The organism is Sphingopyxis sp. GW821-FHT12C06, from assembly GCF_058807415.1.
On record NZ_JBXAQR010000001.1, the window covers coordinates 1 to 115,343 of the forward strand.

At 63.2% G+C, this 115,343-nt stretch carries 88 protein-coding genes (1 of these 88 running past the window's edge); 54 read left to right on the top strand and 34 right to left on the bottom strand.

What is annotated here, in order from left to right:
• Positions 1-122 precede the first annotated feature (122 nt).
• The 4 genes from AC1RRJ_RS00005 to AC1RRJ_RS00020 all read right to left on the bottom strand — a co-directional run bounded on the left by AC1RRJ_RS00005 (position 123) and on the right by AC1RRJ_RS00020 (position 6,448).
• On the bottom strand, positions 123-1,079 hold the full coding sequence (locus AC1RRJ_RS00005; RefSeq protein ID WP_493119631.1) for a threonine ammonia-lyase: 957 nt from the start codon (positions 1,077-1,079) through the stop codon (positions 123-125).
• On the bottom strand, positions 1,073-2,056 hold the full coding sequence (locus AC1RRJ_RS00010; RefSeq protein ID WP_493119632.1) for an ornithine cyclodeaminase family protein: 984 nt from the start codon (positions 2,054-2,056) through the stop codon (positions 1,073-1,075). The genes AC1RRJ_RS00005 and AC1RRJ_RS00010 overlap by 7 nt, the downstream gene beginning before the upstream one ends.
• 8 nt (positions 2,057-2,064) lie before the next feature.
• Positions 2,065-4,341, bottom strand: a complete 2,277-nt coding sequence (locus tag AC1RRJ_RS00015) for a penicillin acylase family protein (protein ID WP_493119633.1) — start codon at positions 4,339-4,341, stop codon at positions 2,065-2,067.
• 82 nt (positions 4,342-4,423) lie between these two features.
• Positions 4,424-6,448: a TonB-dependent siderophore receptor gene (locus AC1RRJ_RS00020; RefSeq protein ID WP_493119634.1), complete on the bottom strand. Its 2,025-nt coding sequence runs from the start codon at positions 6,446-6,448 to the stop codon at positions 4,424-4,426.
• A 631-nt stretch (positions 6,449-7,079) separates the two neighbouring features.
• Between AC1RRJ_RS00020 and AC1RRJ_RS00025 the strand changes: the two genes are divergently transcribed.
• The 6 genes from AC1RRJ_RS00025 to AC1RRJ_RS00050 all read left to right on the top strand — a co-directional run bounded on the left by AC1RRJ_RS00025 (position 7,080) and on the right by AC1RRJ_RS00050 (position 15,254).
• Complete coding sequence (locus AC1RRJ_RS00025) at positions 7,080-8,567, top strand: peptide MFS transporter (protein ID WP_493119635.1); 1,488 nt, start codon at positions 7,080-7,082, stop codon at positions 8,565-8,567.
• 148 nt (positions 8,568-8,715) lie between these two features.
• Positions 8,716-9,480, top strand: a complete 765-nt coding sequence (locus tag AC1RRJ_RS00030) for a helix-turn-helix domain-containing protein (RefSeq protein WP_493119636.1) — start codon at positions 8,716-8,718, stop codon at positions 9,478-9,480.
• A 132-nt stretch (positions 9,481-9,612) separates the two neighbouring features.
• Positions 9,613-10,779 carry a M24 family metallopeptidase gene (locus AC1RRJ_RS00035; protein ID WP_493119637.1) on the top strand — a complete coding sequence of 389 codons (1,167 nt, stop codon included), beginning with the start codon at positions 9,613-9,615 and terminating at the stop codon, positions 10,777-10,779.
• Positions 10,780-10,874: 95 nt separating this feature from the next.
• On the top strand, positions 10,875-13,250 hold the full coding sequence (locus AC1RRJ_RS00040; protein ID WP_493119638.1) for a M14 family zinc carboxypeptidase: 2,376 nt from the start codon (positions 10,875-10,877) through the stop codon (positions 13,248-13,250).
• Complete coding sequence (locus AC1RRJ_RS00045) at positions 13,250-13,885, top strand: Lrp/AsnC family transcriptional regulator (protein ID WP_493119639.1); 636 nt, start codon at positions 13,250-13,252, stop codon at positions 13,883-13,885. The genes AC1RRJ_RS00040 and AC1RRJ_RS00045 overlap by 1 nt, the downstream gene beginning before the upstream one ends.
• A gap of 187 nt (positions 13,886-14,072) precedes the next feature.
• Entirely contained in the window at positions 14,073-15,254 is a 1,182-nt protein-coding gene (locus AC1RRJ_RS00050) for a cystathionine gamma-synthase family protein (protein ID WP_493119640.1), read from the top strand.
• A gap of 116 nt (positions 15,255-15,370) precedes the next feature.
• Here AC1RRJ_RS00050 and AC1RRJ_RS00055 read toward each other — a convergent pair whose 3' ends face one another.
• Genes AC1RRJ_RS00055 through AC1RRJ_RS00065 form a run of 3 tightly spaced genes read right to left on the bottom strand, consistent with a single transcriptional unit; the run spans position 15,371 to position 17,531 of the window.
• The gene (locus AC1RRJ_RS00055; protein ID WP_493119641.1) at positions 15,371-15,679 is read right to left on the bottom strand and encodes a hypothetical protein; all 309 of its coding nucleotides are present in this window, start codon (positions 15,677-15,679) and stop codon (positions 15,371-15,373) included.
• On the bottom strand, positions 15,676-15,966 hold the full coding sequence (locus AC1RRJ_RS00060) for a DUF3325 domain-containing protein (protein WP_493119642.1): 291 nt from the start codon (positions 15,964-15,966) through the stop codon (positions 15,676-15,678). Before AC1RRJ_RS00060 ends, AC1RRJ_RS00055 begins: the two co-directional genes overlap by 4 nt.
• Entirely contained in the window at positions 15,963-17,531 is a 1,569-nt protein-coding gene (locus AC1RRJ_RS00065) for a PepSY-associated TM helix domain-containing protein (protein WP_493119644.1), read from the bottom strand. The genes AC1RRJ_RS00060 and AC1RRJ_RS00065 overlap by 4 nt, the downstream gene beginning before the upstream one ends.
• Before the next feature lie 490 nt (positions 17,532-18,021).
• On the opposite strand from AC1RRJ_RS00065, the gene AC1RRJ_RS00070 reads away from it, so the two are divergent.
• A complete protein-coding gene (locus tag AC1RRJ_RS00070) occupies positions 18,022-18,567 on the top strand; it encodes a helix-turn-helix domain-containing protein (RefSeq protein ID WP_493119645.1) in 546 nt (181 codons plus the stop codon).
• A gap of 56 nt (positions 18,568-18,623) precedes the next feature.
• The gene (locus AC1RRJ_RS00075) at positions 18,624-19,817 is read left to right on the top strand and encodes an MFS transporter (RefSeq protein WP_493119646.1); all 1,194 of its coding nucleotides are present in this window, start codon (positions 18,624-18,626) and stop codon (positions 19,815-19,817) included.
• 290 nt (positions 19,818-20,107) lie between these two features.
• Here AC1RRJ_RS00075 and AC1RRJ_RS00080 read toward each other — a convergent pair whose 3' ends face one another.
• The 6 genes from AC1RRJ_RS00080 to AC1RRJ_RS00105 form a co-directional block, all read right to left on the bottom strand.
• Positions 20,108-21,490 (bottom strand): efflux transporter outer membrane subunit, encoded by a 1,383-nt coding sequence (locus AC1RRJ_RS00080; RefSeq protein WP_493119647.1) that lies wholly within the window; start codon positions 21,488-21,490, stop codon positions 20,108-20,110.
• Positions 21,483-24,560: an efflux RND transporter permease subunit gene (locus AC1RRJ_RS00085; RefSeq protein WP_493119648.1), complete on the bottom strand. Its 3,078-nt coding sequence runs from the start codon at positions 24,558-24,560 to the stop codon at positions 21,483-21,485. The genes AC1RRJ_RS00080 and AC1RRJ_RS00085 overlap by 8 nt, the downstream gene beginning before the upstream one ends.
• 1 nt (position 24,561) lies before the next feature.
• Positions 24,562-25,632 carry an efflux RND transporter periplasmic adaptor subunit gene (locus AC1RRJ_RS00090; protein ID WP_493119650.1) on the bottom strand — a complete coding sequence of 357 codons (1,071 nt, stop codon included), beginning with the start codon at positions 25,630-25,632 and terminating at the stop codon, positions 24,562-24,564.
• A gap of 979 nt (positions 25,633-26,611) precedes the next feature.
• Complete coding sequence (locus AC1RRJ_RS00095) at positions 26,612-27,442, bottom strand: hypothetical protein (RefSeq protein ID WP_493119651.1); 831 nt, start codon at positions 27,440-27,442, stop codon at positions 26,612-26,614.
• A gap of 94 nt (positions 27,443-27,536) precedes the next feature.
• Positions 27,537-28,754, bottom strand: a complete 1,218-nt coding sequence (locus AC1RRJ_RS00100; protein WP_493119652.1) for a S8 family serine peptidase — start codon at positions 28,752-28,754, stop codon at positions 27,537-27,539.
• Complete coding sequence (locus AC1RRJ_RS00105; protein ID WP_493119653.1) at positions 28,747-28,914, bottom strand: hypothetical protein; 168 nt, start codon at positions 28,912-28,914, stop codon at positions 28,747-28,749. The genes AC1RRJ_RS00100 and AC1RRJ_RS00105 overlap by 8 nt, the downstream gene beginning before the upstream one ends.
• A 15-nt stretch (positions 28,915-28,929) precedes the next feature.
• Here AC1RRJ_RS00105 and AC1RRJ_RS00110 point away from each other — a divergent pair, with 15 nt between their 5' ends.
• Together AC1RRJ_RS00110 and AC1RRJ_RS00115 are read left to right on the top strand one after the other, a co-directional pair.
• Entirely contained in the window at positions 28,930-29,418 is a 489-nt protein-coding gene (locus tag AC1RRJ_RS00110) for an RNA polymerase sigma factor (protein WP_493119654.1), read from the top strand.
• A complete protein-coding gene (locus AC1RRJ_RS00115; protein ID WP_493119655.1) occupies positions 29,415-30,119 on the top strand; it encodes an anti-sigma factor family protein in 705 nt (234 codons plus the stop codon). The genes AC1RRJ_RS00110 and AC1RRJ_RS00115 overlap by 4 nt, the downstream gene beginning before the upstream one ends.
• A 687-nt stretch (positions 30,120-30,806) precedes the next feature.
• Here the strand turns inward: AC1RRJ_RS00115 and AC1RRJ_RS00120 are convergent.
• Complete coding sequence (locus AC1RRJ_RS00120) at positions 30,807-33,050, bottom strand: TonB-dependent receptor (protein ID WP_493119656.1); 2,244 nt, start codon at positions 33,048-33,050, stop codon at positions 30,807-30,809.
• A gap of 401 nt (positions 33,051-33,451) precedes the next feature.
• Here AC1RRJ_RS00120 and AC1RRJ_RS00125 point away from each other — a divergent pair, with 401 nt between their 5' ends.
• Positions 33,452-34,867: a M20/M25/M40 family metallo-hydrolase gene (locus AC1RRJ_RS00125; protein WP_493119657.1), complete on the top strand. Its 1,416-nt coding sequence runs from the start codon at positions 33,452-33,454 to the stop codon at positions 34,865-34,867.
• A 283-nt stretch (positions 34,868-35,150) separates the two neighbouring features.
• On the opposite strand, the gene AC1RRJ_RS00130 is transcribed toward AC1RRJ_RS00125, so the two are convergent.
• Positions 35,151-36,470, bottom strand: a complete 1,320-nt coding sequence (locus tag AC1RRJ_RS00130) for a sensor histidine kinase (protein ID WP_493119658.1) — start codon at positions 36,468-36,470, stop codon at positions 35,151-35,153.
• Positions 36,460-36,999, bottom strand: coding sequence for a response regulator transcription factor (locus AC1RRJ_RS00135; protein WP_493119659.1), 540 nt, complete (start codon positions 36,997-36,999; stop codon positions 36,460-36,462). The genes AC1RRJ_RS00130 and AC1RRJ_RS00135 overlap by 11 nt, the downstream gene beginning before the upstream one ends.
• 214 nt (positions 37,000-37,213) lie before the next feature.
• Here AC1RRJ_RS00135 and AC1RRJ_RS00140 point away from each other — a divergent pair, with 214 nt between their 5' ends.
• From AC1RRJ_RS00140 to AC1RRJ_RS00160, 5 genes are all read left to right on the top strand, one after another.
• Complete coding sequence (locus AC1RRJ_RS00140) at positions 37,214-38,461, top strand: efflux RND transporter periplasmic adaptor subunit (RefSeq protein WP_493119660.1); 1,248 nt, start codon at positions 37,214-37,216, stop codon at positions 38,459-38,461.
• A 9-nt stretch (positions 38,462-38,470) separates the two neighbouring features.
• A complete protein-coding gene (locus AC1RRJ_RS00145; protein WP_493119661.1) occupies positions 38,471-39,151 on the top strand; it encodes an ABC transporter ATP-binding protein in 681 nt (226 codons plus the stop codon).
• 2 nt (positions 39,152-39,153) lie between these two features.
• The gene (locus AC1RRJ_RS00150; protein WP_493119662.1) at positions 39,154-41,574 is read left to right on the top strand and encodes an ABC transporter permease; all 2,421 of its coding nucleotides are present in this window, start codon (positions 39,154-39,156) and stop codon (positions 41,572-41,574) included.
• A 102-nt stretch (positions 41,575-41,676) separates the two neighbouring features.
• On the top strand, positions 41,677-42,363 hold the full coding sequence (locus AC1RRJ_RS00155) for a hypothetical protein (protein WP_493119664.1): 687 nt from the start codon (positions 41,677-41,679) through the stop codon (positions 42,361-42,363).
• 60 nt (positions 42,364-42,423) lie between these two features.
• Entirely contained in the window at positions 42,424-43,320 is an 897-nt protein-coding gene (locus tag AC1RRJ_RS00160; protein ID WP_493119665.1) for a DUF4189 domain-containing protein, read from the top strand.
• Between the two features lie 293 nt (positions 43,321-43,613).
• Here the strand turns inward: AC1RRJ_RS00160 and AC1RRJ_RS00165 are convergent, their stop codons facing one another.
• Together AC1RRJ_RS00165 and pdxR are read right to left on the bottom strand one after the other, a co-directional pair.
• A complete protein-coding gene (locus AC1RRJ_RS00165) occupies positions 43,614-44,510 on the bottom strand; it encodes a beta-1,6-N-acetylglucosaminyltransferase (protein WP_493119666.1) in 897 nt (298 codons plus the stop codon).
• Positions 44,511-44,864: 354 nt separating this feature from the next.
• Positions 44,865-46,292: a MocR-like pyridoxine biosynthesis transcription factor PdxR gene (pdxR, locus tag AC1RRJ_RS00170; RefSeq protein WP_493119667.1), complete on the bottom strand. Its 1,428-nt coding sequence runs from the start codon at positions 46,290-46,292 to the stop codon at positions 44,865-44,867.
• A gap of 174 nt (positions 46,293-46,466) precedes the next feature.
• Here pdxR and AC1RRJ_RS00175 point away from each other — a divergent pair, with 174 nt between their 5' ends.
• Positions 46,467-47,693: a benzoate/H(+) symporter BenE family transporter gene (locus tag AC1RRJ_RS00175; protein WP_493119670.1), complete on the top strand. Its 1,227-nt coding sequence runs from the start codon at positions 46,467-46,469 to the stop codon at positions 47,691-47,693.
• A gap of 17 nt (positions 47,694-47,710) precedes the next feature.
• On the top strand, positions 47,711-48,556 hold the full coding sequence (gene pdxY, locus AC1RRJ_RS00180; protein ID WP_493119672.1) for a pyridoxal kinase: 846 nt from the start codon (positions 47,711-47,713) through the stop codon (positions 48,554-48,556).
• Between the two features lie 248 nt (positions 48,557-48,804).
• Here pdxY and AC1RRJ_RS00185 read toward each other — a convergent pair whose 3' ends face one another.
• Positions 48,805-50,070 carry an MFS transporter gene (locus tag AC1RRJ_RS00185; RefSeq protein ID WP_493119674.1) on the bottom strand — a complete coding sequence of 422 codons (1,266 nt, stop codon included), beginning with the start codon at positions 50,068-50,070 and terminating at the stop codon, positions 48,805-48,807.
• A 186-nt stretch (positions 50,071-50,256) separates the two neighbouring features.
• Positions 50,257-51,864 carry a peptide ABC transporter substrate-binding protein gene (locus tag AC1RRJ_RS00190; protein WP_493119676.1) on the bottom strand — a complete coding sequence of 536 codons (1,608 nt, stop codon included), beginning with the start codon at positions 51,862-51,864 and terminating at the stop codon, positions 50,257-50,259.
• Positions 51,865-52,297: 433 nt separating this feature from the next.
• Between AC1RRJ_RS00190 and AC1RRJ_RS00195 the strand changes: the two genes are divergently transcribed.
• The 7 genes from AC1RRJ_RS00195 to AC1RRJ_RS00225 all read left to right on the top strand — a co-directional run bounded on the left by AC1RRJ_RS00195 (position 52,298) and on the right by AC1RRJ_RS00225 (position 60,875).
• Positions 52,298-53,452 carry an aromatic ring-hydroxylating dioxygenase subunit alpha gene (locus tag AC1RRJ_RS00195; protein WP_493119678.1) on the top strand — a complete coding sequence of 385 codons (1,155 nt, stop codon included), beginning with the start codon at positions 52,298-52,300 and terminating at the stop codon, positions 53,450-53,452.
• A gap of 132 nt (positions 53,453-53,584) precedes the next feature.
• The gene (locus AC1RRJ_RS00200; RefSeq protein WP_493119680.1) at positions 53,585-54,733 is read left to right on the top strand and encodes a Rieske 2Fe-2S domain-containing protein; all 1,149 of its coding nucleotides are present in this window, start codon (positions 53,585-53,587) and stop codon (positions 54,731-54,733) included.
• Between the two features lie 46 nt (positions 54,734-54,779).
• Positions 54,780-56,075, top strand: coding sequence for a hypothetical protein (locus AC1RRJ_RS00205; RefSeq protein ID WP_493119682.1), 1,296 nt, complete (start codon positions 54,780-54,782; stop codon positions 56,073-56,075).
• The gene (locus AC1RRJ_RS00210; protein WP_493119684.1) at positions 56,072-57,025 is read left to right on the top strand and encodes an SDR family oxidoreductase; all 954 of its coding nucleotides are present in this window, start codon (positions 56,072-56,074) and stop codon (positions 57,023-57,025) included. Before AC1RRJ_RS00205 ends, AC1RRJ_RS00210 begins: the two co-directional genes overlap by 4 nt.
• 118 nt (positions 57,026-57,143) lie before the next feature.
• Positions 57,144-58,037: an SMP-30/gluconolactonase/LRE family protein gene (locus AC1RRJ_RS00215; RefSeq protein ID WP_493119685.1), complete on the top strand. Its 894-nt coding sequence runs from the start codon at positions 57,144-57,146 to the stop codon at positions 58,035-58,037.
• Positions 58,038-58,047: 10 nt separating this feature from the next.
• Positions 58,048-59,478, top strand: coding sequence for an aldehyde dehydrogenase family protein (locus AC1RRJ_RS00220; RefSeq protein WP_493119686.1), 1,431 nt, complete (start codon positions 58,048-58,050; stop codon positions 59,476-59,478).
• Positions 59,479-59,489: 11 nt separating this feature from the next.
• Positions 59,490-60,875 (top strand): FAD-dependent oxidoreductase, encoded by a 1,386-nt coding sequence (locus AC1RRJ_RS00225; RefSeq protein ID WP_493119687.1) that lies wholly within the window; start codon positions 59,490-59,492, stop codon positions 60,873-60,875.
• Between the two features lie 90 nt (positions 60,876-60,965).
• On the opposite strand, the gene AC1RRJ_RS00230 is transcribed toward AC1RRJ_RS00225, so the two are convergent.
• Together AC1RRJ_RS00230 and AC1RRJ_RS00235 are read right to left on the bottom strand one after the other, a co-directional pair.
• On the bottom strand, positions 60,966-62,024 hold the full coding sequence (locus AC1RRJ_RS00230; protein WP_493119688.1) for an acyl-CoA dehydrogenase family protein: 1,059 nt from the start codon (positions 62,022-62,024) through the stop codon (positions 60,966-60,968).
• A gap of 16 nt (positions 62,025-62,040) precedes the next feature.
• A complete protein-coding gene (locus tag AC1RRJ_RS00235; RefSeq protein ID WP_493119689.1) occupies positions 62,041-63,231 on the bottom strand; it encodes an acyl-CoA dehydrogenase family protein in 1,191 nt (396 codons plus the stop codon).
• Between the two features lie 197 nt (positions 63,232-63,428).
• On the opposite strand from AC1RRJ_RS00235, the gene AC1RRJ_RS00240 reads away from it, so the two are divergent.
• The 3 genes from AC1RRJ_RS00240 to AC1RRJ_RS00250 are packed head-to-tail and all read left to right on the top strand — an operon-like array spanning position 63,429 to position 67,660.
• Entirely contained in the window at positions 63,429-64,505 is a 1,077-nt protein-coding gene (locus AC1RRJ_RS00240) for a nitrilase-related carbon-nitrogen hydrolase (RefSeq protein WP_493119690.1), read from the top strand.
• A 42-nt stretch (positions 64,506-64,547) separates the two neighbouring features.
• Positions 64,548-66,191 carry an FAD-dependent oxidoreductase gene (locus AC1RRJ_RS00245; protein ID WP_493119691.1) on the top strand — a complete coding sequence of 548 codons (1,644 nt, stop codon included), beginning with the start codon at positions 64,548-64,550 and terminating at the stop codon, positions 66,189-66,191.
• Positions 66,188-67,660, top strand: coding sequence for an aldehyde dehydrogenase family protein (locus AC1RRJ_RS00250; RefSeq protein WP_493119692.1), 1,473 nt, complete (start codon positions 66,188-66,190; stop codon positions 67,658-67,660). Before AC1RRJ_RS00245 ends, AC1RRJ_RS00250 begins: the two co-directional genes overlap by 4 nt.
• 126 nt (positions 67,661-67,786) lie before the next feature.
• On the opposite strand, the gene AC1RRJ_RS00255 is transcribed toward AC1RRJ_RS00250, so the two are convergent.
• From AC1RRJ_RS00255 to AC1RRJ_RS00275, 5 genes are read right to left on the bottom strand one after another with little or no spacing between them, the layout of a single operon-like run.
• The gene (locus AC1RRJ_RS00255; RefSeq protein ID WP_493119693.1) at positions 67,787-69,220 is read right to left on the bottom strand and encodes a tetratricopeptide repeat protein; all 1,434 of its coding nucleotides are present in this window, start codon (positions 69,218-69,220) and stop codon (positions 67,787-67,789) included.
• A gap of 3 nt (positions 69,221-69,223) precedes the next feature.
• The gene (locus AC1RRJ_RS00260) at positions 69,224-70,138 is read right to left on the bottom strand and encodes a polysaccharide deacetylase family protein (protein ID WP_493119694.1); all 915 of its coding nucleotides are present in this window, start codon (positions 70,136-70,138) and stop codon (positions 69,224-69,226) included.
• Complete coding sequence (locus AC1RRJ_RS00265; protein WP_493119695.1) at positions 70,138-71,064, bottom strand: polysaccharide deacetylase family protein; 927 nt, start codon at positions 71,062-71,064, stop codon at positions 70,138-70,140. Before AC1RRJ_RS00265 ends, AC1RRJ_RS00260 begins: the two co-directional genes overlap by 1 nt.
• The gene (locus AC1RRJ_RS00270) at positions 71,061-71,744 is read right to left on the bottom strand and encodes an isochorismatase family protein (RefSeq protein WP_493119696.1); all 684 of its coding nucleotides are present in this window, start codon (positions 71,742-71,744) and stop codon (positions 71,061-71,063) included. The genes AC1RRJ_RS00265 and AC1RRJ_RS00270 overlap by 4 nt, the downstream gene beginning before the upstream one ends.
• Positions 71,741-72,682: a hydroxymethylglutaryl-CoA lyase gene (locus AC1RRJ_RS00275; RefSeq protein ID WP_493120670.1), complete on the bottom strand. Its 942-nt coding sequence runs from the start codon at positions 72,680-72,682 to the stop codon at positions 71,741-71,743. The genes AC1RRJ_RS00270 and AC1RRJ_RS00275 overlap by 4 nt, the downstream gene beginning before the upstream one ends.
• A gap of 94 nt (positions 72,683-72,776) precedes the next feature.
• Between AC1RRJ_RS00275 and AC1RRJ_RS00280 the strand changes: the two genes are divergently transcribed.
• The 13 genes from AC1RRJ_RS00280 to AC1RRJ_RS00340 all read left to right on the top strand — a co-directional run bounded on the left by AC1RRJ_RS00280 (position 72,777) and on the right by AC1RRJ_RS00340 (position 84,978).
• Positions 72,777-73,970 carry a CaiB/BaiF CoA transferase family protein gene (locus tag AC1RRJ_RS00280; RefSeq protein WP_493119697.1) on the top strand — a complete coding sequence of 398 codons (1,194 nt, stop codon included), beginning with the start codon at positions 72,777-72,779 and terminating at the stop codon, positions 73,968-73,970.
• A gap of 22 nt (positions 73,971-73,992) precedes the next feature.
• Complete coding sequence (gene leuC / locus AC1RRJ_RS00285) at positions 73,993-75,402, top strand: 3-isopropylmalate dehydratase large subunit (RefSeq protein WP_493119698.1); 1,410 nt, start codon at positions 73,993-73,995, stop codon at positions 75,400-75,402.
• The gene (gene leuD, locus AC1RRJ_RS00290; RefSeq protein ID WP_493119699.1) at positions 75,402-76,025 is read left to right on the top strand and encodes a 3-isopropylmalate dehydratase small subunit; all 624 of its coding nucleotides are present in this window, start codon (positions 75,402-75,404) and stop codon (positions 76,023-76,025) included. Before leuC ends, leuD begins: the two co-directional genes overlap by 1 nt.
• Before the next feature lie 149 nt (positions 76,026-76,174).
• On the top strand, positions 76,175-77,278 hold the full coding sequence (locus AC1RRJ_RS00295; RefSeq protein WP_493119700.1) for a class I SAM-dependent methyltransferase: 1,104 nt from the start codon (positions 76,175-76,177) through the stop codon (positions 77,276-77,278).
• Positions 77,275-77,619 carry a hypothetical protein gene (locus AC1RRJ_RS00300; protein WP_493119701.1) on the top strand — a complete coding sequence of 115 codons (345 nt, stop codon included), beginning with the start codon at positions 77,275-77,277 and terminating at the stop codon, positions 77,617-77,619. Before AC1RRJ_RS00295 ends, AC1RRJ_RS00300 begins: the two co-directional genes overlap by 4 nt.
• A gap of 94 nt (positions 77,620-77,713) precedes the next feature.
• Positions 77,714-78,406: an SDR family oxidoreductase gene (locus tag AC1RRJ_RS00305; RefSeq protein ID WP_493119702.1), complete on the top strand. Its 693-nt coding sequence runs from the start codon at positions 77,714-77,716 to the stop codon at positions 78,404-78,406.
• 165 nt (positions 78,407-78,571) lie between these two features.
• Positions 78,572-79,093, top strand: coding sequence for a flavin reductase family protein (locus AC1RRJ_RS00310; protein WP_493119703.1), 522 nt, complete (start codon positions 78,572-78,574; stop codon positions 79,091-79,093).
• A 22-nt stretch (positions 79,094-79,115) separates the two neighbouring features.
• Complete coding sequence (locus AC1RRJ_RS00315) at positions 79,116-80,033, top strand: ABC transporter permease (protein ID WP_493119704.1); 918 nt, start codon at positions 79,116-79,118, stop codon at positions 80,031-80,033.
• Positions 80,033-80,941 carry an ABC transporter permease gene (locus AC1RRJ_RS00320; RefSeq protein WP_493119705.1) on the top strand — a complete coding sequence of 303 codons (909 nt, stop codon included), beginning with the start codon at positions 80,033-80,035 and terminating at the stop codon, positions 80,939-80,941. The genes AC1RRJ_RS00315 and AC1RRJ_RS00320 overlap by 1 nt, the downstream gene beginning before the upstream one ends.
• Positions 80,916-81,920, top strand: a complete 1,005-nt coding sequence (locus tag AC1RRJ_RS00325; RefSeq protein WP_493119706.1) for an ABC transporter ATP-binding protein — start codon at positions 80,916-80,918, stop codon at positions 81,918-81,920. The genes AC1RRJ_RS00320 and AC1RRJ_RS00325 overlap by 26 nt, the downstream gene beginning before the upstream one ends.
• The gene (locus tag AC1RRJ_RS00330; protein ID WP_493119707.1) at positions 81,917-82,954 is read left to right on the top strand and encodes an ABC transporter ATP-binding protein; all 1,038 of its coding nucleotides are present in this window, start codon (positions 81,917-81,919) and stop codon (positions 82,952-82,954) included. Before AC1RRJ_RS00325 ends, AC1RRJ_RS00330 begins: the two co-directional genes overlap by 4 nt.
• Positions 82,933-84,126 (top strand): FAD-dependent oxidoreductase, encoded by a 1,194-nt coding sequence (locus AC1RRJ_RS00335; RefSeq protein ID WP_493119708.1) that lies wholly within the window; start codon positions 82,933-82,935, stop codon positions 84,124-84,126. Before AC1RRJ_RS00330 ends, AC1RRJ_RS00335 begins: the two co-directional genes overlap by 22 nt.
• 75 nt (positions 84,127-84,201) lie before the next feature.
• The gene (locus AC1RRJ_RS00340; protein ID WP_493119709.1) at positions 84,202-84,978 is read left to right on the top strand and encodes a maleate cis-trans isomerase family protein; all 777 of its coding nucleotides are present in this window, start codon (positions 84,202-84,204) and stop codon (positions 84,976-84,978) included.
• Positions 84,979-85,038: 60 nt separating this feature from the next.
• On the opposite strand, the gene AC1RRJ_RS00345 is transcribed toward AC1RRJ_RS00340, so the two are convergent.
• Positions 85,039-85,806, bottom strand: coding sequence for a GntR family transcriptional regulator (locus AC1RRJ_RS00345; RefSeq protein ID WP_493119710.1), 768 nt, complete (start codon positions 85,804-85,806; stop codon positions 85,039-85,041).
• 202 nt (positions 85,807-86,008) lie between these two features.
• Between AC1RRJ_RS00345 and AC1RRJ_RS00350 the strand changes: the two genes are divergently transcribed.
• Complete coding sequence (locus AC1RRJ_RS00350; RefSeq protein ID WP_493119711.1) at positions 86,009-87,523, top strand: aldehyde dehydrogenase; 1,515 nt, start codon at positions 86,009-86,011, stop codon at positions 87,521-87,523.
• A gap of 167 nt (positions 87,524-87,690) precedes the next feature.
• Here AC1RRJ_RS00350 and AC1RRJ_RS00355 read toward each other — a convergent pair whose 3' ends face one another.
• On the bottom strand, positions 87,691-89,892 hold the full coding sequence (locus AC1RRJ_RS00355; protein WP_493119712.1) for a TonB-dependent receptor: 2,202 nt from the start codon (positions 89,890-89,892) through the stop codon (positions 87,691-87,693).
• A 1,164-nt stretch (positions 89,893-91,056) separates the two neighbouring features.
• Here AC1RRJ_RS00355 and AC1RRJ_RS00360 point away from each other — a divergent pair.
• From AC1RRJ_RS00360 to AC1RRJ_RS00380, 5 genes are all read left to right on the top strand, one after another.
• Positions 91,057-93,279, top strand: coding sequence for a TonB-dependent receptor (locus tag AC1RRJ_RS00360; protein ID WP_493119713.1), 2,223 nt, complete (start codon positions 91,057-91,059; stop codon positions 93,277-93,279).
• A gap of 116 nt (positions 93,280-93,395) precedes the next feature.
• Positions 93,396-93,719: a hypothetical protein gene (locus AC1RRJ_RS00365; protein ID WP_493119714.1), complete on the top strand. Its 324-nt coding sequence runs from the start codon at positions 93,396-93,398 to the stop codon at positions 93,717-93,719.
• A gap of 206 nt (positions 93,720-93,925) precedes the next feature.
• Entirely contained in the window at positions 93,926-94,627 is a 702-nt protein-coding gene (locus tag AC1RRJ_RS00370; protein WP_493119715.1) for an ABC transporter ATP-binding protein, read from the top strand.
• 74 nt (positions 94,628-94,701) lie between these two features.
• Positions 94,702-96,225 carry a DUF2705 family protein gene (locus AC1RRJ_RS00375; protein ID WP_493119716.1) on the top strand — a complete coding sequence of 508 codons (1,524 nt, stop codon included), beginning with the start codon at positions 94,702-94,704 and terminating at the stop codon, positions 96,223-96,225.
• Positions 96,226-96,264: 39 nt separating this feature from the next.
• Positions 96,265-97,734, top strand: a complete 1,470-nt coding sequence (locus AC1RRJ_RS00380) for an ABC transporter permease subunit (RefSeq protein WP_493119717.1) — start codon at positions 96,265-96,267, stop codon at positions 97,732-97,734.
• A gap of 54 nt (positions 97,735-97,788) precedes the next feature.
• Here AC1RRJ_RS00380 and AC1RRJ_RS00385 read toward each other — a convergent pair whose 3' ends face one another.
• Positions 97,789-97,989: a heavy-metal-associated domain-containing protein gene (locus AC1RRJ_RS00385; RefSeq protein ID WP_493119718.1), complete on the bottom strand. Its 201-nt coding sequence runs from the start codon at positions 97,987-97,989 to the stop codon at positions 97,789-97,791.
• Positions 97,990-98,139: 150 nt separating this feature from the next.
• Between AC1RRJ_RS00385 and AC1RRJ_RS00390 the strand changes: the two genes are divergently transcribed.
• The gene (locus AC1RRJ_RS00390; RefSeq protein WP_493119719.1) at positions 98,140-100,674 is read left to right on the top strand and encodes a heavy metal translocating P-type ATPase; all 2,535 of its coding nucleotides are present in this window, start codon (positions 98,140-98,142) and stop codon (positions 100,672-100,674) included.
• On the top strand, positions 100,671-101,165 hold the full coding sequence (gene cueR / locus AC1RRJ_RS00395; protein ID WP_493119720.1) for a Cu(I)-responsive transcriptional regulator: 495 nt from the start codon (positions 100,671-100,673) through the stop codon (positions 101,163-101,165). The genes AC1RRJ_RS00390 and cueR overlap by 4 nt, the downstream gene beginning before the upstream one ends.
• Positions 101,166-101,290: 125 nt before the next feature.
• On the opposite strand, the gene AC1RRJ_RS00400 is transcribed toward cueR, so the two are convergent.
• Genes AC1RRJ_RS00400 through AC1RRJ_RS00410 form a run of 3 tightly spaced genes read right to left on the bottom strand, consistent with a single transcriptional unit; the run spans position 101,291 to position 104,570 of the window.
• On the bottom strand, positions 101,291-102,634 hold the full coding sequence (locus tag AC1RRJ_RS00400; RefSeq protein ID WP_493119721.1) for an MmgE/PrpD family protein: 1,344 nt from the start codon (positions 102,632-102,634) through the stop codon (positions 101,291-101,293).
• Entirely contained in the window at positions 102,631-103,359 is a 729-nt protein-coding gene (locus AC1RRJ_RS00405; RefSeq protein ID WP_493119722.1) for a maleate cis-trans isomerase family protein, read from the bottom strand. The genes AC1RRJ_RS00400 and AC1RRJ_RS00405 overlap by 4 nt, the downstream gene beginning before the upstream one ends.
• Positions 103,360-103,391: 32 nt before the next feature.
• Positions 103,392-104,570 (bottom strand): FAD-dependent oxidoreductase, encoded by a 1,179-nt coding sequence (locus tag AC1RRJ_RS00410; RefSeq protein WP_493119723.1) that lies wholly within the window; start codon positions 104,568-104,570, stop codon positions 103,392-103,394.
• Between the two features lie 148 nt (positions 104,571-104,718).
• Between AC1RRJ_RS00410 and AC1RRJ_RS00415 the strand changes: the two genes are divergently transcribed.
• The 3 genes from AC1RRJ_RS00415 (at position 104,719) to AC1RRJ_RS00425 (ending at position 110,015) form a co-directional block, all read left to right on the top strand.
• Positions 104,719-106,263, top strand: a complete 1,545-nt coding sequence (locus AC1RRJ_RS00415) for an aldehyde dehydrogenase (RefSeq protein WP_493119724.1) — start codon at positions 104,719-104,721, stop codon at positions 106,261-106,263.
• Positions 106,264-106,499: 236 nt separating this feature from the next.
• Positions 106,500-107,408, top strand: coding sequence for a hypothetical protein (locus tag AC1RRJ_RS00420; RefSeq protein ID WP_493119725.1), 909 nt, complete (start codon positions 106,500-106,502; stop codon positions 107,406-107,408).
• Positions 107,409-107,528: 120 nt separating this feature from the next.
• Positions 107,529-110,015: a TonB-dependent receptor gene (locus AC1RRJ_RS00425; RefSeq protein ID WP_493119726.1), complete on the top strand. Its 2,487-nt coding sequence runs from the start codon at positions 107,529-107,531 to the stop codon at positions 110,013-110,015.
• Between the two features lie 343 nt (positions 110,016-110,358).
• Here AC1RRJ_RS00425 and AC1RRJ_RS00430 read toward each other — a convergent pair whose 3' ends face one another.
• On the bottom strand, positions 110,359-113,061 hold the full coding sequence (locus tag AC1RRJ_RS00430; RefSeq protein ID WP_493119727.1) for a TonB-dependent receptor: 2,703 nt from the start codon (positions 113,059-113,061) through the stop codon (positions 110,359-110,361).
• 270 nt (positions 113,062-113,331) lie between these two features.
• Between AC1RRJ_RS00430 and AC1RRJ_RS00435 the strand changes: the two genes are divergently transcribed.
• Together AC1RRJ_RS00435 and AC1RRJ_RS00440 are read left to right on the top strand one after the other, a co-directional pair.
• The gene (locus tag AC1RRJ_RS00435; protein WP_493119728.1) at positions 113,332-114,492 is read left to right on the top strand and encodes a CaiB/BaiF CoA transferase family protein; all 1,161 of its coding nucleotides are present in this window, start codon (positions 113,332-113,334) and stop codon (positions 114,490-114,492) included.
• Between the two features lie 37 nt (positions 114,493-114,529).
• Positions 114,530-115,343, top strand: the 5' portion of a protein-coding gene (locus AC1RRJ_RS00440; RefSeq protein WP_493119729.1) for an acyl-CoA synthetase. Its footprint extends 743 nt past the window's final position; 814 of the gene's 1,557 nt are visible here — the first part of the coding sequence; the start codon lies at positions 114,530-114,532; the stop codon falls past the right edge of the window.

Here is a 115,343-nt window from a genome sequence, read left to right on the forward strand (position 1 = left end):
GCGGGACATCGGATGCGGCAAGGGCAAGCGCCGCAAGCAGCATCAGAAACTCACCATGAAGCCAAGGCGAATGCGGTTGAGGGGGCGGCGCTGCGGCATGCCTCTGTGCGTAGCCAGCATCATCACAGCCAGGCCTTGAGAAGGCTGAGGTCCAGATTGCCTCCCGAGACCACGCAGACGATCTGGTCGCCAAGCGCATCCTTCTTTTCATGGGTCAGCAGCCCCGCCAGCGCGGCGGCGCCGGCGGGCTCGGCCATCAGCTTGCAGCGCTCCATCAGAAACCGCATGGCGGACAGAATCTGGTCATCGGGGATCGCACGCACGGTTTCGAAACGGCGGCGGACCAGCTCGAAACATCGGGCGCCTGCACCGGGGGCCGCCAGCCCGTCCGCGACCGTCGCAACCTTGTCGAGTTTCACGGCATGGCCTTGTTCAAGGCTGATCGACATGGCCGCGGCGCCATGCGGCTCGATACCGTGAAGTCGCGTGTTCCTGGACATGTCCTCGACGGCCCTGACAAGGCCACCGGCCATGCCGCCGCCGCCGATCCCGACAAAAATGTCGGTGACGCCGGGCAGATCCTCCAGAATTTCCATGCCCAGCGATGCATGGCCTGCCATCAGTATTTCATCGTCATAGGAGGAAATGAAGGTCAGATTGCGCTCCATGGCGATCCTGTTGCAATAGGCCGCCGCTTCGGGCGGGGTACCGTGCAGCAAAACCTCGGCGCCATAGCCGCGCGTGGCCGCGACCTTCGTCGCATTGGCCGCCGCCGCCATGACCACATGGCTTTTGATTCCAAGCCTGCCGGCTGACCAGGCGAGACCCTGAGCGGCATTTCCTGCCGAAAAGGTAATCACGCCCTTGGCACGCTGATCGGCCGTCAGATTATGGATGGCCCACGCCATGCCGCGAGGCTTGTAGGATCCGGTTTTCTGGAACAGTTCGAGCTTCAGAAAGACGTCGCGGTCGAGCAGGCGAGAAAGATTTTCCGAACGGATCAGCTGCGTATGGTGCAGATGCGGTGTCAGAAAGGCGCGTGCCGATCGAATGTCCAGGGCGTCGATGCGATCTACCATGCTGCTGTTTCTCCCAGCTGTTTTTGCGCGGCCTGCTCGACCACAAAATTGGCGCAGGCGAGGTCCTGCGCGGGGATACCGACCGATTTATAGACGGTGATTTCGTCGGCCGAGGTTCGGCCCGCTATCTGGCCGTCGAGCGCGGAACCGATTTCACCGGCGACGTCGTCCAGCGTCATCAAGCCGAGTGAAATCGCACGGTTCAAATCTCCCGCCAGCGCTTTCGCAGCGGGCAGGGCATCGACGAAAAGCCGCGAACGGCTGAGTAGTTCGGGGGCCACTTCGACTGCATCGGTCGAGCTGGAGCCTACGATATTCACATGCGCGCCCGGCGATAGCCAGTCGGGGAACAGCACCGGTTCGCGCGCAGCCGTCACCGTGCAGACGATATGTGCTCCGGCCACAATTGCGCGAACATCATCGCCAACCTCGATGCTGATCGGCCAGCGTTGCCGCAGCTTCGTGGCAAAGGCTTGGGCTTTTGTCTCTGAGCGACCCCAGAGGCGGAGCTTCCGAATTGGGCAGACCTGCATGATCGCCTCAACATGCCTTTCGGCTTGAACACCATAGCCGATCATCGCAAGCTCGCTTGAATCCGGCTGTGCCAGAAGCCGCGTCGCCACTGCGCTGGCTGCGGCGGTGCGCGCGGCGGTGATCTCCGCTCCATCCACCAACGCCACCGGAACACCATGCGTCTTGTCAAACAGGATAATCACCGACTGGTGAGAGGCGAGGCCCTTTTTGTGATTTTCGGGATAAACGGCGGTGACCTTCGCGCCGAACAACGGGAGGTCGGGAAGCAGGCCGGGCATCAACCCCAGCACGGCATGTTCTGCGGTCGGCAGGTCAATCATCCAGCGCGTCGGTTGTACCGTTCCCGGACGGGAGGTAGCGATCATCGCGCTTTCGACAAGTTCGATGCAGGTCGAGACGTTGAGCAGCTCGCGCACGACCGGCCCGGACAGAAGTTTCAGCATGGTTTCGGTTACCTGGCAGGCGGGATAGGTTGCAGCGTGAAGTCTGCGTCGGCTTCGATGTCGGCGCGCTTGAAGGGAAGGGCGTAACGGCCTTTCGAGGCGTAGAGATCGAGCTGGTCGTAATAATAGGGCGATCCGGGCTCGCTCGACTGGCCATAGACCAGCAGGCCTTCTGCGACCGGGCCATCATCGTCGAACCCGATCGCGGCGATATAGCTCGCCCCGTCGAAGGGTTCGTAGCCGGCGCCTTTTACCGGGCGAGTAAGGTTGAGGTTCAGAACGCCGTCATACCAGTCGCCGCCGGTCACCGGCTTCAGGATGTCATTGACGGCCAGGCGCTGACCCTCGCGGATCGACACGTCGGCACGAAGCCCCAGATCGGCGAGCGCGGCGACCGCCTGACGCAAGGCGCCAAGCAGCGCTTTGCGCGTTCCTGCATTCTGGATATTCAGGCTGCGCGGGGTGTTCAGCGGGTCTTCCGCGTCGAAGGGGACCACAAAAACGTCGGGAATCTCGCGCGCCCTGCTCCAGAATTCGCGGAACAACAGCGCTCCGCGACTGTCGAGATCATTGTGCAAATCCCAGCCGGCGATCGCATGGCATGCCGATTGCAGATCGGCCGGGCTATCCGACATCGCGCAAAGAGCGATGACATCCTTCGCCAGCAACATGCCCGAATAGTTGCGATTGGAGTAGATCAGGTCGAGCCCGCTCGATGGCGTAAATCTTTGCCCCGCGTCGATCGCCCTGTCGATGGTGAGCAGAGCCTCGCGCGTACGGAAGCGCTGCGCCACCGCAGTTGGCCCCAGGATCGGGGCGAGCGAGGGGCGCTCGGCGCGGGCGTTGATCAGCCAATAGCTGTCGTTGCTGTTGGATACATAGTCGCCGCGCAACGTAGCACGCATCGCGCTGGCCGGGAGCAAGCCGGACCATCGACATGATTGGGTATCGCCCTTGAGAATATGGATCTTGGGTGCGAGTGCGGCAGCGCCTGCCGACGGCAAACACCGTGCGGTCATGGCGGCATCGACATTGGGAACGCGGCCGATATCGGCATAGAGCGCGTTGCCGGTTCGATCCGCCGCGATGGTGTTGACCCAGGGGATACCCATATGGCCAGTCAGTGCCGTACGGATATCCTCGACCGATTTGCCTTTCGCCATGCCGAGCCAGGTTTCGACGAGATCGCTATTGTAACGGTTGGCGTCGGCCAACGCATAGGCGCGATGGGCAGACCAGCCGATCCCGTATTTTGCCGCCGCCACGATCGGGCCGGAACGGGACCAGTAAGCGGTGTGGACATAATTGGTCACGGCGCCGTCTTTGCCGCGGATAGGTACAGAAATCAGGCGTTTTTCAAGCGCGTGAACCTTGCCGTCAACAATGTAGGCACGCGAGTTTCTCGGATCAAGCGACAGTTCCGACAGGGTGAAGCGTGCGGCAGTCGATACGGTGTGGGTCCAGGCGATGTCGCGATTGAACCCGATTGCGACGACCGGAAGCGGCGGCAACATCACGCCCATGACATCCAGTTCGCCCGGAATCGTCATATGCAATTGATAGAAGCGGTTGATGCCATTCCATGGGAAATGGGGATTGGCGACCACCACAGCCTTTTGATTGGCAGTGGCATCGCGTCCGAAAGCGATGCCGTTGCTGCCAAGGCCGAATGGAGGCAGCTGTTCTTGCGCCGCGATGGGCGTTGCCGTCGGCCCCTGGCCGGCTTCGGCAAAGCCGTCAGCCAGAGACGCCCCGCTGGCGAGCAGTGCGCTGGCGTCGATCATCCGGTACATGTCGCGCATGGTCATAGGACGGACCCACGCCGCGCCCTTGCATGACGGCCCTGCGCCATCGGGGCCCGAAACCCGAAGATGATGATTATAGCCGGCGACGAAGCCACGCAGCAGTTGCTGTGAGCGCGGTGTCGCCCGGCGATTGGCTTTCGCGAGACCAACATCGTCCATATAGGTGCGATGAAAGATGTCGCTCGTCAGATTGGTGAAACTGTCGACCCCGACCAGGGCCTTGCCCTCGGCTCCCAAGTACCGTGACCGTTCGCCATTGACCGTCATGACCTGTTCGGCAAGCGTACAGCCATTGTCGGAGGCATAGGAATAGCCGATGCCAAACCCGAGCTTCTGATAGGATGGTGCGGTGACATGGGCGACGCCGTGGGACGTGCGCGCTATTTCGACGCCGGAATAGGGGGCTTCCGCTGCGTGCAACGGAATGCTGACAGCGAGAAGTCCAAAAAGTAGCGGCGCGCGGTGTTTCATCGTTTGCATTTCCGTTTGTTTCCTCGCCCGCCCGTCCGCTTGCCCGTTCGGGGAAGGATTGGCTTGTCCTTCCCCGGCGATATGCAGGTCTTTACAGGGCAAAGCTCAAGGTTGCGCGGTAGGTGCGCGGCGTTGCCGGCCAGACTTCGAACAGGCTGTAACCCGTCGCGTAAATGGCCTCGTCGAACAGATTGTCGACGTTGACGCGAAGCGAGACATTCTCCTGGATCTGGTAGGCGACGCTGGCATCTACCCGCCAGTAACCGGGCAGGGTAAAGCTTTCGTCGATGTCGCCGAAGCGCTTGCCGACGCGGTTTACGGTGCCGCCAAAGCTCAAGCCCGCGAGGGCGCCGTCCTGAAATTCATAATTGCTGTTGAGAACAAGATTATGCTTCGCGACGCCGCGAAGGCGAAAGCCTGTCCGGTCGATTTCTCCGGGCGCTTCGGTATCCCGCGTGGTTTTCGCGTCGGTATAGCCATAGCCGGCATAGACCGACCAGCCGGGTGCGATTTTGCCGTCCAGTGACAGCTCCAGGCCCTTCGCGACCTGCTCGCCAATCGTCAGGAAGAAGGCCGGATTATCGCGATCGGAAACCGCGACGTTGCCGCGGGTCAGGTGGAATAGCGCCGCGGTGGCGTTCAGGCCGCCAAGTCGCGCCTTGATCCCGGCTTCATATTGGGTTCCCGTTTCCGGGGCCAGCGGGCGGCCGTCGACATTGTTGCGCATCACCGGTACGAAGGAGGTCGAACGGCTCGCAAACAGGGCGACATCGCGCATCGGATTGAAAAGAATACCGATCTGGCTCGTCCAGGAATCGGTCTTGGTCTTCGTTACCTCGGCGGGGCCTCCGTCCGAGAAGCGCTGGCGCTGGTTGACGGTGGAGTAGCGCAGGCCGGCAACGAGATGGAGATTCTCCGTCACGCTCATTCGTTCCTGCACGAAGATGCCGACGCGATCGACGTCGAAGCCGGTCTGGTTGGTATAAAGAGGCACCTCGACCGGCGGCGGTGTGTCGAGGCGGTAGACCGGATTATAGAGATTGAGCGAGGAAACGAGGCCGACGCTGTCGATGTTGAACGACTTGTCGATGCCATATTCCGCGCCGATGGCGAACTGGTGGCTGATCGAACCGGTGTTGAAGTCGAAGCTGAAATCTCCGTGGAAGTCCCAGGTTTCTGCACTCCCTTCATTGTCGAGTAGCGCCCGTGTCAGCACAGAATCTTCGGCATCATTTTCCCAGCCAAGGACACCGAAAATTTCCTGCGCGTCGGTGATGCGCTTGTTCCAGGTTGCGGCCAGCCGTACCGAGACCGCGCTGCTCAGCTTGCGTTCCAGCTTGGCGCTGATCTCGCTTGTCCGGCGCATCGTGCCGTCGAAGCTGGGATCGGCAATATGCAAACTCCGCGGCAGGGGGCCGTTCGGATTGGGAAGCACGGTGCCTTCCGCCGGAACGCCGTTGAAAAAGGCGTCCCATTTGTCGCGCGAATACATCGCCTCGATCAGGATTTTCGTATCGTCGTTGGGGCTGAACAACAGCGAAGGCGCGATGAACCGGTGGTCCTTCTTCCAGAAATCGATGAACGACCCGGCGTCCTCATAGGCACCGATGATACGTGCAGCGACGGTTCCCTGCGATGTCAGCGGAACCGACAGGTCGACCGTTCCACGATAGAAATCATAGCGCCCGACCTCGCCGGTTGCGCGGAGTGCGAATTCGCGCAGCGGTTCCTTGGTGACCACATTGACCACCGCGCCCGGCTGGAGTTGTCCATAGAGAACCGATGCGGGGCCCTTGAGAACCTCGACCCGTTCGATGCTGACGGCATCGCGCGCGTGATTCATACGATCGACGCGAATGCCATTGAGCGTGCGGTCCGCCTCGAAACCGCGCATCAGATAGCGATCACCGAAGGCATCGAGTTCCGATCCGTTCGTCGTCGCACCCGGTACGAAGCGCAGGACGTCGCCGAGACGTGTGGCGGCAGTCTGTTCGAGCAGTTGCGGCCCGAGGACGTTGACGGTCTGCGGGATGTCTAGCGTGGTTTCTTTGCCGCTGTTGCCGAAAACGACGATCTCGGTGGTGTCTTCAATGGCGTCAGTCTGGCTTTGCGCCATGGCCGGCATGGCCGGCAAAAGGGCCAGCGCCGTCGTGCTCCACGCAAGGGAACGGACGTACGGCACCAAATTGCCCTGGAATGAAAATGTCATGCAAACCCCCTAATATGCCGATTCGATGGAACCGGCGACGATCGTGCGCCTTGGTCCGGCCTCCATTCAACTTCGTGACTTTCCGTGAATTGACGCTGTTGTTGCGCGTAAGGAGCGTCAATTTTGCCTGTCTCCGTCTGTGCCGGATCGATTGCCGTCCTGTGGGAAGGAGCGGCCCCATTGGCAAGGCCGCGCTGGTTGGCAGGCGATCCCGCTGTCGAAAAATGCTTCCGATCCTGCGTGCGGTGGGCAGGATCAAGCAGCACAAGCGAAAGTCTTTTCGCTCCTTGCAGCAATTCCCCGGTTCGATTTGCGCTGCGCTCTTGCCTGCGCCGCCCCGGTCCTTCACCCAAAGTCCTCTCAGCTTCGTCCTGCGGCTCGCGGCTTCGAAGGGGAGCAATCATAAAGGCCAAGCTCGTGTGGGATCGGCCGACAGCCTGAATACGGGCGACATTATGGGGAGTGCTGCCACTTGACGTCTTTCGCCGATCATCGCGAATCCTGTGACTTCGCCGGGAGAGCGGCAAACGAATCGTGGATGGGTCATCCCCGCGGCGTCTGGCTGGTATCCTTCACCGAGCTTTGGGAACGGTTCAGCTTTTACGGCATCAGCAGCATTTTCGTCCTGTTTCTAAGCGGTGCGAGCCTCAACGGCGGCTGGGGATGGAGCGAGGAAAGCGCCTTGCTGTTCAACGGCTGGTATATGGGCGCGTTGATGATGGCCCCCCTGCTGGGTGGCTGGCTGACGATCAGGCATGTGTCCGAACGCCGTTGTATCGCCTGGGGTGCGATCTTCGTCATGGTCGGGCACCTGCTGTTCTTTCTTTCGCATACGGCGCCGCATTGGACGGCGCTGCTCTCGGGTACCCAGGTCGATCATCTCTTTGTCGCGCCGAATCTCGAACTCGGTCGGCTTTCGGTGGACGCTGCCACCGAAGCGTCCAGGGGACATGGCGCGACCGGTGGCGGTGCGGGCGATGATCCAGCGAGCACCGCGCGCGCTTTTGCGTTGGCTTATTGGACGAATGCGGGCCTGTTCTATGCGGCCATCGCGTTTCTGTTCTTCGGGACGGCCTTGATCAAGCCGGCCGTGTCTTCGATCATTTCGGGCTTTTATCGCGAGGGCGATCCTCGCCGGAGTGAGGGTTTCCAGCTCCTTTTCTTCGGCCTTTATCTGGGCTGTACGCTTGGCATCACGATACCTGGCTTCCTCGGCGAGCGCTTCGGCTGGCATATGGGATTCAGCGTCGCAGGCATAGGCATGGCGCTTGGCCTCTTGGCTTACCTCTGGTTTCAGAAAGGCTGGCTGGGTGATGTTGGAAGTGTCCCATTGGGTTCGGTCGGCGTGGCGCCGGTGGAGGACAAGGAGGTCCGGCGCGACCGGCTTCGTGCCTATCTTGTCCATGGTGCCTTTACGATCGTCTATATGGCGATCTTCTATCAGGTGATCGGCCTGCTCAGCCTCTACATTCGCGATCATGTCGATCGCAACCTGCTGGGTTTCGAAATCCCGACCACCTGGATCCAGAATGTCAGCGTCATATTGTTTCTCGTCTGGACACCGTGCATCGGCCTTGTGACGCGTGCGCTCGCCCGAAACGCCCGGTATTTCGGCACGACGATGAAAAGCGCGTCCGCGCTTGTCGCGTTGGGGGCCGGGTTTGCGGTGCTGGCGTTCGCGACCACCGACGTACGACCGTCGTTGCTGTGGTTCGTCTTCGCTTACGCGCTATTCGGTCTTGGTGATGCGCTTTTGGGCCCAGCGCAGGTCGCGCTGGCGACGCGGCTGGCACCGCCCGGTCGCCGCGCGCTCTATGCCAGCGGATGGTTTGTGTTTGTCGGCCTAGGTGCGCTGATTTCCGGTTATATCGGGGCTTATAGCGGCGCCTATTTCGAGGTCAGCGCTTTGCTCTGGGTTCTCGCAGCCGCCGCGCTGGCTGCGGCAGGGATCTACGCCACGCTTTCGGGAAAGCTGACCTTTTGGAGCCGGGGGGCGGACATGCTACCCGATCCGGATCCTCGGTGACCAAGCTCCCTTGCGGCTTGCCCTGTTCCGCATAAGGGGGCGATGTCAGTTGAGGAAACACGGGCGATTTTTCGGTGATCGCACGGAACGGAGAGATGATATGTCGCCGGTGACTAAGAAAGCAGACAATGAAGCTTTCGCGGAAAATTTGCGTTTATTGTGCAGCTACAAACGGTCGGTATCCGAGGTTTGCCGCAAGCTTGAAATCAACCGCCAGCAATTCGCCCGCTATCTGTCGGGCGAGACATCTCCGTCCAGCGGGAATATCCGGAAAATCTGCGACTATTTCGGGGTCGAGATTTACGAGATAAACCTGCCTCCGACGCAGTTCAGGGACCTGATTGTCCTGAAGCCCGAGCAGAAGCGCAGCGTCGCTGACGGCGATGCGACCGAATGGGACCGACTGGTCGCCAATGGCTCCGGACCCGCGGCCTATCGATATATCGGCTGCTATTATCGTTATCTGCGGTCGATCGAATATCCCGGTTTCATCATCAAGGCCTGCGTTAAAGTCTATGAGAATGACGGGCGGATATCGCTGAAATCCATCGAGCGGATGAAGGCGCCCGGCGATCGCCGCACGGCGCCCTACGACGTATTCAAATATAGCGGTCTGCTCATGCATCTGTCGGACCGCATCTTCATCATCGAATCCGATACGATCCTCAACAGCGCGATCACCGAGACGATCCTCTATCCCAGCCACAAAAATCCGATGACCTATTTGTTCGGCAAGGCTTTGGGTGTGTCCAGCGGACTGTCGCGTGAGCCCTATCTCACCCCGATCGTCTATGAATATCTTGGACTTCAAGTGTCGCTGCGGCCCTTTGTCGCGAATTGCGGGCTGCTTCCCGAAGACAGCGAAGCGATCGATCCGCGCATTCGGCAATATCTGATGCGCGACCTCGCGTGAGGCGAAAGCCTCACCTATGCTCTCTATTGCGCTAAGTCGCGCAAACTTGGCCAAGCCCACGAAATTGCCTGCCCGCCCCGCCCGTCTATCATTAGCCCGATTTCAGTATTTTCGGGGACGGAGCGGAGTTTCATGGCAACATTCCAGGCGACAGAATATTCACGTCGCATAGGCGCAATCAAAAATGCCATGGCGGACGCCCGGCTCGATCTCATGGTCGTCACCAGCCCGCCCAATATGAACTACAGCGTCGGCTATGACGCCTGGTCCTTCTATGTGCCGCAGGCCATCCTGCTTCCCCTGTCCGGCGAACCCCTGTGGGTGGGCAGGGCGATCGATCTTGAATGCGCACGGCATACAACCGTTCTGCCGGATGAGGCGCTGTTCGGCTATGACGACAGCTATCTGGCCGAGGGGCGGCATGGCGCGGACTTCATCGCGGGGATCATTCGTTCTGCCTTTCCGGCTGCCCGGCAGATTGGTGTCGAAATCGACTCGCCTTTTTTCACCGCGAAGTTCCACGCGCGCCTCGCGGCCGCGTTGCCCGACCGGGCGCTGGTCGATGCGGATACGCTGATCAACTGGGTTCGCCTCGTCAAATCGGCAGCCGAAATTGAGGTCATTCGTGAGGCCGGCGAGATCACCGACATTGCCATGCGGCGGGCTATCAGCCTGATCGAACCCGGCGTGCGGCAATCCGAAGTCGCGGGTGCGATATATGAGGCGCTGATCAACGGCCATCCGGATTTCTGCGGCGATGTCCCCGATTTCCAGACGCTTCCGATGGGAACGCGTACCTCGGCACCCCATCTGACCTGGACCGATGAACGTTTCGAGCAGGGGAGTGCTTGTACGCTGGAACTCGGCGCCAACCGCTTTCGCTATCATGCTCCGCTCGCGCGCACCGTCCATGTCGGGCGTCCGCCTGCTGGACTGGTGCAATTGTCAAAGGTTGTCGAGGAAGGGCTCGCTTGCGCACTCGATGCGATCCGGCCCGGCGCGCTCGCCTGCGATGTGGCGGAGGCGTGGAACAGCGTTATCCGCCGCGCCGGGATCGAGAAGCCGTCGCGCATCGGATATTCGGTTGGGCTGGGATATCCGCCCGACTGGGGCGAGCGTACGATCAGCCTCATCTCCACCGACACGACACCGTTGCAGCCGAACATGGTCCTGCATCTGATGCTGGGCCTTTGGGAGGAGAAAGGCGGTTATGAACTGAGCGAGACCGTGGTGGTGACGGCACAGGGCGCGGACTGCCTGTCCAAACTCGATCGCAGCCTGAGCGTGAAGGCGGCGTAATGGCGCGCTCTGCCGATGCGAGGACTACGGATTCCGGTCGGAAAACTGGCGATCAGGGGGCTGTAAGGCGTGGGCTGCCGATCCGGCACCACGAGGTGGCGGCGCGGCTTGACGAACTGGTCCGGCGCAGCGGTAGCCATATCCGGATCCTGCCCTATGGTGCCTCGGCCGAAGGACGCACGCTGTGGCGGGCGATCGTCTCCAGCCCTCGCAATCTGGCGTGTCTCGATGCGGATGCCGGGCCGGGTGACGCGCCGGTCGCGAATGTCTGGATGGGATATGGCATCCATGGCAGCGAGCTGTCGCCGAGCGACACCGCGCTGCGCATCATCGAATGGCTCGGTACAACCGATACCCCTGCGATGGACGCTATCCGCGATGCTCTGGTCGTTCATGTCGACATCATGCCCAATCCCGACGGGCGCGAACGCAGTCTTTCGCACCTCGAAAGCTGGTTGGGGGCGGTCCCAAACCCTGATGTCCAATCCTGTCACAACAATGTTCCCTGGCCGAAAGGGCGCGGAAATCATTATCTGTTCGACCTGAATCGCGACGCGCTCTTTTGCGTGCAACGCGAATCCCGTCTGCGTGTCGAAGCGATCCGGGCCGCATCGGTCCATCTTTTCCTCGACGCCCATGAGATGGCGGTCGACGACAGTTTTCTGTTCGCCTGCCCCGCCGAGCCCTTCAATCCCGCGCTACCGGCGACTGTCCACGACAGCTGGCGTGATCTGCGCCCCCTCATTGGCGCGGCGCTCGATAATGCGGGGATCGCGCATTACACCGGTGCGTGGAATGAAGTCTTTTTTCCGGGTTTTTTCGATATCTGGCCGGCCTATTCGGGCGCGGTTCCTATCCTGCTGGAGCAGGCGACGACCTTCGGAAACCGGGTGCAACTCCCGAATGGCAAGTCGCGGGATTTTTCCGAAGCCGTCGATGCGCAATTCGAAGCCTCGCGTGCCATGATCGAGGCGGCGGCCTGCGATCCCGGGAAATTTGTGTCACGCTGGAACGCGGCGCGCAGCGAGCGAGTTCCGGTACGCTATTGGGTGGTCGACGAAACCGGCCCGAAGCGCGACCGGATCGCCGAATTGCTGACGGTGCAGGGTATCGCCTTCCAATATCTTCGGGATGACGTGGAGGCCGATGATCTTCACGGCCATTGGGAGGTCGGCCCGGTGTCGCTGTCGCTGCGGGCCGGGGCGTTGCTTATTTCCACGGATCAGCCGCTGGGCCGGTTGGTCGCCAATCTGTTCGATTTCCATATGCCCATGGATGAGCATTTTCTGCGGCAGGAGCGCGCGCGTCTCGATGGAAAACGCAAGACGCAGCTTTATGACTGCACCGCCTGGGCCTTGTCTTACGCCTATGATGCGCGCCTGTTCTGGAGCCAGTTGCCGGTGGCTGGCGACTGGCGCGCTGACCCTGCGCCGCCGGAATCTCCGGCGACCGAGCCCGGGCGATTTGGCTATCGCTACGACGACCCGCTGCTGGAGATTTCGCCGGGGCTGATGCAGCAGGGCCTTCGGCTCAGGGTCGATCCCGAACGCGGCGGCACTGCATTGCTGATTCGCCGCGAGGATCAGGATGCGACTGGACTGGCTGCCTATGCGGCGATTGCAAAGCGACGCGACATGCAGCCGCTCGATCGCGCTCTGGCCGATGACGGACCCGACCAGGGGGGGGACGCATTCCACCTCCTGCGCCGGCCTTCGGTCGGCATCTTGGCCGGTCCGGGCTTTGACGCACCCGCTGTCGGGGCATTGTGGCATTTATTCGACGAGCGCCTGGGTGTGCCGGCGAGCCTGCTCGATATCGGTGGCCTCGCCGAACAGGATCTGCGCCGTTATGATGTGCTGATTGCAGCGCACGGCGATGCGGACCTTACCCGGCTCGACCTTAGCTGGGTCGAGAATGGCGGCACGCTGATCGCTCTGGCGGGCGCGGCGCGCAGTCTTGCCCGATCGGGGCGGTTCGCCGTCACTTTGGACGATGACGCAGTGAATGATGTTCGCGGCGGTCACGCCTTAGCGATTGGCGAGGCGGCGCGAGCCTTTTTACCGCGCGATTATCCTGTGTGGTCGGGGGAGGCGCGGGCGACGCAGGCGAACCGCTATCTGCCTCGCGGATGCTATGTCCGGGCCGATGTTCAAACCGGCCACTGGCTTACGACGGGGATGGCTGCGCGCGTACCGATCCTGTTTCGCGAGGACGGCGTGCTGCGTCTTTCCGGGAATGCCGAGATACTCATGCGGTTCGCGGCCCCCGACGCCTTGCCGCTATCGGGCATGATATGGCCCGAGGCGGTCGGGATGATCGCCTCGACGCCATGTCTGGTGCGCGAACGCCGGGGACGTGGCCAAATCATCAGCTTTGCGTGGGACCCGGTGTTTCGCGGCTATTCGCTTGGAACCCAGCGGCTTTTGCTCAACGCTGTGTTCGCCGGCCCAGCTTTCGTCGATCGCTGGTGATGCGAAGCGGCCTGCCAGCCGAGACGCGCCGACGGTCGATGCATGGCGAGGATGAACGCCCGACGGCCTGTGGGAAGATATCGCCGATGATCATGGATTCTTCGGCTTGCAGGACGCCCGCGAACCGGGCGGCTCGGCCGGGGGCGGTCGTCCCGCTCGATGCCATCGACCTTAACATCCTGCGGCAGCTCGAACAGGATGGCCGCATCAGCAAAAGTGATCTTGCCGATCGCGTCAATCTTTCGAAGAGCGCGTGCCTCGAACGGATGCGCCTGCTCGAGCGAAATAAGCTGATCCTCAGCTACCATGCCCGGATCGATGTCCGGAAAATTGCGCGCCACGAAACATTCATGACCGAAGTGACGCTGCGCAGTCACAGGCTCTATGACTTCGAGCGCTTCGAAAGGCGTATTTCCAAAACGGAATTTGTTTCCGAATGCTATGCTCTTGGCGGCGGTATCGACTATATACTGAAAATCGTGGCGCCGGATGTCGGGAGATATCAGGATTCCATTGAAATCCTTCTGGCTGACGACATCGGTATAGAATCCTATTTCACTTATATTGTGACGAAGATCGTCAAGTCGATCAGCAGCACGCCCATCCACGCGATTATGGATCAGGGTGCCGCATGACGCGCGTTCTCGGCTTTGCCGCAGGTGGCCGGCGCGCTTTGCGGCTCGACGCCGAAGTTTCGGCAAAAGACTGCGCTTGCGGTTTCTCTTGCGGCCGGGAGTGGCTCAATTCGAACAATTGTCGGCGGGTTCGCCGGTAAATCGAACGCAACGGATATTCTTCCAAACCAACTGGAGCAGATAGAAAATGGACATGGAAACACGGCAGCCTTCAACAGTAGCCGCATGGGGAGGGGAAGAGAAGCCGCTGGCTTTCGGTGCGGCGCAGGTGCCGATCGTCCAGAGCGCGCCTTTCGCCTATGACGATGTGGATTCCTGGCTTGATGTGGCCCTAGGCCGCGCTGAAGGCCACATCTACAGCCGCAACACCAACCCCACCGTCGGGGTCTTCGAGGAGAAACTGCGCTTGCTGGAAGGGGCGGAGGATGCGACCTCCTTTGCAACCGGAATGGCGGCAATTTCCAATACGCTCTTCACTTTCCTTCGCGCTGGCGACCGTGTCGTATCGATCAGTGACAGCTATGGCGGCACCAGCAAGATTTTTCTGAACTTCCTCCCGCAAATGGGGGTCGTGGTCGATCTGGTCGAGACCGGCGACGATGATGCGCTGGAGCGATCCATCGCGCAGGGCGCGCGTATCGTCTATCTGGAAACACCGACGAACCCGACGTTGAAGATCATCGATTTGCGACGGGCGATTGCCGCAGCGCAGGCCGTGGGTGCAATCAGCGTCATCGACAATACTTTCGCGACGCCGATCAACCAGAAACCACTCGCGCTGGGCGCCGATCTGGTGCTCCACAGCGCCACCAAATTTCTGGGCGGGCACGACGATGCGATGGGTGGCATTCTCGCGGGTAAACGCGAGCTGGTGCGTCAGGTCTTCCACTATCGCGAGATTACGGGTGCAACGCTGGGCGCCTTCGCGGCCTATCTGTTGCTTCGGGGCATGAAGACGCTGGACTTGCGCGTTCGCCGCCAAAACGAAACGGCATTGGCCGTCGCCCGTTTCCTGGCTTCGCATCCCAAGGTAGACCGCGTCTTCTATCCCGGGCTCGAGGATCATCCAGGGCACAAGGTCGCGGCGTCGCAGATGACCGGCTTCGGCGGCGTCCTCAGTTTCTCGCTGCACGGTGATTTCGATGCGACCAAGCGCTGCATTAATACGGCCAAGCTTGCGCATCGCGCCGCCAGCCTGGGATCGGTCAACACGCTGATCGGTATCCCCGCAACGACCAGCCATGTGGAATGCACCGCGGAAGAGCGTCAGTTGCTTGGTATTCCCGAAACGCTCATCCGCTATTCCTGCGGGATCGAGGCCTTCGAGGATTTGCGCGACGATCTCGATGCGGCGCTTGCCGCCGTATAAGAGATAGGGACGAGGCCTGCACAAGGGGGAGGGTAGCTCCGCCTCCTTGGTCGGTCTTTCTCTTCCCGCGTCGTCCCCCGTCGCTCTGCTGCAATTTGTTCGCCCGGCAGGGCGAGTTAGGGCCCGGCTGCGGGCAGCAAAAGCAATACCGCAAGCGCCGCGGGCAGGGCGATCAGCAACAGACACAGCCATGCACGCGTCGCGGTCCGCGCCTGGAAAGCCGCAAGGGCGACGAAAGAAAAAACGGTGAAGCTCGCCAGCGTGGCGGCGATCACGGCTTCCACCCTGGTCATTCCCATCCGGTCCAGAATCAGGGACAGGGCAATGGTAACAAGCGATGCCAGGGCATAGGCGCCCAGCGTGCCCGCGATCGTGCGGGACGCGGTCGCCCAGCGGCGGCGGGCCGGCGGGTTCACGGGCTTCATTTCCTGTCCTTCCGGATAATATGCTTGCGGTTGATGTCGGCGATAACGACGGCAATCGCAGCGAGGGTGAGCCAGCCGAACCAGCAGATCGCACCATAGCCCCAGCCGAGCCCCGTGCCGGCCACGACAAATGCCAGAACAAGGGCCGTCAGGCCGAATAGCCGCAGCAGCCTGCTGCGTGCTGCGGGCAATCTGCGATTCAGCCAGTCTTGTTGGTGACGGCTCATTGCGAGCATCAACAAGAAAAATCCGCCGAGCGACAAAAGGAGAGTTTCGGCGTGGATCATGCGGCGGCTCCGGCCAGTCTGTTTCGGCGCGATGAGGCCGGCTTGTCCGAAGACGAAGAAACCTTCCAGGCCATGAACGCGAAAGCGAAGGCGGTCACCAGCATCGCAAGATCCATGCCGGCGAAGATCCAGTCGTGTATCATCAGGCTGGGCCACAACCCCCGCGCTGTCGTCGCGGCATTCACGACAGGGATGAGAGCGAAGAGCAGGGCGCAGGCGGCCAGGGCCTCGGGCCAGGCCTTTTTGACCGGCCTTATGATCGACCAGCCAAGCAGCACGGCCCAGATGATGAATAGCCCGCCGATCTCCCAATCGGCGCGATGTGCCATGACGGAGGGGAGCAGCCGGTTGCCGAGGAAATAGGCCGCGATGCCGGCCGGGGCACCGGCAAGGACGCCGATGTTCAGCCTTTCAACCAGCTGGAACCCGAAATCGGCCCGATCGGCCCCCGATGTCTTCACGCGCCGTTTGACGGTCCATAATACCAGTCCGGTTGCGATCATTGCTGTCCCGACCATGCCTGAGAGGAAATAGAGCCAGCGCAGCGCAAGGTCCGAAAAGCGGCCCGTATGCAAATCGATCATCATATCGAGCGTCGCGAGCGCGGCGCCGGGTTTTTGTACGGGGCCAATGGCGGAACCGTCATGCGCGTTCAGAATGACCGCATTATGGGATCCGCCAAGACGGTCCATGCGGGGCCATATCTCGGCAACGCTGTTTGCACTGCCGGGCTGCAAGACGGTGATATAGTCAGGGCGGGCGCCTGCGGATGCCCGTTCGGCATGGGCAACGAGCCGCGTCAACGATATCGGCGGCCCCGGGACATGGCCGCCCGGGTGCAATGATGCGGCCGGGCGAAAATCTTCCCGAAAGGCGCTCGTATTGGAATAGTTGGCGATGAGCGCCCAAGGCATGATCGTAAACATAAGCGTCGCGAGACCGGTATAGGTAATCATCAGATGGAAGGGCAGCGCAAACACCCCCATGATATTATGGCCATCGAGCCAGCTGCGCTGGCCCTTGCCGAATCTGAGCGTGAAGAAATCTTTGAAGATTCTCTTGTGGGTCCATATCCCGGACAAAATTGCCACCAGCATCGACAAAGAAGCGATGCACACCAGATAATTGGCGAGCCACCATGGCATATAGTGAAGATTATAGTGAAAACGGAAAAGGAAAGCGCCGCCTTGGGTGTCGCGAACGGCGATTTCCTTTCCGGTCGTCGGATCGAGCGATACATCGACCGCTTCGGCCTTTCCGGCTCGTGGTTGCCACGACAGAATAAACGGCGCACCGCCATGGACTGGCGGAAAGGATAGCGACCAGCTTTCGGCGTCGGGGGCCCGGCTTTGCAATAGCGCCGACGCCCGCTCCAGCGCTTCGTCCGTGACCTCGGCGCGGTGCAGTTCGGGCCGCATCCAACCGGAAATCTCATGCTGGAAAAATGCCGCTGTCCCGAAGAGGAAAATGATAAAGACCAACCAGCCGGGTAACAAACCCGACCATATGTGCAGGTTCGCCATGGCCTGACGTCCGTTTGCTGCGCTTGGTGGATTTTCTGGCATAATTCTTACCCCGCCGGGTTCCGCACGCGTTCCGGGCTCAATATCGTAGAGTAGATGAAGCCCCTCTGCTCGCAAGTTGGGACCCGGATCTGTCGTGGGCCGGCCAAAACGCTACAGAGGAAATTCCTTTGCTCCATTGTTGTGATCCGGCGAGGAAATGCGGGCAATTCGCTCTTTTATACTGACGGGGACACATGTAGCGGGAAACTGCGCAATGCGGTGAAGCGATCTCTCCCGGAGTCAAGGCAAAGGGTCCGGAGCGGCGCACGACCAGTTCCGCCAGGGCCGCACAGCGGCACTGTCGCAGCCTGGTGCCACGAGCGCCATGTCTACGATCCGTTGCTGGATACCGTCCCCTTCTCGGATGCCGGGTATCTCATTCGTTGTCCCCATCCGCAGCGATGCTTTTTGAGCAGAAGATTTTCGATTGCTAGGTCACGTCAAATCTTCGAACGATGGACGAGGGCCGGTTTCAACGTATAATTGAGGGGTGCTGAAAGAGTTACCCATAGGCAGGGCGCTGCGCCGCTTTCGTCGCTTGAATGCAATCAAGCAAAGTCATGCAGCGGAGTTCTTCAATGTCTCGCAGGCCACGATTTCCCGTTGGGAAAGCGGCGTTCATGAGCCTGAGGCCGAGCACCGCCAGCGCATCACCGCGATGATTGCCGCCCATGCAGGCAATGCGGCAGATGGAGCATGGAAGCGATTGATCGAAACGTCGAGCTTGCCGGTTCACATGGTGTGCGATGCGACCCACCGGCTGCTCGCGGCCTCTCCTGCCCGCGTCGCAAGCTGGGGCAAGAATGCGGACGCCTTTCTCGGCAAATCGCTGTGGCGCTTCGCCAGCCGCGAAATCGTACTGGCTGAAGCCGGCCTCGAGGCGCTTGGCTGGTACGAGCAGCCGTTCAAGCAGCTTTGCTTCCAAACCGGTGAAAACGAAAGCGATGTCATCAAGGTCATGCCAAGCGTGATGCTTTGGGAAACCGTGCCGTTGGCCGACGGCCGGGTTGGCCGGATCACAACAACGGTCGGATGAACGTGACGCATAATTTATACGTGGCTGGAGACGCTTCTGGCGACTAGCCCCGCGGCATGGATCGCCCCCCGAATCGCATCGTCCTTTTCTGGCTTCTCGGCATCTTGGCCGCCGCCCAATTCGCCAAGATGTCGATCATTGCACCGCTTTGGCGTACCGAATGGGGGCTGTCGCTGTCCGGGCTTGGCTGGCTCATCTCGTTGCTGGAGGTTGGAGGAGCGCTGTTCGGCCTCCTCGCAAGCTTCGTCCTGGCCCGGGCAGGATTGCGGTGTTTCCTGCTGATCGGTGTCGTTACGCTCGCGGTCGCAAGCGCTGTCGAAGGCCTTACATCCGACCTGCATGTCCTCTTCTTCGCGCGTGGGGTTGAAGGCGTTGGATATCTTCTCGTGGTCATTGCCGCACCTACCGCCATCGCGGCGACTGCCGACGACCTGTCCCGACCGCGCGCGCTGGCACTCTGGAGCACCTTTGTGCCGGTCGGTATCGCAGTTGGCGGCGGACTGACCGGTGTTATGCTCACAGTCGCGGATGCGCCTGGAGTGATGCTCCTGTGGGCGGTGTTGCTCGCGGCCACCATACCGGTCGTCATGCGAATTCGGATTGCGGAATCCCGCACACACCGGACCGCACTACCCGAAGTCGCAGCCTGGATCTCGACATTGGGTTTCGGCCTTTACACCGTGTTCATCAGCATGGTGACGATGCTCCTGCCGACTTTTCTGATCGAGCAATCGGATGCGACGCTCGGTCAGGCCGCCACGGCCGCGGCGTTCACCTCGCTCGCCGCGCTGCCGGGAATGGTGGCGGCTGTGAGGCTGATGCGCGACGGCGATTTGCATAGGAGGAGCGTGATACGGGCTGCCAGCATTGCTCTTATGCTGACCGTGCCGCTTATGCTCCTTCTCTATCGGGACAGCGATGATGCCATCTTGATGCGCAGTGCATTGGCGCTGTCAGCCGTGGCGATTAGCGGCATCGTCCCGGCGTTGATGTTCGCGCGATTGCCGGGGCTTGCCGGTGCCCGTACATCAAGCGATCCACGGATCGCGACCGCCAACGGGCTGATTACGCAGTTCGGGGCTGGCGGAGCGTTGATCGGACCCCCGCTTGGCGGGATGACGGTTGCCGCGTGGGGTTGGCCAGGGCTGGGTATCTTGAGCGCACTGATTTTGGTGGCGCTGCTCATGAGCGTCGTCACGTCCGAGATACTGGCGGACGACCCCATGGCCGGCGTATCGGACAAGGGCTGAATGGCGATGGAAAGATGGCGAGCTGCTACGGCACCGGGCGGCAATGTAGCGATGTCGCGCGGCGCAAGCGTGGGCCTGATGTCGTTGCCCGCAGCGCACGCCGACAGCGTCAGATGAATGTCGGGGATGCCTGGGCCTGTTTATAAATCTCAAAAAACCAGCGAGATCGGAATGACATATTTCATCCGATGAAACCGGGTCATCGGGCAAGGAACGGGACGATGCGCGGGAACGCCGAATATCTGCCGCGAAGGAAGGTGCGCGACAGATATTCGGCTTGGTTCAGGTTTTCAGCTCCAGCCGCCGCCCAGTGCCTTGAACAAATCGATCCGTGCCGACCCCAGCTGCTGCTGCGACGTCGCCAGTGTCGCGCGAGCCTCGATCAGCGATTGCTGCGCGACGACGGTATCGAGCAGCGACACCGATCCCGCACGATAGCGCGCCTGTGCCAGAACATAGGTGGTCTGCGCCCGGTCGCGCGCTTCAGTCAGTGCTGCGTGGCGCTGCTGCCCGGCATCATATCGGGCCAGGGCCTGTTCGACTTCCTTGAGCGCGCCGATCACCTTGCCGTCGAACGTCGCGAGCGATGCGTCGCCCTGCGCCTCCGCTTGTTTGACCCGCGACCGGGCGACGGCGATATTGGGAAAGCTCCACGACAGCAGCGGCCCCAATGAAAAGCTGAAGCTGTCGCTGCCTTTCGTGTCGTCGTTGCGCAGGAAATTGCCGTTCGCGCCCAATTGGATGCGTGGATAGAGATCGGCCGTCGCGACGCCGATCCGGGCGGTGTCGGCGGCCAGGCGGCGCTCGGCCTCGCGCAGATCGGGGCGGCGGCGGAGCAGCGCATTGCCGTCGCCAATCGGGAGCGTTGTCATCGGGGCAGGGGCAATGGTGCAGTTTTGCACCTCGATCGACACATCACCCGGCTGGCCGCCGAGCAAAGCCGCGAGTTCCAGCAGCGCGACGCGGCGTTGGCCATCGAGCGCCGGGATGGCGGCGCGCGCGGTCGCAACCGCACCCGCGGCCCGTTCGACCTCCAGCCGTCCGGCCGACCCGGCCCGTTGCTGGGCGGTGACGATCCGCAGGCTGTCCTCGGCCGTCGCAAGCGATGTACGGGCGATCATCGCCGAGGCGCCAAAGGCACAGGCGTCGCCATAGGCGCGCGCGGTTTCGGCGGCGACGGTGACGCGCACGGCGTCGCGGACGGCCTCGACCGCCTCCACATCGGCGCGCGCGGCGCCGATCGCACGGCCGACGCGGCCGAACAGATCGACTTCCCACGACAGGGCGAGTCCGCCGCTGTGCGTCCATTGCTTGTCGCCGGCGGACTGCGGCGAGCTGCCCGCGGCGCTGCCATAGCTGGTGCCACCGCTGAGATCCGTGGACGGAAGCCGCCCGGCGCGCGTTTCGCCCAGCACGGCCTGCGCCTTTGCAAGATTGGCACCCGCGACGCGCAGATCGGTGTTGGCGGCGAGTGCGCGCTCGACCAGCCCGTCGAGGACGGGGTCGTCATAGAGCCGCCACCAATGATCGGGCAGCGCGGCCGTGCCGTCGACGCCATGTGCTTCGGTTATGTACGCGCCCGCCGATTTCACCTCCATCTGCGGCGGTTCATAATGGGGGCCGACGGCGCAGCCGGCGGTGGACAGGGAGAGGAGGAGGACGAGCTTACGCATATGCGATCTCCGCTTGCGCCAGTTCGGCTTCGCGCGCGCTGTGCGACGCCGCGCGATGATCCCTGGCGATCAGGCTGTAAACGGTGGGAAGGACGAAGAGGGTGAACATCGTACCGATCAGCATCCCCATCACGACGACGATGCCGATGGCGAAGCGGCTGGAGGCGCCGGCGCCGTTGGCGAAGAGCAAGGGGACGAGGCCCGCGACCATCGCCGCGGTGGTCATCAGCACCGGCCGCATCCGCACCGCCGCCGATTTGCGGATCGCCGCGATCCGGTCGAGCCCTTCGTGCTTCTGGATCTGATTGGCGAAGGACACCATCAGGATACCATGTTTGGAGATCAGGCCGATCAGCGTCACCAGTCCGATCTGGGTATAGATGTTGAGCGTCGCATAACCCAGCCACAGCGGCACCAGCGCCCCGCATATCGCCAGCGGCACGGTGACGAGGATCACCAGCGGATCGCGGAAGCTTTCAAACTGGGCCGCGAGCACGAGGAAGATCACGATCAGCGCAAAGCCGAACGATATCGTCAGCCGGTCGCCTTCGGTTACATATTGGCGGCTGTCCGAAAGCCAGTCGACGCTGGTTCCGGCGGGCAGCGGCTGGCTCTTCAGGAAATCGACCGCCTGTCCCATCGTCACGCCGGGGGCGAGGATCGCCGAAAGCGTCGCCGAATTCATCTGGTTGAACTGCGACAGACGATTGGCCTCCGGACGCATCTCCACCTTCGTTACCGTCGACAGCGGTACCAGCGCGCCCGATGCGGTCTTGATATGATATTGGCCGAGATTGTCTGGCGTCAGCCGCTTCCCCGCCGGAACCTGTGCGATGACGTCGTAGGAGCGGTCGTGCCAGTTGAAGCGGTTGACGTAATTTTCGCCGACCATCGTCGCCAGCGTGTCCGCGACCGCTTCCATCGTGATCCCCATTTCGCCCGCCTTGGCGCGATCGATGCTGATCCGCGCTTCGGGGCTGTCGAAAGCGAGGTCGCTGTCGACGAAGGCGAACAGACCGCTTTGCCACGCGGCGCCCTTTACCTTTTCCAGCGCGGCATAGAGGGTGGTGAAGTCGTCCGATGACCGGATGACCATCTGCACCGGCAAGCCGCCGCTCGACGCGGGAAGGGCGGGGGCCTGGAAGGCGGCGGCGTAGACGCCGGTGACGCCCGAACCCTTGGCGTTGAGTTCGGCCTGGACCGCATCGGCGCCGCGCTCGCGCTCGTCCCACTCCTTCAGGATGACGCCGCCAAAGCCGTTGTTGAGGCCGTCGGTGCCATTGTCGAACCAGCTGCTCACATATTCGGGAAGCCCGCGGAACATCTGCTCGACCTCATGGGCATAGCGGGTCGTGTAATCGACATTGGCATATTGCGGTGCCTTGGTCTGGACGAAGACATAGCCCTGGTCTTCCTGTGGCGCGAGCTCGCGCTGCGCGCCGGTAAACAGGATCACGATCGCGCCCATGACCACCGCGCCGACCAACAGCACCGCCGGCCGGGCGGCCAGCGTCGCACCGAGCAGGCGGCCGTATCTGTCGGTCGCGCGCTGCATATTATGCTCGATCGCACGCGACAGCTTGCCCTCGTTCATCTGGCTGTTGAGCAACAGGCTGCTCATCATCGGCGACAGCGTCAGCGCGACAACCCCCGACACCACGACCGATCCGGCGAGGGTGAAGGCGAATTCGCGGAACAACGCGCCGGTCAGTCCGCCCATCAGCCCGATCGGCGCATAGACGGCGGCGAGCGTCAGCGTCATGCCGATGACTGGCCCGACAATTTCGCGCGCACCCAACAGCGCGGCGCGGACCGGGGACAGGCCTTCCTCGATATGGCGGTGGATATTTTCGACCACGACGATCGCATCGTCGACGACCAGCCCGATCGCCAGCACCATCGCGAGCAGCGTCAGCAGGTTCAGCGAAAAGCCGAAGGCCAGCATCAGCGCGGCGGTGCCGACCAGCGAAAGGGGGATCGTCACGACCGGGATCAGCACCGCGCGCAGCGAACCGAGGAACAGGAAGATGACGATGACGACGATCACGATCGCTTCGACCAGCGTATGGCTGACCTCTTCGATCGAGGCGTTGACGAAATGTGCGACGTCGAACTGGCTGACGACCTCGACGCTCGGGGGAGCAACGCGCTGCATGTCAGGGATCAGCGCCTTGACCGCTTTGACGATCTCGAGCGGATTGCCGTCGGGCGTGGGGGTGATGGCGATGGACACCGCGCGCCGGCCCGAGCTCATCGCGTTGCTGTCATAATTTTGCCCGCCAATCTCGACGGTCGCGACGTCGCCGAGTTTGACGATGCCGCCGTCGACGCGCTTCACGACCATCTGGCGAAAGGCGTCGAGGTCGCGCAGGTCGGTACCGGCGGTGATGTTGATTGCGGTGTCGGTGCCCTTCAGACGCCCCGGGGCAGACTGGACGTTGTTCGCCCGCAGCGCCGCAGCAAGATCGCTTGCCGACAGTCCACGCGCAGCGAGGCGCACGGGATCGATCCACACGCGCATTGCCAGCGTCTGTCCGCCGCTGATTTCCGCCGATGCGACCCCCGGAACTGCGGTAATCAGCGGCTGCGCGATGCGCGTGGCGAAGTCGGTGATTTGCGGGACGGGCAGTGTGTCGCTGACGAAAGCTACATATTGCACGGCCGATGCGCCGTCGGTCATTTTCGTGATCACGGGATCATTGGCCCCGGCGGGCAGGCGATATTTCACCTGCTGCACCTTCGCCAATATCTCGGTCATCGCACGGTCGGCGTCGGCGTTCAGCACCAGCTTGGCCTTCACCTGGCTTTTGCCGAGGGTCGAGGTGGAGGTGAGATAGTCGATGCCGTTGGCGGTCGCGATCGCCTGCGCGATCGGCGTGGTGACGAAACCCTGCATCACGTCCTGCGTGGCGCCGGGATAGCCGGTGTCGACGACGATCGTCGCGCTTTCCATGTTCGGATATTCGCGCACGGGCAGCGAAAAAAGCGCCGCGCCGCCGACGAGCAGGATCAACAGGCTGACGACCACCGCCAGAATCGGGCGACGGATGAAAATGTCGGTAAAAGCCATCTCAGCGCGCTCCCTTGCGCTGCGCCGGGCGAGCGGGCGCGAGTGTAACGGGCGCGCCGGGCTGGACGCGAAGCTGGCCGCTGGTCACGACGACATCGCCGACCTTGAGGCCGCTGGTCACGACCACCTTGTCGCCAAAGCGGCGGCCGGTCGTAACGGGAACGATCTCGGCCTTGCCGCCGCGGCCGTCCTTGCCCATCTTCACGCGGGTGATGCTGTCGCCCGATGCCGACGTCTGGATCGCGGAAGTCGGGACGATCAGCGCACCGGCGATCGGTGGCAGGGCAAGGCGCGCCGTCACATACATGCCGGGACGCAGCGCAGCGCCCGGATTGGGCAGGGTCGCCTGCACCATCACATTGCGCGTATCCTTGCCGACGTGCGGCTCGATCGCGGTAACCCGCGCCGTAAAGCGCCGGTCGGGCCATGCGTCCGACAGGATGTCGACGATCGCGCCGGGCTTCAGCCGGGAGAAGTCCTGCTGCGGCACCGCGAAATCGACATAGAGGCTGTCGAGCGCGGTCAGCGTCGCGACCGGATCCCCGGGGTTGAGATATTGGCCGAGATTGACCTGTCGCACGCCGAGCGTTCCGGCGAAGGGCGCGCGCAGTTGCTTCTGCACGATCCGCGCGTCGATTTGCCGAACCGCCGCCTGCGCCTGCGCCTGCTCGGCGCGCCGCTGTTCGAGCAGTTCGCGCGGCTCCGCGCCCGAGGGTTCCAGTTCGCGCGAGCGTGCAAGTTGAAGCCCCGAAAAATCGGCCTTGGCTTTTGCTGCTGCGCGATCCGCGCGTTCGGGCGCGTCAAACAGCTGCACAAGCAACTGGCCCGCGCCTACCTGTGCGCCGGCAGCAAACCGGATCGCGGTCACGCGCCCCGCTACTTCGGGGGCCAGCACGACTTCGCGAACGGCGCGGAGCGAGCCGATCGCCTCCAGCGCCGCGGGCACATCGGTCGGGGTGACGATGGCCGTGGCCACCGGCACCGGCGGCGTCTGGCTTGGTGCATTTTCGGCAGTCCGCGCCGATCGCCAAGCATAGAGACCGCCGATCAGAAGGAGGAGGCTGGCACCCACCAGCAAGATCGGACGCCAGCGGAGTGCGCGAGGGGGTGGAGATTTGGGGGAGTATTCGGAAGACGACATGGGGGCCTCTCAGAAACCGACCGGTGGTCGGTAATGTTGCGAATGATGATTGGTTGTGCTGGAGCGAGCCAAGGTGCTCGCTTCCCGGATGGAAGCGCTGCTAGACCACTCTTGTGTCAGGCTGAGATCCCGGCTCGATGAAAAGTCGGCGCAGATCTCCGCGCTCATCTCTTGCGGAGTGCACGGCACGGCTGACGATGGGTTGACGGCGGGCCGGTCCGCGAGCTGGATGAGGCTGCCGTTCGCACGGCTCTCCAGGCGCATGCCTACGGGCTAGACGGCCCGTTATTTTGTTGAGTTTGTACAAGCTACGCTCCCATGCGCGAATCAGGGAGCCCTCCTATAAAATCTCAACTCAGGTTGAGGTAAAGCGATAAGTTTGGGATTCGCCGGCTCAGGCTGAAAATCATGACGTAACAGACAGGCCCGCCTCGCGCGTTTGCGGGCCAAGAGCGTGATGCTACCGGCCAAGTTCGACAGTTCGATTCAGCTGTCATCACCTGAAGTATTTTGACTTCTTGTACCCGACGGCCAGCGCATTGCGTTGCGCGATACGCGCCACAGGGCCGCTCGAAAATGCAGCCTTGGCTGGTTCAGAGCCGCTTTTCCAATTTTCCTCTGAAAGCTGCCTGACTGCTAGTGACCAGCTACGGCATATGCACTGTCGGTATACAGGCCTGAAACGGAGCGTTTCGACAGGTACTCGAGAGAATTTGGGTGCTATAACAATTTGCGGCACTGAAACGCTTGGTCACCGCAACCTCACTTCCTGTTCAAAACCGGACATCCAGAACGCGGCACACAACCGATTTCTGCGGGCAACAAAACGGGCGAACCGCATCGCAGTCCGCCCAGTGATCGATCGGCGTCATTTTTTTGGGGCGCCGCCGCCGATCACCCCTTTGATCAGTTATTCGCTGCTGTCCTGCTGCTCTGCGGCCTTCTTGAGCTGGCCTTTGTTCATGCCGGTCACGAGGGCATAGCCCGAGCCGGCAAAGCTGGCAGCGGGCAGTGTCGCCACGCGATTGCCGACCTCGACCGTCACCGCCTGTACGACGCCGCGGCCGGTCTGGCGCAATTCCTGGACATGGCCGATCACCTTGCCGCGCTGATCGGTGACGGGCATGCCGGGAGCCACCGCGAACATGCCGTTGCCACTGGCTGCGCCGCTGCCGGCGGCGGCGAGTTGGCCAAGACTGCCTTGGAAACTGTCGGCCGCCGAGCCAGCGCCGCTGGCGGTGCCTGAGGCGCCTGAAAGCGTACCGCTGGCCTGATCGCGAACATTGCCGGCTGCGCCCCTTGCCGTTCCAGCCATTGTCGAGGCGGTGCCCTGCGTGGTCCCGACGGCGTCGCGAGCGGTCTGGCCCATGAAATCGGTACCGACGGCCTGCGCGTCGAGGCTGCCACTTCCCGAGGCACCGCCCGAGCCATTGGCGCCGCCGCCGATTGCGCTGCCGAGCAGACCGGCATTGCCATTCGCATTTGCGCTGCCCTCGCCCCGGACACGGCCCGAGCGGCGGTCGACATTGGCGTCGCTGCGCCCCGAACCGGTTATATCGCCGGCGGTGCTGAGGGTGCCGCCGATCGGCCCGGCCGGAATGTCGAGCGTGCCGCCCAGCGTTCCGCCGAGGCCGCCGCCCAATCCGCCGCTGCCGCCGAGCAGCTGTGCTGAGGCGGGGCTTGAAAATGCCATGGCCGTCGCAGCGAGCACGAGAGCCGAGATGAAAATGCGATGTGCCATTGTCCTTCTCCTTAGTCTTGCGGCCCGGAGGGGTGGGCCTGAAGGAAGAACGATGGCGTGTTCGAATTTCTTCCGAAGAATAATCCCGGATGGATCAGCGGCCGCCGCAATCCTCGCAAATCAACCCCTGGCCGTAGACTTTGTCGCGGCCCTTTTTGCCAAGGTCGCGCGCTTCGAAGACCAGCGCGGAAACCGCTGGTCCGATCCGGCCGATCGCCGGCGCCGGATAGCGGAGCGCGAGGCGCCCGGCGACGAGCGGCGCGGCGAAAGATGTGCCGCGCAGGCGGTCGGTCGTGTCCGCACCTGTCGCCGCGAGCACGGCGTCGCCCGGTGCGGCGAAGTCGACGTGGAGTGCGCGGCCTGCCTCGGGCAACGCGCGATCCTTCGCATCGACGCCGGTCACCGCGAACACGCCTTTATAAGATGCAGGGTAAGCGGGAGGAGCCGCTGGGCCGTCATTGCCGACCGCCGCGACGATCAGCATGCCGCGCTGCTGCGCGCGTGCGACGGCGGCCGCCAGTAGCTTGTTATCGGGCCCGACGAGGCCGATCGTCGTCACTGCGACACCGCGCTGAACCAGCCAGCCGAGCGCGCGCGCGATGGCGCTTGCGTTGCCGCCCGCCGGATCTGAACCATAGACGTCGGCGGCGAGAAGATTCTGCCCTGGCGCTGAACCGCGCACCGGGCTGTTTCCGATCAGCAGCGAGGCGATCGCGGTGCCGTGACGGCTGGCATAAGGCGCGCCAGCGGCGAAGCCGTGCTGCTCGACGCGGCCAGCGACCGACGAATGCGCGGCAACGCCCCCGTCGATCAGGCCGAGCGATGCTTTTCCCGCCGACGCGACGGTCGCTAGGGCAGCGGTAGGCAGCGCCCCGCCCGGACCGCTCGCGAAATAGATATGGTCGGCATCGACTTCGGCGCCGGGAAGCAGCTTGGCGAGTTGCTTTTGTGCGCGGCCAAGGCTGGCTCCCTCGGGAACCCCGAAACGAGCGATGTCGAGGTCAAGGCCTCCGATACGATCACGATCGACCAGCCGGAACCCGTCCTTCGCCGCGCATGCGATCATCGCGTCGTCGACGCCTGCCGCGACGAGAATACCGCGCACCGCAGGTTGCCCTTCGCGGTCGGGCTCGATGCGCTCGCGGTTGTTGCGCAGCAGTGTGGTGAGCCGGTCGAGCCGTATCTGTGCGAGCGTGTCGCCTACGGCTATCAACGGTTCGGCGCCGACACTCGGCAGCGATGGCAGGGTGCGCGCGGCATCGGGAAGCTGGAGTGGCGGCAGCGCGACCTGCGCGATGGCGCGATCAGCCATAACGGTGAACGGAAGGGGAATCGTCAGCATCAGGGCGATCAAAACGCGCATCGAAATTCCTTGTACCGACCAGATTGGCAGACAGCGAACCGGCCACGTCCCAAAAATTTAGCATGCTGCGGAAGAAACGATAGAGCGGCGTCGTTTCTTCCTCGGACATGGCGAAAAGGCGGATATGCGCTTCGAAGAGGAACTGGTCGAATTGCTACCGCGCCTGCGCCGGTTTGCGCGCGGGTTGGTTCGCGATGCGAGCGACGCCGACGATTTGTGCCAGGCCGCGATCGAACGCGCGCTGAAATCGCGTGACCAGTGGCAACAAGGAACGAGGCTGGATAGCTGGATGTACCGTATCACTCGTAATCTCTGGATCGACGAGCGCCGTGCCGCAGGCCGGCGCGGCATTCATACACCGATCGACGATGCGGTCACGCAACTCGCGGGCGACGGCACCGCCGAGGTGGAGGCAGGGGGGCTGCGCGGTGATGTCGACGGCGCGATGGCGCGGCTTCCCGACGAACAACGCGAGGTCGTGATGCTCATACTCGTCGAAGGCTATGCCTATCGCGAGGCAGCGGACATACTCGGTGTGCCGATCGGCACGGTTACCTCACGCCTTGCACGCGGGCGCGAGACGTTGATGCTTTATCTGGGAGAAGCGGCATGAGCTTTGACCCTGCAACCGTCGCCGCCTTCGTCGATGGCGAACTCGACGACCTGACGGTGCGACGGATCGAGCGTGAGGCCGAGACGGACGCGGTGCTTGCGGCGGAGATCTCACGACACCGAACGCTGAAGGCACAGCTGACAGCGCATTACGGGCCTGTTGCACAAGAGGCCGTTCCCGAACGGCTCCGGTCGCTGCTTGCCGTCGATGACAAGGTCGATACCAGCCTTGCCGGTCGCCGCGCGGCGAAACGCGCACGCTTCAGCGGCATTCACTGGGGCGCTATCGCCGCCTCGCTGGCGCTCGGCCTGATGATCGGACTGCGCCCGTGGATGCCCGCCGCCGACGTGGCAACGGATAATGGTGTGCTGATTGCGGCGGGACCACTCGCCAAGGCGCTCGACACGCAGCTCGCCTCGAATCAGCCCGCCGACGCCGCGGTGCAAATTGGCCTTAGCTTCGAGGACAGGGCTGGTCGCTATTGTCGCAGCTTCGAAAGCGGCACGCTCGATGGTATCGGTTGTCGCGAAGGTGGATACTGGCAGCTCGAGCGGACGTTGCGGGGCCAGGCAAGCGGTGACTATCGGCAGGCCTCGTCAGGCGAACTCGCTGGCGTGGTAGCAGGAATGATGGGACGTGAAGCGCTCGACGCTGGAAGTGAACGCAAAGCGCGCGATGCAGGCTGGATCCATCGGCAATAGGTTGCTGATGCGTCTGCAGTACCGTTCCAAAAGTCGCTTGCCTGCAATCGCCCTAAATCGGTCGCCGCCGCGCGATCTCGGCAAGGCGCCATCGCCAAACACCCGGCTGGAAGGTTGGGGAGTGTTGCCTAATGTTTCCCAACGCTTGTATTCCTACTCTCAGGTACGCTTGATCGATTTTGCCTTTGAAGGGGGAGGCAAAGTACGACAGTTTATCTGTGAGCAAGATTGGCATTGCTTTCCGGCGCCGATTGATAATGTTGGGGGCTCATTGAGCCGCTGGATACGCAAAGCTAGGGTGCCTTGGCGTAGCCTTTCGTGCGTTTGGAAAGAAATGGCTCCGCTTCGTGGAGGAAATTCGAACCGCCCTTTGGAAAGAAGCGAAAAACATCGGCCTTTTGCTGCAAAGCTACCGAATGATCTCGGAGGAAATTGCAAACGGACGGACGAAGGGGATGAGGTAATCAGCGTCCGCTTTGCACCCGATCTAAGTCGTAGCCAGCTCTACAACGGCTGCCCGAAACCTGCCGTTCGTTGTCGCCGGAACGAGGCCTGATGCCCGGCCTTTCGATTGCCGACTTCCGCATAGCTTGCCTGAAAACCGATTGAAGGAACAGTCGGCCAAAATACAACGGCGTGGCCGGTGCGAACCTGCGTTCGCACCGGCCACGCCGCCGCCCAGGCGGGTTAGAATTTGAAGCCGGCCTCCACCGAAATGCTGCGCGGTGCTTCGACATAGAGGATCGCACGCGAAACGGTCGTTGTCGGCGTCGTGAGCGGGAATGCGCTGCCGGTGGTGAGCTTGTTCGTCAAATTCTTGCCAATGACGGCAAGGTGCCAGCCGCTATCGGCGTCCGAGAGCTCGACCCGCGCGTCGATTTTCGCATAGCCATTTTGGACGCCATAAACGGGGCTTTGATTGTCGGCGTTGAAGAATTTGGACCGCGCGGTGACGATCGCCGTCGTGTCTAGGTTTAACGTATCGGAGAGCGAGGAGCCCCAATGGACCTGGACATTTCCGCTGAATTTCGACGCGAACGGCGGTGAGTAGCCCTTGAGGTTGTTGGCTTCTACACTCGCAGGAACGGCCGGGTTGCAGACGTCGATCGGCTGCGACGCCAGGCAGGGTGCCCCGAGGAAATCATCATATTTGATGTCCTGATATGCCCCGGATGCGGTGATATCGAACTGGCTGCTCGGCCGGATGGCGATAGAGGCTTCGACGCCCTTGGAAGAGGCGCTTGCGGCATTCCCCGTTCTGTAGGACGAAATCTGTGCGTCATAAAATGACACCTGGAGATTATCGAACTTGGTATTGTACAACGAGATATTGAGGTCGAGCAGGCGGTCGAACAAGGTGGATTTCAGGCCGATTTCATAGTTGGTCGAGCGTTCGGGCTTGAATTTGAATGTCTCATCAACCGTGCCATAGGTGTTGCTGACGAAGCCACCCGATTTCGACCCCTTGCCGAAGGTCGCATAGACCATGACCTTGGGCGCCACATCAAATTGCACGGTGGCGGACGGATCGAGATTCTCTTCGCTCAGGCTCCCAACAGCGTTGGTCATCGGGCGTGTCGGATATGGCCCCGAAACGAGGCGCGCGGCATAGGTCGCATCCTTGCTTGTGTGTGAATAGCGCAGGCTGCCGATCAGGCGAAGCGCCTCGGTGGCGCGAAGTGTCGCCTGGCCGAAGACCGAATAGGATTCGGCCTCCTGCTCGAACCGGCTCTGCTGCGACGCGACATAGTTGAGTTGCGTCCGGTTGAAGCGCGAGTTGGTGATCAGTGTATAATTGGATTTATCGTAATAGGCGCCCACGACATATTCCAGCGTGCCGCCGGTCGGCGACAACAGCCGGATTTCTTGCGAGAGTTGGTCGAAACGCTCGGGATAGCTGTTGGCTGTGGTGTTGGGGGTATAGCCGCCACCCGGAATGGTCTGATCGAAACCATTGATCGTATTCGCCTTGAACCAGGAATAGCCGGTCACCGAGGTCAGCGTGAAATCGCCCAGCGACAGGTTTCCGGTGCCGGTCGCCATCACCGATTCGGTGTGCGAGCCTTCGCGGCCAAGGTCGGTCTGGGTCACATAGCGGGTAAGGCGCGGCTGCTGACGCGTGGTCAGCGGGCTGGCGACCGTGATGCCGCCGTAAATGTCACGATCGACATATTCGAGCTTGGTCGTGTAATCGAAACTGTCGGACGGCTCCCACTTCACCGTCAGGCGCGCGAGCTTTTGCCGCTGTTCGCCATCGGCATGGTCGGTTGCCAGATTGTGCATATAGCCGTCCTGCTGGACGATCTTATAAGCGAAGCGTGCGCTCAGCGTGTCGGTGACGGGTCCGGACACATAGCCCGAGACATCGACGCCCTTGAAATCGAAATTGTAGAGGAGGTTCAGCGAGCCTTCGACATGGCGGGTGGGCGCCGCCGAGACGACGCTGACGGCGCCTGCGGCAGTGTTCTTGCCGAACAAGGCACCCTGCGGGCCGCGGAGAACCTCGACCCGGCCGAGATCGAAGAAGGGAGCCTGCGCCTGGCGCGATCGCCCGGCATAGACGCCATCGACATAGAGGCTGACCGACTGGTCGAAGCCGAAATTTGCCGGCGGTGAACCGAACCCGCGAATATAGATCACGTCGTTTCCGGCCGTCGACTGGACGAAGACGTTTGGGACATAGTTCATGATCTGCTTGAAATCATTGGCATGGAATGCGTCGATCATCTCGCCGCCGACCACCGCCATGGAGATTGGCACGTCCTGCAGATTTTGTTCGCGCTTTTGCGCGGTCACGATGATTTCGCCGTTGGTTCCCGCCGTTTCGGCGCCGTCGTCGCTGGTTTGCGCCGCCGCCGACGACGCCAGCACGGGCACCAGCGCAAAGATTGCGGCGCCTGCCAAAAGCTTGCCTGTGAAATATAATGACATCTGGATCCTCTCCGTCCCTTCCACCCATTAAGGGTGCCGGTTTTTATTTTGGAAAGCTTAGCAAGCTAACCAATAATGCTTCGTATGCTAAGAGATTGTCCTTGTCCAGAATGTTTGAAAAAAAGGCGGCTTCGACCGATTTCGGACATAATATATTGCAAAGAAGTGATAAATTTCATTTTTTCCAAGGTGGAGCTGCCCTCGCTTGACACCGTCCGACGATCTTTGCATGTTAAATGCTTAGCTTGCTAAGCTAATCAGGATTTCGGCGGACTGCATTCCATGGACACGAGGTAGGCGGCCCTCGATGAACTCACCCCAATGCGGGAAGGCGGTTTTTGGCGATCGGCTCGATCATGAAATCCTGTCAGGCAAGCTCGGTTCAAATGGGAGGCATTCATATGCGACGCAAAGCTTATCTTCTGGCTCTCTTGCTGGGGGTGGCGCCGCAGGCGAATGCTCAGTCGGCCGGCCCGTATCCGGGTGAAGCCAAATTCCGCACCATTTACAAAGAGCTTGTCGAAACCAATACCACGCTATCGACGGGCAGTTGCACCTTAGCGGCGGAGCGCATGGCGACGCACCTGCGCGCGGCCGGCATTCCCGATGCTGACCTACACCCGTTCGTCCATCCCGATTATCCCCAGGGCGGCGGGCTAGTCGTCACTTATCCCGGGAGCGATCCCAAGGCCAAGGCCGTCCTGATGCTCGCGCACCTAGATGTCGTCGAGGCCAAGCGCGAGGATTGGACGCGCGATCCCTTTACCCTGATCGAAGAGGATGGCTATTTTTACGGGCGGGGCACGGTCGATGACAAGGCGATGGCCGCGGTCGGCGTCGATATGCTGATCCGGTACAAGCAGGAAGGCTATCAGCCGCGCCGGACGATCAAGCTTGCCCTGACCTGCGGCGAAGAGAGCAACGCCCCGTTCAATGGCGCCGCCTATCTGGCCGAGCATAAACGCGACCTCATCGATGCGGCCTTTGCGGTGAACGAGGGCGGTTTCGGTCAGATGGACGCCGACGGCAAGCGGCTCTACCAGGCGATCTCGGTCGGCGAAAAGCTGGTCGCGACCTTCACCCTGGAAACGGTGAACCGCGGCGGGCATAGCTCGATCCCGCGCCCCGACAATGCGATCTATGATCTTGTCGATGCGTTGTGGCGCATACAGCGCTTCCAGTTTCCGGTGACCTTCAATGACACGACGCGCGATTTCTTCACGCGCCGCGCCAAGACGGCCCCGCCCGAACAGCGCGGTGCGATCGCCGCTTTGCTGAAAAATCCGCAGGACGCGGCTGCGCGCGCGTTGCTGGAGCGCGATCCCGGTTTCAATTCCATTTTGCATACGACCTGCATCCCGACCCAGCTCGACGCGGGTCATGCGGTGAATGCCCTGCCGCAACGTGCCCGGGCCACGGTGAATTGCCGCCTGTTTCCGGGCGTTTCACCCGTCGAAGTTAAGGCAGACCTCGAACAAGTGGTTGATAATCCAGGGGTGACCTTCACACTCCATGCAAACAGAAAGGGCGCCATTCCGCCGCCGCCGCTCGATCCCAAAGTGCTCGGACCTGCCGAAGCACTGGCCAGCAAAATGTGGCCGGGCATTCCGCAATTAAGGATGATGCTGGCGGGTGCCACCGACGGCGCTTATCTTGGCGCAGTCGGTATTCCGACATATGGCATCCAGGGCTTTTTTGCGGACCCGGATTCAAACGGCGTGCATGGCCTGAACGAGCGAATACGGGTGACGACTCTCTTTGAGAGCCGCGACTATCTGTACAAATTGATGAAGCTTTATGGCGACCAAACCGACTGAAGGCCCGTCATGCCGGGCGTTTCAGAGGCGTCTCACTCCCGCATCCGCTTTCGCGTCACCTTAACGCTACAGGGACAGCGAATGTCCGCTTCTCGTGGTTCTGCCTCCAAAAGCTGACCGACAAGCATCGGCCAGTTTGAGCGGAAGAGCAGCTCGGCAGCAATGCGCCTCATTGCAGCCATTCTGTTTGTGATGTCTTTCCACCAAAAGCGGCCGTTAAATGCCAGCTATCCGGAATTGATGCCCGAAAGCCGTTGATCTGGAATCGGTCATTCCGTTCGCATCACATCCGCAGTTGCATCGACAGCTTCGTCCCGGCTGGTAGTGGTTCGGCGGTCAGCGCACCGCCGTGCGAGATCGCGATCTGGCGCGCGATGGTGAGCCCGATCCCGCCGCCGTCGGCCTTGGTTGTGTAGAAGGGGAGGAAGATGTCTTCGGCGTCGGGGGGAAGGCCGGGGCCGTTATCCTCGACGGTAAAGCACAGCATGTCGCCGGCGATGTTCCAGCCGAGGGTTACCACGGGTTGCGGCCGATCCGCGGCGGCTTCAATGGCGTTCTTGAGCAAGTTGAGCAGCGCCTGTTCGACGAGCTCGCGGTCGATCGCGACGACGGCGCCGGGCGCGGCGGCGTCGATCCGCAGCGCGGCGCGCGGGTCGAACCCCCGCGCGAGCGCGACCATGTCGGCGCCGAAGGCCGCAAGGTCGACGGGCTCGGGGCGCGGCTGGGGGGTAGCGAGGCATTGGCGATAGCGTTCGACGAAGCCTATCAGATGCTGCGCGCGCCGCGCGATCGTGGCGGCGGCCGCGGCGGCCTGCGTGCGATCGACGGGGGCGGTGGGATCGAGCGCGGCGAGGCTTTCGGCGAGCGAGATCACAGGGCTCAGCGAATTCATCATTTCATGCGCGAGAACGCGGCTCAGCCGGTGCCAGGCGTCCGTTTCGACCGCTCCGAGCTTTTCGGCGACGGTCTGCACCGCGATCAGCCGACGCTGCGATCCGTCGGCGATGTCGAAGAGCCCGACCGAGGCGTGCGCGCTGCGGCCGTCGGCAAGGCGCAGCAGACGCCCTGCTTCGGGGCGGCTGGCGAGCAGCGCGGCGGCGTCGGTGGCGGCGAAGGCGGGATGATCGGCGAAGCGCGCGGGGGCGGCGGGCGCGAGCGCGCGCGCGGCGCGATTGGTGCGTAGCAGGGCGCCCGCAGCGTCGGTCAGGAACAGTGCGGCGGGGACGGTGTCGAGCAGGGCGTCGTCGCTATGCGCCTGTGTGCGGTGCCGGGCCTCGCGCTGCCGCATCGCATCGACCGCGCGGACGATCGCGGCGTCGAGATCGGCGAAAGCCGAGGGCAGGGCTGACGGCCGGTCGTCGACCGCGATCGCGAGTTGATCGGCGAGTTCGCGCATCGTCCGCTCGGCCTGGCGCGCGGCGCGAACGAGCGCGAACAGTGCGGTGATTGCGACTCCGCCGGCGATCAGCGCGAGCGCGGGTCTGCCCGAGAGGAGCAGCGCAGCGCTGCCTGCCGTGAAACAGCCCGCGGCGAGCCCGCGCGCAGCGAGCCCGGCAGCGAACGACCAGTGGCGCTTGCCGCCGCGTTCGCCGCTAGAGCCCATGTTTCTCGATGCGTCGGTAGAGGGCGGGCCGGGTGATGCCGAGCGCCGCTGCGGCGCGGCTGATATTGCCGTCGGCGCGTTCGATCGCGCGCTCGATCGCGTGGCGCTCGATCGTCTCGAGGCTCATCGCCGCGCCGGCGCGCTGGCGCGCGGTCAGCTCGATCGCCGCGCCGATGGCGGCGACGAGCCGGTCGTTGCGCCAGGGTTTGAGCAGGAAATCGCACGCGCCGCGCTTGAGCGCCTCGACCGCGATCGCGACGCCGCCGAACACCGTGAGCACGACGATCGCCAGCGTGGGATCGGCGATGCGCAGCTGGTCGATCGCGCCGAGCCCGGCGCGGCCGTCGCGCTGGTCGGGGCGGAAGTTCATGTCGAGCAGGATCGCGGCATAATCGCCGAGCGGCATCGGATCGGGAAGCGCATCGGGTCCGGGCACATGCTCGACCTCGGCGACGCCGCGGAGCGCGAGGCCGATCGCCTGCGCGATCGCCTGATCGTCTTCGATCAACAGGATTCGGGGGCTGTCCATCGCGCGATCTTACCGGAGCCCGCGTGCGCAGGGAACCTGAGCAAAAGCAGGCGCTTGCGGGGGCTGGCCGGCGAATCGCGCGATGGCGCTGTCCGATCCCGGACACTGGTCCGGTCGAAAGACGCGGAGTGTTCGAGTCAAGTGTTTGAGAATGTTGAATTTCCTGTTTTTGCCTGGTCAAGCGATACTGGAGGCATGAGGAGCTTGTGACCCCATGGACGAACCCTTGCGGCAAAACTGGCTGCGGCGTCATCGCTGCGGAGCCGGGCTGGCGTCTGGGCTGATGGTCGCCGCGCTGGCCCTTGTGATCGGCGTGCGCCAGTTCGCGACGCCGTCGCTGTCGGTGCCGGCGGGTGAGGTCGCCGTCGCGCGCGCCGAGCGCGGCCTGTTTCGCGACATGACGAGCCTGCAGGGGCAGATCGAACCGCGCGACATCATCTATCTCGACGCCGCCGAGGGCGGACGGGTGCGCCGCCTGTTCGTCCGGTCGGGCGACCATGTTGCGGAAGGCCAGCCGCTGGTCGAGTTCACGAACACGACGCTTGAGCTCGATATCCTCTCGCAGGAAGCACGGCTGATCGAATCGATCACCCAGCTTCAGGCGTATCAGCAACAACTCGAACAGGACCGCAGCGACAATGCGCAAGCGCTGGCGTCGACCCGTTACGACCGCACACGCGTCGACCGCGATCTTCGCCGCAGCCTTCCACTCGCGGCGCGGGGGTTCGTGCCGGCAAAGACGATCGACAGCCTGAAAGACGAGCAGCGCGCTGTCGCCGACCGGCAGGCGATCCAGGAAGCGCGCGAGCGGCGGCAGAGCAGGCTGAGTGCGCTGCAGGCGCCGCAGATCGAAACGCAGCTTGCGACGCTGGGCAGGAGCCTCGCGGTTACGCGCGCAAAACTCGGCGATCTGACCGTGCGGGCGCCCGCGGCGGGGCGCCTGTCGGCGTTCGACGTCAAGCTTGGCGAGAATCGTAACCGCGGCGACCGGCTGGGCGAGCTGGCGCTCGATACGGGCTTTCGCGTGTCCGCGCGCGTCGACGAATATTATCTGGGGCGCGTGCACGTCGGGCAGCGCGCCGAGGTCGACGGGCGCCGCGCCGAACTGGCAGTGTCGCGCATCTATCCGCAGGTGACCGGTGGATCGTTCCGGGTCGACCTCGATTTCGTACGCGGCGAGCCGTCGGGGCTTGTCGCTGGCGAGGCCGTTCGCGGCCGCCTGTCGCTTGGCGCCGATCGTCCGGCGCTGCTGCTTCCCGCCGGCGCCTTTCTCGAGGCGTCGGGCGGCCGCTGGGTCTTCGTGCTGGCGCGCGGCGGCGCTCATGCCGAGCGCCGGTCGATCCGGACCGGCCGGCGCAACGCCGAACAGGTCGAAATTCTGGCGGGGCTGGCGCCCGGCGACCGCGTGATCACGTCCAGCTATGATGGCTGGGACGCGTATCGGCGCATCAACCTTCGATAGGAGACAATCATGCTGCGCGTAGAGACCATCTCGAAAAATTACGAGACCAGCGAGGTGCGCACGCATGCGCTGAGCGATGTGTCGCTGGCCGTCGGCGAAGGCGAGTTCGTCGCCATCATGGGGCCTTCGGGCTGCGGCAAGTCGACGTTGCTCAACATCCTCGGTCTGCTCGATCGCCCCGACGGCGGGCGCATCGAATTGCTCGGCGAGGATGTGAGCCGCGCGAGCGAGCGCGAGCTGACCCGTCTGCGCCGCGCCGCGATCGGTTTCGTGTTCCAGAGCTTCAACCTGGTCGACGAACTGACCGTGGCGCAGAATGTCGAGCTGGGGCTGCTCTATCGCGGTACGGGCGTGCGCGAACGGCGTGAACGCGTCGCGCTGGCGCTCGACCGGGTCGGCATGCCGCATCGTGCCCGCCACCTGCCCAAACAGCTGTCGGGCGGTCAGCAGCAGCGCGTGGCGGTCGCGCGCGCGCTCGTGTCCGACCCGCGCCTGATCCTCGCCGACGAACCGACGGGCAATCTCGACACCGCCAACGGCGAGGCGGTGATGGACCTGCTTCAGCAGGCGGTCGGACAGGGGACGAGCGTCGTGATGGTGACGCACTCGCTTTCGCAGGCCGACCGCGCCGATCGCAAGATCCAGCTGCTCGACGGCCGGGTCGTCAGCCAGACGCAGCTGGGTGCCTGACCGTGCTGCCCAGCGTCTTTTCCTCTACCCGCGGCCAGCTTGCACGCGGCAGACTCTATGCGGTCGTGACGCTCGCGGGGCTGGCGCTGGCGCTCGCCGCCGCGATCGTGATCGGGCTGTTCGTGCGGCAGCAGCACGCCTATGAAAACTTCATTCCGGGATATGAGCGTGTTTTCCGGATGACCGGCACCGTCGCCCAGCCGGGGCAGCCCGAACGCGTGTCGGCGGTGACGCCGTCGATCCTCGCGAAGGCGCTGGCCAGCCGGAGCGACCGGATCGAGGCGATTGCCCGCATCTATCAGGATAATCCGGTCGTCCGCGTGCGCTCCGATACGCCGCCGATCCGCGCGCAAGGGTTCGTCTGGGCCGACCCCGCGATTTTCAAGGTCCTGCCGCTCGTGTCCGTCAGCGGCCCGCTGGACGAGGCGCTCGCCGAGCCCGACACGGTGGCGGTGTCGCAAAGCAGCGCGCGAAAGCTGTTCGGCGGCGCGGCGCCGCGCGGTGCGACGATCGAGATCGTCGGCGCTGACGGTGCGGTCCGGCCGTTGCGTGTAACCGCGACCTTCGCCGATCTGCCCGCCCGGACGCACCTCGACTTGCAGTTCGTCGCTTCGGGTCTGGGCGCGGCGTCGCCGCTCGCGCGCGCCGATGCCAGCCCGGTGCCGACGATCAACCTGCCCATTCTGACTTATGTTCGCGGCAAGCCGGGGACGCGCGCCGCCGACCTCCAGCCCGTGCTCGACGATGTCATTCGCCCGTTCCAGGCGATGGCGGCCGCCAGCGGCACGAAGGTCGGAGGCTATGCGCTGCCGATTGCCGACATCCACTTCGGGCCGCCCGACGACAGTCCGCACGGCAAGCCGAGCGTCGACCCGGCCGTTGTCGTGGCGATCGGCGCGGTCGGGGCGCTGATCCTCCTTATGGCGTCGACAAGCTATGTCGCGTTGATGACCGCGCGCGCCGGAAGGCGCGGCGTCGAGGTCGCGGTGCGCAAGGCTTGCGGGGCAGGGCGGGGGCAGCTGATCGCCCAGTTCCTCGGCGAAAGCCTGCTCGTCACGCTTGTCGCGCTGATCCTTGGCATGGGAATCGTCGAGCTGGCGCTGCCCGCGGTGAACGGGGTGCTCGGCCTGTCGCTTGCCTTCGACCTGACGCGCGAGCCGGGACTGCTTCTGCCGCTTCTGGCCGTGTGGCTCGTGATCGGGGTGGTGTCGGGGCTCTATCCGGCCTTCATCCTGTCGTCGCTCCGGCCGACGGCGGCGCTCGGCGGCGGCGCGACCGGCCTGTCGGCGCCCGCGTGGATCGGGCGGACGATGGTGATTGTCCAGTTCGCGACGCTGACGGGACTGCTCGTCGCCGCGATCACGGTATACCGGCAGACCGATTTCGCGATCGATCGCGCGCTGGGCGCCGGACGCGGGCCGGTGCTGACGGTCACTGCGCAATGCCGTTCGGGGCTGGCGCAGGCGGCGCGCGAGTTGCCCGGCGTGCGCGGTGCAAGCTGTTCGGCCGGCGGCGCCTTCAACCTCGCGCCGCACGGCGCGGTCACCGCGATCAACCGCGAAGGGCAACGCTTCACCCCGGGCTTCGTCGAGGTCGACCCGCATTTCTTTGCGCTTGCCGGGCTCGATCCGCTCGCCGGCCGGGTCTTCGCGCCTGCGCGCGACGGCAGCGCCAGCCGGAGCGAGGTCGTCATCAACCAGACCGCCGCGCGCCATTTCGGTTTCGCTTCGCCGCAGGCGGCGATCGGCCAGCCGCTGGGCATTTCGCTGCAGGTCGGCCCCAATCCGCCGGCGACGCCCTATACGGTCATCGGGGTGGTCCGCGATGCGTCGGCGAGCGTGCTCGAGCCTGCGGGCGAACTGATCTACAGCGCCGGGGCGCCCGAATGGGGCGTGCTCGCGGTCGAAACGGCCCCCGCGGCGCTTCCCGACGTGCGCGCGCGGCTCGACCGGCTGTGGCAGGCGATGGGCGACGGCGGGCCGCTCGAGGCGCGACTGCTGTCGCAGATCGAGGCGGACCGGTACCGCACGACGATCGTGCAGGGGCGCGTAATCGGCGCCTGCGCGCTCGTCGCACTTGTTATCGCCGCGATGGGACTGTTCGCGCTGTCGGCTTTTTCCGCCGACCGCCGCCGCAAAGAGATCGGCATTCGCCGCGCGATGGGGGCATCGCCGGGCGAGATCGTCCGCCTGCTGCTCTGGCAGTTCCTGTTGCCCGTCCTCGTAGCATGCGCCGTGGGTCTCGGTGCCGGCTACGCGATCATGCGCCACTGGCTCGAACAGTTCGCGGCGCGGACCGATCTGCCGGTGTGGCTGCTGGCCGGGGTGGCGGGTTCGACGGTCCTCGTCGCTGTCCTCGTCAGTTCGGCGCAGATCATGGCGGCGGCGCGCGGGCGCATCGTCGATGCGCTCCGCTACGAATGATGTGGTCGCGGGCCGGCAGGTCTCAGGGTTTTACAAAGTTTTGTCCGCTGAGGAAGTCTCGCATGTGCGGGCCGCGGCAATCGTAGAAAGGAGAAAGTTTCCGTGCAAACAAGAAAATTGGGATTATTCGCCGCGGCGGTCGCAGCCCTGACGACAACTCCGGCCAAGGCCGACGAATGGTGGCTGGTATTCATGGGCGGTGAGAAGCCGGCGCGGCTCGTCGTCGCGGTCGATGAGGACTATATCAGTCAACCCGGGTTTTTCGGCGGGGTTTTCAAGCTTGAGACGCTGGCGATCCTTGAAAATGAAAAGAGCCCCGACTGGATCACCTCGAATGTCATCGTCGACTGCGTCGGCAAAACGATCGAGGAAAAGCTGATCCAGATCTCGCCGCGCGGCGGACCGTTGGAACGGGCGCCGGACCAGCCCGCGCGCGCGCCCAAGGATGCGGTCGAGCGCCAGCTCCTCGAGTTCGGCTGCGAAATGGGGCTGAAGACCGAAGAGCAGCGTGCTGCCTATCGCCAGGTCGACAATATGGAACGCGGCCTGCTCTACCTCGGCCAGTTCTCGATCGAGGGCGTCAATGACCTGACGTGGAAAGCCATATGGCCCGACGGCACGCGCCCGCCGCACAATGAAACGCGCACGCCCGAAGAACTCGAACAGGAAACCCAAAGAAGCCTCAAACATATCCAGGACATCATCACGCTCACCCGCGCGATGGCGGGCCAGATCATCGAAGAGGACAAGGCGGTCACGCAGCAATTGATCCGCAAAAGAGGACAATGACCCCGCTCCAGTCCGGGGCTCAGGCCCCCGGCCGATTTACAGTCAAAAAGGAATGACAGCATGAAGAAGATCGCGCTTGCGACGGCAATCTGCACGGCGGCATTTTTGACCGGCCTCGTCGGCACAGCGCCGGCGGACGCCCAAAGCTGCCCGGCAGGAACGACCTACAATCCGGGCGGCCCGGGCGGGGCTCAGCCTTGCATTCCGATATCCGACTATTCCGGGGGCAGCTCCCCGGCGCCCAGTTCGTCGGGCAGCGAAAGCCACGTGGCGATCGCACGACACCCCGATGCCGCCGACATCTGGGTCGATGGCAATTATTCGGGTGCGTATAATGACGCCGAAGCCAATTCGATAGAGATGTGCAACCGGGTGATGGGCGGCGGTTGTACGACGGGCGGAAAATGGTGGAATTCGTCGATGAAGATCCTTCGCGACAGACACGGCGATTTCCACAATATGTGGATGGGCGGCGACGCCGCCCAACGCCAGCAGGCGATGGCCGAATGTTCGGCGAAGCAGCTTTTGCCCTGCGAAGTGTTCGCGACGATCCGGTCGAGCACCGATAGCCGCAATCCCGGCGCCGAGGCGCGCAAATATTATGTAGTCTCGGCATGGGTCGTCGGCAACAAGAGCAGCGGATATAATAACAAGCTCTATATCGCGAGCGGCCATCGCAGCTACGAGGCTGCGTCTGCGGCGGCGATCAAGGCGTGCAGCGATGCGACGTCGCGCAAATGCGAAATCAATACCTGGAGTGGCAACGGGTTCATCCAGGCTGTTCGAATGGACAGCAGCGAATCCGGAATAGCGGAAACCTCGGCCCAGCGGGCGAAGCAGGCGGCTCAGCTGGATTGCAAGCAGCAGAAGAGCAGGAAATGCGATCTTCAGGCGGTGTTCGACAGCCGCAAGCCGGGGCTGTTCGTGCATGATTTCGCGGCGGGAAAGGGGGAATAGGGCCGCCCTCTGCGGCCTGTCGCTGCCCAAGCGGTCTGGACAAATTATCTGGTGCGAAACGCGGTTAGTCGAGTCCATTTTGGGCTGTCTGCGGCTTGGGAAAAGCAAAGAAGGCCGCGATCGAACATTGCCTCTCGCGGCAGACCCTCTCGTATGCACCGAGAGGATCTGCGGTGGAATGTCCGCTCTGTCAGGGATGCGCGCGAAAGCTGCCTGTCCGCTACCGGCCAAGATCGCCCCTGGCGTCGGTGACAGCGGAATATGTCCGATTCAGTGCCGCCGCTCCTGATCGGTCAGGCGTCTTCGAGCGCGGGCTTTGGCGGAGGTGTCGCTGAATCCCCCAGATAGATGCTCCCCGCTGGCGTCTTCAGATGCGCCTCGAGCAGGTCGAAGATGCCTGCGTCTTCCTCGGCGTCGAATTTGCGCGCGAAGAGGTCCGGGCTCAGCGTCAGGCGCAGCGCATCGGCGGTAACAAAGGTGCGCGGGCGCAGCTTGATGTCGCCGTCAGGCACCCAGTCTATCGTGCGCAGATCGTCGTTCATCACCTCGCCCTCTGCGGGGCTGTTCATCATCAGCGTCTGGAAAAATGCTTCGTCGGGGATGAAGCTGCGGCGATAGAATGTCTTGAAACGCTCGGCGCCGGGGTGATGGACCGCGAAATGACAAAAGCTGCGCGTCACCGCTTTCCACTGCGTTCCGATATAGGGGGTTGCGTCTTTCAGAAACGCGCGCGGCACGCGCGTGCGAAATATCCGGCCCATCGCTTCGACGAACATATGGCTGACACGGTTCATCGTATCCGGCCGTAGTTCCCGCTGGTCGAGTGCGCGAATATATTGGCGACGCGGATTGGCGCGCAGGAAGTCGCGGATATAGCCCTGTGACTTCAGCGGAAAATCTTGTCCACTGAGGTTGATATAATGGGTCCAGCTGTGGTTCATTTCCAGCAGCTGCTTCATTCCGCGCAGTTCGGCATCGACCAGACTGTACCCGCCCCACAGCGCTTTCTTCGATTCGATAATCGCCACCCCTTGGAAGGGTTTCAGAAAGGCCGCGATATCGGCGGAAAACTCGGGCCCCGACCCCTTGTCGACATGGATGACATAGCTGTTTCCGGGCTCGTAAATGGCGCGGAACATTCGTTTGAACTGTTCGGGAAAGCGGTGAAGGAGGATGAAATAGCCGATCATGAAGGCAAGCCTTTCGGATCGCCGATCCGGGCTGTCAGCTCACCGGAATCACGACCATTTTCCTGTCCCGGAAAACCCAACCAAAGTCATTTTGATCGATAGGAGACAATGCCCGACAGATGGCCTGCTGCGTTGCGACGCGACCTGGTCCAGTGACATATCCTGCATATGGGGCGGCGACTGGCGATTGTAAGGGCGAGCAATCTGCCCGCGCTCATTGTCTCGATGCGAGGCCGTCGACGTAGAAGTGCGCCCGATGTCCGCTATCTTAGGTTTAGATCCAAAAGCAGACCCTCGCAAAGCGGCCATTCGCTGCGGCGTAGTCGTTGCGCCGATACTCGTGTCCGGGCCAATCTATGGCTTCGCCACCGCTCGCAATGCATTGCCGAGTTTCTTGACCGCAACCTCGATTTCGAGCGGGGTGTAGGCAGCGAAGCCCATCAGGAAGCCGGCTTTGCCGTCGCCGGCGGCGTGGAGCGCCGAGAGGCCCATAAGCTCGATCCCGACACGGCGTGCCGCGTCGACAGCCGTGCGCTCCTGCAGGTCGCAGGTCAGCACGCAGGGCATTTGCAGCCCGCCGGGGGGAATGCGAGGCTGGACGAAATCCGACAGATGCTTGTTGATGAGACCGGCCAGCACGCCGAGCCGCTGGGCATAGACACCGCGCATGGTGCGAACATGGGCGCCGAAATGTCCGCCCTCCATAAAGCGGGCCAGCGTGAGTTGCGCCATGGGAGCGGAATGGCCATCGAGCAGGGTCCGCGCGACGGTCATGGGCTTTACGAGCTGGGGCGGCAGCACGACATAGCCAATCCGCAGTCCGGGAAAGAGCGATTTGGTGAAAGTTCCGATGTAGATGGTGCGATCATACGGATCGAGACCTTGCACGCAGGCTGTCGGCTTGCCGGCATAGTGAAACTCGCTGTCATAATCGTCTTCGATAATCCACGCCTGATGCCGCATGGCCCATTCGATCAGCGCCATGCGGCGATCCAGCGTCAGCGTGACGCCGGTCGGAAACTGGTGTGAGGGCGTCAGGAAGACCGCTTTCGCGCGGCGCGGCTCGGTGATGATCCGATCCACAACGATGCCCTGTCGATCCACCTGGACGGGGACGCATTCCAGCCCCGCCGCATCGAAGGCCTTGCGTGCGCCATAATAGGCGGGATCTTCCACAAATATCCGGTCGCCGGGATCGAGCAGCATATTCGCGCACAGCCACAAGGCCTGTTGCGAACTGGTCAGCACCAATATGCGATCGGCAGTGGCGCGCGCGCCGCGTTCGAGATTCACATAGTCGGCGATGGCGCGGCGAAGCGGCGCGGTCCCCTGCGGATCGCCGTGGAGCAGGGTTTGTGCTCCAACCTCTTTGCGGACCTGTCGTTCCAGACGTTCCCAGAGCTGGAGGGGAAAGCTTCGGGTTTCGGGTATGCCGTGGGCAAAGGGCCTTGGCGACAGCATCTCTCGAACTCCGCCGCTGCGGAACATGGCACCTCCGCGCTTGCCGAGATTTGGCGCCTGGTTGCGCAGCAGCGCGTCTCGCTGAGAAATATGACGGTTTGATGCGAACTCGGTCATTTCAGCCACGAAGCTGCCGCTGCCGACGCGCCGGTTGATGAAGCCCTCGGCATGCAGCTGGGCATAAGCGGCTTCGACCGTGTCGCGCGACACCTCCAGCGATCTGGCAAGCGCGCGCGAGGCGGGCAGGGGTTTGCCCGGACCGAGCGCGCCGTCGACGATCAGTTGCCGGATAGCCCGCTGAATTCGCGCATGAAGCGGCATTGCCGCGTGCGCGGGGCGGACAATCCATGCCTTTACGGATTCCAGTTGGGAATGCCTGAACAAATGGTCTGAACCTCTTTAAAAAAGTGGATGGGTATATCCGGCCATTGACCGGCTAATTGTCAAGATGACTCATCGCCCCCGCGACAAAAAATTCAGGAGGTCGTCACCACCATGGTACCCGGTTCAACTCCCCTTCGTTTCAGCGATATCGTGCATCCTGTCGTGGCCGGCCTGATTTCCGTCATTGTCAATTATGGCGGCACCTTCATCCTGGTTTTTCAGGCAGCGAAGGTCGCGGGCCTGAGCCCCGATCTCACGGCATCGTGGGTCTGGTCGGTTTCCATCGGCGTGGGGCTGACGGGACTGTTCCTCAGCTGGCGCTATCGTGAGCCGATCATCACGGCCTGGTCCACCCCGGCGGCGGCGTTTCTCGTTACCGCGCTGGCGACGACGCCTTATGCTGAAGCGGTCGGTGCCTATATGATCTCGGCAGCCGCATTTATCGCACTCGGCATGTCGGGCTGTTTCGAGAGAGTCATCCGCCTGATCCCGCCCGGCATCGCCTCGGGCCTGCTTGCCGGCATCCTGCTCCAGTTCGGTATCGGGGCCTTCGGCGGCGCGAGTGCCGATCCGTTGCTGGCCGGTTTGCTGATCGTCGCCTATCTCGCGCTGAAGCGCTTCTCGGCCCGTTACGCGGTCGTCGGCATCCTTCTGATCGGGCTCGCCTTTCTGCTGACGCAAGGTCGTGTCGACCTGTCGGGGTTGACGCTGGAATTCGCCGCGCCGGTTTTTACCATGCCGGTTTTCTCGCTGAACGCGCTGCTCTCCGTCGCACTGCCGCTGTTCCTGATCACGCTGACCGGTCAATATATGCCGGGGATGCTCGTGCTGCGGAACGACGGGTTCCGGACGAGCGCCAATCCCGTCGTCACGGTGACGGGCCTCGGTTCGCTCGTCATGGCCCCCTTCGGCTCCCATGCTTTCAACATCGCGGCCATTACGGCAGCGATCGCGACGGGCGAGGAGGCGCATGAAGATCCGTCGAAGCGCTGGATCGCAGGCATCGCCGCGGGCTGCTTCTATATTCTGGTCGGGGTGTTCGGCGTGACGCTGGCCGCCGTCTTCATGGCGTTTCCTGCGACCTTCATTACCACGCTGGCCGGTCTCGCGCTCCTCGGTACGATCGGCGGGAGTCTTGCGGCAGCGATGGCCGATCCGGCGTCCCGCGAGGCGGCGCTGATCACCTTTCTCGCGTCCGCCGCGAACATCAAGCTGTTCGGTATCGGCGGAGCATTCTGGGGCCTGATGATCGGCCTCATCGCCTCGCTTGTTCTGAACGGCTGTCTCCCGCGCCGCGTGCGCACCTCCCCGACCATCAGCGAAGGAGTTTCAAAATGAAATCCCGGACCATGCCTATGACGACCTCCGTCATCTCAATCCAAAGCCAGGTCGTGCACGGGCATGTTGGCAACAGCGCCGCGGTTCTGCCGATGCAGGCGCATGGACTGAACGTTGCGGCGGTACCGACGACGCTGCTTTCCAACCATCCGGGTTTCGAGACCATGCGCGGCCGGGTGCTGGAGTCCGAGCTTGTCGGCGATCTGCTGCGCGGGGTCGAGGAACGCGGACTCATCGAGACGAGCCGCTATATCGTTTCCGGCTATCTCGGCTCTCGCGCGAATGGCGAGGTTGTGGCGGCTTTCGTCAAACGGGCGAGACAGATAAACCCCGGTATCACCTATATTTGCGATCCCGTCATGGGAGACGCCCATCTCGGGGTCTTCGTGGCCGATCAGGTCGTTGAATGCCTGCGCGAAGAACTGGTTCCGCTCGCCGATCTGCTGACCCCGAACCAGTTCGAAGTCGGGTTGATCGCGGGCAGCCAGCCGTCTATCTGGCGCGAGCTGGAGGCGGCCGTTGTGGCAATTCAGGCGCGGCGCGGTGCACATGTGGTCGTGACGGGTTGCAAGCTTGCCGACACGCCAGCCGGCTTGCTGGAGAATATCATCTTCGAGGACAGGAGCTGCACCCGGCTGTCGTCGCCGCGTCTGCCGATGGTGCCGGTCGGGACGGGCGATCTTTTTACCGGTCTTCTGACCGCCAGTGTCGCCCGCGACGTGACGCTGGTTGATGCCGTCCGCCGCGCCGCTGCCACAGTGCTCGACATTCTCGGGCGCACCATGGCCGAGGGCGAGCATGAAATGCAGCTCGCCAGTGTCATGGGCACGCTTGGCTTCGTTCGCCGAAAGCTTTCACAATAAAGCCGTTATCTAGAGAGCAAGCGCTCTGGACTGACCGGAACGTCCGCTCTCTTTGTTTGGCGCCCAAAGCTGCCAGTCTCCTACCGGCCAATTCTGCCAAATCGGCGCGTCCGCAAGATAGTCTTCTGCGATCGCCCTCGGTATCGCGTTCGCGGCAGCTTGGTAGCATTGTCGATATGATTGCCATGGAACGGCGACTTTCGAACATGGTCGGGCGATCGATCGGCAACACCGGGCTCGGGCGAAGGTCAGCCTGGACGTTTGGGGTGTGGCGCGAGCGCGAAGGCTTCGAGCGTCGGCGCTAGTAGTGCGCGCCTTCGCCAGGCCCACAGGCTTGCGCCGAGGCAAATCGCGGCTCCAACGACAAAGCTGCTTTGCAGGCCAACAAAAGTGGCTGAAAGGCCTATGACAAATGCGCCGATATCGGGACCGGTTCTCGACAGGATAAACCACAGGCTGAGGACGCGTCCGCGGACATCGTCCGAGACACTGACCTGTATCAATGTCTGAACCGCCGTGGTGAATGCGACCGTGAAAAAACCCGCGATGGCGAGCAAGCCGCAGCCAATCCAGAAGTGGCTGCTCAACAGGAAAGCAGCGATACACAGGGCATAGCCGCCACAGGCCAGCAGCGAAGACACGGTCAGTCCCTTCACGTCGCGCCCGGCTGTCCATAATGCGCCGGCAAAGCTGCCGGCCGCGAGCGAGGACGTCAGGATTGCGACGCCTTCGACCCCCCGCTCGAAAATGGTCGAAACGATCGCGGGAAGGAAATCGGAAATCGGCTGCACGCTGATGAAGGTAATCAGGGCCAGTATGAACAATGTCTGGAGGCCGGGGTGTTCGCGGACATAACCGGCGCTGGAATGGAGTTCGCGCCACAGACCGGAGCGCCGGCCGTGATGGTGGGCCGATCCCGACGGACGCTGTTCGAGCCTGAGGCAGGCAATCGCAATGCTCATGCCGAGATAGGAAAGCGCGTTGAAAAGAAAGGCGAGGCCGAGGCCGCCATGCACGATGATGAATCCCGCAATCGCGGGGCCGATCATGCGCGCGAGGTTGAAGGTCATCGATCCGAACGAGATGGCGGGCGCCACGCGCTCGGGCCCGACGAGCGCCGGGATCAAAGCCATGCGTGCGGGATGGGAGGCCGCGATCACGGCTGACAGCACCACCTTGAACAGGATGATCAGCCAGATATTGAGCGCATCCATTTCATAGAGAATGAAGAAACCGAAGGTCAGCAGGAAGCTGACGGCCTGGGTCAGGGCTATGAGGCGCAGCCGGTCCATCCGGTCGGCGAGGATTCCGCCGATCAATCCGGACAAGAGCGTCGGAATGACGCCGACGGTGCTTACCACGCCGACCCAGAAGGGCGATTTGGTCATCTGCCAGACCAGCCATCCGAAGGCGATCGCCTGGATCCAGGTGCCGATCAGGGAAAGAAAATTCCCCGACGTGTAAATCGCATAGTTCCGGTTTGCGAACAAAGCGCGGATTGCAGCCATTCGCATGTGGTCATGCCCCTTATCCTGTGCGGCGGCATCGCCCGTCATATCCCGAGCTGATGTGGCGCTGCCGCATTCACGGCGGCCCGAAACGCGCTATGCCCGATGTCGAGGGTGGCCGTTCCGGCGCGGCGCGATGCGCCCCTGACGACATGGCTGCCGTCACACCCCCTGTCTGGAAGGGCGCCGCCCTTATTTCTTCAGCGACATGTATCGCGTGGGATGTTCGCCATTGATGTTGTTGGCCCAGCCGTTCACTTTCTGGCTCACGAGATAATAGCGGGTCGGGTAAAAGATCGGGATGACCGGGAAATCGTTCATCGCGGTTTCCTCGACCTTCGCGAGTTGCGCCAGACGACTAGCGGTATCGCGCGTCGTGTCCGCATTTTCGAGCGCGGCATCGACCTTCGGATTCGAATAGCGCGAATAGTTCATGACCGCTCCGGTCTGAAGCAATTGCAGCATGGCCACAGGATCGGAAAATGGCGCGTAATAATTGTAGCGCATCGCCTGATAGTCGCCGAGGCCGGCGTCGCGGATCACCCCGGTGGCGCCGACATTCTCCAGCGTCACATTGACGCCGATTTCGCCCCACATACTCTTGAGCGCGACGGCAATCTGGCGGTTGATTTCAACCCCGCCGAATTTGTAGGTCAGGGACAGGGGGCGGGCTTTGCCATAGCCGCTTTCGGCCAGCAGCTTGACCGCGCGTTCCTTGCGCTGCGCCATCGACAGGGTCTCATAAGACAGCGGCGGCGGCGTATAGCCGGGTATCGAATGCGGGACGATTCCCTTTGCGGCGGCGCCTTCGCCCTGCAGGATCGAGGAAGCGATCCGGTCCCGGTCGACCGCGAGCGACAGCGCCTCGCGGATGCGGACATCGTTGGTCGGAGCTTTCTGGTTGTTGAGCAGGACATAAAAGACCCCGATACCGGGCTCGCTGTGCAACTCCTTGGCGTAGTTGGCCTTGATCTCGGCCATCTGGTTCTGCGGAACGTTGAAGACGATATCGAGCTCCTTGGCGCGGTAGCGGGTCAGCGCGGTGGCGGGCTTCTCGATGCCGAAATAGACCACCTCGTTGATCTTGACCTGCGCCGCATCCCAGTAATTGGGGTTCTTGACGAGCGTGACCGAGGTGTTCGGGAGAACCTGCTTCAGCGTATAGGCGCCGCTCGTTGCGATCGTGCCCGGCGCGGTCCATTTCGCGCCATGCTTCTCGATAATATGCTTCGGCACGATCGCCAGTGTGCTGCTCGCGATCAGTTCCGGGAGATAGGGCGCCGGCTTTTCGATCTTGATGACAATGGTCTTGTTATCGGGCGCGCTCACACCCAGCGCTTCGAGCGGGCTTCTGCCGCTGATGACATTGCGGAAATTGACGACGCGGAACAGCGCGCGCCCGCCGCGTGCGGCGACCTTCGGATCAACCGAGCGGCGATAGGTATAAAGCACATCTTCGACGCTGATGGGGGTGCCGTCCGACCATTTGAGGCCATCGCGCAGATGGAAAGTATAGGTCAGGCCGTCGGGCGAGACCTCGTGATGCGCGGCGAGGCCGGGCCGGACTTCGCCCGCGGCATCGACCGACAACAGACCTTCGAACATATCGTTGATCAGTGCGGTGGTGTTGCCGGTCACCATCTGGGGATCGAGTGAGCGCGGTTCGCTTGAGGTCGCGCGCCGCAATGTCGTGCCGGTCTCTTCAACCGACGACTGACAGCCGGTGACGAGCAATGCCGATCCGGTCAATACGGCGACGAAGGCGATGCCGCGCAAATTATTCCGCAAACCCAGAATCATATAACTCCCCCTCGAAATCAGAGATTTTTTAAAGCCTGTCGCGTCGATCCGAATCTTGCATCCAGCTTGCACGCAAGAAAGAGGGTGTCAGCATGTTGTTATGTGAATATGACATATGAAATGCCATTGTCAACGGATGGCATGCCGGGAAATTCGCTGTCTGGCGGGGTCAGAGAAGGACCGCTTCGAAGACGCTTGATCAGCGATCACAATATGATTATCATGTCGTCATGTTAATATGATCACAGGGGTGAGGCTATCTTCGCAACGCAACGACGCGCCACCAATACAGCATACGCGCCAAAGCACTTTGTCCCTTGGCGCGGGCGCGAAAACGTGCGGCGGGGAACTGATAATTATTATACCGGGAATGGCGATCGCGACGGCATCTGCGCATTCTGTCCATCAATCGATCAATGATAGGAGCTGTCCGATGTTCATCAACAACTGGTACGTGGCTTGCGGCGTCGACGACGTAAAACCGGGCGAGCCGCATCATGTCCGCATGCTCGGCGCCGACTTTGTTCTCTACCGCGACGAGGACGGCAAAGTCGTGTGCATGAGCGACGTCTGCGTCCATCGCGGCGCGGCGCTGTCCAAGGGCAAAGTGCATGACAATGGCCGCATTGCCTGCCCCTATCATGGTTGGCAGTTCAACAAGAGCGGGCAGTGCATGAAGATTCCGGCGCTTGGCGACATCACGCCGCCGACGCGCGCGCGCGTCGATGTCTATCCTGTCGAAGAGCGTTTCGGCTGGATCTGGACCTTCCTTGGCGATGCGCCCGAGGAAGAACGCCCGCCGATCCCCGGCGACGATTGGTTTCCCGAATTTTACGACACCGAGAACTGGCGTCCGATTTCGGTCGACTATGTCGCGCCGATCAACTGGGCGCGTGCCGAAGAAAATTCGATCGATGGTGCGCACCCGAGCTTCGTTCACGCCTCCTTCGGCAGCCGCCGCGATCCAACCGTGCAGATCGTACCCGTAAACAAGCCCGATGCGTGGACCGCGAGCACCTGCCGTGAACGCACGGCGCCCGAGCGCTATCAAAAGCGTGGGCGCATGGCCGAGCTCGACAGCGAAAATCGCGGCAAGTCGCGGGCTACGACGTCGTTCACCTGGGCGGGCCTGACCCATCGCATCCATATCGAGCGCGCCGACGGGCTGACCATCTGCACGCTCGCCCACCGGACGCCGGTCGATGCCGATTCGACGCGCACCTTCATGATCCAGACACGCAATTATGAGCTGACCGACGAGATGGACGCCGAACGGCGCATCGGCCTCGATCAGGCGATCAAGGAGGATGTGTCGGTGGTCCAGACCATCCGCCCGCGGCGGCAGCCGCGTACGTCCGGCTCCGAACTGCTCACCGAGGCCGATCTGCTCGAGAAAGCATTCCGCGAGATTATCGCGCGCGAGACCGGCAAGGGATATGAGATCGACAGCGACATTGTCGAACGCGAATATGATCGCCAGGTCTATGTGATCCCGTCGCCCGCCCGTCGCACCAGCCCGAAAAACTGGGTGCACAAGAGCGTGCCGGTGACGAGAGCACCCGCGACGATCGCCGAGGCCGCCGAATAGGCTTTCCGGGGCGTTTCCGCATGGGGCGGGACGCCGACCGGACGCTTCACGCGCAAGCCGGATATCCGGAATGAGTGGGGTGGCAGGGCGGCGCTGCGTGCGCGGGGCCGGCCCGGGCGGGGGAGAGGCTGTATGTTCATCAACAACTGGTATGTCGCCTGCGCCGTTTCCGACCTGGCGGGCGACGCGCCGTTCCCGGTCCGGATGCTGGGATGTGACTTCATCCTCTTCCGCGATCAGGACGGCGATATCCGTTGCCTCAGCGCGGTCTGCTGCCATCGCGGGGCATCGCTGGCCGCGGGCCGGATCGATGCCGGCCACATCGCATGTCCCTATCATGGCTGGACCTTCAACGGGGCTGGCCGATGCGTTAAAATTCCCGCGCTTGGTGCCGCTGTCATTCCGCCGAAGCGGGCGCGCGTCGATGCCTATCCTGTTCGCGAGAAATTCGGATGGATATGGGTGTTTCTCGGTGACGCCCCCGAAGAGGAGCGTCCGCCCTTTCTCGACGACGGCTGGTTTCCCGAATTTTACGACGATGATCAGTGGCGCAAGCTGCCGCTGACCTATGAGGCCCCGGTCAACTGGGCGCGATCGGAGGAAAATTCGATCGACGGCGCCCACCCGAGCTTCGTCCACAGCGCTTTTGGCAGCCGGCGCGACGCGACGATCCAGATTGTCCCCGTGCGGCGCACGCCCTGGGGGGCGGGGACGACGCGCGAACGCACGCCCCCCGATCGTGCGCAGAAGAGCGGGACGATGCGCGCTATCACGCCGGAGACGCGCGGCAAGACGCAGGCCTCGCTCGATTTCTGCTTCACCGGCATCACCCACCGCATCGCAATCCAGCGCGCCGACGGGCTCCGGCAGGTGACGCTTTCGCACACCACGCCGATCGACGAATTTAACAGTCGCACCTTCAGCATACAGGCGCGCGATCACATGATGGCCGAGGCCTATGACGCCGAACGCCTTGCCGGCCGCCATCAGGCGATTGCCGAAGACATTGCGGTCGTCAGCACCGTTCGCCCGCGGCTGCCTCCGCAGGCGGCCGGCGCCGAGTTGCTGACCGAGGCCGACCAGCTTGAAGCGGCTTTTCGCGCGATCTGCCGTGACGTCGAGGCGAAGGGCTGGGCGATCGATTCGGATCGGGTGCGGCGCGAGGCGAGCCGCAGTATTTTTGTCATCCCTTCGGCGGCAAGGCGGAGCGACGGGCGCAACTGGGTCCACAAAGCCGTGCCGACGACCCGCGCCCGCACGGCTTCTTCTGCGCCCGGATGACCTGGCGCATCTCTTTCTTCCAGCCCTTTCAGGAGCATGATCAGCCATGACCGCAGATGCCGCTTTCCAGACCGAACAGCGCACCGATATCGCGGAGGAGCGCCGCCGTATGGTTCGGGCCCGCCGCTATCTGCTCGCCGCGCTGGCGAGCCCTTCGCCCGACTGGCCGGCGATGATCGCCTTTGTCGGTGCCTGCGTCGATCAACTCGAAATCGCCAACCGGCGGATGGTCGCGCAGGACCTGTCGCTTGTGGAGCAATTGCGCGCGACGCTGCCCGCATCCTGCGAAGAGGATCATGCGTTTCTGACCGAGCTTGAGGAGCGGCTCGCTGCCCGCGAACGCGAGCTTCGGGATCTCCGCGCCGCAGCTGACGGTCTTGTGCAGGACGGTGCGGCGGGGCTTGCGGCGTTCGCCGGCGCCGTCGCGGCGTTTCTCGATGCGCCGACGCAGATCAGCAGCCGTCCGATGCACTCCTTGCCCCCGCTGCTCGAACGCTATGGCCCCGCCGACGCGTGGAGCAACGCGCAGGCGGCCACCGAACGCTGCGGGTCCGAGCGCGAAGCATTTGCGCGTATCGAACAGCTGATGCTGCCCGGTCTCGAGGAGGCATTGGCCCAAATCGAACGCAGCGAGGGCTCACGCCGTCCGCGGCCGGCACATGCTGTCGCCGACCATATCGCGGCGGCGGTGGCCAGCGAGCGGCGGCTCGGCGCCGATCGCCGCCGCGACGCGCGGCGCAAGCCCGCGGAGGTCCTCAGCTTCTTCGGTATCCTGCCCGGCGCGCGCGTCGCGGAGCTGATGGCGGGAACCGGCTATCACACCGGACTCCTGTGCGAGGTCGTCGGCCCCCAGGGCATGGTCTATGCCCATAATACGCCAGGTGCCGTCGCGCGGCGCAACGGCAATCCGCTGCGCACGCGGATTGTCAAATCCGCGCTCGACAATATCGAGGCACCCGTCGCGCCGTGCGACGCACTCGCATTCCCCGAGGCGCTCGATGCAATCCTGATCTGCAACACCTATCATGACACGGTCTGGACGGGGGTCGATCGCGCGCGGATGAACGCCGCGATCCTTGCCGCGCTCAAGCCCGGGGGGATCCTCGGCATCGTCGATCATCATGCGCCCGCGGGCAGCGGCTTCGATCAGGCGAAGGCCTTGCACCGGGTCGAGAAGGCGGCCGTGATTGCGGAAGTCGTCGCATCGGGTCTTGCCTTCGAAGCCGAAACAGGCGTGCTCGAAAATGCGGAAGATCCGCTCGACATCGGCATTCACGACGAGGCGATCGAGGGCAACACAAGCCGCTATGTGCTGCGCTTCCGAAAGGCCGCCGCATCGTGAAAATCTTTGTCTTCGGGCTCGGCTATGTCGGGCTGCGGCTGGCCCGTGCGCTCAAGGCGGAAGGCTGGGCGGTCGCCGGGACGTGCCGGTCGGCGGAGCGGCGGGACGCACTCGCGGCCGAGGGCATCGATGCCTTCCTCTTCGACGGCGAGCAGCCGATGGCCGATGCGGCCACCGTGCTTGCGGGCACGACGCATCTGCTTTCCACCGTCTATGCCGCAGGGCGCGCGGGCGCGAGCGAGGCGGACATGTATGATCCCGTCGTTCGCCATCACGGCGCCGATATTGCGGCGATCGGCGCGCTGGAATGGGCGGGCATGATTTCCGCAACGGGGGTCTATGGCCGCGCCGACGGCGCGTGGGTCGATGAAGATTTTCCGGTGGCGGCCCCGCTCGAGGGCGGCGGCGCCAAGGTCGTCGCCGAACGCGCGTGGCTCGCACTTCACGGCGCGCGCGGCGTGCCGGTGCATGTTTTTCGCAGCGCTTTCATCTATGGCCCCGGCCGCAGCCAGCTCTATGGTGCGCCGCGCGGCGAGCTGATCCGCGCCGATACGCCGGGAAACTTCACCTGCCGCATCCATGTCGATGATTTTGTGCGGGTGCTGCGCGCGTCGATCGCGCGCGCCAAACCGGGCCGCATCTATAATGTCGCTGACGATACGCCCGCCGAAAATCGTGCCGTGGTCGAGCACGCCTGTGCGCTGATGGGCGTCGAACCGCCACCCTTGCGTGCGCTCGGCGAGCTCTCGCCACGGCTGATCCAGCTGTTCAGCGACAGCCGGCGTATTCGCAACGACCGGATCAAAAGCGAACTCGGCGTCGAACTCCTCTATCCCGGCTATCGCGAGGGGTTTGCCGCCATGGTCGATATCGAGAAAGCCGCATTCGCCGCCGAGCAGCTTTCGGATGGCGGTCCGACGGGACGCAGCGCCGCGCGACCGCGCATCTGAGCTTCGCGCCCGCGCGACAACGCGACGACGTCGCATATCGATATCTTATGTTGATATGAAAACATAATAACAATATACCTCTGGCCCTCGGCGCAGGATGCCGGAGACAGGAGGCGATATGCGGGAACAAAAGCTCGAGACGGGTGATGTCTTTCTGGTCGCCAACGAAACTGAACAGCCCCTCGATATTCAGGGCGGCATCAAGGGCGACAGCTATTATTGGCACTGCGATCATGCGTTCAACCGCAAGGCAAAGGTTGCGGCGGGGGGACGCGATCTGCTCGTCGGCCTCGCCCTCGATGCGCGGCGCGCCCGGGTTTATACAACCTCCCCATCGGCCTCGCGGATCATGGCCTTCGACATGGCGGGGCGCGAGGTCGAAATCCGGCGTCCGCCGGTCAGGCGCTACGGCAATCTGGTTGTCGACAGCGCTGGCCGCATCCTGATCGGCATCCATTCCCTCTATGGCGGGCAGGCGGGCGATGACGGGCATGGCCCGGGCAAGCTGGTGCGATTCGATCCCGACAATGGCGATTTCGAATTTTTCGATGTCGAGATCGATGGCGGGCGCAGCGGACATCATTGCGTCAGCAGCCTGGCACTGACCGACGACGAGCGGATAGTTTATTACAGCTCGGAGAGCGGGCGGCGGCTTTGCCGTTTCGATCTGGTTGAGCGCCGGCAGCTTCCCGACCTTCACCTCTTCGATGGCGAACGCGACGCCACTTACGGCCTGAGCATCAGCCGGGCGGGCGAGGTGCTGATCGCGACCAGCACCGGCGCGCTGCGCCTCGATCCCGAAGGGCAGATCATCCAGCGTTATCAGGTTCCCCCCGTGCGCGGCTGGACGCGCGCGCGCTTCTCACCCGACGAGCGGCATTTCTATCTCGGCAATTTTCTCGAAGGCGTCGTCCAGCGGCGTGACGTCGACACCGGCGAGGTGGTCGCCGAACTCGATATCCAGCACAAGGGCGGACTGACGTCCGTGGTAGAATATGCTCCCGCACGATAAAGGATCGACGATGTCCAGAACCATTTCCGTTCGCAATCCGCGCACTGGCGAGACCGACTATCTATTGCATGCCGCCGACGGGCAGGATGTCGCGGCCATCGCGGGGCGGCTGCGCGCCGGACAGGCGCAATGGCGCGAGATCGGCGTCGCGGGCCGCGTCGAGGCGATGCTGCGCTGGGCGGATGTCGTCGAACGCGGCAGCCAGTCGATCATCGATGCGCTGGTCGTGGACACGGGCCGTCTGACCATATCGCGCGCCGAGGTGCTGGCGCTTCCGGCCAAGATACGGCGATTGTGCGTCGACATTGCCCGCCTTCTCGATGTCCACGAAACCAGCTCGGCGCTTTTGCCGACCGTCTCGTTCAAGCCGCAATATGTGCCCTATCAGCTCGTCGGCGTGATCAGTCCGTGGAATTTCCCGGTGACATTGTCGCTGATCGACGCGCTTCCCGCACTGCTCGCGGGATGCGCGGTCATGGTGAAGCCGAGCGAAATCACGCCGCGTTTCATCGAACCCATGCGCGAGACCATCGCGGCGGTTCCCGAGCTTGCGGCGATTTTCGAATTCATCGGCGGCGACGGCGAGGCGGGGCAGGCGGTCATCGAAGCCGCCGACATGATCTGCTTTACCGGCAGCGTCGCGACCGGGCGCAAGGTCGCGGAAGCCGCGGCACGGCGCTTCATTCCCGCCTTTCTCGAACTGGGGGGCAAGGACCCGGCGGTGGTGCTTGCGAGCTCGGACATTGACCGCGCGGCGGACGCCGTGCTGCGCCAGGGTGTGATCAACAGCGGACAGGTCTGCCTGTCGATCGAGCGTGTCTATGTCGACCGGCGCATCTTTCCCGAATTCCTGGCGGCGCTCGTCGATCGCGCGCGCGCCGTCGGCCTCAACGATGCCCGCATCGACACCGGACATCTCGGCCCGATCATTTCCCACGCCCAGGTGGCGGTTCTTCGCGCGCATCTGGACGAGGCCGTTGCCGGCGGCGCAACGGTGCATTGCGGCGGAGAGTTTGAGGGCCCCGGCGGGGCGTGGCTGCGCCCGACGGTGGTGACAGGCGTCGACCACGGGATGAAGATCATCGCCGAGGAAAGCTTCGGCCCGATCATTCCGGTGATGCCGTTCGAGACGGTCGATGAGGCGGTCGCGCTTGCCAATGATACCGATTTCGGACTCTCGGCCGCGGTGTTCGCGGGCAGCGAAGCCGAAGCCATTGCAGTCGCCGAACGGATCGATGCCGGCGCGATCAGCATCAATGATGCGGGGCTCCAGTCGGCGACGACCGAGGCGGAGAAGCATAGTTTCAAATATTCGGGGCTGGGTGGATCGCGGATGGGGGACGCGGGAATGATGCGCTTTTTCCGCAAGAAAGCGCTGATGATCCAGCGCGGCGAGGCCAAGCCGATCGACGCATTTCGCGAGGCGGTCGCGCAGGATTGAGGGCGTTGAACATGACATATGATATCGTTGTCGTCGGCGCTGGCCCGGCTGGCCTCACTGCTGCGATTTTTGCCGCCAGGCGCGGCCTTTCGGTGAAGCTGCTCGATTGCGCGGATGCAATTGGCGGGGCGCTCCTCATCAACCGCGGCCAGTTGAGCGGGGCCGGAACACGGCTTCAGGCCGAACGCGGCATCGAGGATAGCCCCGAGGCGCATTATGCCGACGCCATGCGGATCAGCAAGGGAAGCTCCGACGCGCCTTTTCTCGACATGGCGGTGCGGTTGCAGGGTCCCTTTATCGACTGGCTGATGGACGAGGGCTTCGAGATGGAAGCCGACATGCCGCGCGTCATCCACGGGCATGAAGCCTATGACCGCGCCCGTACCTATTGGGGCAGGGAAGAGGGACTCTCGATCCTCAAGCTGCTCGCAAGGCTGCTCGACGAGCAGATACAGGCGGGCCGGGTCGATCTGGCGCTGGGCACCGATGTCGACGGGCTGGTCGAGCGCGACGGACGCATTGCCGGGGTGACGGCAGGAGATGAAAAATTCCTCGGCCGCGCGGTCATTCTCGCCACCGGCGGCTATGGCGCCAATCCCGATCTGTTCGCGAAGCTGCACGAGGGCGCCACGCTCTGGCCCGGCTCCTATCGCCACGCCACGGGGCGCGGCATCGAGTTGGGCCTCGAAGCCGGCGGGACACTGGTCCATGCCGAAAAATTTCTCCCGAATTTCGGCGGCGTTCTCGATCATACCCTCGATCCGCCGCGCTATCGCGCGCCCGGCGGGCTGGTCCCGCAGGACCGCCAGCCGTGGGAGATTATCGTCAACCTCGACGGGAAGCGCTTCTTCGCCGAAGACAATGACAGCGCCGACGAACGTTCGGCGGTGATGATGGCGCAGCCCAGATCCTGCGGCTTCCTGATCTATGACCAGTCGATCCGCGAAGCGGCGCCGAGCGTCTTCACCTATTTCCCGCCGGAAAAGGCCGCGCGCTTCTATGATCCCGACGGGAGCATCCTGCGCGCCGACAGCCTCGATGATCTCGCAGCGCAATGCGGGATCGATGCGGCGGCATTGAAGGAAACGGTCGCGGACTATAATCGCGCGGTGGAGAGCGGTAACGATCGGCTGGGCCGCAAGCATATGCCCCTGAAGATCGAGCTTGGTCCCTTTTATGCACTGCCCATCGCCAGCTATACCGTGCGCGGCTTCGCAGGGCTCAAGGTCGACACGGGGTTCCGGCTGCTCGACCAGGCGGGTGCACCGATCGCCGGGCTTTACGCGGTGGGCGAAGTGCTCGGGAGCAATCTTTCGGGCAAGGGCGGCGTCGGCGGGATGGCGCTGTCTCCCGCGCTCGCATTCGGCCGCTGGCTGGGCGAGACGCTGCACGCCTGAACATATAGACTGAAAAGAAAAGAAGCGGCTTCGGGTCAACCGAAGCCGCTTCAGGTGGGTGCTCCGCGGCAAGGCGCGGAGCATGGGTATTCAGACTGCGCTGACTTCCTTCTCCGCCAGTCCCAGCAGCTGGCGGCCGTGGCGCGCCATATGCCCGTCCCAGGCGAAGCTTTGGTCGGCGGCGATCGCACGCAGGTCGCGATACCGGCGCTGAACCGGATTGGTTTCGGAAAGCCCCATCGCGCCCATCTGGCGGACCAGCCGCGTCACGGCGTCGAGCGCCTTGCGCGCGGCGAAGGAGCGATCGCGATCGTTGCGGACGGCATCATTCGCGCTCGCTGCGCGCCCGATGTTCCGTTGCAGGGCTTCGAACAGGCCGGCGACGACTTCCATTTCGGCTTCGCTCTCGGCAAGGCGCGACTGGACCTGGGTGAAGGTCGCCACCTCGCCGCCGCCGATGCCCGCGATGCGCGATCGGGTCATGCGTACATAGTCGGCAAAACCGCCTTCGGCGCATCCGGTCAGAACGCCGACCAGACGCTCGCCGCCGAGGCCATAAGCTTCGATCTGCGTGGTGGGAACGACGCGATGCCCCGGGACGTCGAGGGCCTCGACGACCAGGTTGGACCAATCCACCCCGCGCAAGCCTCCGAGATAATGATAGGGCAACAGCGTCACGTCGCTGCGCCGGACCAGCGCCGCCATGCTCCGCCCGTCGCCAGCGCGGATGTTGGTCAGCCATATCCATTCGGCGTGCGGAACGCCGCCGACGCCGATCCATGTTCCACTGATACAATATCCCGACGCGGTGGGTGTCGCGGTTGCGCCATCTTCATTGCGTGCGACGACGGCGGGGCCGGCGCCGATCTCTGCGTGCGCTTCTTCGCCGAGGCCGAATGCAAGGTCACGTGCGTCGGCGAACTCCGCCATAAGCCATGCCGTGGCAGGACAGGCGCGCGCGACGATCCGCTCGGCGGCAAGCCGGGCTGCGGGATCGGTGATGGCCAGCATGCCGGCTTGCACCAATTGTTCGATCGTGGCCGGGGCGACGCCGGCGCTATCGGTTTCGCGCGCCTGTTCTTCGAGCGCGGGGGTGATCGCGGCAAGGCGCTCGGCGATTTCGATCGGGTGGTTCGGGGTGTTCGTCATGACCGGTCCTGACTGCTTATAGGGCGTTGAGATGCTGGATATCGGTCGGGCGTCCGAAGATCGTCTTGACCACATCGATCATGTTGCGGTCCCAATTGACGCCGATTTGCTGCGCCATGCCGCACAGATCGCGAAAATGGCGCTGGATCGGATGTTCGGAGAAAACGGTCCGGGCGTCGAGCGAAGTGACCAGCCGTTCGGCTGCGTTCATGCACAGGCGCGCGCTGTAGACGCGGTCGCGTACCAGCGCGATCCGGGCGTCGTGCGACAGATCGTCGCGGGTCGCAGCGGCGTCGCGTTGGCGGCGAACCAGCGATTCGAGCAGGCAGATCGCGGCGCCCATTTCGGCGTCGGATTCGGCGAGGCGAAGCTGAACCTGGGGATCCTCCGACGAAAGCCCGCCCGCGCCCGCGCGCACAAGTCCGAGATAGGAGGCGAGCACCGCCTCGGCGCCGCCGATCAGTGGCCCCAGCAGATTGGTGCCGCCAAAGGGGCGGAAGCTGGCGCTGTGAACGGGGCTGTTGTTGACAGCCGACCCGGGCGGATCGGGCGCCATCATGGTGTTGAGCGGGATGGTGCGATATTCGGGAACAAAGGCGTTTTCGATGACGGCGCTTTTCGAACCCGTGCCGCTCATGCCGCTGACAAACCAGTCGTCCTTGATGGTGACGTCGGAGCGGGGGAACAGGAAATAGCTTTGCTGGTTGTCGCCGGTCGGCGATGCACGGAGCAGGACCCACGAGGCGTGATCGATTCCGCTGCAGAAACTCCATTGCCCGCTGATGCGGTAGCCGCCTTCGACCGATTCGAGCTTCACATTGCGCGAAACGGAGCCCGTGGAGATCAGGACATCGGCACCCTGGCCCCAGACATCGGCCTGCGCCTTGGGCGACATGCGCCCGATATAGGCGGCGTGCGACCCGACGACGCAGGCAATCCAGGCGGTCGAGGCGCAATGCCGGGCAATCGCGCGGCCCAGCTGGATCTGGGCGCCCCAGTCGAGCTCATATCCACCGAAGCGGTGGGGAACGAAGAAACGCAGGACGCCGTTTTCGAACAGCAGATCCATCGTTTCGCGGGGAATCCTTCGCAGCGATTCGGTTTCCGACGCGCGGGCATCCAGCGTCGGGCGAATCCTCTCTATCACCGCGAGCAGCGATTCCAGCGCAGGTTCAGGATCGGGAATCAGCGGTATCGCGTTGGTCATAGGATCATCCTTGGGTTGTTCATGATGTCCTATTTACATAATATCATGTAGACGTGAAGTCCTTATTGCATTCCCCCTGATGCTGCGATAGCGTCAAGGGCAATCGGAGGGGGCGCGGTTGCTGCCGTTTGCTGTCCGTTCAGGAATGTTGGCGCGGGCTTTTCCTGCAATTTATACAAGGAAAACAGGAAGATATTATGACAGATGCTCTTCAGGAAACCCAACCGCAAGTGCGCGCCGATGGCGGCTATCCCAAGGTCGCGCTGCGCAGCCCAAGCATTGCCATCGGCATCGTCCAGACGCGGGTGCGGGGTGTCGACGGCGACAATCCGGCGCCGATCATGCAGGAGAATCTGCAATATATCCTCGACCGGATCGATTGGGCGCAGCAGTCGGGCTATTGCGACCTGCTTTGCTTCCACGAATTTCCGATCCAGGGCTATCGTCCCTATACGCGGGAACAGACGCACCGGATCGCCTTCGAACTCGATTGCGACGAGCTCACCGCGGTGGCGGCCAAGGCCAAGCAATATAATTGCTACATCATGATGGGCGCGCTGGTGAAGCTTCCCGACTGGCCCGGGCATACCATGAACATGCAACTGCTGTTCGGGCCGTCGGGCAAGCTTGTTGCCAACCACTGGAAACAGCGCGCACGCCGCGGCACGCACCCGGGCGTCGAGCAGATCAACACCTGCATCTATGACGTGCTCGACCGCTATGTGGAGATGTACGGCTGGGACGCGGTGATCCCGGTCGAGTGCACCGATATCGGCAATATCGCCATGTCGGCGGTACAATATGAGCCCGAACTGTTCCGGGCGCAGGCGATGAAGGGGGCGGAAATCCTCTGCCGCACCGCCACCGGCGGCTTCCGCTGGGAAGATATGCAGATGTGCGCCTATCACAACGACGTGTTCGTCACGATGGTGAACAATTCGCTCAATCTTTATCCGGATCGCCGGAGCTTCGAGGAAGTGGCGCACACCAATGAGTGGGTCGGGCGCTCCTCGATCTGGGGCCCCGGCGGTACCGTGCTCGCCGAAGCCAACAAGTTCGAAACCAAGCGCCGCACGGTCATCGACATGGAGGCCTTCCGCAAGTCGCATCGCCTTCCCGACGTCCATGTCTCGCTCTACGAGCGCGTGTTCGACGCCTATCAGGAACGCTTCCCGCCCAATCTCTGGTCGGCCTATCTGCCGACCGACGGACGCGATGGGTATCGTCACCTGATCGAGAATGATCGCTGGGTCGCGCCCGGCCAGCCCGACTGAGGCCGCGATCACCCGCCTTCAATATGATTTTGAAAGTTCGTCATGATAGACATACCCGTTCTCATCGTTGGTGGTGGGCCGGTTGGCCTGACGCTTGGCATCGACCTGGCGACCCGCGGTCAGCCGGCGCTGCTCGTCGAGGAGCGTACCGCGCCCACCGAACATCCCAAGGCGACGCTGCTCGGTGCGCGTTCGATGGAATATTATCGCCGCTGGGGTCTCGACGACGCGATCTACGACCATGCGATCAACCATGATCTGCCCTATCATATCATTTTCACGACGCGGCTGGCCGGGCAGGAGCTCCATCGTTTCCGCTCGCCGTCGCTGCTCGAGACGCGCACGCGCGACCCTGAGGCGCTGGCACGCTTTCGGGAACTGAGCTGGTCGCCCTATGGCAAGACGCAGATCGGCCAGCAGGTGCTCGAACCCGTCTTGCTCGATCATGCGCGCACGCTGGCTCCGCTCGAGATGCGGCACGGCTGGCGGTTCGAGGGTTTTGAACAGCATGACGATCATGTCATCTCGACGCTTGTCGAGATCGCGACCGGGCGCAGCGAGACGGTCCGCTCCCGCTATCTGGCGGCGTGCGACGGCGGTACGAGCAACGTCCGGCGCCAGCTCGGTATCCGCTATAATGGTCGCGGCAAGATGCGCGCCAATGTCAGCTTCTTCTTCCGTAGCCCCGAATTTCTCGAAGCCCATGGCCGCGGCATGGCCAATCTCTATTTCGTCTTCTCGCCCGACAGCTTCGGCGTGTTCACCGCGATCGACGGCAAGGAGTTGTGGAACTATCAATATTATTTCCTCGATCCCGCCAAGGCCACGCAGGAACTCGATGCGCAGGCGATCCTGCACGGTGCGATGGGCAAGCCCTTCGCCTTCGAACTGCTGGCGACGATGCACTGGAACCATCACCAGTCGGTGGCGCGCAAATGGCGCGACGAGCGCGTCTTCCTGCTCGGAGACGCCGCGCATCTTTTTGCGCCTACGGGCGGCGTCGGCATGAACACGGGAATCGGCGATGCCTGCGATCTGGGCTGGAAACTCGATGCCGTTCTGAAGGGCTGGGGCGGCGATGCGCTGCTCGACAGCTACGAGATCGAGCGCAAGCCGATCGCGGTCCGCAACAGCCTGATCTCGGCCACCAATTCGGACAAGATCGATATGGTCATGGACGAGACGCCGGCCGATATCGATAGCCCCGACGATAGCGGCCACACCGCGCGTGCCGAGCTGACGCGCAAGATCCATTGGCTCGCCCGGCAATTCAACAGCGCCGGTACCCATCTGGGCTATCGCTATGTCGACAGCCCGGTCATCATCCCCGATGGCACCCCCGAACCCCCCGACGATATGGGCCAGGTCGTGCCGTCGAGCTGGCCGGGATCGCGCGCGCCGCATATGTGGCGCGCCGACGGAAGCTCGATGCTCGATCTGTTCGGTGCGGGCTTCGTGCTGCTGCGCTTCGGCGCGGCCGGGGATGGCGACGCGGAGTTGGCCGAGGCGGCGGCCGCCGCCGGTGTGCCGTTCGCGATCCGCGATATCGACGACGCCGAGGCGAAGGCGCTCTATGCCCGCCGGCTGGTACTCGTCCGGCCCGACGGTCATGTCGCCTGGCGCGGCGACCAGGCACCGGCCGATCCGGGCGCGGTGATCGCCAGGCTCGCGGGGCACGTGCAATGAGCCGCGCTTTTGATCCCGATACGGTCGCCGTTCCGGCAGGGCATTTCATCGACGGGCAATTGATCGGGGAGGGGACAAGCCGGATCGACGTCTTCCGTCCCTCGGACGGCCGTGTCCACGCCGCCATTCCCGAAGGCGACGAAGCGACGGTCGATCGCGCGGTGCTGGCCGCGCAGGCCGCGCAGAAGATATGGCGCGCCGTCGCTCCGCGCGATCGTGCGCGGATTTTGCGGCGCTGGGCCGATGCGATTGCGCGCAATGCCGACGAGATCGCCCGGCTGGAGGCGGTGGTTTCGTCGCGGATCTTTGCCGAGGCAAAGGCCGTCGATGTGCTCAATACCGCCGAGTGGCTGCGCTATTATGCCGAATATTGCGACAAGGTCGACGGCGCGGTGCTGCCGACCGGCGACAATGGTCTCGCGATGGTCGTCCACGAACCCTATGGCGTGGTGGGCGCGATCTCGCCCTGGAATTTCCCGCTGATCCTCGCGATGTGGAAGGTCGCACCGGCGCTCGCCGCGGGCAATGCGATCGTGCTCAAGCCTTCGGAAATGACACCCTTCTCGATCGTCCGTGTGGCGGAGCTTGGCGTCGAGGAAGGTTTGCCCGCGGGGCTCTTCAATATCGTGCAGGGCTATGGCCCCGGCGTCGGCGCGGCGATCGTGAAGCATCCGGGCGTCGGCTATGTCGCCTTCACCGGATCGACCGCGACAGGCCGCCGGCTGATGGCCGATGCCGCGCTCAGCGGACCCAAGCCCGTCGGGCTGGAGCTCGGCGGCAAGGGGCCGCAACTCGTGCTCGATGATGCTCCCGACCTCGATCAGGTCGCCGATCACATCGCCTGGGGGATCACGCGCAATGCCGGGCAGCTCTGCTATGCAGGCAGCCGTCTCATCGTCCATGCGTCGCTCCGCGAAGCCTTGCTCGACAAGGTTTCCGCGCGCTTTGCCACACTGGTCCCCGGCGCGACATGGGATGATGGCGCAACGCTGGCACCGATCTTCAACCAGCGTCAGGCCGAACGTATCGAGAATATCGTCGGCGACACGCTCGCCGAAGGCGGGTCGCTTCGTATCGGCGGGAAACGGCTCGACCGCGAGGGCGACGGCGTCTGGTTCGCGCCGACGATCATCGAAAATGTGACGCAGGCGGCGCGGGGATGCCGCGAGGAAATTTTCGGGCCCGTGCTGCTGGCACAGTCGTTCGATACGCTCGAAGAGGGGCTCGCGCTGGCCGATCACCCCGAATATGGTCTGAGCGCGTCGGTCTATACGAAGGATTTGCGGCGCGCGATCGACGTCAGTCGCTCGCTGCAGACGGGGACGGTCTGGGTCAACGCCTGGGGCCGGCGTCCGGATTTCACCGCGCCCTTCGGCGGCTGGAAAGCCTCGGGCATCGGTCAGGAGGCCGGCCGGGCGGGGTATGAGAAATATCTGCGCCACAAGACAATCTGGTTCGATCTGCCCTGACTGCGGAGGGTCCCGCCGTGTGACGGCGGGGCGGTTCCGCCCGGCGATCCGGCGCGCTCCGGTTCTTCCGACCCCCGGCCCGAGAGGGCTGGGCCAGGGACCGGAAGCTTCAAAACAGGACCGCGGTCAATCGCATGTCAGATAGAGAAAATCGGACTGCTGCCAGAGCCGCAGTGTCAATATGTCGCCTGCCTCCACCCTGCGCGGCTCGGGAAAGGCGTAGAGCTGCTTGTTCCAGACCGAATCGGTGGTGAGCGGGTGATTGTCGTAGGTGATGCCGGGCGCAAGCTCGAGGCTGATCCACTGCAGCACGCCATAGCAAAGCCCCGAGCGCGTGACCGTCACGGCGACCGTCATTTCCCTGTCCGCCAGCGAAGCCAGATCGTCGAAATCATATTCGACCAGCGCCAGATCGTCGGAGAAGGCATCATAGCCGATCTGGCGCGACACCGGCTGGCGCCAGGGCCGCAGCCGCGCGAAAGACGCCATGTCGAATCCGCAGACATCGTCGAGGCCCAGCAGATAGGCGATTTCGTTACCGCCGACGAGCACGCCCATCATCGCACCGTGCGAAGGAATGATCCGCGCGCCGGGCTTGAGCAGCCGCTGCTTCGCGTCGATCAGGCTCGGCAGCACGCCTTCGCCGACAAAATCATTGGCCAATATCTCCGATACCAGCACATCGGCGCGTTCGGGCAGATCGCGTCCAACCTCGATCATCGCCGAGTTTTTTGCGACGACGTCGATCCGGTCGGCCCAGGCGCTGCGCCCGGTGATCGCCTGCGCCTCCCGGGCGACGACATCGACCATTTCGCAGCTGACCACGTGACGCGCGCCGGCTTCGGCGGCGAGCAGGGCGAGCAGGCCCGCGCCGGTTCCGATATCGAGCACCAGATCGTCGGGCCGCACCACCGCGCGAATGGCATCGCGATAGGCGTGGTTGCGCTTGGGCTCGTTCATCATCGGCAAGTGCCAGGGCGGGATCAGCCGCGCGAGGGTTTCGCGCAGTCCGAACTCGGCCGGCAGGTGCCGCGGCGCGATCCGCAATGCGGTTTCAAAGCTTTCGACGGCTTCATTGTCGCGGCCCAGCGCGGCGAGTGCCATGCCGAGATCGGTGAGCGCCTCGACATCCTCCGGCGCGTGCGCGAGATAGCGCCGATAGCCCGCTTCCGCCGCGCGATGCTGCCCGCGGTCATGTTCCATACGCGCGAGCAGATGGTGCAGGCGATGGTCGCCGGGATCGATGCGCAAGGCCGCGCCGAAGGCGTCGATCGCCGCATCCTGCTTTCCCGCCCGACGATACAGATCCCCGAGGTTGCGATGCGCGCGCGGGTTTTCCGGGTCGAGAGCCAGCGCCGTGTGAAAGCACCGCTCCGCTTCGTCGAACCGCTCCGCCTTGCCCAGGACGACGCCGAGCGCATTATGCCCCTCGGATTCGTCCGGCGCTTCATCTGCGACCGTGCGGACGGCCGCTTCTGCTGCCTCGATATCGCCGGCGGCGAGATGCTGCATCGCCCCGGTCAGCAGCGCGGCGAGTTCTGCGGTCGAGCGGCGTTGCATCGCTCAGCGCCGACAGGCGTCGACAATCTCGCCCGTGCGCGCGAACCAGGTGCCGGGCTGAGCGGCAAGCCAGGCGAGGCAGCGTTCGAGCGCGTCGATGCGATAGGGCAGGCCCATGATATAGGGGGTCAGGTGCAGCGGCAGCACGCGCCCGCCATAGCGATCGACCTCGCCGTCGATCCAGCGATACGCATCCTCGATCTGCCCGGCATAGCTGTCGGCCGACTGTTGCTGGACGGTGATGATCTGGCGATCCGAAAGCTCGTGGTTGAGCGGGAAGTTCATGATCGGGCCGGCTTCGGTATCAAAACGACAGGGCAGCTCGTCATTGACCCAATCGGCCATGTAAGCGACGCCCGCTTCTTTCAGCAGCCGCGGTGTGTTCCAGCTCTGCGATCGCGCGATCGAGTGCCAGCCGCGCGGCCTGATGCCCGAAATACGTTCGAGCGTGTCGAGCGACGATGCGATCAGTGCGCGTTCGTCCGCTTCGGGAAGCCCGGTCGCGATCGTGCCGTTCATGTCGGTCGAATGCGCGACGATCTCATGCCCTGCAGCGACGATATCGTGAATGACGATCGGGTAACGTTCGGCGATCGCGGCATTGACCGCGATGCTGGCGGGGGTCCCGAGTTTCGCGAACAGGTCGAGCAAGCGGTAGAAACCCACGCGCGTCCCATATTCGCGCGCCGTATAGTGACGATAGTCGGGATAGCTTGTCTGCATATGCCCCGGCGCGCGAAAGGGCGTGTCGGTTGGGGTGATCGGGAACCATTCGAGGCTGACGAAGAGCGCGACCGCGACACGCTTGCCGCCAAAATCGAGCGGCGGGCGATCGAACAGGTTGGACCAGGGATAATATGCATGGTCCATGCCGTGGCGGCGGTGCGGATATTCCAGATAGGCGGGATCGAGCGACATCAGCGCGCCTCCGTGCGGTAGCGCGCGGCATGGGCCACGGCGCGGTCGTAATCATGGGCAAGGAAATGGTCGGCGACGTCGCCCGACCGGGTGATCCAGGCGCGTCCGTCGGCGGCGATATGTTTCAGCACCTCCTCGAAGGCGCCGATCCGGTGGGGCTGGCCGATCAGATAGGCGTGGAGCGGAATGCACATCACCGTGCCCGATTCGGCGCCTTCCGCCGCCAGCCGCTCATATTGGCGGATCAGCGTGTCGGCATATTCGCGCGGGCTCATATTATAGACGAAGAAGCCATAATGGTCGTTGACCTCGATGCTGTAGGGCATCGAAATAAGCTTGCCCGAGCGGACATGCACCGGCTGCGGCTGGTCATCATGATAAAGGTCGCAGGTGTAGGTCAGCCCATATTCGGCGATCAGGTCGAGCGTGCGCGGCGTGTGGGTGAGAGCGGGGGCGAGCCAGCCCTTGATCGTCTGACCGGTCGCATCGCGCACGGTGCGGATCGAATCCGCGATGATCGCGCGCTCCTGCGCCTCGTCCATCCCGTAGCTGTAGCGCGTGTTGTAGATGCCGTGGCTGAAGAATTCCCAGCCGCGCGCATTGGCATCGGCGACGATTTCCGGATGGTGCTGGCACATCGCGACCGAGAGGGACACCGACCCCGGGAAGCCGTGCTTCGACATCATTTCGGCCAGTCGGCAATGGCCGACACGATTGCCATAATCGCGGTGCCCATAGCCGACGACATCGGGATGCGGTTTGGGCCAGCTCTTGCGGTGCGGATTGGCGGGTGGGTCGATCTCGTAAAATTCTATGTTGGGCGACACCCACACCGCGACCGTCTTGCCGTCCGGCCATTCGATCTTCGGCCGGTTTCTCCACGGGTTGAAATTATAGAGGCCGGGATCGGCGGCGCCTTCGTTCATGCGCGCGCCTCCAGCCAGTCGATCACCGCCTGCACGGGTTCGACATCGGCATATTTCAGCTGAAGGTCGGTGAGGTTGGCGAAATGATAGCTTTCATGCTTGTCGGCGCAGGTCTCGATGGGGACGATGGTGCGATAGCCGTGCGACAGCGCATCGACCGCGGTCGCGCGCACGCAGCCCGAGGTGCTGCCGCCGGTGATCACGACCGTATCGACCTTGTGCCAGACCAGATAGCTGGCGAGATGCGTTTCGAAAAAGGCCGAGGGCATGCGTTTCGCATAGACTGCGTCGACCGCATGATCGATTTCGCAGCGTTCGTCGAAATCATATCGATCACTGCCGATCTTGATATTCTGCAGGCTGTCGGGCGTGTTGGTGCGCGTGCCCCAGACCCCGGCGTCGGCGCCATTGCCCATATAGCCGACATGGGTCCAGACGACCGGCATGTCCCGCGCGCGTGCCAGCCGCGAGATGGTGTTCGCATATTCGATCTGGCGCGGATCACTTTCATAGGCGGTCTTATATTTGTCGATCTGCGTATAGGCGTTCTGGAAATCGACATTCACGATCGCCAGCTTGCGCCCGAATCCGAATTTGCTGCGGGCCGGATTGGCGATCACATCTTCGAATATCTGACGTGCGGTCCGGTTGTCGGACAGCATTTTTGTTCCAACCGTCATGCGGATACTCCTTGAACTGCCTGGCCGAAACCGAGCGGGAGGCCGGCGTCGGGAAGGAAACCGTAAATTTCTTCGCCGGGAAGCGAATCGGTCAGGATGGTGCGGACATGCATCAGTTTTTCGAGGTCGATTCCGGTGCGCAGCCCCATGGCTTCGAGCATGAAGACCAGATCCTCGGTGACGATGTTGCCGCTCGCACCCGGTGCGAAAGGACAGCCGCCGAGCCCGCCAAGCGAGCTGTCGAGCGTCGTCAATCCGGCGTCCAGCGCGGCGAGTGCATTGGCGAGCCCGAGCCCGCGTGTGTTGTGGAGATGGATGCCGGTCAGTGCTGCGTCGCCGACGACGCCGCGTACCAGCGCGATCAGCCGCTTGACCGCGGCGGGATCGGCATAGCCTGTCGTGTCGGACAAGCCGACCTCATCGCATCCGGCGGCCATCAGCGCTTCGGCCAGCCGCGCTATCTGCGCGTCGGCGATCGCGCCTTCCAGCGTACAGCCGAAGGCCGTTGAAAGGCTGCCTTCGAAATGCGGGCGCTGCCCCTCGGGCGCGGCGCATATCAACGCGGCGATTTCCTTCGCCTCGTCCAGCACCTGCGCGTGGGTGCGGCGCAAATTGGCCATGCTGTGCGTTTCCGAAACCGAAAGCGGCAAGGTCAGCTTGTCCGCGCCGGCCTGAATCGCGGCGGCGGCACCCTTTGCGTTGGGAACAAGCACGGCAACGGTGAGATTCGGAATCGTCTTTGCAAAGGCGACAATTTCTGCCGTGTCGGCCAGCTGGGGCAGCAGCTTCGCCGGAACAAAACTCCCGACCTCGATTTCGCGCACCCCGGCCGCAGCCTCGGCCGCGATCCAGGCCTTTTTCGCATCGGTCGGCATCGTCGCCGCAATGCTTTGCAGCCCGTCGCGGGGCCCCACTTCGCTCACCAGAATATCCATCATCACCGCACCGCATCTTGCATTGTTACCATAACGTTATATAAACATACCAAGATGAGAACCGCAAGTCGATACGACCTGCAGGGGGTGGAGAAAAATGATGGAACAAGATGTGCGGCCGCTCGCGGGGCTCAAGGTGATCGAATTCACCCATATGGTGATGGGGCCGTCCATCGGCGTCATATTGGGCGATCTGGGCGCCGATGTGATCAAGGTGGAGCCTCTGGGGGGCGATCAGACCCGCCGGCTTCTGGGCTCGGGCGCGGGCTATTTTCCGATGTTCAACCGCAACAAGCGCAGCATCTGCCTTGACCTGAAAAGCGAGGATGGCCTCGCCGTCGCGCGCCGTCTGGTCGATGGCGCCGACATCATGGTGGAAAATTTCCGGCCCGGTACGCTCGATCGTCTGGGTCTCGGCTATGAGGCGCTGTCGCAGACCAACCCGTCGCTGATCCATTGTTCGGCCAAGGGTTTTCTGGCCGGCCCCTATGAACGGCGCACCGCGCTCGACGAAGTGACCCAGATGATGGGCGGGCTCGCCTATATGACGGGTCCGCCGGGGCGGCCGCTCCGCGCCGGCGCCTCGGTGATCGACATCACCGGCGGCATGTTCGGCGTGATCGGCATCCTTGCCGCGCTTGAGCAGCGCCATCGCAGCGGGCGAGGGGCGTCGGTGAAATGTTCGCTCTTCGAAACCACGGCATTTATGGTCGGCCAGCATATGGCGCAGCAGGCGGTCACCGGAACGGCGGCGCAGCCGATGCCCAACCGGATTTCGGCCTGGGCGATTTACGACGTCTTCGAAACGCGCAACGAGGGCGAGCAGCTTTTCGTCGGTGTGGTGAGCGACGGCCAGTGGAAATCGCTGTGCGAAGCCTTTGCGCTCGAGGATCTCGCCGCCGATCCGGACCTGGCACTCAACAACCAGCGTGTGCTGGCGCGCGACCGCATCTTGCCGCGCGTGCGGGCGCTCTTCGGCGCAATGGAGCGCGACGCGCTGATCGAACGGCTTGAGGCGCTTGGCCTCCCGTTCGCGCCCATCGCGCGGCCCGACGAACTGTTCGACGATCCGCATCTGAACGCCGCCGGAGGTCTTCTCGAGGTCCGGATTCCGGGCGGCGCAACGACGAAGCTGCCGGCGCTTCCGATCGAGTTTGATGGCGGCAGGCCCGGCTTGCAACACGACATCCCCGCGGTCGGGGGCGATGGCGACGCGATTCTGGAAGCACTCGGCTTCACGCCCGAGGAGATTGGCCGGCTGACGCGTGCGCCCGCCGACATTGAAGCCTGATTGGCAAGGACGGGAAAGACGCATGGCACGCACAATTTTCGAGAAGATCTGGTCGAGGCACGAGGTGTCCGATCTGGGCGGCGGCACCGGGTTGCTGCTCGTCGACCGCATATTGCTGCACGAGCGCACCGGCGGCGTTGCCCTCAAAAGTCTCGCGGCGGCGGGGCGGGAGGTGCTCGATCCGGCGCATGTCTTCGCGACGATGGACCATGTCGTCGACACGCGTCCCGGTCGCACCGACGTCACCACCATGCCTGCCGGCACCGCGTTCATCACCGAGACCCGTGCCGCCGTCAACGCAGCGGGCATTCGCCTGTTCGATCTTGGGGATCCCGCGCAGGGCATCGTCCACGTCATTTCGCCCGAGCTCGGGATCGTGCTGCCGGGGACGACCCTCGTTTGCGCCGACAGCCATACCTGCAGCCAGGGTGCCATGGGCGCGCTCGCCTGGGGGATCGGCTCGACCGAAGCCGAACATGCACTGGCAACCACGACGCTGCGGGTGAAGAAGCCCCTGACGATGCGGGTGACGATCAACGGGTGCCTGGCCCCCGGCGTCACCGCCAAGGACCTTGCGCTGCATCTGCTCGGGCGCTTCGGTTCGCGCGGCGCGCGCGGACATGTCGTCGAATATGCCGGCGAAGCGGTGCGCGCGCTGGACGTCGAAGCCCGGCTGACGCTGTGCAATATGGCCACGGAATTCGCGGCCTTTTCGGCGTTGATCGCTCCCGATGAGATTGTGTTCGACTATCTGAAGGGGAGGCCCTTCGCGCCGTCGGGCGCCGCGTGGGACGCGGCGCTGGATTGGTGGCGCACGCTCGCGAGCGACGAAGGCGCATGTTTCGATGCCGAACTGGTGGTCGATGCGGCGGATGTGGCGCCGATGGTGACATGGGGAACCAGCCCCCAGCATGCCGTGCCGATCGACGATGTGGTCCCGCAGCATGATGCGGTTGCGGATCGCGATACGCGCGAAAGCTATGATCGCGCGCTCGCCTATATGGGGCTTGCGGCGGGGCAGCGCCTTGACGGGCTCGAAATCGATGCGGCCTTCATCGGCTCCTGCACCAACAGCCGCATTTCCGACCTCCGTCGGGCCGCTGCGATCCTCAAGGGACGCGCCGTGGCGCCGGGGGTAAAGGCAATCTGCGTGCCCGGTTCGACGGCGGTCAAGGCGCAGGCCGAAGCCGAGGGGATCGACCGGATATTCCTCGACGCGGGTTTCGAATGGCGCGAGGCGGGCTGCTCGATGTGCTTCTTTGCCGGCGGGGAAAGTTTCGGCGCCGGACAGCGCGTCGTCACATCGACCAACCGCAATTTCGAGAGTCGCCAGGGGCCGGGTACGCGCTCGCACCTCGCTTCTCCGGAAACCGTGGCGGCCGCAGCCATTGCAGGGCGCCTCTCCGATCCCCGAAAACTGGAGCCCCGCTGATGGAAGCTTTCACGCAACTGCAGGCCGTCGCCATGCCGCTGCTTCGCGACAATATCGATACCGATGCGATCATTCCCTCGCGCGAGATGACGTCGGTTTCCAAGCGGGGACTGGCGGGCGGCCTTTTCGCCGGCTGGCGCTATGTGGCGATCGGTAGCCGCGAACCCGATCCGGATTTCGTGCTCAACGACCCCGCCTATGGCGGAGCGCGCATCCTGATCGGCGGTGCCAATTTCGGTTGTGGTTCGAGCCGCGAACATGCGGCATGGGCGCTCGCGGAATTTGGCTTTCGTGCGATCATTGCCCCGTCGTTCAACCCGATTTTTCGCGGCAATTGCGTGCGCAACGCGATCCTGCCCGTCGAACTGCCCGATGCCGAGATCGCGGCGCTCGCTGCCGAAGTGTCCGCGGACCCGCAGGCGCGTCCTGTTTCGATCGATCTGCCCGAACAGCGACTCATGAGCGCGCTCGGGAAGACATATTCCTTTTCGATCGACGAGGAGGCGAAGGAAATGCTCGTTGCCGGCCTCGATGCCATCGATCTGACGCTTCTGCGCCGCGACGAGATATCGGCATTTCGTTCGAAAGATAAGGCCGATTTCCCATGGGCTTATCTGGCCTGATCGAACCGGATCAGGTGCCTTTCGCGATCGGCTTTGCCAGTAGCATGTATCCATAATATCATGATGACATAACATATATTTCTTGCTAGTCAGGAATCTCAAAGCTGAAAGGAATCGCCGTGACTGAACCGCGCCCGCTCCCCCATGCCATGTCCGCCCGCCCCGATGCCGAGGAACAATCCCGGCTCGACTTCGCCATCACGCTGAAGAGCATCTTGCGCGATCCGGTCAAATCGGCGCTGCCCGATATCTATCAGAAGCATGTGGAGCCCGAGTGGAAGCGGCAACATGGCCGTTCGCCCGAAACCTGGCGCGAGGTCGCCGATGCGATGGGGGGCGATCGTTCCTATCGCTGGTGGAGTGCGCTGGCCCGCGCGCAGCAGGAATTTTATGTCGATGTGACCGCGACCGTGTGCGATCGCCAGCTGCCCGATTTGATCGAGCGCTATCGCAGTTTTGCCAAGGCGCCCCAGCATGGCACGTTGACGCTGGATTCTGCGGTGCAAATTCCCGCATATCAGTCGTCGGTCGACATCCACTGCGTTCCGGGCTCCTATTTTCTCGAACGCACCGAGGACGATGTCTGGGCGGGCGCGCGCTCGGACCTCGGCAGTTTTGTCTTCATCATGGGGCGCACCGGTAAATTGTGCGACGACAAGGGGCTTGCCGGATCGGCATTTCTCAAGAGCCGTTTTCCCGATTTCGCGCCGAAGAAGATTCTCGATATGGGGTGCACGGTCGGCATGTCGACGCTGCCCTATGGCCGTGAATTTCCCGATTCCGAACTCCATGCTATCGACCTCTCGGCACCCGCGCTGCGTTTCGCCCATGCGCGCGCCGAGGCGCTGGGCCAAGCCGTTCATTTCCGTCAGGCCAATGCCGAGGCGACCCCTTATGAGGACGAGAGCTTCGATCTGATCGTATCGCATATCCTGCTTCACGAGAGCTCGCGCAAAGGGTTGCAGAATATCCTGACCGAGAGCTACCGGCTGCTGCGTCCGGGCGGTGTCATGCTGCATGTCGAGGTTCCGATCCGCCGCAAGGATCCGTTCGACCAGTTCCTGTGGAACTGGGATGCGACAAACAACAACGAGCCTTTCTGGTCGACGCTCGCGGAAATGGATCTGATCGAACCCGCCTTGAAGGCCGGCTTCCCGGCGGATGCCGTTTTCGAAACCGAAATTCCCACACAATATTTCAAGGAGGGTGGCTGGCTCGCCTTCGGCGCCCGCAAACCCGGAGGAGAGCAATGATGACCGCGCCCCTTCCCAAAGCGTCAAAGGGTGAGCGCCCCTTCATGCTCGACGACCCCGATAGCGAGCGGCTGCTGACCATGATCGTCGCCCTGATGGGGGAGGCGAGCGTGCTGCACGACCAGGTGGACACGTTGACGCGGCTGATCGTCGAGCGCGGCGTCGCCAGCCTCGACGATATCCGTCACTATCAGCCCGACGATGCCGCGATGGCGGAGCGAGCGGCACGCCGCAAGGGCCTTGTCGAACGGGTCATGCGGATCATCATTGCCGACAATGAGCGCGCGCAGCGCGACGAGACTCCCTATGCCGATGTGCTGTCCATGGTCCAGGCCGCTTAGGAAGCTCTTTGGATCCGGGGGGCGGGTCGAGCGACCGGCCCCCCGGTCCGTTTTCCAGTGATAGCGCCCGTCCTGCGGCGGGCGGGAGAAATTTATGGCATCGGTGCTGGTGACCGGGGCAAGCCGCGGTATCGGGTTCGAACTGGTTCGCCTCTATGCGGAGCTGGGGTGGCGGGTATACGCGACGTGCCGCACGCCCGAGCGCAGCGACGCCCTCGCGGCGCTGGCCCGGCAACATGATCTGGTGTCGGTGCACCGGCTCGATGTGACCTGTCATGCCGCGATCGATGCGCTGGCCGCGGAACTGGCCGGTGACGCGCTGGATGTGCTCGTCAACAATGCGGGGATCGGCGCGGGTGGCGCGGCGATTGGCGCTTTCGACTATGACCTGTTTTCCGGCCTGTTCGCGACCAACGTCTTCGGACCGGCGAAAATGGTCGAGGCGTTCCTGCCGCACGTCGAAGCCGGCGCAATGCGCAAGATCGTGGCCATTTCGAGTTCGCTCGGTTCCATCACGACCGCGAAGGGCGGCAACTATCTCTATCGAACGAGCAAGAGCGCGCTCAACATGCTGATGCGATCGATGGCGCATGATCTTGTCGATCGCGGCATCATCCTGACTTTGTTGAGTCCGGGCATGGTCGATACCGATTTCATGCGCGGAACGCGGATGCCCAAGATCGCGCCCGACGTGAGCGCTCACGGCTTGATCGAGACGATCGAGCGCCTGTCGTCCGACGATGCGGGACGCTTCATTCGCTACAATGGCGATGTCGTGCCCTGGTAGGGCGGAAAAGCGCCAGTGCAGCGGGGTGTAGGGGCTCGCACCATGAGCCGAACCTTTCGCGCCACACAAAATGCGCACATTTTTTAATTATCATGTTGTCATGAAAGCATGACATATATAGAGCCTGTACGCAGCCGGGCAAAGGAGCGACCCTTGGGAGAAGCGATGAACAATGGGAGGAGGCTGCCGGCGCTGGACCAGGCGTTGTTGCGGCGTGTCTGCGGTACCTACGCCACGGGCGTTGCGATCGTCAGCGTGACGCGCGCCGACGGCAAGCCGTGCGGACTGACCGTCAATTCCTTCACATCGGTGTCGCTCGACCCGCCGCTCGTCCTGTGGAGCCTGCGCAGCGCTTCCCCCAGCTTGCACCATTTCGATGGAGACGGGCCTTTTGCCATCAATATCCTCGCCGAGCATCAGAACGAGCTCGCGCTCAAATTCGCCCGTCCTGCGGGCGACAAGTTCGAGGGTGTCGCGCTTGCGACGGGGGCATCGGGCGCGCCGGTGATCGGGGGCGGCATCGCGCATCTCGAATGCCGGCCATATAGCCGCATGGAGGCGGGCGACCATATTGTCTTCGTCTGGGAGGTGGTGGCGGTCAGCCAGTCGGAAGCGGATGCGCCGCTGGCATTTTTCGGCGGCAGATTTCATGGTCTGACGCCGCTCAACGAGACGAGGGCCAGCTGATGCAGGCGGGAAGGTGCATGCCATGCTTCGCTTGATTGCCCGTCGATTGCTTGTTGCGATCCCGACGATCTTTGTGATCATCTGCATATCGTTTCTGATCATCAAGCTCGCCCCTGGCGGCCCGTTCGATGCAGAAGCCGATATCGATCCCGCGATCCGGGCCAATCTCGAGGCGGCTTATCACCTCGACAAGCCGGTCCTGACGCAGTTCGGTATGTATCTGCAGAATCTGGCGCAGGGTAATCTTGGCCAGTCCTTCGTGTTTCGCGACCGCGACGTATCCGATATTATCGCGCAGGGCGTGCCGGTCAGCGCCACGCTTGCCATTTGCACCATCCTCGTCGGTCTCATCGGCGGCGTCAGCATCGGCCTCCTGGCGGCGCTGCGCCAGAACAGCGCGGCCGATTATGGTGTGATGACGGTCGCGATGGCCGGGATTGCGATACCGACTTTTGTCACCGCGCCGGCGATGGTGCTGGTCTTCGGTCTCTATCTTGGCCTCTTGCCCATCTCGGGATGGGGCGGCGGCGATCCCAGGCATATCATCTTGCCCGTCGCCGCGCTGGCTTTGCCCAAGATTGGCGTGATGGCGCGGATCACGCGCGGGGGCATGCTCGACGTGCTGCGCGCTAACCATGTGCGCACCGCGCGTTCGAAGGGACTGCCGGAGCGCAAGGTCATCTGGCGCCATGCGCTGCGGTCGGGGCTGACGCCCGTCGTCAGCTATATCGGCCCGGCGGTCGCGGCTGTCATGACGGGTTCGGTCGTCGTCGAGCAGATTTTCGGTCTGCCCGGGATAGGCCGCTCCTTCGCCGAGGGCGCGATCAACCGCGACTATCCCGTCATCATGGGCATCACGATCCTCTACGCCGGCGTCATCATGGTGATGAACCTGCTGGTCGATATCGCCTATCATTTTCTCGATCCGAGGGTGGACTGATGCAGCCGGCAACCATCGATTTTCCGGAGCCGGGCGACGCTCTCGCGGCCGAGGCAGTTCCGCCCGGCCAGTCGCCCCGGCGCAAGGCGTTCAACCGTTTTTGTCGCAACCGCGCGGCGATGGCGGGCATTATCCTGCTCGCGGCGATGGCGCTGTCGTCCATGATCGTACCGATGTTCGACGCGGGCGCGTTCGAGCGGGTCAACTGGACCGCGATCCTGCAACCGCCCTCGGCCGAATATCTGTTCGGAACCGACACCAATGGCCGCGATCTGTTCGTGCGGACCTTCTACGCCGGCCGCATCTCGCTCGCTATCGGTGTGCTCGCAACCTCGGTGGCGGTGGTGATCGGCGTCATCTATGGCGCCACATCGGGTTTTCTCGGCGGGAAGGTGGATGCGGTCATGATGCGCATCTGCGACGTCATCTATGCGCTGCCGACGCTGTTCTTCATCATCATTCTCGTGACGGTGCTCGGTTCGAAGAACATCCTGATCATCTTTTGCTGCATCGGCGCGGTCGAATGGCTGACCATCGCCCGCATCGTCCGCGGGCAGACATTGTCGGTGAAAAAGAAGGAATATGTGGAAGCCGCGCGTGCGATCGGCCTTTCGACACCGCAGATTCTCTGGCGCTACATCATCCCCAACGTCACGAGCCCCGTCATCGTCTATGTCACGCTGCTCATCCCGGTGAACATCCTCATCGAAAGCTATCTGAGCTTCCTGGGGCTCGGCGTGCAGGAACCCCTGACGAGCTGGGGCCAGCTGATCTCGCAGGGGAGCGGCGACATGGAGAATGCGCCCTGGCTGCTCATTTTCCCTTCGGTCATGCTGACACTGACCCTGTTCGCATTCAACTTCATTGGTGATGGATTGCGCGATGCCCTTGACCCCCGATCCCGTTAAGGCCGTGGGCGAGCCGCCCGTCCTTGCATGCCAGGATCTCTTCGTCCGCTTCGCGGGCCCCGATGGCGAAGTCTGCGCGGTGAACGGCATCAGCCTTTCGGTCGGCAAGGGCGAGTGCCTCGGCGTTGTCGGCGAGAGCGGCTCGGGCAAGAGCCAGGCGTTTCTCGCGGTTATGGGGCTCCTTGCCGAAAACGGCCGTGCGCAGGGCCGTGTCCAGCTCGAAGGTCGCGAAATATTGAACGCGCCGCGCCCGGTGCTCGACGCGGTGCGTGGCAAGGATATGGCGTTCATCTTTCAGGATCCGATGAGCTCGCTCACGCCGTTTCTGAAGGTCGGGGACCAGATGCAGGAGGTTTTGCTCCAGCATATGGGAATGTCCGCCGCTGGCGCGCGCGAGCGCGTGCTCGAGGTTCTCGAGATGGTGCGGATCCCGGCCGCCAAGCGCCGCGTCAACCAGTATCCGCACGAGCTTTCGGGTGGCATGCGCCAGCGCGTGATGATTGCGCAGGCGCTGCTCTGCAAGCCGAAGCTGCTGATTGCCGATGAACCGACCACGGCGCTGGATGTGACCGTTCAGGCGGAGGTGCTGGACATTTTTCGCAATCTCAAGAGTCACACCGACACCTCGGTCGTGATGATCACGCACGACATGGGCGTGGTGGCGGGCCTCTGCGATCGCATTGCGGTCATGTATGCCGGCAATATCGTCGAGCAGGGCTCGGTCGACGATCTGTTCTACAAGCCCGCGCATCCCTATACGCTCGGCCTGCTGCGCTCGATCCCGACGCTCGTGGCCGACCCCGACAGCGATCTGATGGCCATTCCCGGCCAGCCACCGAACCTTCTTCGATTGCCGCCCGGTTGCCGCTTTCAGCCGCGTTGCAACAGGGCGTTGCCCGCGTGCGGGGAAGCGATGCCCGCGCTGACCGCGCACCGCCCCGGTCACGAAGCGGCCTGCCTTCTGGAGCGACTTTCATGACCGGCCCGTTGCTTTCGGTAGAGGATCTCAAGGTGCATTTCCCGGTCGAGACGGGGAAGGGCATTTTGCGGCGCGAAACGACGATGCTCAAGGCGGTCGACGGGGTCAGCTTCCAGATCCATGCGGGCGAGGCGCTGGGTGTCGTCGGTGAATCGGGCTGCGGAAAATCGACGCTCGGCCGTGCGATCGTTCAGCTCGTCAAGGCGACGAGCGGGCGCGTTGTATGGATGGGCCGGGATATGATCGGCCTGCCGGCGAAAGAGGTTTGCGCCCTCCGCCGTGAATTGCAGATCGTATTCCAGGATCCCTTGTCATCGCATAATCCGCGCATGACCGTCGGCGCGATCATCGCCGAGCCGCTGGGCATATTCTCGCCCGACCTGTCGGCCGCGGAACGCGATGCCGAGGTCGCCGCGATGATGAAAGCGGTCGGGCTCAATCCCGAATTTCGGGATCGCTATCCCCATGAACTGTCGGGCGGGCAGTGCCAGCGCGTCAGCATCGCGCGCGCGATGATCCTGCGCCCCAAGCTTGTCGTTTGCGACGAGCCGGTGAGCGCACTCGACGTGTCCACCCAGGCGCAGGTCATCAACCTCATCCGGCAACTGAAACGCGAATATGGTGTGTCGATCCTGTTTATCAGCCATGATCTGTCGGTGGTGCATCAGCTGTGCGAGCGCGTGCTCGTCATGTATCTCGGCCGGATCATGGAGATCGGCACGCGTGAAGCGATTTTCCGTGATCCGCGCCACCCCTATACGCGTGCGCTGATCGACGCGGTGCCCAATCCCGATCCGCGCCGCGAGCGCGCCAAGGAACGGCTGGCGTTGAAGGGCGAGATTCCCTCGCCGCTCGACCCGCCTTCGGGCTGTGTCTTTCGCACGCGCTGCCCGCACGCCACCACGCCCTGCCTGAAACAGGTGCCCCTGCTCGAGGATATCGGGCGGCAAAGCGTCGCCTGCCATTATTGGCGCGAACTGAGCGCGCCCACAGTCACGGAGACGCAAGCAACGTGCGCGATTCCCGCATCCTGATCGTCGGCGCAGGCCCGGTCGGCCTCGCATCCGCATTGTTCCTGACGCAACAGGGCATTCCGGTCACCGTCCTCGAAAGCGCCGCGTCGCTGCCCGAGGACATGCGCGCATCGACCTTCCATCCCCCGACGCTCGACATGGTGTCGGTCGGCGGCATCGCGGACGCGCTTGTGGCGCAGGGGCATATCGCGCGGCAGTGGCAGTATCGCCAATATGAGAGCGGTGAGAGCGCGGTGTTCGATCTCGATGTTCTCGCGGATCTCACGGCCCATCCTTATCGGCTGCAATGCGAGCAGTTCCGGCTGACGCATGCGATCGTCGACAGGCTTTCCGGCGATCCGCTTTTCGAGCTCATCTTCGATGCCGAGGTGACCGGCGTCGGGCAGGACGGCGACAGGGCCTGGGCCGAGTTGGCGGTCGACGGTGTGCCGGCCCGGATCGAAACGCGCTATCTGATCGCGGCCGATGGCGGGCGCAGCGCCATCCGCAACATCATGCAGCTTGCCTTTGAGGGAGAAACCTATCCCCGGACCTCGATCACCGCGGTCGTCGATCACGCCTTCGATGAAGAAATACCCGGCCTGTTACCGGTCAACTATCTGTGGACCGCGGACGATCATTTCAGCCTGATGCGGGTCGGAGGGAAGTGGCGGGTCGGCTTTTCCCCGCGGCCGGGGCAGTCGATCGACGACGCGGTCAGCGAAGCGGGTATGGAAGCGCGCCTTCAGGCCATCCTGCCGAAGGAGACCGGATATAAGGTGCGCCATGTCGGTGCCTATTCGGTGCATCGCCGTGTGATCGACAATTTTCGTCAGGGACGTATTCTCTTCGCGGGCGATGCCGCGCACCTCAACAGTCCCGCGGGCGGCATGGGCATGAACAGCGGCATCCACGACGCGCATGCGCTGGTCGAACATCTTGTACCGGTCGTCCGGGGCGCGGACGAAGCGCTGCTCGATCGTTATGCGCGGCGGCGGCGCACGATCGCGGTCGAGGACGTCCAGGCGCAATCGGACCGCAATCACAGGCGGCATCGCGAAAAGGATCCCGAGGCGCGCAAGCTGATCTGGGCGGACCTGCAGAAAACCGTCGGCGATCGCGGACTGATGAAGGCCTATCTCTTCCAGTCTTCGATGCTTGCCTCGATCGAGCGGGCCAGCGCGATCGCCTGAGCGGCAAAGCCAGCCACGACGGATCTTTTCGGGGAGCGCCAGCCGGCGTGCCCGTCATCAGCATGGGAGAGCAATATGATATGGAAGCAGGGCGCGCGAAGCGACGATGGCCTGGGCTGGCGCGCGAAGATCGGCGTGCTCGTTCCGGCGACCAACACCATAGCGCAGCCGGAATATGAAGCGATGCGGCCGGCCGGAGTGACGAACCATGTCACGCGCATGGCGCCCGTCGATCGCGGGGGGAGCGGCGATCTCGCGGCCTATCGGGCCAGCCTCGACCGGAGCACCGACCATATCAAGGCCGCGATCGACCTCGTCATGCCGTGCGAGCCCGACGCCTTGCTGCTCGGCCACTCGATCGACACCTTCACCGATAGCGTTGCCGCCGCCGAAGCGATGCGCGCCGAGCTGACCGAATATGCGAAGGGGGTTCCGATATTCCTGCCCTCGCTTGCCTTTCTGGCCGGACTGAAGGCGATGCATATCGGCCGGCGGATCGCCGTTCTGACCCCCTATTTTCCGCCGGGCGACGAAAAGGTGGTCCATTTCTTCACCAGCGCGGGATTCGAGATCGTCCGGCTGATCGGCATGAAATGCCCGACCCCGCTGTCGATTGCCGCGATCCCGGAGGCCGATACCGTCGATGCGTTGAAGTCGCTGGCGGCCGAGGATGTCGATGCCATTATCGAACCGGGCACCAACGCACCCGCGGCACATCTTGCCGGCGAAGCCCATCGCTGGATCGGCAAGCCCGTGATCGCGTGCAACACCGTCACTTACTGGCACGCACTCCGCAGCCTCGGCATCACCGACCGCGTTCCCGGTTTCGGCCCGTTGCTCGACCAATATTGAAATCGATGTTGGAGATCACGAGCGGGGGCCGTGGCTCTCGCTCGTCGCGGATTGCCCGCTTCAGATATGATTGATGCTGAGGCCGGTCTTGCGCGTCAGATACAGGTGATATTCAAATCGATCGGCGAGATAATAGCGGGTGCTGCGTTCGATCGGGCGCTTGCTTTCGTCGAGCAATACCAGTCTCAGGCGCACCAGCGGCGCGCCGACGGTTGTGTCGAGCACCATCGCCTTGTGGCTGTCGGCGAGGCTTGCGCCCACCAGCTGATCGGCGGCCGAAATTTCCACCCCATGCTTTTTGAGTACGGTGGCCATCGGCTGGCTCCGGATTTCGTCGGCGGTGATCCCCGGTGCGATGTCGATGGGGAAAAAGGATTGACGAAAACCCGTCGGCTTGCCGTCGACGGTCCGCACGAAGGTCACTTCGCGTACCATCGCGCCCTCATCGAGAAGGAGATCGCGACGGGTGTCCTCGTCGGCCTCGAGCTCGCGGATTTTGACATCGACGATCTTGGACGTGGCGGCCAGCTTGTTGGCCCGTTCGATGAGCTGTTCCATGTCGCCGACGCTCGGTGCTTCGAGCATGTCTTCGGAAACATAGGTGCCCTTGCCCTGGGCCCGGACGACCAGACCTTCACTGACCAGCAGGTCGAGGGCCTTTCGCGACGTGATACGCGAGACACCCAGTCGTTCGCACAATTCGCCCTCGGGCGGCAGTTTTGCACCCGGCGGATAAGTGCCGTCAAATATCCAGCCGCGCAGGATCGAATAAACCTGATGATAGCGCAAAGCCTTGATGCCACCCTGGACAACATCTGTTGTATTCACGACTTGGTTCCCATTTTTTGGACCGCGACCACCCCCCAGGCGGACCGGCGGGAAGCAATCAGATTACAAACATATATGGGGCTGTCACCGGGTCAAAGCAAGCTAAGTTGACGACATTATGTTGTAATGATAACATAACAAGAATTTCTATAAGAGGTTGTGAATTGATGCGAATGTCGAAAATGAAGGGGAGGCTGGCGCAATGACCGCGATGACGGGAAGGGCGGGTCAACATTATGCGATCCCTCCTGTGCTGACGGGGATCATGCCGGGCGGGCGAACCGACGTCGAAAGCCATATGCTGGACGTAATCAATCCGGCCACCGAGGCGATATTGACGCGGCTTCGCGAGGACACGCCCGCCGATGTCGATCGCGCCGTTCTTGCCGCGCGCCGGGCATTTGACGCGGGCCCCTGGCCACGTCTCGACACCGCGCAGCGCAGGAAGATCATCTCGGGGGCGCTGGCGCATGTGAAGAAATATGCCGACGAGCTGGCCTGGCTCGAATGTCTCGATACCGGGGTTCCGCTTCACGATATTCGCGGCAGCAAGGTGGCGCGGGCGCTGGAGAATTTCGAATTCTTCCTCGATGTGGCGGCGACCGCCAGCGGCGAGACATTTCAGCAGAACAGCAAATATCTCACCTATGTGACGCGCGAACCGGCGGGCGTTGCCGCGATCATCGCGCCGTGGAACTCGCCGATGGCCCTGGCCTCGATGCAAATCGCGCCGGCGATTGCATTCGGCAATTGCTGCGTCGTCAAGCCGTCCGAACATGCCCCGGTTTCGGTTCATCGCCTGATCGAACTTCTCGTCGAAGGCGGATTGCCGGAAGGCGTTCTCAACCTCGTCAATGGCCGGGGTGGCGTCACGGGGGCCGCGCTCGTCGCGCATCCGGGCGTCGACCTCGTCAAGTTCATCGGCGGCACGGAAACGGGCAGGCATATCATGGCGGCCGCCGCCATGGGGCTCAAGGAAGTCGGTCTCGAGCTTGGGGGCAAATCGGCGAATATCATCTTCGAGGATGCCGATATCGACACCGCGCTGGACGGCGCATTGCTCGGAATCTATTCCAACAACGGACAGCAATGTCTCGCCGGCTCGCGCATCCTCGTGCAAAAATCCATCGCGGACGATTTTATCGGACGCTTTGCCGAGCGGGCGAACCGGATCCGGGTTGGTGATCCGCTCGATCCGCGCACCGAGGTCGGGCCGCTTGCCTTTCGCGAGCATTATGAGCGTGTGCTGTCCTTCGTTCAGACGGCTGAGGCAGAGGGGGCGGAGGTTCTCGCAGGCGGACGGCGCGCGCCCGGTTTCGACAAGGGCTATTATTTCTCGCCGACCGCGGTGCGTGTCTCCAGCAACCAGGCGCAAGTCTGCCAGCAGGAAATTTTCGGCCCCTTCGCGAGCTTCCTGACCTTCGACACTGTCGAGGAGGCCATCAGCATCGCGAATGAGTCCCGATTTGGGCTGGTTGGCTATCTCTGGTCTAACGACATCCGCAAGGTCATGGCGGTCAGTCAGAGCGTGCGTGCGGGCACGATCTGGGTCAACACGCCGCTCATGCGTGACCTGCACGCGCCCTTCGGCGGCTTCGGGGAGTCGGGGATCGGCCGCGACGGTGCGCAGGCGAGCCTCGATTTCTATACCGAACAAAAAACCACGTCGATCCCTCTTCAGCCGCTAGCGCTTCGTGCGCTCGGAACGGGCGATTGAGAGAGGCGGCGCGACCGTTCTGGATGGCGCCACCAGCGTCCCATATGTCTTGAAAGCGGCGATCTCTCCCGGCTCTGGTCCGGGGCGATCATCTGTTCGATCATCGCATCACGTAAAAACAGCGAACGGGCAGGGCGGTGTTGCCGCCCTGCCCGAACGGCATTGTGTCAGTAGCTGTAGGCCAGCGAGATTCCGCATTGGCGCGGCTGGCGCGCACGCACATAATAATGCGGGTTGCCCATGAAATCGCGGGCCTCGAAAGCCGTCACAGGCGTCTTGTCATTGGTGACATTGTTGCAGAAAACCTGCGCCTTGAGCTCGTCGGACTGCAGGCCGGCGCGCAGGCGCAGTTCCTGGCGACCGGGAATATATCCGGCGTTGGCCGCATCGACATAGCGTTTCGACACGAAGGACAGGTCGGCGCGAGCGAAGAATTCGAGGCCTGCGCCCGCGATCGGCAGGGTCACTTCCCCGCCCACCGCGCCTTGATGCTTGGGCGAGAACTGGAGCTGATTGCCGCTGATTTTGCCCGTGGTGACCCCGTTGACGCATTCGAGCCGGGGCAGTGCGGTGCAATCGACGAAGCCCGCCATGCTCGATGTCGTGGCGTCGTGGTAGCGCGCATTTGTATAGGCATAGGATGCGTTCAGGTTGAGCCAGTGCGTCGGGGCATAGCCCAGCGTCAGTTCGCCGCCATCGACCTTGGATTTGGCAACATTGGTCGTGATCGTGGTGTCGGAGCCGCTGACGGGCCCGGTGGCAAAGTTGAGGATCTGCTGATTGCTCCAGTCGATGTGATAAATGGCGGCCGAAATCTGGAGCTTGCGATCGAACAAATTGGCTTTGGCCCCAAGTTCATACGCCCAGTTGCTCTCGACATCATAGGTTCGCTCGGTTTCGAGCGTCGCTTGCGGATTGAACCCGCCCGATTTGGTTCCCTTTGCGGCCGATGCGTAGAGGTTGAAATCGGGGGTGGGGTTGAAGCTCAGAATGGCGCGCGGCGTGAAATATTTGAAAGTCTTGGACTGCTCCGGTCCGACCGCAACGGCTGGCGCGGGATAATTGTCCTGGAGCGGACGCACCTGCTTTTTTTCGGCCGTGTATCGGCCTTCCAGCGCGAGGTTGATCGCGTCGGTGAAATCATATCCGGCGGACGCGTAAATCGAGCGGAAGGTGTTGCGATTGATATCCTGCTGATCGACCAGCGGCTTGCCGTCGACCGGTGCGGGGGCGATCGTCGAACCGCCGAGGACAAGCCTCGGTTCGGCGAATTTGACGAGCGAGGTGTCATTGCGTTCGTGGCTGTAATAGGCGCCGACCGTCCAGTCGAAACGGCCGGGTTTCGAGGCCTGGAGACGCAGGTCCTGGCTGAATTCATAGCGATCCTCGACGTCGCCCGATGCGGTTTGCGTATAGACGGCGGGCGGGCGCGTTGCAAAATTGGTGCCGGCCGCCGTCTGATCGAGATCGATTAATGTGCTGACATCCCGATTTTCATAACCTGTGCGCGAGACGAGCGTGACAGGACCAAAATCATAGTCGGCGAGGAGCATGGCCCGGCGGCTGGTCCGCTCGCTGCCAAAGGCGCGCGGATCGATCGCGAAGGAGGTGCTGTAATCCTCGATCGCACCGCTGACGCGGCGTCCGATCTGCACGGGACTGCGTGCGGTCGGGGCCGGCTTGCCGACCCGGCGCGGGCTCGTGTCGGGAATGACAATGACCGGGCTGTGCGAAGTCGTGTCATGGCTGTAGGCGCCCGACAGGAACAGGTTGAGGCGGTCGCCGATGCGGGCCTTGATCCCGATCCGGATCACTTGCGCATCGGTGTCGTCGAGGCGTTCGCCATTGATGCTGTTGACGAGGCCGCCACCGCTCGACGAAATGCCGCCGTCGAGACGAACCGCCAGGCGATCGTCGATGATCGGGGTCGCGGCATAGCCCGAGATTTCAAACAGGCCGTCTTCGCCATAGACGCCCTTGCCGCCGAACTCGAGTTTATCTCCGGGGCGTTTGGTGATGTAATTGATGGCGCCGGCGAAGGTGTTGCGGCCATAGAGCGCACCTTGCGGGCCGCGCACGACTTCGACGCGTTCGACGCCGACGAAGCCGATCTCGGTTCCGGTGAGGCCGGGCGAGTAAACGCCGTCGATGAACATTCCGACATTCGAGACGTCACCCGCGGTGCGGCCCAATTGCGCCTGGCCGCGAATGATCGGACGCGAGTTGGATGCCCCGGCGGCTTGCTCGAAACCCAGACCCGGTGTCATCGTCGCAAGATCGCTCAAGCTGTCGATCTGGCGGCTCTCGAGCTGGTCCGCCGTCAGGGCACTGATCGAAAGCGGCGCCTCGGTGAGCGTTTCCGCACGCAAGCGAGCGGTGACAACAATTTCCGTGGCAACCGATGGCTGCTCGTCCGATATGCTGGTTTCCTGAGGCGGCTGCGCAAGCGCATGCGCAGGAAAATGAACCGCTGATCCCAGTGCCACGACGAGAAGGCTTGTGCCGCGACTTACGCTGTATTTTCGCATGATTTCCCCATACACAAATGAAATTGTTCTGAAACTCAATGTCTCGTGCGCGCGCATATTGCCGGCGATCTTTCGGTCTCGCCCGGACGCACTGACGGCTGCCGGACGCGGCAGCGGCATGCTGACTCAAGGAAAGAAAAAGGGCGCCCGGCCTCGCGGCGATAGATGTGGCCGCCCGCCTTGCGGGCGCACATGGGCAATATTTGCCGCCTGAATCCTGGTTATGCAGCCATGGCGTCCCTCCCGGACAATTTGCAATTATCATAATTACATTATGTTGTTATATAAACATGATGTGATGTGTGCGGAAATTGTCAAGATATTTTTCATGTGCGGCGGGCGCGCGCATGCCCCGCAGGTCGGCGGCGCTGATCCGGGCGGCTGCGGACTCGGGTTCGGATCATCGGCGCGACACGCCGGCGGGCCCGGGGCGAATTGCCGCAAGGGATCCGGGTCTCATGATGTCGGGCGATGGGACCCGGGGCGCTGGCGCGATCGGCCGGGTGTTCGCATCATTTCGAATCGAATGGCACGAAATGTCTGGGCGCGCGCGCCCTGGCCTTGCGGGCGACGAACGGAAAATGGGCCGGAAAGCGCGCCTCGCGCTGCGGTTTGAAAATCCGCTTGACAAGGGTCAAGGACATGATGTGTTATCAACATAACAACATGTCATAATCATGATGATCATTCACGGTCCGTCGCTGTGGCTGTCGAGGCCCGGATATGCGCTTGCGCATTTTCGGGTGGTTCCGAGTTTCAGATCTCGATGAGTTTTTAGAAGAGTTCAGGCTGAACTATTCAGAAAATTCAAAGCAAAAATATCAATTTAATGGAATTTTGATCGAATAAATTAATTTCAAATATTGGGGGATGGATATGCGCAATAGTCGATACGGAACCGGGGTTTCTCTGGCAGTGGTCGCGTCTTGTACAGTTTCTCTATGGTCATCCCCCGCATGGGCGCAGAAAACCGGCACGCACGAAGTCGCGACAAACGAGATTGTGGTGACCGCCCGCCTGCGCGCCGAGACGCTCACCGAGGCGCCGCTTTCGATCAGCGCCCTGACGGCGGACCAGCTCGAGAACCGTCAGATCAACAGCATGAATGATCTCGCGGCCGTGACGCCGGGACTCGGTTTCGAGCAGGCGGCCGGCCCGGCCTCGTCGCGTCCGATCATCCGTGGTCAGGCGCAACTTGCGCGTACGGCAGGTGATGTCGCTAATGTCGGAGTCTTCATCGATGGCGTCTATTCCCCGGGTCTGACCGGCACCGAGATCGGATTCATGGGTATCGAGCGCGTCGAGGTCGTGCGCGGCCCGCAAGGTGCGCTCTATGGCCGCAACACCTTCGCCGGCGCGATCAACTATATCACCAAGCGTCCCGGAGATAAGCTCGAGTTCGGCGCCAAGGGGGCTTATGGCGCGGACGGGCTGTTCGAACTCTCGGGCTATGCGGCGGCCCCGATCGTCGACGAGCGCCTGGCGGTTCGTCTTGACGCCGGCATGTCGTCGAGCGGCGGCGGTCTCGTCAACAAGGTCAATGGCGAGCGCCTCGACGATACCGATGCCGAGATGGTGCGCGCGAGCCTCTCCTACACCAGCGACGCCTTCAATCTGTTGCTGTCAGCCACCTATGGTCATGACACCACCTCGCACAGCGCCATCGTACCGATCCCCGACCTCAGTCCGCGCCGTGTCGGCAAGCCTGCGGCGACGGCGCGCAGTCCCGTGCAGATCGGGCGCCGCGTCAGCGGCCCGATCGACGACTATACAACATCCTTTTCCTTCGATCCGCGCGCCTTCGGCAGCGAGCGGACCAGCCGGCGCGCGCTGCTCGTCGCGGATTATGACTTCGGTCCTGTGACGCTTATTTCGCGCACGGGATACGAGAATCGCGACGTGAAGACCCTGATCGATCTCGACCAGACGCCGGCGGGCACCAATTTCACCACACGGCCGCCCGTCATATTTACCCAGACCGCGTCGGGTGACATCGAGGACCGTTACGAGATCAGCCAGGATCTGCGTCTCCAGGCCTCGAAACCCGGCCGCTTCGACTGGACGGTTGGTGCCTATTACAGCCACGAACGCAACAATGCGGTGACAACGAAGTTCGCCGACCCCGCGGCGGGCGCCGGTGGCACGATCGCTCCCGCCCCGGTCAACGGCAAGGCGCTGGTCGATCAGCAGGATATCAATCGCAATACCTTCCAGTCGGTCTATGCCTCGGCCAGCTACGATATTGTCGACGCGGTCAACATCGCGCTGGAGGGGCGATACACCGCCGAGCGGAAGCGCGTCCGTCCTGTGCAGAATAATTATGGTACCGACCGGGTGACGCCCGCCAACCCGTTGCCGGCCGGGCAATCCAGGACCTTCAGATATTTTACCCCGCGCGCGATCCTGAGCTATTCGCCGGACGCCGATCTCAATATTTATGCTTCGGTTGCGAAGGGCACCAAATCGGGCGGTTTCAATTCGCAGGCGACACTCGAGAGCGAGCGCTCCTATGCGCCGGAAAGCAACTGGACCTATGAACTGGGCGCCAAGGCAAATCTGCTCGATCGCAAGCTGAACCTCGCGGCGGCGATTTTCCAGATCGACTGGTCCAACCAGCAGATCCTGACCTTCGCGACGGGCCCCGTCAGCGGCACCGACACGTCGATCACCACCAATATCGGCAAATCGCGCGTTCGCGGCGGCGAACTGACACTCGGCTATGCCCCGGCGCACTGGCTCAACCTCAATGCATCCTATGCCTATACCGATGCCAAATATGTCGAGGCGACGACGTCGAGCCTTTCGGGGTTCGTCGATTGTGCGGCGCTTCCCAAAGTGGGTTGCGTCAACGGCCTTACCAATGGCGACGTCAGCGGCAACCGGCTCCAGTTCGCGCCGAGGCATCAGGGAACGGTGGGCGGCGAGGTGAAGCTGCCGCTCGGCGGGCAGGGGCTCGAATTTTATGCGCGGGCCGATCTCTCGTTCAACTCGAAGAAATATGTCGATGCCGCCAATGCCGGCTATATTCCCGGGCGGCAGGATTTGCGCCTGCGGGTCGGGCTGCAGGCCGACAAGGTCAAGGCCCAGCTGTTCTGCAACAATGTCACCAATGACAGGACACCGGTAACGGCGTTCGAATCGCGCGATTTTGTGGCGGGCAACCCGCATTATTACGTCCGCATCCGCCAGCCGCGCCAATGCGGCTTCAGCCTGTCTTACGACTATTGAGGAGGCGCGGGGCGATGAAGCTGTTTCCGGCGCGATCCCTGCGAGGCGCTGCTCCACAGGAGCCGGACGCGCTGCGAGGGATTGCGCCGCGCGAAACGGTCGGGCGTATCCGCCCCTTGCAAATGCTTCTTGGCATATTGCTGCTCTTGGGCATGGGGGTCGGCGGGGTCATCCCGGTGATGGCCGCGCATCTCTGTCCGGAGCATATTTCCTGCGCGGCGTGGCGGCATCATGTGCACGACAATGCACTGGCATCTGCCGATAGTGAAAAGCGGCATACCCATTATCATCTCGACAGCCACGCGCACCATCTCGCGATTGCGGAGGTGGCGCCCCTGCTGGCGCTTCGTGCCATGGATATCGAGGCACGAGACATCTTCATCGACACACGAACGCCCGACGCGTTTCCCGAAGGTGCGTTCAAGCCGCCGTGGATATAGCCGGTGATGTGGCGGCGCGCGCCCTGTGTCCCCTTGCCGGACAAATGGCCGCTGCGCCTGCATCCGCCGGACATGATTGCCTGCGGAGCCGCACCCTTACTTCCCGATACCGACATCGCATTCGGATGCGCATCAGGCGCCGTTTCGGACGGGGCCGTGACGATGCGGCTGGCGTACGCCGCCGCGAACAACAAGGATGACATGACATGCTCGAAGCAAAGGATCTGAAGAAAAGCTATGGCAATTATCAGGCGCTCAAGGGCCTGAATCTCTGCGTCAAAAGTGGAGAAATATATTGCCTGCTCGGCGCGAATGGCGCGGGCAAGACGACGACGATCAACCTGTTCCTCAACTTCATCGATCCCACGTCCGGCTCGGCGAAAGTCAACGGACTCGATGCCGCCCAAAACCCGGTCGAGACCAAGCGCAGCCTGGCCTATATCCCCGAAACCGTGATGCTCTACGGCGGGCTGACGGGCCTGGAAAATTTGCGTTACTTCGCGAAGCTCGGTGGCCATGGCCATTATAGCAAGAGCGAACTCGAGGGTTTTCTCGATCGCGTGGGCCTGCAATCGGGCGCGATCCACAATCGGGTCGCATCCTATTCCAAGGGTATGCGCCAGAAGGTTGGGGTCGCGATCGCGATCGCCAAACAGGCCAACGCACTGCTGCTCGACGAGCCGACATCGGGCCTCGACCCCAAGGCGAGCAACGAATTCTCGCAATTGCTTCGTCAGATGCAGGGCGAGGGGGCCGCGATCCTGATGGCGACCCACGATATTTTTCGCGCCCAGGAAACCGGCACACGCATCGGCATCATGCGCGAAGGCGTCCTCGTCCGCGAGATGGACACCCGCGACGTCACCCATAGCGAGGTGGAGCGCATCTACCTCGAGCATATGCACTGACGCTGTGTCGACCATTTGCCGCTTTTCATCAAACAGGCGCAGGCGTCGCACTGCGCAACCCAAAGGACGGGCTCATGATTGAATCAGCCTTAATCCATGAATCGGATAGAGACGCTTCGAAGATCTTCACAATCGCAGGCAAGGAGTTTCGCGAAATATTGCGCGACGGTCGCTTTCTGTGGACCGCGGCGATCATGGCGCTGCTCTTGCTCGCCGCGCTGGCGACGGGGTGGCAGCGCTATTCGAGCTATAATGAGATGGAGCAGGCCGCGCAGGCCGAATCCAATGATCAATTCTACAAGCAGGGCGACAAGAACCCCCATTCGGGCGCCCATTTCGGCAATTATGCTTTCAAGGATGCGGGCCCGCTATCCTTCTTCGACAGCGGCATCGACGCCTTCGCAGGCAGCTTTGTGTTCATGGAAGCGCATCGCCAGAACCCGGCGCGCGCACCGGCGGCCGAGGACCAGTCGGCGATATCGCGCTTCGGCGATCTCAACGGCGCGATGATCCTGCAGGCGCTGGCACCGCTGCTGATCATTTTCCTGGGTTTTTCGGCATTTGCGGGCGAACGCGAGCGGGGAACGCTGCGGCAATTGCTCAGCGCGGGCGTTTCGCGTCGCGAATTGCTCTGGGGCAAGGCGCTGGGCGTGGGATCGGCGGCCGCGCTCGTCATTCTGCCCTGCCTGTTCGTCGGTGCGGCGGTCATCGCGGCGATCGGCGTCCCCGCAGGGGAATCGCTGGGCGCGCGTATCGGCGTCATGGCGCTCGTCTATGGCGTTTATCTGCTTGTGTTCCTTTTCCTGACCCTCGCCGTTTCCGCGATCGCATCGAGCCCACGGACCGCGCTGATCGCGCTGATCGGTTTCTGGGCATTCAGCGTTTTTCTGATGCCGAAGGCCGCGGCCGAGATTTCGAAGATCGTCCATCCTTCGCCCCCGCTCGGGGTGTTTCAGCAATCGCTCGAGGAAACCCGGCTCAAGGGGCTCGGTGGCCCGCCGCCGCGCGCGCGTCTGGCGGCCTACAAGCGGCAGCTTCTTGCGAAATACAAGGTCAAGGATGTCTCCGAGCTGCCGGTCTATTGGGTGTCGACGAGCATGCAGAAGATGGAGGAGATCGATCACGAATTTTACGACCATTATTACAAGGGTCTCGATACCTCCTATCTTGCGCAGCGCCGCTTGCAGGATCGGCTGGGCGTGGTCGATCCGATGCTGGCGCTCAGCAGCATCAGCATGGGGCTGGCGGGCACCGACCTCAACCATCAGAGCCGTTTCAACAATGCCGCCGAAACCTATCGACGGATGATGGTCGCGAAGATGAACGGCTATCTCAACACCATGGCGGTCGGTTTCAACAAGCAGCTTGCGAGCGCCGACGCGGCTTCGGGCACGGTCAGTATGGAAAGCAATGATCGTGTTCTGGTTGCGTCCGAGGACATCTTCAAGATGGTGAAGCCGTTCACCTACGCCCCGCCGACGCTGCGCGAAGTGCTGGACGAGCATCGCACCAGCCTGATCATTTTGTTCGGATGGCTTGTCGCGGCTCTGTCCTTCGCGATCTTCGCGATCGCACGACTGCGTCCGCAGACGCGCTGACACGCGCGCACTGGACCGCATGCATATGGGAGACCTTCAATGTACGCTTTGATGATGCGTCACGAGACGCGCACACTTACCCGTACCCCGGCCTTCGTCTGGGTACTCCTGCTCCTTGTCGCTGCGATGGCGTTCGCGGCGTTTGCGGGGCGCGATACGCTCGTTCGCCAGCAGACGGGCGCCGAAGCCATGGTCGATGCCGCGATGGCGCAGCGCGCCAAGCTGCACGCCGGCCTCGTCGGCTACGAACGTTCGCTCGCCAGAGAGGGCGGGGAAAAGCAGATCGCGGCTTTCAGCCATAGTCCCGGCAAGATCCCCGCGGGCACCAATGCGGGAACCGTCGGCAGCACAAGCGTCGCTCCGGCGGTATTGCCCGCCACGGGTCTTGGCGCCTTCGCGACGGGACAGAGCGATCTCCAGCTCTCCTATCTGCCCGTCAGTTCGCAGAGTTTGACGACGATCACGCAGGGCAGCGAACTCGGCAATCCGGTCAATTTGAAACGCGGGGGCTTCGATCTCGCCTTCGTCGTGATCTTCCTGCTACCGATCTTCATCCTCGCGATCAGCTATGACATGCTCTCCAGCGAGCATGAGCGCGGCACACTTGCGATGGTGCTCTCGCATCCGATCAGCCTCAAGCGCCTGATGACGAGCAAGGTCGTCAGCCGCGCGCTGATCATCCTCGGCGTCGTGGTGATCGGCGGGCTGGCGGCGCTGATGATTGCGGGGACCAATCTGGCCGCGGCCGAAACCTGGGTTCGCTTCGCGCTCTGGCTCGCCGTGACCTTGCTCTACAGCCTGTTCTGGTTCGCGCTCGCGGTTCTGGTCAACGCGATCGGCCGCAACTCGGCGACCAATGGCCTCGTGCTCGCCGGCATCTGGCTGGGCCTGGTTGCGGTCGTGCCGACGCTGGTCAGCGTCGTCGCCACGTCGGCCTATCCCGCGCCCTCGCGCTTCGACTTCATCACCGCCTCGCGTGAGGCGCAGACGAAAAGCGAGAAAAATTATATGGAGGCGCTCAATCAATATTATTACGACCATGTCGAATATTCGGCGACGGGCGATACCAACGAGTTTCTTGCGGTGTCGATGGCGAAGAAGGCGGCCGTCGACAAGGCGATGCAACCCTTGTTCGACCGCTTCCGGACCCAGCGCGCGCGGCAGGACAAAATGGTCTCGACCTTCCAGTTCGTATCGCCTGCCATCATGATGCAGCAGGCGCTGAATGCGATCGCGGGAACCGATTCCACGCGCTACGGCCATTTTGTCGATCAGGTTGTGAGCTTTCGGACGCAGTGGGTGACCTATTTTACCCAGCGCTTCCTCAAGCGCGAGGCGCTGTCGTCGTCCGACTATGCGAATTTTCCGAAATTCGCATATCGGGAAGAAAGCCTTGGTGCGATCACCATGCGTGTCCTGCCGGCACTCATTGGCATGCTCGGGTTCGTGCTGCTTATCGCGTTTGGCGCATTGCGCGCGCTGCGCCGCTATCAGGTCGCGGCACGTTAAAGACTTCGGGAGAGGGCGGCAGGTTCTGCCGCCCTCTCCCGGCATTTTATACCCCTATACCGTCCGCGCTTCATAGCCGGCTTCACGGATTGCCGCGATGAGCGACACGCTATCCGCACGGGTCTCGACGCTGACCCGCTTTCCGGGAATATCGGTTTCGACTTTGGCTTGCGCATCGACGGCGTGAATGGCCGTGGTGATCGAGCGCGCGCAACCGCCGCAGGTCATCCCGGGGATTTCAAAATTCATCATCATATTGCCTCCAGACTTCGAGTGGAACTCGAAGATGGGGCTTGCCATCGTGGCAAGGTCAACAGGCGATAATAGCATTTTTTTGTCTCTTGACCTTCCCATCGTTGGAAGCCGCACATTCCGGTCAAGCGAAGAAAACCGGAGATATGTGTGATGGCTGATGTGATGCAATTGAAGCGGGAAAGCGATGATCCCGCGTCCAAACCGGCGCTATTCAGTGTCGCCGTCGCGGGCATGACCTGCGCGTCATGCGTCGGCCATGTCGAAAAGGCGATCGCCAAGCTGCCGGGCGTCACGAAGGTCAGCGTCAATCTGGCAACCGAACGCGCCGATGTGACCTTCGCGGGCGTCGCTGATCCGGTGGCTGTCGTGCAGGCGATCGCGCGCGCGGGCTATGAGGTGCCCGAGGCCGAGGTCGAAATCGGCGTCGCAGGCATGACATGCGCCTCGTGCGTCGGTCATGTCGAGAAAGCGCTGTCCAAGGTTCCGGGTGTCATTACCGCCACCGTCAATCTGGCGACCGAAAAGGCGAGCATCCGCTATCACCTCGGCATTGCGTCGCTTGGGGAATTGGAAGCGGCGATCCGCGGTGCCGGCTATGAGCCGCGCCGGATCGAAAGCGACGACGCATCGTCCGACCAGCAAGCCTTGGCGCGCGAAGAGGAGCTCATCGGCCTGCGTCGGTCGCTGTTTATCGCGGTCGCGCTGGCGCTGCCGGTCTTCATATTGGAGATGGGCTCGCACCTCATCCCCGCCGTCCATGAGTTCGTCATGGCCACGATCGGGATGCAGGCCAGCTGGCTGATCCAGTTCGCGCTGACCACCCTGGTGCTCTTCGGCCCCGGGCTGCGCTTTTTCCAGAAGGGTATTCCCGCGATCCTGCGCGGCACCCCCGATATGAACTCGCTCGTCACCTTGGGGACGAGCGCCGCATGGGGTTATTCGCTGGTCGCGACCTTTGCCCCCGATCTCCTGCCCGCGGGCACGGCCAACGTCTATTATGAAGCCGCGGCGGTGATCGTCGCGCTGATCCTGCTCGGCCGTTATCTCGAGGCCAAGGCAAAGGGGCGGACATCGGAGGCGATCAAGCGGCTTGTCGGGCTGCAGGCGAAAACCGCGCGGATCGTGCGCGATGGCGCTACGCTGGAAGTCGCGCTTGCGGATGTTCGTGCCGGGGATATCGTTCAGGTCCGCCCGGGCGAGCGCGTGCCGGTCGATGGCGAAGTCGTCGACGGCAATTCCTGGGTCGATGAGTCGATGATCACCGGCGAGCCGGTCCCGGTCGCCAAGTCTGCGGGCACGGGCGTCGTCGGCGGCACGATCAACAAGACCGGCGCCTTCACCTTCCGTGCGACCAAAGTCGGCGCCGATACGGTGCTGGCGCAAATCATCCGCATGGTCGAGCAGGCGCAGGGATCGAAGCTGCCGATCCAGGCGATGGTCGACAAGGTCACCGCCTGGTTCGTCCCCGCGGTAATGGCGATCGCCGCACTGACCTTCCTGATCTGGCTTGTCTTCGGCCCCGATCCGGCGCTGACCTTCGCACTGGTCAACGCGGTCGCGGTGCTGATCATCGCCTGCCCCTGCGCGATGGGCCTCGCGACCCCAACCTCGATCATGGTCGGCACCGGGCGTGCCGCCGAACTGGGCGTGCTGTTCCGCAAGGGCGAGGCGCTCCAGACGCTGCGCGATGTGACCGTCATCGCGCTCGACAAGACCGGCACGCTGACCAAGGGGCGCCCCGAACTGACCGACCTTGAGCCGGCCGCAGGCTTCGGGCGCGACGAAGTGCTGGCGCTGGTCGCCAGCGTCGAAAGCCAGTCCGAGCATCCGATCGCCGAAGCCATTGTGGCAGCGGCGAACGCGCGGGGTCTGGACGTTCCGTCGCGCGCGGCGTTCGAAGCCATCCCCGGTTATGGCGTCTCGGCAAAGGTCGGCGGCCGCGAGGTTCAGGTCGGCGCCGACCGTTTCATGACCAGGCTGGGCCATGATGTGTCGGCCTTTGCCGCCAAGGCCCGCGAACTTGGCGCGCAGGGCAAGTCGCCGCTCTATGCCGCGATCGACGGCAAGCTCGCGGCAGTGATTGCCGTCGCCGATCCGATCAAGGACACGACGCCCGAAGCGATCCGCGCGCTGCACGACCTCGGGCTCAAGGTCGCGATGATCACCGGCGACAATCAGGCGACCGCCGATGCGGTCGCTCGGACGCTGGGGATCGACGAGGTCGTCGGCGAAGTGCTTCCCGACGGAAAGGTCGATGCGATCAACCGGCTTCGCGCGGGCGGGCGCAAGGTCGCGTTCGTCGGCGACGGCATCAACGACGCACCCGCGCTCGCCGAGGCCGACGTTGGTCTGGCGATCGGCACCGGCACCGATGTCGCGATCGAGTCCGCCGACGTCGTGCTGATGTCGGGCGACCTGCGCGGGGTGGTGAATGCGATCGCGCTGTCGAAGGCGACGATCCGCAACATCCAGCAAAATCTGTTCTGGGCGTTCGGCTATAATGCGGCGCTGATCCCGGTCGCCGCCGGGGTGCTCTATCCGCTGAACGGGACTTTATTGTCGCCGGTGTTCGCGGCCGGCGCGATGGCGCTGTCGAGCGTCTTCGTGCTAAGCAACGCGCTCAGGCTGAAGGCCTTCCGGCCGGTGATCGCCTCCGATAAAAGTGCAGAAGGAGCGCCGTCATGAACATCGGCAACGCCGCAAAAATGTCGGGCGTCTCGACGAAAATGATCCGCTATTATGAACAGACGGGCCTCATCCCCAAGGCGGCACGTCATGACTCGGGCTACCGCGACTATGACGATGCCGATGTCCATCGGCTGCGTTTCATCCGGCGTGCACGCGATCTGGGTTTTACGGTGGAGCAGATCGGCGAGCTGCTTGGCCTGTGGTCGGACCGGAGCCGTGCCAGCGCCGACGTCAAGGCCTTTGCGCTTGGGCATATCGAACGGCTCAAAGGGAAAATGGCAGAAATTCAGGCCATGGTGCGGACGCTCGAAACGCTGGCCGATCATTGTCACGGCGACGACCGCCCCGACTGCCCGATCATCGAGGGACTGGCCGAGGATGACCATGGACCGTCGCATCTCGAACCGCGCGAACCACAGCGCTTCGGCAATCCCGGCGGGCAACCCGCGCGGCGGGATCGCGCCATGCCGGCGAAGGTTACGCACTAGGGGCAAAGATTTGGGTGCAAACGCGGGAGCATATAGGCCGCCGTTCCAAAAGGCGGATGGTGGCACGCATGCACTGCCGGACCGATGGGCACCGGGTCATTGCGCCCGAATATTTGCTGGCCGGCTCAACTCCCCAGCGCAAAGCATTGCCGCGCAGCTTGTCGTGGCTCGGCCCGCAGGAAAAATTTTGCAATGGCTGCGGCGTGCTGCGTCCCCAGTCGCGGCGCCGCGAAGCGATGGAATTTCCCGACGACATCCTCCTGGCTCATCGGGCGTTCCGGATCGCCCGTGACGCCTTTGACCTGCTTTGACAGCCGCGTCGCACCGATATCGACTGTTAACGTTGCGCCGCGGTCGGTTTGGCCGGGATCGACCCGTGTCTCGATCAGGCGCTCCAGCCGGGCGATTGCGGCATTGGCGCCGAGACTGTCATAGGCTTCGGGCCCGAGATCTCCCAGAACCAGCGCGGCCGCGACCGCATAGGACAGGCTGAACTGGGCCTGGATCGCCGTGCGCGGCGCACGATTGCCGCAATAGCGCGCGGCTTCGGCATAGGTGTTGAGAATGATACCGCAAATATTGTCGGCCGAGTAACCCGGCTGCTGGCGGATGTGTAGAGCGGCTTCGACGCCATAATGTGTGTGGCGTACCCCCGCGAAGGGTTTGAGATAGCCGCCGAGGATGGCCCATTCCCCCGCTGCCATGAGGTCGGCGGGTTCGGTCAGCCGCAGCACACGGTCACGGCCCTCCTCCAGTGCGCCGCCCGGCATTGCGAACCCGGCTTGCGCGGCGGCGCTCGACAATATCCCGAGCAACGCGGCATGCGCGGGATAGGTGTTGCGTATCACCGAGCCCGAAGCGATGGGCAGATAGAGGCTCGCCGGGATCTGGCATGCGGCGGCCTCGATCGCCGGCTGGATCGCGTCAGGGCCGGAGAGCAGGCGCGCGGCGGCACCGGCAACCCCCAGCGAATGCCAGCTTCCATCGACATGCAGCCCCGGCGAAATGCGCCATGCCTGACCTGCGCGCGCGCCGATTTCATAGCCGGTCACCAGTGCCAGCAGCAGCGCGCCAAGCGACATGTCGCGATGCGCGCAGAGCGCCAATAGTGTTGGTACGATCGGCAGGCCGGGGCGGCCATGCGCCGAGGCATGGCCCTCGCAGGCCTCGTCCCAGCATGCGGCAGCGGCGCCCAGTGCGGCGGCCCCGGCAGGCGCGAGGCCGATATCCGATCCGGGCCATATGACGTCCCCGGCCATGCCCGCATCCAGCGCGCGGCCGAGATCCTGCACCTCGCGGTGCCGCAATCCGGCAGTCAGACAGCCAAAGGTATCGAGCAATAACAGGCGTGCCCGGGCTTCGACATCGGCAGGCAATATGTCGCAATGCGCCAGCCAGGACACGGTCTCGGCCAGCGTCGCGTCGCGCTCGATGCCCTCCGTCGATGCCGTTTCAAGGCGCGCCGTCATACCGCGAGCTGGGGGCAGGCGCGCGCGAACAGCTCGCCGGGCGCGATCGACGCTGTCTTCATCAGCCACCAGGCGCAGCAGATGTTCGAGGACAGCAGCGGAAGCCGTGCATTGTCCGCCCGCCCCGCCATGGCGGGGAGGGTGATCATGCCTGTGCCGCTCATCACGATCGCGTCGATGCCGTCTGTTTCCACCTGGCGCAGCGCTTCCTCGACCTCCTCGGTGGTGAGTTCATAAGCGCGGAAGGTCTCGGTCACCTTGACGATCTGCGCGACGTCATAGCCGGCCTGCGACCAATAGCCGGCGGCCTCTTCGGTGAGGGAGGCGGGATAGGGCGAGAACAGGCAGATACGCCGGGCGCCGATGGCCGATAGCGCCGCGCGGATCGTGCCGCTCGCGGTTTCGACAGGCGTGCCCGCCGCGTCGGAAAGCTTTGCGGCAAGCGCGGCATCGCCCTGCGGCCCGAGCCGGTAGCTTGGTCCGGTCAGCGCGACGGCCATGGCTGCGAGCTTGAGGCTGCCGAAAGCCGTCACGGCGGGCAGATAGGTTTCGGTATAGGCCCGGTTGCGCTGCTCGAGCGTCGTGTCGGGCATCACCGGCAGGCGCGCCGTGTAAAGCCGCGCGCCAGCCGGGATCAACCGCGTCATTTCCGGTTCGACGGTCGGGTTGGCCGGCGGGACGATCAGGCCAAGGCCGGGCAGGGAGGCAAGCTGTTCCAGATCCATTGCAGGAGATTCCTTCTATTCCGGTGACCTGTTCAGGCGGTGGGTTGCGACAGCTCGACCATGTCGAGCATGGCCGCGGTGGCGAGATAGTCGCGCGCGGCATCGCGCGAGGCTGCGGTCTCCCTGATCGTGTCCAGCCAGGCCGCGCCGCCGCGGATGTTGCGGTCGGTGCGCGGGACCAGCATCTCGTCGGCGACGCGCTTGCGTTCGTGGGCCGCCGCTTCGACGAGGGCGATATTCTTCTCGCGCAGCCCCCGGATCATCGCGTTCGCCAGCGCGAAGGCGTCGTGGATGCCGCAATTCATGTTCATCCCGCCGCGCGTGTTGGTGACATGGGCGGCGTCGCCGGCGAGGAAGGCGCGCCCGGCGAAATAATCCGAGGCGACGCGCAGGCTCGCGCCATAAATGTCCCTGCCGACGACGGTCGGCAGGCTGGGCCAGGAGGGCAGCAGTTCCCGCAAGCGCGCTAGCAGCCAGTCGTCGCGCAGCGCGGTCTCGTCGGGGATGGATCCGTCGACACGCAGGATGATCCGCCAGCAGTCGGGCATTTTGAGAAAACTGACCGATTTTGCGCCGTGGTACAAATAGCTGATCGGTGCGATTCCGGGCAGCACCGGGTCGAGATCGTCCGTCGTCATGACGCGCAGAATCCTGTCGGGATAGACCAGGCCATCAAAGGCAATGCCGAGCGCTTCGCGCACCGCGCTGCGCGCGCCGTCGGTGCCGATCAGATATTCCGCCTCGATCTCCATGGCTTCGCCCTTGTGCAGCGCATGAACCGCAAGGCCGGTGCCGTTCTGCTCGACCGCGCCAAAAGCCGTGCCGAACAGGATTCGGGCGTTCGGCAAGGCTTCCAGCTGCGCCAGCAGCAGGGGCGTGACGCGCGCCTGTTCGAGGTGCAGCCGGAAAGGATAGGCGGTGCGCTCGGCAAGGTCCGCCATGGCGAAGCTGGCAAAGGGCCCGTCCGGCGTGCGGTACTGGATATGGTCGACGATTTCGCCTTCGGCGAGGACCGCGTCGATCACGCCGAGGGTCGCGAGAATGTCGAGCGTCACCGGATGGAAGGTGGATGCCTTCGACGCCGTGTTGAGACGGGTGCGCTTCTCGATCAGCAGCACCTCGATACCGGCTCTCGCCAGCGTCAGTGCGGCGACCAGGCCGACGGGACCCGCGCCGGTTACGACGACCTGTGTTTGCCGCGCACCTGCCATGGAAGATCCTTTCCGGGGAGTCTCTCGGAGTCATTGCCGGGCACCGTCATTCCGGACCTGCCAACCCGGCTCTATTATATGTATTGTTGATATGACAACAGTATATTAGTGTCAATGACGCCATTTTGGCTTTTGCCGAGGACTGCCGATGACCGCGCTTTCGCTGAACCCCATTTCGGCCGCTATCAGACCCACCAGCCAGGATCCGGATCAGCGCTACCGCTATCAGCTCTATATCGACGGCGCGTTCACCGACCCGGTAGGCGGGCGTTGGCTCGAGACGGTGGACCCGGTGACCGGCGAGGATTGGGCCCGGGTGCCGCGCGGCTGCGCTCAAGATGTCGAGCGGGCGGTTTCGGCGGCGCATCGCGCCTTTTCGGAAGGGGAGTGGCCTTCGATGTCGGCGTCGGCGCGCGGCGCGCTTATGCGCAGGCTCGGCGACCTGATTGGCGAGAATGCCGAATGGCTGGCGCATGTCGAGATGAAGGACAATGGCAAGCTGCTATCCGAGCTGAGCATGCAGATGCGCTACATGGCCAACTATTATTATTATTACGGCGGATTGGCCGACAAGATCGAGGGGACCGTCATCCCCTCCGACAAGCCCGGCGTGTTCAACTACACCAGGCCCGAACCGATCGGCGTCGTCGCCTGCATCATGCCGTGGAACTCGCCTTTGCCACTCATGAGCCTCAAGCTCGCGCCCGCGCTGGCGGCGGGGTGCACGGTGGTGCTGAAGCCCTCCGAGTTCACCTCGGCCTCTTTGCTCGAGTTCGTCAAGCTCGTCGAGGCGGCAGGCTTTCCCAAGGGCGTCGTCAATGTGCTGACCGGCTATGGTGCCGAGGTCGGCGATGCGCTGATCGGCCACCGCCATGTCGAGCGCATCGCCTTCACCGGCGGGCCCGAGGCGGGCCGCATCATCAACGAGAAGGCTGCCCGCCATATGAAGCGGGTGACGATGGAGCTTGGCGGCAAATCGCCCAACATTGTCTTCGACGACGCCGATCTCGACCAGGCCGTCAAGGGCGTGGTCGCCGGCATCTTCGCGGCGTCGGGCCAGACCTGCGTCGCGGGTTCGCGCCTGCTCGTCCAGGATAGCATCCATGATGCCTTCCTCGAGCGGCTCAAGGCCTATGTCGCCGATGTGCGCTTCGGCCATCCTTCCGATCCGCAGACCCAGATCGCCCCGATTTCGACCAGGCCGCAGCTCGAAAAGATCAAATCCTATGTCGAGATTGCGAAGGCGGAGGGTGCACGGCTGGTGGCCGGCGGCGAGCCTGCATCCGTACCCGGATATCCCGACGGTCTGTTCTTCAAGCCGACGATCTTCGCCGACGTCCGCAACGATATGCGCATCGCGCAGGAGGAGGTGTTCGGCCCCGTCCTCGCCGTGATCCGCTTCCAGGACGAGGAGGAGGCCGTTCGTATCGCCAACGACACTCCCTATGGTCTTGCAGCCGGCATTTGGACTCAGTCGATGCGCCGCGCATTGACGATGTCCGATCGTATTCGGGCCGGCACGATCTGGGTGAATAATTATCGTTCGACGAGCACCACCTCGCCCTTTGGCGGCTTCAAAATGAGCGGCATCGGCCGCGAAGGCGGTATCGCCGGCATTCGGGAATATATGGAAGTGAAGAGCGTTTGGATATCGACCGTCACGGATATTCCAAATCCTTTCATCCGCCGCTGAGGCTCGCGGCAGACCTGTCTCTCCGCCCGTCGCGTCCCCCCGGGAACGGTCTTCTCGCTCTTGATCGATCTTTCATCGGCGCCTCGAAAGCCACGACGCCCGATCCGGTCACGCAAGCGTTGGGCGGCGGGATGGACACGGCGCCTGGACCGCAAAAACAGGCTTGCATCGATTCAAATACATCATATGATAAGGACAACATAAGAACATAATGAAAATATACAGGGAGATGGACTATGGCGCAGTTCGGCGGCTTGCAAAGATTCTATCGAGCGCCCTTTATCGGTTTGCTGGCTTTCGTGGCGGTGTTGCTCGCCAATCCCGTGATGCACAGTGTCCGGGTCGCGGCGCGCCAACTCTTGTCGCCCGCATTTGATGGCATGTTCAACCTCTTCCTGGGCGCGCTCGGTCTCGCCATCCTTCTCTTCGGGCTTCGTCGCGGCGAGGACGAGGTGCGCGGAACGCTGACCGGTTTCGTCGCGGGGCTGCTGATCTGGATCGGCTGGGCCTCCTATCTCTTTTCCTACAACGATATCGCGCTGGGCCGCCCGATGATGGCGATCACGCCGGAGCAGAGCCGCCCGCTGGGCGTGCTCTTCATCCAGGGCTCGTTCGGCATCTGTGTCGCTACCTTGCTCTTCTTCGTTCTCAATCGCGACACCAAGTGCAATGCCTTTCGCTGGCTCCACCGCAAGCTGCACATAAAGCTTGGGCGCCCCGAAAGCGGCCAACAGCGCAACTTCTGCCGGATCACCTTCATCGAGACGATTTATGTCACATGGTTCTGTTACGGCTTCTCGCTTTTTCTGGGTGACCAGCGCTTTCTCGGCTATCACCATCCCGCCACCGCTGCGATCGGCATCGGTCTCGCGATATGGTCGATCTATCTCGTCTGGAAGCTCAGCCGTTTCACGCGTGTGATGGCGGCGCTGCGCTACGCGATCCCCACCAAGGCCTTGTTCTGGATTGCCTTTGGCGAACTGGGGCCGCGCTACGGCCTGTACCATGAATTCTGGCTGCACCCGCTGGACAATATCGCGCCGATGCTGGCCGTTCTCATCCTGTTTCTCGGGCTGACCAGCGCCACCGCTTTCCTGCCGCAGCGCAAAAAGGCGCCGGCGCGCACGCCGCCGGCAAGCCGCTGAGCCGCGCGGCAATCATTCAGACATAGCAATAAAATAACAATCAGGGGAAGAGGAATGGCAAATCGGTTTCGGGCGCGATGGGCGTTGTTGCTGACAGGAATTGCCCTGCCAGCGACGGCGGTGGCGCAGACGGTTGAAGCAGATCCGCAAGTCGATGGCGAAATCGTTGTCACCGCGCGCAAGCGGGTCGAACGGCTCCAGGACGTGCCGATCAGCATCCAGGCGCTTTCGGGCGCGGAGATCGAACGGCTTGGCCTCAAGGATATCGAATCCGTCTCGCGGCTCAGCCCTTCGCTGGTGTTCGACCGCGGTGCCAATCCCGAGGCCTCGACCATTGCCATTCGCGGCCTGTCTCCGACACGCGGCAGACCCAATGCCGCGATCCTCGTCGACGGTATCGATGTCACGAGCGAGGCCATCGGTTCTGCCGGGGGCGGCATTCTGCTTTCGCAGCGGCTGCTCGATCTCGAGCGGATCGAAGTCGTGCGCGGCCCGCAGAGCGTTCAATATGGCCGCAGTGCTTTTGCGGGTGCCATCCAGTATGTCACCGCCAATCCGTCGAACGAATTGACAGCGACAGCGGCAGTCGAGGCGGGCAGCCACAACCGCTTTGCGATACGCGGCGCAGTCAGCGGTCCGCTGGTCGAGGGACTGCTCAGCGTTCGCCTAGCGGGTACGGCATGGTCCGAAGGTGGCTTCTATCGCGATCAGGCGCTCGATTCCCAGCTCGGCGGCGGTCATGGTTCGGGCGTTGCTCTGACCGCGCTGCTGACACCGGCGGCGGGACTCTCGTTCAAGGCACGGATCGACTATTTCAGCGACAGCTTTCGCCCCGCGGCGCAATATCTGGTTCGCTCGAACAGCGGCCTGATCAATGCGGCCAACAACGCCGCGCTCGCGGCCGCTGTGGCCGGTGGCGTCACAAGCAACAGTTCCTTCGCCGGATACCGCGGCACAATTCCGGATGCCGACCAGTTGGGCGCACCGCGCCACAGTCCCGATCCGCTCACCGGGCGCCGTTTCGAAGGCAGCGATCGCAAGGTTCTGCGCGCCGCGCTCGTCTCGACCTATGACAGCGAACCGCTCACGGTAACGGCCTGGACCGGCTATACCGACGGCGACTTCGACAATCGTCAGGACTTTGACCAGGACGCCATCCTCGTCGGTTCTCCGGGAAGCCAGACCGACAGCGCCAACCGGACTTTCATCGCCGATTCCGATACGACGCTGGAACAGTTCAGCCAGGAACTTCGTCTCACCACGGCAGCCGACAAGCCGCTCCGGCTTACGCTCGGAGGTCTATACTGGAGCGAGGATTCACTCCGGCGTTCGCGGACGCTTATTGTCTCATGTGCGGCGACCATATCCGAATGTGCCGGGGGGGCAGGCGGCAGGGTTCCCTTCGTCAAGCTGATAGACGACCCGGCTTCGCGCCGGATTCGCCACTGGTCGGTCTATGGCGGCTTCGAATGGCAAGCGCTGGCGACCGTCAAGTTCACGGCGGAGGGACGCTATTCGTGGGAAAAGGAACGCGTCATTGGCTCGAATTGTGGACTGCCCGTCAATCGCTTCGGGGTGCGATGCGGCGATCCTTTTGCAACATCGGCCCAGGTGCCACCGGTGTTTGGTCCGTCGACGCTGCTCAGTGACGGGCGGACGATGGCGGGCGCATATGCCGTGCCCGTGACGATGGGCTCCAGCGATCGCTTCTTTACGCCGCGTTTCACCCTCGAGTGGAAGGCGGGGCGTGACGCGCTGCTCTATGCTTCGGCATCGAAAGGCGTGAAGCCCGGTGGCACCGCCACGCTCGCTGCGGGCGCGTGGTTCGATTCCGATCTTGACGGCGATACCGACGAGGTTGCCTTCGGGGCCGAGACGCTGTGGTCGTACGAGCTTGGCAGCAAGCTCAGCTTGTTCGACAGTCGGCTGCTGCTCAATTTTGCAGGTTTTTTGCAGCAATATTCCGACAAGCAGGTTGTTTCGCAGCGAAGCACCCCTTCGGGTTCTCCGATCGCCGTCATCGAAAATGCGGGCAAGGCGCGGGTTTGGGGTCTCGAAATCGACGCCAATGCGAAGCTCACCGATCGGTTGAGGCTCGGCCTCGCCTACACCTTCCTCGATACGCGCTATACGAAGTTCGAGATATTCACCGACACCAAGTCCAATATCATCGATGCGGACGAATGCACGGTGGTGACGATCGGCAAGCGTGTTTGTGCGGTCGATCTGTCCGGCAACCGTCTGGAAAAATCTCCGCGACATTCGGTGGTCGGTTCGATCGGCTATGAGGCGCCAATAACGGCGGCGATGAAACTCTTCGCCGAAGCCAATGTAAGTTACCGGTCGAGCCGCTTCGTCGATCAATGGAACAATCGCCGACTGAAAGGCTATTCGCTGACCGACGTGCGCCTCGGTTTTCGGACCGATCGGTTTGAGATCTTGGGCTATATCAACAATCTGTTCGATGACGACACGGTGCGTTCGGCCGACACGAAGACCGGCGATGTCGATCGCATCGGCCTTGGCCTCAATACCTCGTCGCAGGTGGTTCTTGCCGCCTTGCCCGACCCGCGCACCTATGGGATCCGCGTGAATTTGCGCTTCTAGCAGGACATCGATGTTGGGGAGCGTCGAAACTGATCCGTCGGCGCACGGTTCTCAAGGCTGCAGCGATAAGATTACGCGTCTTGCATCGCCGTACGCTCGCCCAGCATCGACCTTCGTCCGATAACCGGACGAAGGAATCAGCACGGCACCTCCATTGCAAGCGGGAGGTACGCAGACATTGCAGCCGACAACGGACATATGCCGCCGATCGGCGACGCCAGTCTGGGGATATCGGCAGCCTTTGCGCACGGCGCAAAAAGTCCCCGCGGCCTGAGCCGCGGGGACAGCCAGAGAGGCGAGCCTGGCGCCTTCGAAGCGAAGCCGCGCGCCCGTTGCCTATGCCTTAGAACCTCGTTCTGACGGTTATCCCGTAGGTGCGCGGTTCGCCCGGGAACGCGACGAAGAGCTGTGTCGCGCTGGCCGCCACGCCGGTCTGGACGGCGCGGAACGAGCCGCTGCCCTGCGTCGGCGCGTCGGATGCGGTTTGCTGATATTTGCTATTGAGCAAATTCTGTCCCCAGAGCTCGACGCCCCATTTCTTGTCGGGGCCATAGAGGCCGATGCGTCCGTTAATCAGCCCATAGCCGTCCTGCATCTTCTCGAAGTCGAGATCGGAGCCGGTATTGGTATCGCTGACATAGCGGAAATCGAGATAGAAGAGGCTTGTCAGCGTCTCACCGATCGGCGGCGACCAGGCGATCGAGCCGGTCACCGAATATTCGGACGAGTAGGTCCGCTCGCCCGGCAGCTGGAAGAGCTGCGGGGTCAGCGGACGGCCATTGGTGCCGACCAGATTGCTGCGATATTTGGAGTCGAGCCAGGTGAAGCCTGCCGCGACGTTGAAATATTTCGCAGGATTGGCAGAAACTTCCAGCTCGAACCCCTTGGAGGTGACACCCGGGCGCAGACGGCCTGGAGCGCATGCGCCCGTGGTCGCGCTGGCGTCTCTGTCGGCGCCGGCGAGATCGTCCTTGCAGCTCTGGATGTTGGACACCTCGAAGTTCACACCGTTGAAGGTGTTGAGCTGGAAGTTGTCGAACTGCTGGTAGAAGAGTGCCGCGTTGACGTCGATGCCGGGGCCATCCCATTTTACGCCCAGCTCATAGGCATCGACCTTCTCGGAGCCGAACTGGAGATCGGTCGCCTCCGCCCGGCCATTGCCCGGCGTGAAGGCAGGCGCGGCGCGCAGCGTGGTACACGCCGCATTCTGCGCGGCCGTGCCCGCAGTCGTACTGCACGGGCGATCGATGGCGTTGACATCGAGATTATAGCCGCCCGCCTTGTAGCCGCGCGAGTATGACACATAGGTCATGAGGTCTTCGGTGGGCTTGAAGGTCAGGACCGCGCTCCCCGTCCACTCATCATCGCTGAACCTGGTGCCCGGATCGCCGGCGGCGAAGCTCGGCGCGGTCGCGTTGATCAGGCAGGGCAGCGTCGCGAGATTCTGGAACGACGAGTTGTTGATGCGGGTGCAAAGCGTGTTGTTCATATTGGCGCTCGATTCGAGCGTCTTTTTCTCGTTCGTGTAACGCAGGCCCAGCGTCAGCGAGAGCTTGTCGGGGATGATCTGGAACACATTGTGCGTGAACAGCGCATAGTTGCGGCTGTCCTGCTTGAACCTGTTGCCGAGCGCCCCGGTGCCGCCCAGCCGGCTCGCGCCGAGGGCCGCGGCAATGCCCTGGAAGCCAGGGAATGTGGTCGCAGGCGCCGCCGAGCAGGTTGGCGAGGCGAAGTTGAAGGTGGGCGCGAGCGCGCTGCCGACCACGGCAAGGCAGTTGGCCCATTTCTCATAATCGGCGCCGAACTTGATGTCGTCGTTGGTGTTCAGCGTTTCGTCGGCATAATAGCCACCGACCAGCCAGTCGATCCGGCCGTCGAACGCCGTGCCCTGCAAACGCAGCTCCTGCGTGAAAGTCTGGAAATGGCGATCGCGGCTGGAGATCCGAAGCAGGTCGGCCGCGTTGAAGTCGGCGTCCTGGCCCTGGCCATATTTATAGTCGCGATACGCGGTGATCGAGGTCAGCGTGGCGGCGCCGAAGGTCCAGTTCATCTCGCCCGAGAAGCCCCAATCCTTGCTGTCTGCGCTGTAGGGGACGCCCGCGGTCGTCGCGGTTTCCCGAATGAAGCTGGTGCCGGCGGGCGGAACCTGGATGTTGGCACCCAGCGCCTGCAGGATCGGAAGCAGCGGGTTGGGGCCAGCGATGACATCGCCCTGCGCGTTACGGCTCAGGCTGCGGACCGGATTCTGATAGACGGCGCCGCAGCAATTCTCGTCGCGCGAACTATAATCGCCGATCAGGCGGATGCTCAGATCCGAATTGGGTTCGAAGAGCAGTTGGCCGCGCAGCATCCAGCGGTCGCGGTCGTTGATGTCGGGCTCGCCCGCCGTCACCTGCTTGATAAAGCCGTCGCGTTGTTGCCAGACGCCGTCGAGGCGGAACGCGAGGGTCTGGGTGACGGGGCCGGTGAGCCCGCCTTCCAGGCGATAATAGTCGTAGTTGCCAAAGCTGCCTGCGGCGTAGCCGCCGAAGTCGAACTCGGGGCGCTTGGTGATGACGCTGATCGTGCCGGCCGTCGAGTTGCGGCCAGAGAGCGTGCCTTGCGGTCCGCGCAGCACCTCGATGCGCTCGATCTCGCCCAGCTCGGTCAGCCCGACACCGGTGCGGTTGCGATATACGCCGTCGATGAACAGTGCGACCGAGGATTCAAGTCCCGCATTTTCGCCGACAGTGCCGACGCCGCGGATGCGGGCGGTAAAGTTGGATTCGGTCGTCGCGCCCGCAACGTTGAGCGATGGCGCGAGCTGGCTCAGGGCGCGGATGTCGCTGGCGCCCGAATTCTGGAGTTGGTCGCCGCTGAGTGCGCTCACTGCGATCGGCACGTCGGAAAGCGCTTCGGCTCGCCGCGTCGCGGTGACGATGATGTCGCCCGAACCCGGCTCTGCTGTGGTTCCGGCGGCACGCGGGGCCCCTTCCTGCGCAAACGCGGGCGACGTCGCGCCCGCCAGAGCAAGCGTCGCAACGGATATGAGCAATTCTGGCTTCATGAACTTTCCTCCCCTTTCGGCACATTCGCCGGCTTTATCCATCTTGGTCGGCGCGGTTGCTGAGAGCAGGCGCCTCGGCCTCTTTCGGGCTGTGATCGAATGGCAAAAGATATGGGGTAGCGGACCACCCGATGCGGGTGGTCGCGCGGCGGAGCGCGGCGCCTAGGTTGCCCGGCATGGCACTCGCCCGGCCGCAACGGTCTCGAGCGACGTTGCTTTCCACCTTGTCAGGGCGCGCGCGCCTCGATCAACCGGTCAAAGGGGCCGCAGATGGGCGTACTCAGCGGTATACGCGTGCTTGAATTCGAAGCGATCGGCCCCGCCCCGTTTGGCGGGATGATGCTCGCCGACATGGGCGCGGACGTGGTACGCCTCGAACGGCCGGTTGCGCATGACGACCTCGGGCCGAAGGTCGCGGGGCCGCGGATCGACATCACGGGACGTGGCAAGCGTTCGCTCACGCTCGATCTCAAGCGCCCCGACGCCGCGGCGGCGGCCCTCGATCTCATCGAGCGCGCGGACGTGCTCATCGAGGGCTTTCGGCCCGGCACGATGGAGCGGCTTGGCCTGGGGCCGGAGGTGGTGCTCGCACGCAATCCACGGCTCGTCTACGCGCGCATGACGGGCTGGGGACAAAGCGGTCCCCTTGCGTCCACGGCCGGGCATGATCTCAACTATATCGCGCTCTCGGGCGTGCTCGCGGCGATCGGACCGGTCGATGGCCCGCCCGTCCCGCCGCTCAACCTGCTGGGCGATTATGCCGGGGGCGGCATGCTGCTGGCGTGCGGCGTGCTCGGCGCGCTGCTCCATGTGGAGCGCGGGGGATCCGGGCAGGTGGTCGATGTTGCGATGTCGGAAGGCGCGGCGCAGCTCGCTTCGGTGTTCTGGGGGCTGCTCGCGAGCGGCAACTGGCAGGAGCAGCGGGGCAGCAACATGCTCGACGGCGGCGCGCCGTGGTACGCCACCTATCGCACGCGCGACGGCCATCATGTCGCGATCGGACCCGTTGAATCGCGTTTCTATGCCGAGCTGCTCGAGAAGCTCGGCCTGGCCGACGCGGACCTGCCGCAACAGCAGGACCGCGACGGCTGGCCGCGTCTGCGCCAGGCGATCGCCGCGGCCTTCCTCGGCCGAACCCGCGCGCAATGGTGCGCGGTTTTCGAGGGCAGCGACGCCTGCTTCGCTCCGGTCCTCACCTTCTCGGAAGCCGTGACGCATCCTCATCATCTAGCCCGCGACAGCTTCATGCAGGTCGGCGGGGTCGCTCAGCCGGCACCGGCGCCGCGCTTTCTCGGCACGCCATCGCGGCAACCGCGTCCGGCTCCAAGGCGCGGGGAGGGCGGCGACGCGGCTCTGTTCGACTGGGGTTTCGACACCGCAATGGTCGAGAAATTGCGCGCGCGTGGTTTCGGCTTCGAGCCCGGATCGTGACCGGCGCTTGGCAGGCTCAAAGAGGAACGAACCAAGCATGTATCTGACGCTCAGCCTTCACCGCTCGCTGCAGCAGACGCCCGACGGTGTCGCCACGATCTTCGGCGATCGCCGCCACTCCTTTCGCGCGTTTGGCGATCGCGTTGCGCGCCTCGCCGGAGCATTGCGCGCTGTCGGAATGGAGGCCGGAGACCGGGTGGGCATGCTGGCGCTCAATTCGGACCGCTATCTCGAATATATGATGGGAGTCTGGTGGGGCGGCGGGGTGCTGAATCCCGTCAACACCCGGTGGAGCGTCCCCGAGATCGTCTATTCGCTCGACGATTGCGACACCCGCATCCTGATCGTCGACGATCACTTCTTGCCAATGGTCGAGGGCATCCGCACCGCGGCCAAAACCCCGCCGGTCTTCATCCATGCCGGCGAAGGCGACGCGCCGGCGGGCACCCTCGCCTACGAGCAGCTGATCCGGACCACGGGGCCGGTCGAGGACGCCGGCCGCGGCGGGGAGGATCTGGCGTGCATCATGTACACGGGCGGCACGACAGGCTTTCCCAAGGGCGTGATGCAATCGCACCTGAACCTCTGGTCGGCCTGCATCCAGCGCATGGCGGAGATGCCGCCGCTTCCGGGCAGCGCCAATCTTCATATCGCGCCGCTGTTCCATATGGCAGGGCTGGCGCGCGCCATGGTCCAGTTCATCGCGGGCGAACCGCATGTGGTGGTTGCGACTTTCGAGCCCGGCGAGGTGCTTCGGATCCTCGAGCGCGAGCGCATCCGCGAGACGCTGCTGGTGCCGACGATGATCCAGGCGCTGCTGGCGCATCCCGACTTCGACACGCGCGACCTGA

Coding starts and splice junctions, on each gene's coding strand:
- AC1RRJ_RS00005 (WP_493119631.1), bottom strand. CDS start 1,079: ATGGTAGATCGCATCGACGCCCTGGACATTCGATCGGCACGCGCCTTT.
- AC1RRJ_RS00010 (WP_493119632.1), bottom strand. CDS start 2,056: ATGCTGAAACTTCTGTCCGGGCCGGTCGTGCGCGAGCTGCTCAACGTC.
- AC1RRJ_RS00015 (WP_493119633.1), bottom strand. CDS start 4,341: ATGCAAACGATGAAACACCGCGCGCCGCTACTTTTTGGACTTCTCGCT.
- AC1RRJ_RS00020 (WP_493119634.1), bottom strand. CDS start 6,448: ATGGCGCAAAGCCAGACTGACGCCATTGAAGACACCACCGAGATCGTC.
- AC1RRJ_RS00025 (WP_493119635.1), top strand. CDS start 7,080: ATGGGTCATCCCCGCGGCGTCTGGCTGGTATCCTTCACCGAGCTTTGG.
- AC1RRJ_RS00035 (WP_493119637.1), top strand. CDS start 9,613: ATGGCAACATTCCAGGCGACAGAATATTCACGTCGCATAGGCGCAATC.
- AC1RRJ_RS00045 (WP_493119639.1), top strand. CDS start 13,250: ATGCGAAGCGGCCTGCCAGCCGAGACGCGCCGACGGTCGATGCATGGC.
- AC1RRJ_RS00050 (WP_493119640.1), top strand. CDS start 14,073: ATGGACATGGAAACACGGCAGCCTTCAACAGTAGCCGCATGGGGAGGG.
- AC1RRJ_RS00055 (WP_493119641.1), bottom strand. CDS start 15,679: ATGAAGCCCGTGAACCCGCCGGCCCGCCGCCGCTGGGCGACCGCGTCC.
- AC1RRJ_RS00060 (WP_493119642.1), bottom strand. CDS start 15,966: ATGATCCACGCCGAAACTCTCCTTTTGTCGCTCGGCGGATTTTTCTTG.
- AC1RRJ_RS00065 (WP_493119644.1), bottom strand. CDS start 17,531: ATGCCAGAAAATCCACCAAGCGCAGCAAACGGACGTCAGGCCATGGCG.
- AC1RRJ_RS00075 (WP_493119646.1), top strand. CDS start 18,624: ATGGATCGCCCCCCGAATCGCATCGTCCTTTTCTGGCTTCTCGGCATC.
- AC1RRJ_RS00080 (WP_493119647.1), bottom strand. CDS start 21,490: ATGCGTAAGCTCGTCCTCCTCCTCTCCCTGTCCACCGCCGGCTGCGCC.
- AC1RRJ_RS00085 (WP_493119648.1), bottom strand. CDS start 24,560: ATGGCTTTTACCGACATTTTCATCCGTCGCCCGATTCTGGCGGTGGTC.
- AC1RRJ_RS00095 (WP_493119651.1), bottom strand. CDS start 27,442: ATGGCACATCGCATTTTCATCTCGGCTCTCGTGCTCGCTGCGACGGCC.
- AC1RRJ_RS00100 (WP_493119652.1), bottom strand. CDS start 28,754: ATGGCTGATCGCGCCATCGCGCAGGTCGCGCTGCCGCCACTCCAGCTT.
- AC1RRJ_RS00105 (WP_493119653.1), bottom strand. CDS start 28,914: ATGTCCGAGGAAGAAACGACGCCGCTCTATCGTTTCTTCCGCAGCATG.
- AC1RRJ_RS00110 (WP_493119654.1), top strand. CDS start 28,930: ATGCGCTTCGAAGAGGAACTGGTCGAATTGCTACCGCGCCTGCGCCGG.
- AC1RRJ_RS00115 (WP_493119655.1), top strand. CDS start 29,415: ATGAGCTTTGACCCTGCAACCGTCGCCGCCTTCGTCGATGGCGAACTC.
- AC1RRJ_RS00120 (WP_493119656.1), bottom strand. CDS start 33,050: ATGTCATTATATTTCACAGGCAAGCTTTTGGCAGGCGCCGCAATCTTT.
- AC1RRJ_RS00125 (WP_493119657.1), top strand. CDS start 33,452: ATGCGACGCAAAGCTTATCTTCTGGCTCTCTTGCTGGGGGTGGCGCCG.
- AC1RRJ_RS00130 (WP_493119658.1), bottom strand. CDS start 36,470: ATGGGCTCTAGCGGCGAACGCGGCGGCAAGCGCCACTGGTCGTTCGCT.
- AC1RRJ_RS00135 (WP_493119659.1), bottom strand. CDS start 36,999: ATGGACAGCCCCCGAATCCTGTTGATCGAAGACGATCAGGCGATCGCG.
- AC1RRJ_RS00140 (WP_493119660.1), top strand. CDS start 37,214: ATGGACGAACCCTTGCGGCAAAACTGGCTGCGGCGTCATCGCTGCGGA.
- AC1RRJ_RS00145 (WP_493119661.1), top strand. CDS start 38,471: ATGCTGCGCGTAGAGACCATCTCGAAAAATTACGAGACCAGCGAGGTG.
- AC1RRJ_RS00160 (WP_493119665.1), top strand. CDS start 42,424: ATGAAGAAGATCGCGCTTGCGACGGCAATCTGCACGGCGGCATTTTTG.
- AC1RRJ_RS00165 (WP_493119666.1), bottom strand. CDS start 44,510: ATGATCGGCTATTTCATCCTCCTTCACCGCTTTCCCGAACAGTTCAAA.
- pdxR (WP_493119667.1), bottom strand. CDS start 46,292: ATGCCGCTTCATGCGCGAATTCAGCGGGCTATCCGGCAACTGATCGTC.
- AC1RRJ_RS00175 (WP_493119670.1), top strand. CDS start 46,467: ATGGTACCCGGTTCAACTCCCCTTCGTTTCAGCGATATCGTGCATCCT.
- pdxY (WP_493119672.1), top strand. CDS start 47,711: ATGACGACCTCCGTCATCTCAATCCAAAGCCAGGTCGTGCACGGGCAT.
- AC1RRJ_RS00185 (WP_493119674.1), bottom strand. CDS start 50,070: ATGCGAATGGCTGCAATCCGCGCTTTGTTCGCAAACCGGAACTATGCG.
- AC1RRJ_RS00190 (WP_493119676.1), bottom strand. CDS start 51,864: ATGATTCTGGGTTTGCGGAATAATTTGCGCGGCATCGCCTTCGTCGCC.
- AC1RRJ_RS00195 (WP_493119678.1), top strand. CDS start 52,298: ATGTTCATCAACAACTGGTACGTGGCTTGCGGCGTCGACGACGTAAAA.
- AC1RRJ_RS00200 (WP_493119680.1), top strand. CDS start 53,585: ATGTTCATCAACAACTGGTATGTCGCCTGCGCCGTTTCCGACCTGGCG.
- AC1RRJ_RS00205 (WP_493119682.1), top strand. CDS start 54,780: ATGACCGCAGATGCCGCTTTCCAGACCGAACAGCGCACCGATATCGCG.
- AC1RRJ_RS00215 (WP_493119685.1), top strand. CDS start 57,144: ATGCGGGAACAAAAGCTCGAGACGGGTGATGTCTTTCTGGTCGCCAAC.
- AC1RRJ_RS00220 (WP_493119686.1), top strand. CDS start 58,048: ATGTCCAGAACCATTTCCGTTCGCAATCCGCGCACTGGCGAGACCGAC.
- AC1RRJ_RS00225 (WP_493119687.1), top strand. CDS start 59,490: ATGACATATGATATCGTTGTCGTCGGCGCTGGCCCGGCTGGCCTCACT.
- AC1RRJ_RS00230 (WP_493119688.1), bottom strand. CDS start 62,024: ATGACGAACACCCCGAACCACCCGATCGAAATCGCCGAGCGCCTTGCC.
- AC1RRJ_RS00235 (WP_493119689.1), bottom strand. CDS start 63,231: ATGACCAACGCGATACCGCTGATTCCCGATCCTGAACCTGCGCTGGAA.
- AC1RRJ_RS00240 (WP_493119690.1), top strand. CDS start 63,429: ATGACAGATGCTCTTCAGGAAACCCAACCGCAAGTGCGCGCCGATGGC.
- AC1RRJ_RS00245 (WP_493119691.1), top strand. CDS start 64,548: ATGATAGACATACCCGTTCTCATCGTTGGTGGTGGGCCGGTTGGCCTG.
- AC1RRJ_RS00250 (WP_493119692.1), top strand. CDS start 66,188: ATGAGCCGCGCTTTTGATCCCGATACGGTCGCCGTTCCGGCAGGGCAT.
- AC1RRJ_RS00255 (WP_493119693.1), bottom strand. CDS start 69,220: ATGCAACGCCGCTCGACCGCAGAACTCGCCGCGCTGCTGACCGGGGCG.
- AC1RRJ_RS00260 (WP_493119694.1), bottom strand. CDS start 70,138: ATGTCGCTCGATCCCGCCTATCTGGAATATCCGCACCGCCGCCACGGC.
- AC1RRJ_RS00265 (WP_493119695.1), bottom strand. CDS start 71,064: ATGAACGAAGGCGCCGCCGATCCCGGCCTCTATAATTTCAACCCGTGG.
- AC1RRJ_RS00270 (WP_493119696.1), bottom strand. CDS start 71,744: ATGACGGTTGGAACAAAAATGCTGTCCGACAACCGGACCGCACGTCAG.
- AC1RRJ_RS00275 (WP_493120670.1), bottom strand. CDS start 72,682: ATGATGGATATTCTGGTGAGCGAAGTGGGGCCCCGCGACGGGCTGCAA.
- AC1RRJ_RS00280 (WP_493119697.1), top strand. CDS start 72,777: ATGATGGAACAAGATGTGCGGCCGCTCGCGGGGCTCAAGGTGATCGAA.
- leuC (WP_493119698.1), top strand. CDS start 73,993: ATGGCACGCACAATTTTCGAGAAGATCTGGTCGAGGCACGAGGTGTCC.
- leuD (WP_493119699.1), top strand. CDS start 75,402: ATGGAAGCTTTCACGCAACTGCAGGCCGTCGCCATGCCGCTGCTTCGC.
- AC1RRJ_RS00295 (WP_493119700.1), top strand. CDS start 76,175: ATGTCCGCCCGCCCCGATGCCGAGGAACAATCCCGGCTCGACTTCGCC.
- AC1RRJ_RS00300 (WP_493119701.1), top strand. CDS start 77,275: ATGATGACCGCGCCCCTTCCCAAAGCGTCAAAGGGTGAGCGCCCCTTC.
- AC1RRJ_RS00305 (WP_493119702.1), top strand. CDS start 77,714: ATGGCATCGGTGCTGGTGACCGGGGCAAGCCGCGGTATCGGGTTCGAA.
- AC1RRJ_RS00310 (WP_493119703.1), top strand. CDS start 78,572: ATGAACAATGGGAGGAGGCTGCCGGCGCTGGACCAGGCGTTGTTGCGG.
- AC1RRJ_RS00315 (WP_493119704.1), top strand. CDS start 79,116: ATGCTTCGCTTGATTGCCCGTCGATTGCTTGTTGCGATCCCGACGATC.
- AC1RRJ_RS00320 (WP_493119705.1), top strand. CDS start 80,033: ATGCAGCCGGCAACCATCGATTTTCCGGAGCCGGGCGACGCTCTCGCG.
- AC1RRJ_RS00325 (WP_493119706.1), top strand. CDS start 80,916: ATGCCCTTGACCCCCGATCCCGTTAAGGCCGTGGGCGAGCCGCCCGTC.
- AC1RRJ_RS00330 (WP_493119707.1), top strand. CDS start 81,917: ATGACCGGCCCGTTGCTTTCGGTAGAGGATCTCAAGGTGCATTTCCCG.
- AC1RRJ_RS00340 (WP_493119709.1), top strand. CDS start 84,202: ATGATATGGAAGCAGGGCGCGCGAAGCGACGATGGCCTGGGCTGGCGC.
- AC1RRJ_RS00350 (WP_493119711.1), top strand. CDS start 86,009: ATGACCGCGATGACGGGAAGGGCGGGTCAACATTATGCGATCCCTCCT.
- AC1RRJ_RS00370 (WP_493119715.1), top strand. CDS start 93,926: ATGCTCGAAGCAAAGGATCTGAAGAAAAGCTATGGCAATTATCAGGCG.
- AC1RRJ_RS00375 (WP_493119716.1), top strand. CDS start 94,702: ATGATTGAATCAGCCTTAATCCATGAATCGGATAGAGACGCTTCGAAG.
- AC1RRJ_RS00380 (WP_493119717.1), top strand. CDS start 96,265: ATGTACGCTTTGATGATGCGTCACGAGACGCGCACACTTACCCGTACC.
- AC1RRJ_RS00385 (WP_493119718.1), bottom strand. CDS start 97,989: ATGATGATGAATTTTGAAATCCCCGGGATGACCTGCGGCGGTTGCGCG.
- AC1RRJ_RS00390 (WP_493119719.1), top strand. CDS start 98,140: ATGGCTGATGTGATGCAATTGAAGCGGGAAAGCGATGATCCCGCGTCC.
- cueR (WP_493119720.1), top strand. CDS start 100,671: ATGAACATCGGCAACGCCGCAAAAATGTCGGGCGTCTCGACGAAAATG.
- AC1RRJ_RS00400 (WP_493119721.1), bottom strand. CDS start 102,634: ATGACGGCGCGCCTTGAAACGGCATCGACGGAGGGCATCGAGCGCGAC.
- AC1RRJ_RS00405 (WP_493119722.1), bottom strand. CDS start 103,359: ATGGATCTGGAACAGCTTGCCTCCCTGCCCGGCCTTGGCCTGATCGTC.
- AC1RRJ_RS00410 (WP_493119723.1), bottom strand. CDS start 104,570: ATGGCAGGTGCGCGGCAAACACAGGTCGTCGTAACCGGCGCGGGTCCC.
- AC1RRJ_RS00415 (WP_493119724.1), top strand. CDS start 104,719: ATGACCGCGCTTTCGCTGAACCCCATTTCGGCCGCTATCAGACCCACC.
- AC1RRJ_RS00420 (WP_493119725.1), top strand. CDS start 106,500: ATGGCGCAGTTCGGCGGCTTGCAAAGATTCTATCGAGCGCCCTTTATC.
- AC1RRJ_RS00430 (WP_493119727.1), bottom strand. CDS start 113,061: ATGAAGCCAGAATTGCTCATATCCGTTGCGACGCTTGCTCTGGCGGGC.
- AC1RRJ_RS00435 (WP_493119728.1), top strand. CDS start 113,332: ATGGGCGTACTCAGCGGTATACGCGTGCTTGAATTCGAAGCGATCGGC.